Origin of the sequence: Rhizobium sp. AB2/73 (genome assembly GCF_020871915.1) — a bacterium.
In the GTDB taxonomy this organism is placed as follows: domain Bacteria; phylum Pseudomonadota; class Alphaproteobacteria; order Rhizobiales; family Rhizobiaceae; genus Rhizobium; species Rhizobium dioscoreae.
Map to the genome: position 1 here is coordinate 1,197,849 of NZ_CP067072.1, position 114,040 is coordinate 1,311,888.

Genomic DNA, 114,040 nt, shown 5'->3' on the forward strand with positions numbered 1-114,040 from the left:
CAGCCATTTCCGGGCTACCGGTGGTCACAAGCAAGCTCGATGTCCTGCGGGAAGTCCTGACGACAGATGAGGGCGAAGCCGCCGCACTCTTCGTCGAAGCCGATGCCAAGGGCATAGCCGATGGACTTGCTGAACTTATCGCCAGGCCCGAGCTTGCAGCTCGGCTTGCCGCTGCCGGACGGCAGCTGAAGGAACAATATTCGCCGGCGCGCATGTGCGGCGGCTACGAAGCCCTGCTTCTTTCCCGATCACTTCCGCACGGCTGCAATCCCGTCGACAACCTCCAGTCGGCCTGAACGATTGAGCGTATGGATTTTCGGATAGGGCCAATCACCATGCGCCGCGATCGGTCGGGGCGACGACAGTCGAACCGTCTTTTCATCCAGTTCCAGCAATTGTGAGATACCGAGCCCGCCGCCGTAGCCGATTGTTCCGTCCTGGACCGGCAGATAGATGCCACCCGGCTCGCGGACGAAGGCGCCGCCCGGGCGCGCCATGCGACGATCGATGAGAACCGGGTTCAACACATGCGGTGCCCAGGGGCCGGCAAGCCGGGGTGCATGGAAGACCACGAGCGTATCTGAGGTGCTGCCATAACCATCGCGCTCAGTCGCGAACAGCCAGAGCCGTCCACCATGCTCGAGCAGCGTTGCATCGGAAATCTCGCCTTCGATGAGCACGGCTTCGGGAGCCCAGCGATCCGGAAATTGGATGGAACGATAGAGGACAAGCTTTCCGCCCGAACTTGCTTCAGGAAGCATCCAGATTGCGCCGTCGCGCTCGAAGACCTGCGGATAAGAGAGATGGTAAGGCTCTTCCAGCACGCATCGGGGCTCTCCGGGCTTCCCGGCAGCATCGAGCGGCACGACCGAGATGACTGCCTTGCCGGTCGCATGCGGATAATCCTCCACGAACAGGAAGGAACGATCCTGCCATTGAAACGGAAAGGGATCGGCATAGAAACGGTCTCCCGCGTCCGGCAGCACCGACCAGCCTTCGCCGAGTTCACAGGTGCTTGCCACACCCGGCCCGTCGGTAAAGCGATAGCCGACGCGCCAATGCGCATGACGAAAACGTGCGCGCCGTATCACCTCCCGACCCAGGCGTGGCAGGGCGCTGGCCGTATATGAAGATGCAAACTCCAGCATTCCAGCAGCAGGATTTTCAGGCGCTGTGGACACGGGTTCGTTCATAGCGAGGCGGTTTTCGGCAAGGGCACGAACGGTGGAAACGGCAAGCGTGATAGCACGCGCCAAGACATCTTCGACGCCAAGCGAGGCGGATTCCCGCTTGTCGATCATCGGCGAGGCTCGGCCTATCACCATCTTTCCATCCAGGACGGCTTCGATGGCGGGCAAGGCGCCGGCAGCGACGGATATCGGGACCGAAAGGTCCGACCGCGATCCGTCGAACCGCAACGTTATGGTCGGAATATTCGATGGCGCAGCATTGCCGGCAAGATCCAGCCGAAATGCAACAGGGCGGATGCGAATGCTCGTGGGAATTTCCGATAGAGGAGCGGCAAGCGCCGGATCGCGCCGGCGGAAGATTGTTCGCTCAAGAGCCAAAGCGACATTGACCGCTGCCGGCCACACTTCCGATCCGGCTGCGTGCGAGACGGCAATGTCGTGTCCGTCTGCCTGCAGGCGCCGGATCACGATCTCCTGCCAGCGGCGAGGCGCGGACTTCGGCACGATGATATCGATCGATGGCATGACGCTCCCATCCGCCGCAGCATCGGCGAAGCTTCCGAGGCCTGGGACTACATTTATTCGGGAAAGCTTACTTTCCCGTTATTCTGAGGTTGTCTTGGAGAATTGCACGTCAGTACCGGTCAAGAAGAATTTCCGTAAGTAAATTCGGGCGACCGCAGCACCCATGGTGGAACGTCGCGATCGCCTGTCGCCTAAAGCGCGTCGCGATCTTTCAGAGTCGTTTCCCGCGCTTTAGGTCTTTGATTTTGTGCGTGTCGTTGTTGCAAAACCGCTGCACACTTTTGCGCGACATGCTTCAGTTTCGCTTCCGCTCCGGCGCCAGCACGAAATGTGCTCGACCTGCCAGAACGCGCCCCGGAAACCCAGGTCTTTGGCGCGGGTGGGATCTTCGGTGAGCTTGAACTCGGCACCGCAGCCTGCGGAACGGGATATGCCGGTCTCTGATACAAGTGTCATGGCGAATGGTGCTGGGACACCCAGTCGACGCAGGTCGCGCACGGTTTTGGCGTTCGGCGCGTTGGCAATGCTTTGCCTGATCGCCGTCGTCACTGGCCTCGCTTTGTTTTCCTCTCGCCTTGGCAAGGTCCTGGAAGCGGGGCCATCGGTCATCGAAGTTCTGCCTGTTATCGATACTGTCGGCGATGCGCAGAGCGCCGCTTTGGCGCAGGGCATCACTGCGGAGATGATCAACGGCCTCGCCGCCATCAAAGGCGTCACCTTGCCGATCGAGAATTATTTCGGCTGCCAAGCCGCACAAAAACACGCGTGGGAAGATGGCGGCGGTTGGGATCGACAGGACTTTTTCTATACGATCTCGTCGCAATGTTCCTCGGCCGACGGCGATGCCGTGCGCCTCACGAACTGATGCGACGGCAAGCTGACGACCGGCCGTATCGATGACCCTAAGCCGGCGCCATGGGCGCCGAGCTTGTCGCAAAACCGCATGGCTTAACGGCGCGCGCCGAAGGGACGAAGCGTCATGTGGCGATTGACGTCCTTGTAGAGCAGATAGCGGAACGGACCTGGACCGCCGGCATAGCACGCCTGCGGGCAAAAGGCGCGCAACCACATGAAGTCACCGGCCTCGACTTCGACCCAATCCTGGTTCAAGCGATAGACGGCCTTGCCTTCCAGCACATAAAGGCCGTGCTCCATGACATGGGTTTCCGCGAAGGGAATGACAGCACCGGGTTGGAGAGTGACGATCGTCACGTGCATGTCATGCCGCAGGTCGGACGGATCGACGAAGCGGGTCGTTGCCCAGCGCCCCTCCGTGCCCGGCATGGCGGACGGCGTAATATCCTTCTCATTCAAGATGAGCGGTTCAGGATGAGCCAGTCCCTCGACGGCCTCATATGCCTTGCGCACCCAGTGGAAGCGGGCATGAGCGCTGGAGCGGTTGTGCAGCGACCATTTCAGGCCCGGTGGCAGGAAGGCATAGCCGCCCGGCTGGAGAACATGCTTGCCGGAGGGCAAGGTAAGTTCGATCTCGCCGTCGACAACGAATAACACGCCTTCGGCCTCGGCATCCTGCTCCGGCCGGTCGCTGCCGCCGCCCGGCGCCACTTCCATGACATACTGCGAAAAGGTCTCGGCAAAACCCGAAAGCGGCCTTGCGATCACCCAGCAGCGCGTATCGTTCCAGAAGGGCAAATAGCTGGTGACGATATCCTGCATTACTCCCTTGGGGATGACCGCATAGGCCTCCGTGAAAACGGCCCGCCCCGTCAGCAGATCGCTCTGCGGCGGATGGCCGCCAAGAGAGGAATAGTATTTTCTTGCCATTGTCTAAGCCCTTCATTCTCATCGTTTCGGGAGACTGAGGCATGTGCCTCCCCATGGTACTGCATAGTGCCGGAAGTCGGAGCGTCTCGTTACGTCGCCCCCGCCCCCTCCAATAATTTCACGATCCCATCATAACCGCGACTGCGGGCATGACGCAGCGGCCTCACGCCATCATTGTCGGCCAGATTGACGTTTGCGCCTGCATCTATCAACAGCCTGACGATCTCAACATGACGCGAACCGCCATTGCCGAGAATGATAGCCTCGATCAGGGCCGTCCACCCCAGCCGGTTGACGTGATCGACATTGACACCCGCCTTGATCAACGCGTCGACGGTTTCGATGAGACCGCGTTCGGAGGCGGGAATAAGCGCCGTGCCGCCATAGCGGTTGATGCTCTCGAGATCCGCCCCATGGGCGAGCGTCAGCTTGAGAATATCCAGATAGCCGCGAGCGCCGGCATACAGATAGGGACTGTCTTGAATATCGTCCTTGGCATTGACGTCGGCACCCGCCTCGATCAGCGCTCGCGCGGCGCCCACCCTGTTGCCGTGTGTCGCGACCAACAGCGGCGTTGCGCCCTTTGAATCCCGAGCCTCGATGGCGGCACCGCTATCGAGCAATTGTCGGATGGCCGCGATGTCACCGGTTGCGGCAGCCTTATGCAGTCGAAGATCCATCGTGTCGCCGAAGGCAAGAAAAGAGGTACAGACAGCCGTCAGGAAGAACAAAGCCGACAATAAAAGTTTCAACATGCCTTATCCCGGTGGTGCCTCTCCCCGAAACCTAGCAGGGAACCTGGCGTCGGAAAATCAAATATCCGAGCCCTGACCACTGAGAAAATAAAAACAGTTTCAGGATTTTGCGATGCAATAGCCGGCATCCGCGATTTAAGACCGGCATTTAGCGCTGTTGTCGCCAGCCCATGTCCGCCACCACGACCGACGGCGGTATGGAGCCGATCTGCAGCCGCACGCAAAAACCAAGGCCGGTGTCCAGAAACGAAACCCGTCCACCATGCAGTTCGGCGGCCTTTTTGACCAGATTCAACCCCAGCCCCGCGCCGGATGAACTGGCATTGATGCGGCGAAACGGCTCGAAGACGCGACCGCGCTCCGCCAGCGGTATGCCGGGACCTTCGTCGCAGACATCGATGGTGCCGCCGGCGCCGACGCGAACGACGATCGAGCCCTTCCCTCCGGCATGGTCGATCGCATTCCGGATCAGATTGACCACAGCCATTTCGATCGTCGAGGTCTGGATCACGAAGACGGCTTCCTCGGGGCTCGGCTCGAAGTCGAAATCATAGCCGGCGTCCATCGCAATTGGCGCAAGATCGGCGGCGATGGTTTCGACCAGCACATTCAGATCCTTCTTCTCTGCACGCAATTCGACCACGCCGATCGCCTGCATCTCCAGGAGTTGATGGGCGACGCGGGACAGCCGGTCGATATCGTCCCGAAGCTGGTGACTGATTTCGGCATCGGGCAGAAGGTCCGCCCGTGTCCGTGCAATCGCGATCGGCGTCCGCAGCTCATGGGCGGCATCGGCAAGAAAGCGATTGTGCCTGTTATACCCTTCATCCAGCTTCGAGAGGGCATGGTTGAACGCGTCGACCAGAGGGATGATCTCGGTCGGCACCTTCGAGCGCTCGAGGCGGGCCGAACGGCTGTCGAAGTCGATCGCCTGCGCCTGCGTTGCCGTCTCCACCAGCCCGCTCAACGACCGGCCGACGGCACGTGGCGTGACGAGTAGCGTCGCGACGCCCGTTAACGCCAGTATGGGAACGACGCCGATCAAGGTGACGAATGCAAGCGCCGGCAATACTTTGAGCCATTCGATTTCGCCATGGGGTCCCCTGGCCATCTCGACGCGCATGTTGATCCATACATTCAAGCCGTCATTGTCAAAGCCGCGTTCGGCAGCCGCCATGATCTGCAGCTGGCCGATGGACGTCTCCCGGTTTTCGACCGTGGCATGCACCCCGTTGGCTGCCTCTATCCTCACCCGCTCGATCGTCCATGGAAAGCTCTCGTTGAGAGCCGCGGCCGGCATCTCTCCATATTGGAAGAGTACTCCCTTATGGTCGCGGATCATGAACCAGAGGTCCGGATAGCGCTGCTTCAGCTCTGTCACCTCCTGCGTCTCGGCCACCTGCAACTGCCCGTCATCATCCCTTGTAATCTGCTGGGCGACAACGCGAACGGCCTCTTCATTGGCATCTTCCAGCTCCGGATTGATGATCCAGAGCCAGGCGACGAGAAGGACGAAGAAAAGAACAAGAAGAAAGGCCTGCAGGGCGATCAGGCGTTTTATCAGTCCCCAGCGTAGCGATCGGCTGCGTTCCGGGTTCATGCCTTCGCCCGGATCAGATAGCCGATGTTCCGCACCGCTCTTATCTCGACCATGGCTTCGGCCAGAAGCAGCTTCTTTCGAATGCGTGAGATATGCGCATCCAGAGCGTTCGATCCGATTTCGTCCTCGAGGGCATAAACCGCTTCGATCAGGTTCGGTCTCGTCACGATGCGGTTCGGACGGCGCATCAGCGTCTCCAGCACCAGATATTCGCGTCGCGGGAACTCGACGAGCGCGCTGCCGACGAATATCTCATTGGTTCTCGGATCGACGCTCAGATTGCCAAAAGTCAGATATCTGGCGGAAACCGTTGGCCCTCGTCTCTGGAGAGCTCTCAAGCGCGCCAGCAACTCCTCGATCGCGAAAGGCTTTGCAAGATAGTCGTCGGCACCGCAGTCGAGTCCGTCGACGCGGTGATCGACGCTGCCGAGCGCCGTCAGCACGAGGATCGGGACGGGATGCTTGCGCTGACGCAGCGCCGCCACGAGATCCAGTCCTTCGCCGTCAGGCAGGCGACGATCCAGCACGAGGACGTCATATGTTCCAACGCGGGCCATGGCATCGGCATCCGCAATCGTGCGGACATGGTCGGCGAGCACATCGCGACGCCGCAACGCTTCAAGCAGCGCGCGGGCCATTTCGGGCTCATCCTCAAGCAGCAGAATTCGCAATGACTTTTCCCCAAAGGACGGCGATTGCCATCCTTCGCTCCCACTGACAGCCAAAGATTGCGGCTACATTACACGCAGATTGCCGAAGTGGCATCAGGATGGAGCCAATGGCTCGCAACCAATAAGAAATGACCCTGCTCGAAGCCGGAAACCCCATTCGAGCAGACAATTGAAGCATTATCGCTGCAGCATGCGCGCCAGCATCCGCCTGATATGATCCTGACCGCCAAAGAAAATCGCCGCAACGACGATCGTTTTGCGTTCCTCGATCGGCAGAAACCAGACGGCTGCCTTGTCGCGCCGCAGGAAACGGATGCCAGGATAGATATCCGGCCGCAATGTTCCGATATATGGGGTCTCGACCAACCGATCGATTCCCCGACGGAGTTCGCGAATACGGCTGGCCGCGCGCCGTAGAGCTTCGCCAGACGAGTCTCCAAGATCGAGATAGGCCGCAAACAGATGATCGAAGGTCAGTTCGAAATCGAGATCGGCATCCCTGGAATATTCAAGGCTCCACACGAAGAGCTCGCCGTTTGCGTTCGATCATGCTCTCGACCCGCTCTTCCATGTCCTGAGCCGGAATCTTCGGTCCGTCGACGCGGCGCTGAATGAGCCTGCGCAGCCCTTCCGTCTCGGCCGTTTCCGCTTCCGTTTTCTGTCGCAGCAGCTCCAGGCCCTGCTGGAGAACTGAACTCAGGCTGGAATAGCGGCCCGTCTCGACAAGCGAGCGAGCAAATGCATCCTGCTGATCGGTCAACGATATCGACGACTTGACGCTCACGGGGCAATCTCCTTCAGACGCCTAAGGTGCTACTCAGTCGCACACATGTCAAGACTTCGCGGAAAGACGATTGAAGGCGGCGAGGGATTATTGCCGTCGCTTTGCCACATCGTTGACCCCATCCAGATCCGGCGCCTGTCCATAGCTCATGTTCTTCATCTGCTGGATGACGCGCGCCATTTCCTCGTCGTCAAGAATGGGCGGCTCCCCAAGGGTCAGCGCCTGCACATAAAGGCGGGAGAGGGTTTCGACCTCGATGGCAAGCGCAAGGGCGGCGGCCGGCGTCTTCCCGAGCGAGATCTGCCCGTGCTGACCGAGCAGGCAGGCCAGCCTATCCTGCAGCGCTTCGATCGCAGCATCCGAAAGCGCCTGGGTGCCGAAAGTAGCGTAGCGGGCGCAACGGATCGTCGTGCCGCCCGCGACACCGGTCATATAGTGAAAGCTCGGAATGGTCTTGTGGTGTACGGCGAGCGTGGTCGCATAAACCGAGTGGCAATGGAGCACGCAATCAATATCCTCGCGGGATGCGAGGATATCGCGATGGAATCGCCACTCCGACGATGGCCGGCGCTCGCCCTCGTAGCTGCCATCGAAATACATCTGCACCAGGTCTTTTGGCTGCATCATGTCATAAGGCAGAGAGGTTGGCGTGACCAGAAATCCCTTGGGATTCCGCACCGACACGTTGCCGGCCGTTCCCTGGTTGATGCCGGATGCGTTCATCCGGCGGCAGATCGCCACCATGTCTTCGCGCAGGGCATTGTCGTCATAAGTCGTCACGATCTCACTCCATTGTCTTGATCAGGGTTTGCCAGCGTTGCCGGTAGGATGAAAGTTCGGGAAGGCCGGAGATATCGGGTGCTTCGGCCGCCAGCGCTGCAGGTGAGGCACGCTTTTCATGGGATGCCAGCATGGCGGCGCCCGTCGCCGTTCCGGTCGTACTGCGGCTGACGAGCACGCGTCGATTATGCAGGAAGGCCGCGACGATGGCGCCATAAAGGGGATCGACGACGAAATTGCCGTCCAGCACGACCGTCTCCGTGGACGGAAGGTCCTGAATGCAGGCGGCTGTCAGCAGCGCCGAATAGAGCACTGCGAGCGTGAACCGGACGCCTTCCTCCTCTGCAAGCGGGCCTTCGAGACGGCCACGGTGGGCCGTGCCGGGAAAGAGCCCGTCGTCCAAGCCGAATGTCGGAAGTGCAAAGGTACCTGACGCCACGATCCTCCGAAGGGTCTGCAACGAGGCGGGACCCGAAGCCTTTGCGGCGACGGTCGAAAATTCCCGACCGCCCATGGTCAGCATACCCGGCGTCGGGTTTCCGAAGACATCGGCATTGCAGGAATGGCCGGGTCGCTCGACGCTGAAATCGACATCGCCGCGATCGCTCAATGCAACGATCCAGGTGCCTGTGGAGACAACGGTAAAATCAGACAGATCGGCCGCCTGATAACGGTATAGATTGGCCGAGGAATCATGCACGCCGCACAGGATACGCGTCGTCGCTTTGAGGCCGCATCGCTCAGCAAGCTCAGGCTTCAACGGGCCGAGCGCTTCCCATGCCCGCCGCATCGGCGGCATGAGACGCTGCCATCCGCGGCTTGCAACGAGCGATGCCGGCCGGCCGTCGGCCGATGCCCACAGATGAGATTGCGCCGCCAGGCTCGTCACCTCGCTTGCCGGCACGCCGGACAGGCGAAACGCCCAATATTGCGGCGTGGCGAGATAGGCGCTGGCCGCGGCAAAGGTCTCCGGCCAATACATTTCCTGCCACAGCATCTGCCGCGCGAGATGCGCCGCGCCCAGCATGATGGCGCTTGCCCTCTCGCGATAGGAGCCTGCAATTGCCCGGTACCGCGCCTCGACATCCGCGGGGATCGGCTGCTCATAGTCGATCATCGGCATTGCAGCACCCTGTCTGTCGACCAGCACGCCGCCGGACCCATGCGCGCAGGTAATGATCGCGCCTATATCGTGCCTGCGTCCCAGCTCCGTCAGGCTATCAATGAGCCAGTCCTCCAAACCGTCGAGATCGTGATGGCGGTAGGGCGGACCATCCTTCACGGTATTCGGCGTCGATAGCGTTTCCAGTACGCGGCCGTCATCCGTTGCCGCCGACAGCTTCACATTCGTCTTGCCGATGTCGAAAACCGCAACGATGCTCATTTTGGACCGAAGAAACGTGTCGGCAGCAGCCACATCAGGTAGGGCCGAGCCGTCTGAACCGCAGCGACGAAGATCAGAATGCCGCCCCATATCGCAACAGTCAGGTAATTGCTGAGGCCGAACTGGTTGAAGCCAGAAGAGATGACCTGCAGGATCGCCAGCGCCAGCATCAACCCGCCGGCCGTGCCGAAGCCGCCGAAGGGATCGACGCCGCCAAGCACAGCTGCAAGGATCGTCACCAGCAGATAGGATTGTGCGTAATCCGCGCTTGCCGAATTGAAGGTCGCCAGCATGACCAGCGCGGCGAAGAAGCAGATCAGGCTCGACATGGCATAGACGCCAACCAGCACCCGGCGCGTATCGATCGCCGAATAGCGCGCCGCCTCGATATTGGAACCTATCATGGCGCAGGCGATGCCGAAGGCGGTACGTCGCAATATGAGGCTGACGATGACAGCAACCACGATCAGCAGCAAGAAGATCAGCGGCACTCCTGCTATCGTCGTCGTCCCGATGCGGCTGAAGCCGTCCGGTATGCCTGACAGTGCCATGCCGCGGGTCAGATAGATGCTGATGCCGTCGATCAGCGATTTCGTGCCAAGCGTGATGAGGATTGGGTGAACGCCGGTATAGGCAATGAGCGTGCCGGTGATAAGGCCGATGAGCAGGCAGAGCACAAGACCGGCCAGAAGCGCCAGTATGATCACGGCGAGTGCCGTTCCCGTGCCGCTATCGGGCGCGATCAGGCTCTGCATGATGAAGGCCATCAGCAGCGCACATTGGTTGGTCGTCGCGATGATCGCCAGATTGAGGCCGCCCGTGATCAACGGCGCCATCATCGCCAGGGACAGAAGGCCCAGCAGCGGCAGCTGGTACATGAAGGATTGCAGCGTGCCGAGTGAGGCAAAATTCGGAATGAACAGGGAGAAGCCGGCAACCAGAAAGACCAGAAGGACGACAAGCCCGGTGTGGGCACCGGGGATGCCTGTCCGCATACGCGTCATCAGGTCTGCCAGGCTGTTGTTGATGTTATAGAGAAGTGGAGGCTCAGCCATTGGACGACGCTCCCGCGATGATGCGATGGCGGCGGCCCGGCCGCGAGCTGATAACGGTGATCGAGGTCGAGACCAGAATGGTGATGCCGATGACGATCTGAAAGAAATAGGAGGAGACGCCGAGCAGATTGAGCCCATTCTGCAGTATGGCCAGAAGCACGATGCCGAGCAGCACGCCGGGTACGGTGCCGATGCCGCCAGTCAGACTGGCACCGCCAAGGACAGCGGCGGATAGTACCGCAAGTTCCGTATTGTACATGGCGTTGGGCACGCTTTCGCCGACCCGATGGGCCTGCAGCAGGCCCGCAACCGCCGCCATCAGCCCGAGATAGCCATAGGCGACGAATTGCAACCGGCCGATATTCATGCCGATCCGTCGCGCCGCCTCCGCATTGCCACCCATCGCATAGAGCTGCCGCCCGACGGACGAGCGCGTCATCCATGCCCAGGTGAACAGGGTCACTACCACCATGGCGACGATTGGCAACGTCACGCGAACGATGTCACCCGATGCCGTTTCCATGCGCCAGAAGACGATGCGGTTCGTCCACCAGTCCGGCAATGTATAGATCGACTTGCCACCGGAAAAATACATCAGCAGTGAGAAACTGACGCTCATCATGGCGATCGTGGCTATGATCGAGGTGATGCGCACATAATGAACCAGAAGTGCATTCAGGCAGCCCAGGCCGACGCCGATCGCCAGGCCAAAACCAATGACGACGGGCGCGGTGAAGCCAAACTGCGTTGCCATCAGCGCCGCACAATATTGCGCTACGGAGGCGGTTGCCGCGAAGGAGATGTCGATGCCGCCCGAAACCAGCACGACAAAGAGGCCCATCGCCATGATCGCCTGCACGGAATAGGTTTCGAGCAGATCGATAATATTGGCGAGCGTCAGGAAATCGCGTGCCGTCAGGGAAAAGACGATCACGACCACGACAATGACAGCCAGAAGCCACGCTTCGGGACGCCGCTTCAATTGCGCGACCAAGGATGGTCCGGCCGTTTGACTGTGCTCACGCATAGATGCGCTCCTTCATGTTGGCCTCGCTGACCTCACCCGGCACCGCTTCGCCGACGATGCGGCCGGCCCGCATGTGCAGGATGCGATCGCAGGTCGCAAAGAGCTCGGAGACTTCGTCGGAGATGAGGATGATGGCGACGCCCTGGCGCGCCAGTTCGGCCACCACATCGTAGATGCCCTGCTTGTTCTTGATATCGACGCCGACTGTCGGGGAATCGAGGATCAGCACCTTCGGCCGCGTCGCAAGCCACTTCGCCAGCACGACACGCTGCTGATTGCCGCCCGAAAGGGTCTGCACGGCACGATCGGCCGAGGGAACCTTGATAGCGAGCCGCTTGATCCAATCCTCGGCGAGTTGCCTGCGGGATTTATCGGGAATGAGCCCGAGCCGGTTTGCCATGCCCCGCATGATCGCGAGCATGATGTTGTCGCCGATCGATTGCTGCAGGATGACGCCGAGGCTCAGACGATCCTCGGAGACATAGGCGATACCCGCGCGTACGGCATCACGATTGGAGCGAAGCACAAGCTCCCTGCCCTCAAGACGGATGCTGCCGCTTTCGGCCCGATGCATGCCGAACAGCGTCAGCGCAAGCTCGGTGCGGCCCGATCCCAGCAATCCAGAGATGCCGAGTACCTCGCCGCGGCGCAGAGTGAAATCGATATCGGCAAACTCACCACGGCGCGACAGACCGTGGACTTCCAGAATAGGCGCCGCCTCACCCATGTTGCGGGCAACGATCGCGTGATCGATATCGAGCCCCGTCATCAGATGAGCGATCTTCTTTTCATTCATTTGATCGGCGGGCCAGGTGCCGACCTTGCGGCCGTCGCGCATGACAGTGACCCGCTCGGCGATCTCGACGACTTCGTCGAGCCGGTGGGAAACGAAGACGACGGCGATACCGTCCGCCTTGAGCCGTCCGACGATCCCCAAGAGGCGGTCGACCTCGGCCCGGGTCAGCGACGCTGTCGGTTCGTCCATGAAAATCAGTCGCGCCTCGGCTGCCAGGCCGCGTGCGATCGCGACGATCTGGCGCTCGGCCACCGAAAGATCGGAAACCACGAGATCGAGGTTAAGCGCAAAACCGAGCCTGGCAAGGACAGCGCTTGCCTTCTCTCGCATTCGCTTCCAGTTGACCGATTTTACCAGCCGGTCGAGATGGCTTTCGATGGCAATATTCTCGAGAACGGAAAGGTTGGGAAACAGAGACAGGTCCTGGAAAATCACCTGAATTCCCAGAGCTTTGGCGCGTGCGGGATCAAGCGAAAGAACCGACTCGCCCTCGATTTCGATCATACCAGCCGAAGGCGGATGCACGCCGGCCACGGTCTTGATCAGGGTCGACTTGCCGCAGCCGTTTTCGCCGACCAGGCAATGAATCTCGCCAGACCGCACATCCCAATCGATCTCTTCCAGTGCCCGCACGCCGCCGAACCGTTTGGACAGTCCGGTCAAACGCAGAAACGGAATTTCATCGCTCATCGATCCACTCCGATTATCATGAATCGGCCGGCGGCGGCTTGAAGCCTGCCGCCGGCCCTCGGGAGGAACAGTCAGAACTTTTCCGCTTTTCTTCTCATCGCGGAAAAGCTCTATCCTCTTGGTTCCTTACGCATTCCGGACGGAAAACCGCTGCGCACTTTTCCTGGAAATGCTTTAGAGACCAAGCGCTACGAGCCGGTCGATATTTTCCTTATCGAGCGACTCGAGCTTCTGGGCCTGGATGAGTTTCTTGTCTGGATAGACACGCACCTTGCCGACGCCGGTCAGCTCCATATTGTCGGTGGGTTCCTTGCCGGCCGCCAGCAGGGAGGCGAGCTGGACGAAGATTTCGCCCGCCGTCATCGGATTCCAGATGAAGCCGCCGCGGATGGTGCCGGACTTGACGTATTTGACGCCCTGCCCCGGAGAGAAGCCGCCGACGAGCGCGATCGACTTCGCCTTTTCGCGATCGTCGAGAACGCGCGCCGCACCGATCGGACCTTGCGAGCCGAATGTCAGGATGCCCTTGAGATCCGGATGAGCGCGAAGCTGGTCCTGCGTGGTCTTGATGCTGTCATCGAGGCTCTCGGCCACGCCGAAGCGGTCGCCGAGCATTTCCATCTTCGGGTACTTCTGCTTCTGATAGGCGATCGCGGCATCGGCCCAGGCATTATGCAGGGGAACCGTCAGCGATCCGACATAGACGATATATTTGCCTTCTTCACCCATCTGCTTGGCAAGCAGGTCCATATGGGCCTGGCCATAGCCTTCGATGGTCGTCAGCTCGAAGTCCCAATCGGCTTCCTTCTGGTTCGGCCCTTCATGGGCCAGCACCTTGATGCCTGCGGCCCGCGCACGGCCGAGAACGGGATCGAGGGCAGCGGAGTCATTCGGCACGATGCCGATGACAGCGACCTTGCGGGCGATCAGATCTTCGATGGCACGCACCTGCTGGGCGGCATCGGCCTGCGTCGGCCCGACCATCCAGGCGTTGGCCTTGTATTCCGGTGCCGCCTTTTTGATGCCGACTTCCATGGCATTGAACCATGGAATGCCGCCGATCTTGACCACGACGCCGACTTGCGGCTCGGCCGCCTGTGCGACGCCGATCGTGCCGCCCAGAGTGCCGGCGACGACAGCTCCACCTATTCCGGCGAGTAGAATTCGTCTTGTAACTTCCATTTTTCTCCTCCCAGTTTCGTGTTACCCGCCTCCTCAAGCGGGCTCCGCGGCGTCGAACCGCGGATCTCGACGGCGCAGCGCAGGCGCCGCGTAACCGGCTTTCCTCCGGAGCCGGTCATACGTCGCAACAGAAGCGCCCAGGCCTGCTCGGCCATTTCCTCAACGGGCTGGCGCACCGCCGTAATGCCGGGCGCGACCAGCCTCATCCATTCCATCTCGTCGAAGCTTGCAAAGGCGAGATCGCCGGGCACGGAAAGCCCGATCTCCGCCATGGTGCGGTACGTCAGAAGCGTCGTGCCGTGGTCGAGCGAAAACAGCGCGCCAGGCAAGGGGCGCTGACGCAGACGCTCCTCAAGGCGCTGCGCGCCATTGGCATCATCTATGCCGATTTCCAGCATTTCGACATGCATACGGCCGGCCGCAGCGCGCACGCCTTCCCAGCGTTCGCGAACATTGGTGATCGACAGGCTGCTGCCCAGCACAAGGCAATCACCATAACCCTGCCTGTCGAGATGGGCGGAGATCGCGCCGGCAGCAGGCCCATTGTCGACCGCGATCAAATCGAAGCCGGTCGCATCGGGTATACGGTCGGCCAATACGACCGGCGCAAAGAAGCCGTTCGGCAAGCGTTCCGCAAAGGCGCCATCACAGGGGATGACAATCAGGCCGGCCGGACGCCATGAGCGAATCTTGCGCAGCCGGTCGGCTTCTTCCTCGGCATTATTGCGCGCGGAGACGACCACCAGATCGTAATCGTCGAGACGCGCCAGATGCTCCAGCGTGGAAACGAAGGAAGCAAACATCGGATTGGTGAGGTCCGGCACCACGACACCGGCAAGCTGTGCCTTGCGCGAGCGCAACCGCGATGCGCCAAGATCGACGACATAGCCAAGCTCACGCACAGCGTCGTTCACGCGCCTGGCGAAATCCGGAGAGACCGTGGGCTTGCCATTGAGGACATTCGAAACGGTCGCTACCGAGACGCCTGCTTTGTCGGCCACCATCCTGATGGAAGGGGTTTGCGATTTCGACATTCTGCCCTCCCTTCAACAATCTCAGATTGATACTACGAAAATTCTGGTGAAACGTTTTATTGTAAGCTATACCGGCATAGATGCGGTGTCAACGTGAGCGTTTCAAAGTATAAAACGATTCATGTCTTTCGCATCGCAGCAAATGTTTTTTGCGTCCACGAAATCGGGAGGAAGAGCATGAACAAACTGGGAGTTCACGCGCTGGTATGGGAGGCCGGCTGGAGCCGCGACGAATGCGCCCGCGCAATCGCAAACAGCGCCGAGGTGGGTTACGATTTCATCGAGGCACCAGCGCTCGACCCAAGCCTGATCGATCCGGAATTCACCCGCCGGCAACTGGAGAAGAACGGCATCGGCATTAACTTCTCGCTTGGTCTTGATTTTGAAACCGACATCTCAAGCGGCGACAAGGAGAAGGGTCGGCGCGGCAAGGAAAGGCTGGAGCAGGCGATCGCCGTCTGCCGCGATTGCGGCGGCGAATATATCGGCGGCATTCTGCATTCCGCTTTCGGCAAATATAGCGAGCCGACGACAGCTGCCGGCGTCGCGCAATCGGTCGATATCCTGCGTCAGGTGGCCGAAACTGCGGCGAAAAGCAACATCACGCTGGTTCTGGAGGTGGTAAACCGCTACGAATCCAACGTGCTGAACACGGCCGCCCAGGCCGTGGAGATGTGCAAGCGCATCGGCATGCCGAACGTGAAGGTGCATCTCGATGTCTATCACATGAATATCGAGGAATCCGATATTCAGGCCGCCATTCTCGAAACCGGCGATTATCTCGGCTATTTCCATACCGGCGATTCCCATCGCGGCTATATGGGCTCGGGCACGATCGATCTTACCGGCGTTTTCAGGGCTCTCGTCCGTTCCGGCTACCAGGGACCCATCACCTTCGAATCCTTCTCCTCCCGCGTTGTCGGCCAGCCGCTCGAAGGCATTCTCGGCATCTGGCGCAACCTCTGGGATGATGGCCGCGACCTTGCCGAACATGCGCTGATGTATACGAAGGCGCAGCTCAAGGCCGCGCAGGAGGCCCAGCGTCAAAGCCAGCAGCGCAGCCGCCTTCCGTAATACGGCACTCCATCGTGCCGAAGCATCGGCTCCCTCCTCTCGAGGGAGCCGATTTCGCTCAGGCAGAAATCGCCTTGCTTTGAAGCGGCGTCTGATGAACGACGATGCGCGCGTGGTATGGAATGCGTTCATAGAGGTCGATGACGTCCTGATTGATCAGTCGAACGCAGCCGGACGACGCTGCCTTGCCGATCGAGCGCCATTCCGGTGAACCATGCAGGCGATAGAGCGTGTCCTTGCCATTCTGGAAGATGTAGAGCGCGCGGGCACCCAGCGGATTCTTGATTCCCGGGTCCATGCCACCATTGGCAACCGAATATTTCGCGAGTTCAGGCTTGCGGGCAATCATGTCGCCCGGCGGCTTCCAGCGCGGCCAATGCTGGCGCCAATGGATGATCCCTTCACCCTGCCATGCAAAGCCGTCACGGCCAATGCCGACACCGTAGCGCATGGCCGTGCCGCCCCGCTCCACGACATAGAGAAATCTCGAAGCCGTATCCACGACGACCGTACCGGGCGCCTCGCCGGTCGGATCCGGAACGCGCTGCCGATAAAACTTCGGGTCCAGCTTTCGGTAGGGAACCGCCGGAATGACATGGCCGCCATCGACCACGGAGGCATAGCGTGCTTCGAGTTCGGGATCGGGTGTGACGGCGCTCTGAGGTTCTGACGCCACGGGAACGACGGGTGGCGTACGAACCGGAGCTGCAATGGGAGTTGGAACCGGGGCGGTGGTGGCACAGCCCGCAAGCGCTGCCGTCACAGAGATAGACATGGGGTAATCGCGGCGCGATCGCCCCAGGCCATTTATAAATAACGGCTGGCGAGGGTGGTTGCCCCCGATAAGATGGAAAAACGGGCTCACGATTGGAACCGGGCCCAAACATCCAATGGAGGCAACCGTGGACCAATATATAGGGTTGGACATTTCATTAAAAGAGACCGCGATCTCGATCCGACAAGACGGGAAGCGGATATGGCGCGGGAACTGCCCTTCGGACCCAAAACTTCTGGCGGAGATGATCCGCAAACACGCTCCGCACGCCAAGCGCGTTGTGTTCGAGACGGGGCCATTATCGACGTGGTTCTACCATGTGCTGACGGCCGAAGGGGTTCCTGCGATCTGCATTGAAGCGCGACACGCGCAAAAGGTGTTGAACGAGACACTCAACAAGACCGACGCCAATGATGCGGATGGATTGGCCCAGTTGGCCGAGGCCGGGTTCTACAAGGCGGTCCGGGTAAAGGCATTCGACAGCATGCTGACGCGCACGCTGGTGGCGGCTCGCAATCAGCTTCTGAGCATCTCAACGCAGCTCAGCAACCAAATCCGCGGCCTGACGAAGACGTTCGGTCTCATCATTCCCAAAGGAACAGGTCGAGTGTTTGATGGAAATGTGAGGGAACTCCTGGATGGAAACAACGGCCTGGCCAGGATCATATTGCCTCTGCTTGAGGCGTTGTGCGACATACGCAAGCGCGCAGCCGATCTTGATCGCCAGTTACTCGCAGCGGCGCGGGCGAGCCAGGCGACGAAGCTCTTGATGACGATCCCGGGCATCGGTGCCGTTACGGCCGTCTCCTATGTCGCCGCGATTGAAGACCCAGAAAACTTCAAAACGTCGCGCTCTGTTGGCGCTTGGCTCGGGCTGACAACGCGGCGCTACCAATCAGGCGAGGTCGACTATGACGGCCATATCTCTCGAAGAGGCGACAACCATCTACGGGGCCTGCTTTATGAAGCGGCGACAGTGATCCTCACGAGAACCTGTGCCAAGAACGAGAGCAGTCTCAAAAGCTGGGGACTTAAGCTGCGTGAGCGGTTGGGCTTCAAGCGCGCTGCGGTGGCGGTCGCCCGAAAGCTTGCAGTCATCATGCACAGCATGCTCAAAACAGGAGAGGTGTTCAACCCATTGGCCGGCGCAACCGCATAAGCGAAGTGTCAGCCTCCTTCCCTCAGCGCGTCAAACCCGATTTGAGGCACTGAGCGTCCCTGCTGCGGACGTGGGTCGGATCATTCCGTGCAGCTGGGCTGCAGCTCGTTTGAGACTGCGCGATAGACATAGGAAGGTCCTACCTGCGAAGACCCATTATGCGGCGACCATGTGTCGACCGCGGAGACAACCCTGCTCCCGGCACCGGACAGCTCTGAGAAAAACATGGCCGCTGAGGCCCGATCCAAACAATCAATTTACACCGCATCGCTTCTTCTGCACGTGCGAGGCCGCCAAATGCTCAAGCCACCTTGACGAATGAAACGCAATTAGACAACCCCAGCATGAAAGCCCGCCGGGAAAAAGTCTTTTCATTCTTGGTTGAGCGCATTCCTGTCCTAACAAACCCCGCATATTGATATCGCCTCTTCGACGGATGGGGCCGAAAGAGGCGACATGCCTCATCATTAAGTGGTGATGACCTCATAGCCACTCGGGACATGTGATGACAAGTTCGCCAATACCATGACCCTGCAAACTCAATCGACGAGTGTGGGCCAGAAGCCACAGGGATCTTGTGTTTCCGCAAGTGTATTGCGCGCTTGCAACCCTACCGATGCGCAAACGTGCTGATTGCACGGAGACACTTGCTCGCCGCAACGTTGCGATATGTATCGGCCAGATATTGAAGGAGTGGCTGGACAGGACATTGTCTCCCTGTCCTGCCAATCCTCATGCCGGACTGCAAGTGCTTTCTAAAGGTTCCGCGAGGACTCGCCTCCGGATTGATTTTGCTGGCGGGATTTGCGCTCGTCATGCAAGGTCAGATCCCGCCTTGCCCGCGCGCTCGCAGCTTCGATCGGCCCTGCCCTCCCCTGCTCGGCAATGACAGCCCGCGCCCGCTCGATATCGACCATATAGTCACGGGCCAACGGCAGAGCGGAAACGTTCTTCGTCAGTTGCAGTTGCCAGTTCATGTGACCCATACGCCGGAAGGCAAGTTCGGACCCGACGAGATAGAATTCGAACATCCGACAGAACCGCTCGTCATAGAGTTTTGCCAGGGTGCTTCTGTTTTTCATGAAGCGGTCGCGCCACTGCTCGAGCGTCTTGGCATAATGGAGGCGCAGGATCTCGATATCGGTCGTCCAGAGACCGGATTTCTCAACCACGGACAGGACTTCGGAGACCGCCGGCGAATAACCGCCGGGGAAGATATATTTCGCAATCCACGGATTCGTGCTGCCGGGACCATCGGCCCGGCCGATTGCGTGGATCAGTGCGACGCCGTCCTCCTTGAGCACGGAGCGGATCTTGTCGAAGAAAGTCCTGTAATGGTTGATGCCCACGTGCTCGAACATGCCGACCGAGACGACGCGGTCGACCGGACGCGTCCAGGAGCGATAATCCAGCAGTTCGAACGTGACCATATGCGCCAGCCCGGCATCCTTCGCGCGGGTTCGTGCGGCCAGCAATTGCTCTTCCGAAAGCGTAAGACCCGTCACCCGAGCACCGAATTCCCTGGCGAGATACAGCGCCATGCCGCCCCATCCACAGCCGATGTCCAGAACCTCGAGGCCCGGGCGGTCGAGCATGAGTTTGGATGCGATATGCCGCTTCTTCTTGAGCTGTGCCTCCTCCAAGGTCTCGTCGCCGACCGGGAAATAGGCGCAGGAATATTGCCGGTCTTCATCCAGCATCAAGGAGTAAAGCCGCGCATCGAGATCGTAATGATGCGCGACATTGCGCTTTGAGCGACCGGCGAAATTCAATTGATCGAGATTTCGGCGCAGCCAGCGGACCTTTTCCATCAGCTTCTCGAAGGGATGGCTCCCGCCTTCCATCATGTTGAGGGCGAGCAGATCCACCATTTGGAATAGGTCGCCGGATGCCGGTTCGACTTCGCCGTCCATATAGGCCTCACCCAGTGCCAGAGCCGGATTGAGGAGCAGACGGCGTTTTGCACGGGCGGTGTTGATTTTCATCGCTGCACGCGGTTCCGATCCCGTACCGAAACTGCGCGTGGAACCGTCCGGAAAAGTGACCGTAAGCGTTCCGATTTTGATCAAGCGGGAAAGAGCTGCTTCTAGGAACATGACAACTACCTGTTTATCGTTTCCTCGACGGTGATCTCCTGGCCTGAGGGGTCGCGAAGAATCCCGTACCGGTATCGAAAGCGTACTACTTAATCTGGTAAAATATCCAGATCATTTGCGACATCAAGGTTGAGTAAGCTCAAACGCAGCTACGAGGATGCTCGCCCCCTCCGCTGGATCACTGCTCAGGCTCTCCGGCTATATAGTCAGCCGGCTGCCGGAATGTGAGACCTCCCCCGGCGGCAAAGGGTGCGCGACAGCCGAATGCAAGCCGTGTAGCATCGCCTCTGCCGAGCAGCGTTACGCGGAGGGAATGCACTCCAACGCAGGACACGCCTACCAGCAGGTGAAGCCGGCATCCACGTTGACGATCGCGCCCGTCATCAGGCTTGCGGCGCCCGATGCAAGGAAGAGAACCGCGCTGGCGACTTCCTCTGGCCTTCCCATCCGCCCCATCGGCGTATCGGCAAGCCAGACCGGAATGCGTTCACGATTGGCCTCGACCGCCATCACCATAGGCGTTTCGATATAGGTGGGAGCCACGGCATTCACCCGGACGCCATGCTCCGCCCATTCCGCCGCCATCGACCGTGTGAGATGATGGACTGCCGCTTTGGAAACGTTGTATGGCGTCTGCGGTTGCGGCCTATTGCAGATGATTCCGGACATCGAGCCGAGATTGACGATGGCGCCGCGTTTCTGAGCAATCATGTGGCGGCCGAAGGCGCGCGAGCACCAGAAAACGCCATTGACATTGACATCCATCATTCGCAGCCAATCGGCGTCGCTGACATCCTGCGAGGGTATGCCGCTCTGACCGATCCCGGCATTGTTCACCAGGATCGTCGCGGCACTGCCGCCATCGGCAAGCTCCGTGGCGATCGCTTCCATGCGCGCGGAGTCGGTGACATCGCCTATCCGCAGATCGATGTCGTAACCCTTCTCCCGTAAAGCGAGAGCTCCCCGTGCGTCGGCCTCGTCACGCTCGATGACGACGACTGCAGCGCCAGCTTCAGCCAACGCCTCTACGCAGCAAAGGCCGATGGCGCGGCCACCGCCGGTAACCACAGCTCGCTCGCCATCGAGCCGGAATTTCTCCTGATAACCCATGGCTTTACTCCTCAGATATCGAAGGCGCTCGGCAGAACCACGACGTCGCGGATCGTCACGTTGCGCGGACGTGTCAGCATGAACACGATGGCATCTGCGACTTCCCTGGGCTCGATCAAGGCGCCGGCCTCCTTGGCCTTGCGCAGGTTTTCCTCGGGCCAGTCGGCGAGCAAGGCACTGATGACCGGGCCCGGAGAGACAGAGCCGACTCGAACACCGCTCTTCAGAAGCTGGCGCCGCATGGCCTGGACGAAGCTGGTCATTGCCCATTTGGAGGGCGAATAGACGGGCTCCCAAGGAATGGCCGAATGGCCTGCGACCGAACTCGTGACGATGATATCGCCCGTACCGCGCCCGATCATATGCGGCGCGACGGTTCGAACATTCTTAATGACGACATTGACGTTGAGGTTAAGCATCCTGTCTATGGCGTCGAGATTGGCTTCCACCAGGTCACCGCCAATATAGGTGCCGGCATTCGCATGAAGGATATCGAGGTGATCGACCTTGGCGAGAATGCCGTCCAACAGCGAGGCACATTGTTCGGGATCGAGCAGATCGACAACAAGCGGAATGGCAAGTTCGCCCAGGCGCTCGCACACCGATGCCAATGCTCTCTCATCGCGATCGATCAAGACGACCTTCGCTCCCGCCGCAATCATGGCTTCGGTCGAGGCCAGTCCGATCCCCGATGCCGCGCCGGTCACCGCGGCGATCTTTCCTTTCAGTTCGTCCATGAACTCCTCCTCCTTGGATCAAAACAGCTATCATTTACCGGCACTGCAGACCGGGTATTCATTGGCAAAGCTCGAGACAGTCTGCGACATCCACAGTGCGATCAGGTCAATCGCGCCTATGGAGCGGCCGTCGTCGAACAGCCTGTACCTCCAAACCCCGCCCCTTCGACGGAACGGATCCGCATCAGGAACGTCTTTCCGTGGCTGCGATGAACGCGTCGAGTTGCTCTCGGGTGCCGGCCCCCTCCATCGGGCCGACGACTGTGACATTGCGGGCACCCGCCGCAGCAGCATAGGTCAGAGCGTCTGCCGCCGACATGCCGAGACGCCGGCAAGTGAGGTAGGCGCCACCGAAGCAATCGCCGGCGCCGGTCGGATCGATTTCCGCGACGATGAAGGCCGGCGCATCGATGCGCTCGCCTTCCCTGTTGTAATAAGTCGCACCATCGGCCCCGCGCTTCAGCACGATTTCCTTGACGCCGATTTCAAACAGGCGGCGGATCGCATTGGTTTCGCCCTCGACGCCGGCCGCGCGCTCAAGCTCCTCCCCGGAGGGCAGCAGCAGATCGGCCATAGCCACGAGCCGGGCAAACCGCCGTTCGGTCGCCTCGTCGAGCTTGAGTTCCTTGCGAATGTTCGGATCGACGGAAAGCGTGCCGCCGCGGGTCTTGACGATATCGACGGCCTTGTCGATCACCTCACACGCGCTCGGAACGGATAGCGCCGAACCCATCACATGCAGGTGTCCGGCACGGTCGATGAGATTGCTGACGCCTTCGCTCCAGCCAAAGCGAGCAGCCGCTGACGTCGCGATATTATAGACGAAGTCGCGGGATCCGTCCTCGCGGTAGCGAACGAAGGCGCTGCCTGTCGGATAATCCGGGTCGATGGATATTGCCGAGATATCGACGCCGTCACCCTTGAGCCTTTCGAGGTTCACGCGGCCGAAATCATCGGTGCCGACAGCGCCGATCATTGCCGCGCTGCCGCCAAGCCGCCCGCACTGGGAAATGAAGATCGCCGGAGCGCCGCTCGCAAACGGTCCAACGAGCGGTTGAGCCTCCATGAAACCATTGCCGACGGTCGTGGCGACGATTTCCACGAGGATTTCCCCGACGCAGACCGTTGGGCCAAGCTGGTCGGGTGCCAATACTGAACTCATTGCAATCCTGCTTTCGATCCCTGTTGTTCTCAATCCGCGGCGGCGTGTCGTTGCGCTCCATCCTCATCGCAAGACTGATTGTTTTCCAGCAAAGAAATACTGGCGAAACATATATGCCACGTTGAACGCCGACCAGAAGCATTCTTCTCTTTCATGACGATTTCAGCATTCGCAATGAATTCAAGCATGATTCCAGCGGCTTGCGAGCGCGACCCTTCGACGCGGCAATTATGGATCGCCGGAACAGACGCCGTAAAATTCAGCGACTTGCGCTGTTTGCGGATGCCTCTGCCCGGCGAGAAATTCGGTTCGCTTTGGATAGAACGCTGCATTTTCATGTTGACGCCCGCCGCATTCACATCTTCGATCGGCAAACAGGCAGGAGATCGAAAGAGGAAGTTCCGATGAGTTTCGAAGGCAAGAGAGTGATCGTCACCGGCGCAGGCAAGGGCATCGGCCGAGTGACGGCGGAAATGCTGATAAAACGCGGCGCACATGTCGTGGCGCTGACCAGAAGCGCAGCGGATGTCGCTTCCTTGCGCAATGAGCTGGGCTGCGAAGCCATTCAGGTCGATCTTGCCGACGCCGACAGAACACGTGAGGCAGCAATCGCTGCGCTTCCGGCAGATTATCTTGTCAACTGCGCAGGCACGACCGAGCTGCAGCCGTTCCTTGAGACCACGGTCGAAGCCTTCGACCATCTGCATGCGGTCAACACCCGCGCGCCGATGATCGTGGCCCAGGAATTCGCTCGCTCATTGATCGGCAGAGGCCTTCCCGGCGCGATCGTCAATGTCTCCTCCATTGCCGCCTTTATCGGCATACCGGATCATGCGTCCTATTGCGCATCGAAGGGCGGCCTGGACGGCCTGACGCGCGTGATGGCCAGGGAACTGGCGCCCAAGGGTATTCGCGTCAACGGCGTGCACCCGACGGTGACGCTGACACCGATGGCGGTCAAGGCATGGAGCGATCCCGAAAAGGCAGCACCCATGCGCGATCGCATTCCGGCCGGCCGCTTTGTCGAACCGGCAGAGGTTGCGGAGGTGATCCTTTTCTTGCTTTCCGACGCGGCGGCCATGGTGAACGGCATCTCCATGCCAATCGATGGCGGCTATATGATCGCCTGAGATCGTATCCACGGCATCCTGATAGAGATCAAACACCGGATGGAAGTCGCCAAAGAGGCTGAGATATTCGACCGGGAGCTGATGCTATGGAACGCCTGGAAGGCTCGGCATTAGGCTGCCGCCTCATAGATCAGATCTGGCGCGACGATCCATTCTCCCTGCCTGAGCTTCAGGACGTCAAGCCTGCCTTCGCGATCCCGAACGGCAATGCCGACGAACCGGTAGCGGCTGCCGTTTCTATCCACGACGGCAGCTGAAATAGGTTTGCCGTTGACATAGCCGACAACAGGGCCTTCCTCCCTTGTTGCGGAAAGCAGGAAATATTCGTGAGGAATGTTCCGACTGACCATCAGCTCCGATCCCCACGCTGAAGGGTCAGGCCCACGCTCGCCCCAGCACCTTTCTGCGCGCGCCTGCTCTCACGCGTCGCTTGCTCGAGAGAGGATTTCGAGCGGGGACGCCTGTCCTTCTTGATCTCGACCACGAATGGCCTTCGCTGCGGCCGCATTATCCGTCCTTTCAACTTTTGATTCATTTTAATTGAAGACACATTCGACCTGACCGAGCGGCCCGAAGTCGACGGCCAAATGTTGGCCGGCACAGACCTGAAGGACCGCAGTGCAGGAGCCGGTCGCCACGATATCGCTCGGCTCGAGCCGCCTGCCGTTTGCCGCAAGCGCCGCGGCAAGCCACGCAACCGCGTTCAGGGGATTGCCCATGACCGCCGACGAGCTGCCGGACACCATGGTCTGCCGAAACAGAAACGCCGTGACCTCGATTCTCGAAAGAGCGCCGATGTCCACATTTGCGGCATGGTCGCCGCAGAGCGTCGCGACATGCAGGCCGAAATCCGCAATCGCAGCGTTTGCGCCGGCAAACGCTCGCCGCGTCCGGCGGCCGACGACCCCGATTGCAGGGAGGCAGCTCATGACCGCCTCAGCCACGCTATCGAGCGAGATTTGCTCGCCTTCCTCCGGAAATGGCCTCAGCATCGTGAAAACGAACTCGCTTTGTATTCCTATGGTTCCCGGCGGCAGACGGAAGCTTTGCGCCCTCTTTTGCAGGGAGGAAGACGGAATTTCCGAGTAGATCGGCCCCTTGAGGCCAAGCGTCCGGCACGACAGATCGCTCGTTCCCACAATCGCATAGCCCTTGCGCTCAAAGCCGAGTGCATCCTGCGCCGCGGCTTGGATGTCATAAGCCTCATCTTCAGAGACGATCAGATCGAGCGGAAGATCGCAAAGTTCTTCATGACGGCGACACTTCGCCAGAAGATCGGCTGTGGTATCCTTCAATTGGAAATACATCTTCGCGCTCCAATCTCGACAACTGGCTGTCACGCAAAAATGGCTCGACACGCATAGCCGTTCCATTCGGCGCAATGCGCGAAGAAATTAAAATCTCATAGTGGTTTAGCGGGATCCAGCGAAATTGACCGCCCTCGTTCCGGGCGTCGCCCCTCCCCAGGATTTTGATGACCTCAATCATGTTTGAGGTCGCCGCGCAGGGTATCTTTCGGCATGATCGGTTGGAAAATCGCTGCCAATCCTTCACGAACCGATCAATGCTCTTCATTCCATTTCCATTTGTCGTCGCCATTTTGCTCGTCGTTCTCTTTGCAGCCGTAAAGGCTCGAGACGATGAAGCACCACCCAATTTGCCTTTCCAGGCACTGATCCTTCTCAGTGCGTTTCAATCCACGCTTTCCGGTCTGCGATGGGGCTATGCCGTTCAGCCCGTCATGTATATCATGCCGGTGGCGGCTGCGATGGTGGCACCGCTTGCCTATCTCGGCGTCTCCAGACTGGTGCGCAAAAGCTCGCTCTCCCCACTTCAGCAGATCAGCCTGCATGCGCTGCCGGCCGGGCTCATTATCGTGCTGATCGCGGTGTGGCGCGACGCAATCGATATCGCCATCGTACTGATCGACATCGGCTATGCCGCGGCGATCCTGCTTCTCATGCGCTCGGGCACGGACGCGCTTCGCCTCGCGCCATTCGAAAATGCCGGCCAGACCTATCGGGCCGTCCTCTTTGCCGCCGGCGCTCTTCTTTTGTCGGCAATGGTCGATACCTTCATCTGGCTGGACTTCGCCTGGGCCGGTGGTGAATATGCGTTGAAGGTCATCAGCCTCGGAAATCTCGTGGGACTGGCCATCCTGGCCACGGCCGCCGCCGCAGCCAGCCGCAGCCACGCGCCCATCGACAAGGGAGGGGCTGTCCTGCTGCCTGAAATCCTGCAGGACACCCAGACGCTTGATGCCATACAGACGCTGATGAAGGAAAGGTACGCCTATCGCGATGTCGATCTCAATCTCGACCGGCTGGCGCGCAAGCTTGCGATTCCCGCCCGGCAGATTTCCACCGCCATCAACCGCGCGACCGGCAAAAACGTCTCGCAATATGTCAACGAGTACCGGATCGCGGAGGCTTGCATGCTGTTGGCCGAAACCGGGAAGCCGGTGACGGAAATCATGTTCGATGTCGGCTTTCAGACCAAGTCGAACTTCAATCGCGAGTTCCGGCGCGTCACTGATACCACACCCCTTGAATGGCGCGACAGGTCGCGCAGATCCTCCCAGTCCACAGCCGCGCAAGCAGCTGGGCAACAAGCCCTCAAGGAGCTGTGAAATCGCCATCATCAAGACGACTGGCGGCTACGTGGCGTTTCTGATCGACGAATTCATCGGCAGCACGTCGGCGGCGAGCGCAGCCATCCGCCTTTCGGAACTCGACATTTTCGGCCGCGAGCGTGTAGCCGTATAGCGTCGCTTTCCGGGTGCCAAAGGAGGCGGCTGGTAACGCGCTTCCGCAAGCCATGAAGAAAGTCATCTCTTCGCAGGAGCCACCTGCCGCACTTCCTGTACACAATGACCAGCCGCGCCCGAATTCCGGAACAGATTTTCAACATGGCGCTCGACTGAAGCATGCACGGCCTCACGTCGCGGCAATAACGGCCAATCTCGGAAATATTTTCTCCATAGGTTACTTAAATTGGCAGATCCAGGAATCGCAAGGAGCTTCGTTACCAGATATTGTCGATCAAGGTACTAGACATTCGGAATTCGACGGACATAAACTTGATAGATGAACGCATGCCAGAAAAAGAGAGCGATCATGGCCTTGATCTCAGCCGGAACGGCCACGTCGATGCTCACGGCTCTCCCTTGGATATGGAGCTGATGAATGCTGTATGATCCAAACATATCCCGATCGCGCTGGCCGCTACCGTTTCGCCGGCAGTCATGGGAGACACTGGTTGGTTTGGTATCCATAATCCTGCTGGTCGGGATCATATGCGCAAACCTGCCGAGCACCTGGACGACGGAGCGAAACGTATCGGTGGCTTCTTCGAGCCGCGCCGCACATTGATGGGTTGAGAGCGCTCGGCCGTGAGTGCGCGGCGATCGCAAGCCTTTGACGGATTGGCTTCCTGTATCTGTCCACATCCAGTAGCCGGCTCCGACAGGAGCGAACACGAGGGCTGCAGTCAGTCAATACCTGTATTCCATCCCCGGAATCAGCTTTGAGCGTGATGAATTTCCGCATATTCCCGATGAAGACCGTGTGCGTGAGGCTTTGGTCCAGTACATCGTGCGACCCCCGCCCCAATGTCACTCGACTGAAGCCCATGGAAAGGAACCGACTGCGCCGAAGCTCTGTTTTACCGACAGCTCCGTCATTGACGGACGAAGAGAAGGTAAAAGGAGATTCTGATGAAAACGAAAGTACTTAGTGTTGCGGCACTCGCGCTTGGCCTGACCGCCGGATGTGCCTTTGCCCAATCGTCGACCGTCACCGGCGCTGCAGGTGGCGCGGTTACCGGAGCCGTTGTCGGTGGTCCGGTCGGAGCCGCCGTCGGCGGCGTGGCTGGCGCCATTGTCGGCACCGCCATCGATCCGCCGCCTCAGAAGGTGGTCACCTATGTCCGCGAACAGCCCTTGCCTGAAGAGGGCACGATCGTCCACGAGAGAGTGGTCGTCGGTAGGTCTCTGCCGGATACGGTCGTTGTTCGCACAGTTCCGCAGAATCCGCGATATGCCTATGCAATCGTCAACCACGAACGCGTGATCGTCGAACCTTCCTCACGCAAGGTTATCCAGATTCTGAACTAATCGTCGTGGGGAGCGGGAAGCCGCTCTCCACCCTTCCCCCTGTTCCCCATGGGCGTATCCATGCCGACCGAAACGAGAAAGCGGCCGGTCTGCAGCGCTTCACAAAGCTCCGAGTTTTTCACGGTGGCTTCCACAGGCAGCACCCCCTTGCGCACCATATTCTAAACTTGGCCGCCTGCATCACGCATCAAATTGCCTATCGCCGGATCGAGCAGCGTCTGGGGCGGAAGGCCCGACCCGGCGATAGAGCCGGTGGGCGGACCGGCTAGGGAAAGGCGTGCATCGACGCCAAACTCTTGAACCCATACTTGTAAGCGATGAACGCAGAAACCTCGCGTCGCAAAGTGCCCGGCGACCGGCATGCTTACCTCAAGACTCTGCTAGTACAGCGCCTTCAATTGGCAGTCGCCGTACCGCTCTCGGATGGGGCCGCGGCTTCGGATTTTCTTTCCAGGGCGTCACGAACTTCGGCGATTTTTCCGCTGTTTGTTCCGACGCCGAGAATGCTCTTTGCTTCGGCGAGTGTCTGGTCCGTCACCGGCTTGTTCGACAGCTGCGCGAGCGCCGAACGCAGGGCGCTGTCGCTGAGGGCCGGATCCGTCGGCACAGCCGTCGTTCCATATTGCATTTCGAATTCCGCATATGCCTTTACATAGGCAGAGAGCGCCGCCATCTTGGGGTCTTTCGAGTTCAAGTAGGCGTGATAGTCTCGCTTGAGCGAGCTCAGGCTACCTGCACCGGGCTTTGAGACATGGCTCTTCGAACTTGCACTATGGGCTTTAGAGTGTTTATCCGCACGATGCCCCAGCAGCGACGATGAAGCGCCCTGCGTTGTCGCCGCATTGGTCGAAGGGCTGCTTGCATCGTCGCTTCCGGACTTTTCATGACCGGAGTTTCCTTCACCGTGGCCGCCGCCATTGCCATTACCATTGCCGCCGCCGTTTCCGCCCTTGGCGAATGCCGCCTGCATGAAGCCGACAGAAGCTCCTCCGATGGGTGCAAGGGCGAGCACCAGGCCGAGGCTTGTTGCACCAATGATGGAACGGATTTTCATGCGCACTTCCTTTATAACATGTCCGCCGCCTGTGGCAGGGGCCATATCCAGCAAATCATGCGCACTAGAATATTGCCGAAATCTCAGCTTTCTATCCCGGTCCGACCTATGCCTTGAGGGTTAGGACCATAGTCTGATTGATCCAACTCTATGGTCGCATAAATTGCACACGCCGGACGGCAATACCCCGCTCGGGACAACGCGGCGGGTGTCGACGCCCAACAGTTGACACTCCATCCCGCTGGGATAGCTATAGAGGGTTGGGAGATCAGTGCCGATTATGCCAGTGCCGCGAGCGAATCATAAATATAAACTTTCTCCAGCAAGTCTTATCGAACGCTGGAATTCCCAATCGTTGGCCAGGCAGTTTCTGCTCGCCGGTGGCTTCGTCGCTCTTTGTGCGATGCTCGTTGTCGGCTCCTTCGTTGCCAATCTCATCGAGAATGCGGTGACACGTAATTCCGCGGCAACGACGGCCCTCTATGTCGATAGCGTCATCGCCCCGCTCCTGCCTGATATGCAAACCACCCAGGCTCTTGACGACACGGTAACGCGCGCCCTTGATGAGACCTTGGGCCAAGGCGCGCTTGGCACACGGCTGTATTCCTTCCGGCTTTGGCGCGACGATGGGACAATCCTCTACTCCAATAACAAGGATCTTTCCGGCCAGCGATTTCCGCTCTCGGATAGTCTCAGGACGGCCTTTTCCGGCCGAATGGTTGCCAAATTCAACCGTATCGATGATGTGGAAAGCGTCGCCGAACGCAATAGCGGCAAACCGCTGATGGAAATCTACAATCCCGTACTGCAGCCCTGGTCGGGCAAAGTCGTCGCCGTTTCCGAATTTTACGAGATTGCCAACGATTTCGAATGGAGCCTCACTCAGGCCCGCCTGCTGAGCTGGCTTGTCGTTGCCTTGTTCACTCTGACATTCTTCGCTCTTCTGTCGATCATCGTCCTGCGTGGCAGCCGCACCATCGACAATCAGCGCAAGGCGCTCAACGGCCGCATCGGCGAACTGTCGACGCTTCTTCAACAGAACGAGGCGTTGCGTGCCCGCGTTCAACGTGCGACCCAGCGTGCGGCCGCACTTAACGAGAGCTATTTGCGCCGTATCGGCGCCGACCTGCATGACGGCCCCGCCCAATTGGTCGCCTATGCCTCCTTGCGGCTGGACAGCCAGACCCTCATCAGCTCCACCGCCTCGCCAGAGGAGCGTGAGGCGTCGCTGCAGACCATCAAATCCAGCCTTGACGACGCCATGACCGAAATCAGGGGCGTCTGCAGCGGCCTGATGCTACCGCACATCGAGACGGACAATCTGACCGATCTTTTGAAACGGGCAATCCGTGCCCACGAACAGCGCACAGGCGTCGCCGTCGCGCTGATGGTCGGGACAACGCCGACAGAACTTTCGACCTCCGCAAAAATATGCGTCTATCGCTTTGTGCAGGAAGCCTTGAACAACGGTTATCGCCACGCCGGCGGAATCGGGCAAAAGGTCGTGCAGACCTTCAAAGACGGCCAGATCGTGATCGAGGTTGCCGATGAAGGGCCGGGATTTGACCCGAAGGAGGTCGGCCCGCAAAAGCTTGGCCTTGCCGGTCTCAGGGACCGGGTCGAAAGTCTCGGCGGTATTTTTCAACTTTTGTCGTCGAACCGGGGAACCATCGTTCGCATGTCCCTGAACATCGAGGAAATGGAGCAGGCATGACAGCTACAATCAGTTTGGCGGTCGTAGACGACCACCCTCTCTTCAGGGAGGGCGTTATCCGGAGCCTGACCGAAATGGATGGGTTCAGTATTGTCGGTGAGGGCAGCAGCAGGGAGGATGCGCTGCGCATAGCAGCGGAACGCCGTCCCGATATCCTGCTGCTCGACATCTCCATGCCGGGTGGAGGGCTGGATGCCATCTCTCTCATCCTCGGGCAGATACCCGATCAGAAGATCGTGATGCTGACAGTCTCCGAGGCAAGCGACGATGTCATGGCAGCGCTCAAGAGCGGCGCGAAAGGCTATGTTCTCAAAGGCGTTGGATCACGGACCCTCGCCGATATCCTTCGCAGCATTGCCGCGGGCGACAGCTATGTCGCACCGACACTATCGGCGCGTCTGATCTCGGACAACGGATCTGGTGCCCAGATCAATCCCTTCAGCGCATTGACGGATCGCGAGCGGGAGGTCCTTGAACTGGCTTCTGCCGGATTGAGCAATAAACATATCGGGCTGAAGCTCGATCTGCATGAAAAGACCATCAAGCATCACATGACCCAGATCTTCGCCAAACTGGAAGTGAGCAACAGAACGGAAGCCGCGATGGCGTTCAGGGATGAACTCGAAAGGCGCCGTCAGTGAAGGAACGCTTTAAGCCGCTGCTCGTCGGCGATCGTCGCATTGCGGTTGACGATGGTGCGGCCCTTTGAATCCTTCATCACATACCGCCCGCTCTTTATATTTTCGCTCATGCCATCCTTGTGTTGAACGGTAATCGATCCGTCGCCATCATCGGAGGATTGGTCGGAATCGACCTGGCTTTGGGTAGCGCTCTTGGTTGTGGATGAACGGCCATTGGCATTACCGTTTCCGTTGCCATTGTTGCCGTTCCCACCCCCATTGCCGCTGTTGCCACCGCCGTTCCCGTTGCCTCCCCCATTGCCGTTTCCGCCGCCGTTGCCATTGCCACCGCCATTGCCGTTACCCCCTTTCGCCTCCACTATTTGCTGTGCAAATATCGCGGAAGCGCCGTGAATTTTAATGGTGTAGGGGAGTGCTGTGCTGACCATGGTCAACAACAGGCATGGCAAAGCAGCAATGAGCTTTCGACGCAATGACACCTACGGCCTCCTGAGGCTCCGGTTGGCTTCGGCGACGAGTGGTCGTCGCTCCCTGCTCTGAAAGCGCCGCCATTTATCGCCGACTGGCAAATACCTCTAATACCATATCAAATCGCTACAACACCGCGAGGGGTCAAGTCTTATCGAACGGAGAGACCTCTGCTTGGACTTCAGCAATCGAAGCCAAGACCTTTCGCCGCGACATCGTCAGACTAACGTCCAAGAAGGAGCTGGACCGAAGCCCAATCGCCTGATTGCGTTATTGAAAACGACTTCATCTGGTCGATATGACTGCGGACACGCCGACGCCTTGCCCATGTAAAATGTCATGGTTGGGAACCCAATAGCGCTCTGCAAAAGTTGGCACTCAATATATCGATGCCTGTGCAATCGATCCGACAAGAGGGGTACTGCGATGACCCAGCACTGGAGGATATTTCTAGCTCGCTTAGCGCCGCCGGGCGCGATATTGGATTTCTCGGCAGCTGAGTTCGCTCTCGAAGTTGCGATCAATTTGCGATATTGCCTGAACCTTGTCCGACCAACGCCGGAATGCATCGCTTTGGCTGACCTCGTTTTAATGCGAGCGAGAAACTACGGCGAAGCGAGAATGGGGCATAAGCCACAGCTATTCGCAGAGGCCGAGAATGCACTTGCCAAGGCAACAAGGCTGCTCGAGATCGAACTCGAATATTGCGCAAAACAGAACATGAAAGGCAGCTGCGAACAAGCCGCCTGAAATCTTCGCCATGGTATCCGCGACGATAATAGCGAAAAAACCTTGGCAATCAGCTGCATTCCGGATCGTCTGTCAACTTGGCGGCTGGCATGAATTGCCAATGCCGCGTCAAGAGAAAGGGCCGGTAGGGAAGCCGGGCGATCGCCTTCGATACCACCAGGAATCACCGCACGAGCTGCGGCTTCTACTGGCTATTGCTTATCAAAGAGAGGCGATGATTGTGCTCGCCGGAGGCTTCTTGCGGCGGCGCATACCTCGGGATATGCGCTCGAAAAGATGGTTTAGTTGCCGCGGGCGCCGCTGACGGCGTAGGGGATATGTGAGCGGGCAATGCCGAGATCACGAAGGACATGATCGTCGAGGGCGGAAAGCTCGCGTATGGCTCTGCGCTGTTCGCTAAAGCGCTTAATCTTCTCAAATACTCTCATTTTTACGGTCTCCTTTGCTGATGCGCAGGAGATAGGCATTTATCCGCCTAAATAAAATGCACATGCCTGCACGATAGCCATGCCGGTTTTGCACGGCTCATGACCTTAAGATTGGCGGGATGAACACGTGCTGGTTCTTACCACCATATTCGAGAGCGCGATTGGCTCTGGATTTCACCGACGGATCGCTACCTTCCGCGACTGTTGCGGCCCCGATGAAGCGAACTTAGCTTTTGAACCGTCCGTCTCTATCCTAGGGCCTATGCATCCTGCCATTTGGAAAACGTTGCAGCCTGCCCGCGCAAATTGCCATCTCGGTCCACGAGCTGCCAGACGATACCGGCATCGATCCAGAAACGTCGTCCGGATTTCGCAATCCTCAGACCTCGATAGTCAGAGATGAAGCCGTTACGGGTCACCGCGTCCAGCAACTGCTGACGCTCCGCCCGATTGGGAAGCTCGGCCGAAAGCCGCGAGGGCAGCGTTATGAACTCGTCCCATGAGTATTCGAAGCAATTCTGCGCAGCCTTGTTGGCGTAGACGAAACGCGGATCGGCATCCGTATTATGGGCGAGGACCACAAACGGCGCATCGCGATAGAGCCAATCCGGCCCCGCGCCCTCGCCAATCAAGGAAGAGCCGACAATGCGTTGAAAACTGCCGGTCAGAAGTTCAAAAAAGGCTTCGTCAACCGATAAATCGACAGCGTTGCTTTCAGGCCTATCAGTCATCTCTTCCCTTCCTACCATTCTGGGCATCGACGGGAGCGATACCTATCAAATTGCATGGGAGATCAAAAGCAGGGCAAGCGGGAAGACGCGAATATCCATCATCAACCACACCGCGAAACCAGGGTCTCCAGAGTAAGCACGAACAAGTTACCGACGGCGTGCTCAAGCACGAGATTGCCGCAACGGAGCCCTGCCAGCTCTGAACACCAATCAAATTACGGTCGTTCGCCGGCGGCCAGCCGACGTTCGATATCGTCGATGACAGGCAGCAGATCGGCAACCGTATCGATGACATAATGCGCGCGCCGTGCCTTCAGAACTCCCGCTGCGCGCTCACGAACCTTGGCGAGCGCATCCGGCGCCATAGCGGCGATCTCTTGCGGAGTGAGACCCGCCTCATTGCCGCTCAGCGCGACGCCGACCGTCCAGCAGCCGGCCGCAACGCCTTCATCGATGCCGACTCCGGTATCGTCGACCTTGACCACCGCATGCGCCGGCCAGACATCGAGATCGAGGAAGCACTTGTACATGTTCATCGGCGTCGGCCGGCCATGCGGCAGGTCGCCGGCGCAGACGAGATTGTCGACCTCATAGCCCTGCTCTTTCGCAAGCGGCAGGACGCGCTCCATGATCGAGCGCGTGTAACCCGTCGTGGAACCGATCTTCATTCCACGCTGGCGCAGCGTCCCGACAACTTCGGTCGTGCCCGGCACGAGATCGGCGAACTTATGCACCACCTCCTCGTTCATCGGCACGAAGACCTCGTAGACCGCGTCGACATCGGCTGCCGTCGGTGTCTTGCCATGACGCGTGGCCCACAGCTCGCGGATGCGAGGCTGCTTCAGCATGGCGTCGATATGATCCCATTTCGGCCGCCCCATCGGCTCACGCGCTTCCGCGATGGTGACCTCGATGCCGAAGCGGCTGAAGGCTTCGACGAAGACGCCCATGGGGGCGAAGGATCCGAAGTCGATGACCGTTCCAGCCCAGTCGAATACAACGGCTTTCAATTGGCTCACTGATTTCGCTCCCAAGACCGAGATGTCGAAGCGTAGAGGTCGTCGATGACCTGCTCACCGAGGGCGAAGCCGGTCGAGGCGCCGGTTCCGCCCGTCACCATCACGAGGCGGATATGATCGGCGGGGCGCTCGACCAGCACCGTCCGCTCCTTCGACGAGGCATAAGTGCCGATCCAGCGGTTGACGACGGTACGACCCGGAAGGTCGAACACGCGATCGAACTCATCGAGGATCAGCCGGTCGAAGCGCTCGCTGGCGAATGGCTGCTGCGCATTGCCGTAGACATGGCTGTCCCCGACGACGAGAGAACCATCGGCCGACTGGACCGCGATCAGGTGGATGCCGGCGGCGCGGCTTTCGGCCTCTTCGCGATCGAGTCGCTCTCCAAGCGCTTCCGCTTCCGGCAGCTGGGCAAAACCTTCGTAACGGGCAAGGCTCATATCCGACATGACGGCCGCGCCGAACCGGCTCGGCTGAGCGGGTGCCACCCGCAGCATCTGCAATGTGCAGATCATGAGATTATGCTTGGCGATGACATCCGGGAAAAGCGTCGAGAAATCGTCGCCGGGGCAGACGACGACGGCTTCCGCTTCGATCGCGCCGTGGCTGGTCTCGATCCGCGTTCCCTCGATGGCGCGGACGGCCGTGTTCCAGCGAAAATCGACCTTGTGCCGAGCCTCGAGCCAGGCTGCGAGCTTCGGCAGCGCCGCGGAGGATTCGACACGCAGCTCGTGCGGGCTATAAAGAATAGTCTCGACGCCATCCAGACGCAGGCTGGGCACGAGATCGCCAGCCTCGGCCTTCGTCATCAGGCGGCACTTCTCGCCCATCGCTGTCTTCAAAAAGGCGTCGACAACCACGGCGGCTTCCGAGCGACGCGCCGGCATGACCAAGCCCCGATGGATGACCGCAATGCCAGCCTCGTCGACAATCTCGGACCAGATGTCACGCGCCCGCATGGCGCGCTCCCAATGGGCGCCCCCCTTCTGCCCGCTGATGGTCACGAAGCCGAAATTGCGAATGGAGGCACCGACCGCCTTGGCATTGCGCTCGATGACGACGACCTTCTTGCCCTGGCGCACAGCCGCCAATGCCACGCCGATGCCGACAATACCCGCACCGACAACCGCAAGGTCATATCCATTCGCCATATCGTTACCCTTCCTCGGTCGACATCGAGTCTCGACCGTCAGCCTATAGGGCAAATACTAGCAAAATTATACGACAGAATTATAAATTTGGAAAAATTATATGACTTACCTATAATTTGAAATCAACTCGAAGGCATCCCGCCGTCAACTTCGCTGGCATGCTCCCTGGCGACATCAAAAAACGCCTGGATAGCGGCGTGATCGCGGCATTCCGGCAGGGTGACGAGGTAATGGCCGATGGCCAGCTCCGGTTCGACCAGCGGCACGACCTCGATATGGTCATCGGGCGGAACCTCGCCTTCGATAGAGATCGCCAATCCAATTCCGGCAGCCGCCGCGGCATAGGCAACGTCAAGTGTCGCGACTTCAAGCACCGGCTTCAGGCGTATGCCCCGCTTGTTCGCCGCATCCTCCAATAACGTACGGGTGCCGGACGCCTTGTTCCAGAGCACCATGTCGCGGCCATCGAGATCGCCGAGCGTCAGCCGGCCCTTGGCCAGCATCGGATCGCCCTTGCGGCCATAGATCGCCACGCGCGATTCATGCAGGCGCAGCGAGGAAAAGCGGCTGTCGGGTGCCACCTGCGAGATGGCGGCGACATCGAGCTGGCCGCACAGCACGGCGTCGGCAAGATCGAGCGAAGGCCCGCCCCGCGTCGTCAGGCGTAGCGAAGGGTATTCGCGGACGAACGCCGTCAGGACCGGCATGATGAGGCGATGCGCACTGAAGCCGATCGAGATCGTGCCCGAGTTCAAAGACGTGGTATCGGTGATCGCGCGGTCGACCTCGCTCAGGCATTTCAGCGTGATCCGGATCTTGGCGATCAGATCGACCGCCGATGGCGCGACGCTGACATTATGCCCATCCCGAATGAAGACGCGCGTGCGGCACAGCTCTTCGAATGACTGGATCTGCGTGGAAACCGAGGGCTGGCTGATGCCCAAATCCTCGGCTGCACGGGAAAACTTTCCCGTGCGCGCCAAAGCTTCGACGGCCCTCATTTGCGCGAGCGTGACAGACGGCATTCTACAAAGCCTCACCTTGAGAAATCGCACAGCTGTCCGTTTCAATAAGTCGCGTATCCCGAGGAGGCAACCGCCTCTTCCACAATCGCGTCGGTGTTGTCGTTACGCTCCCGTGTCTCCTTTCTGCGGCGGCGGGGCCCGCCAATCGCCACAGGACAATACCGGCAGCACCAAGGCTGCCGATAATGGCCACTATGACCTCGAAATTCCAAATCATTGCCCTCCCCATTTATTCAGGCGCATCCGCGCATCGTGCTTGGCTGTGCAGCACAGGCTATCAAGCGATTCCGGCTCGGTTCGCCTTCGTCATCAGCCCACACTTCTCTCTGTAAAAGTGCGGTAGCGGTCATTCCAAAACGCCACCATGTGGGCGGCGGCGGGAAGACCACCGTACCGACCATCTGCGCAATTGGCCCTGCGGCGCCGATCTCTCGACACAGGAACTGAAAAGCTGAAAGCAACGGATAGTGTACCGGAGCTTGCACCCTGCCCAGGCTTAAAGCCGGCGTGATCGCCTGCATGTGAGTTCGTCAGACATGGTGAAGGTTTCGATTGCCCGGCCTCCTGATCAGCCATCTGAATGCGGACTTCGCGTGCGACAGCCGGCACCGGCATGGTCGCGAGGGAAGCAGCGGGCGCTTGGCGGAACCTTACATGGCGCGTATGGACATATGGCGAGGGGCTGGATCTGTATCTTCAGCGTGTATCCAAAGATGCATCAGCACAACCCTCATATGATTGGCAGCGACTATGTTTTCGACAATTTTAAGAGCCCAATCATGCCCGCGAAAAGTTGGCTTCTGAATAGCTGAGAGTGCGGCCGGAGCGCCAGGATGACCTTCAAACTTCGAAAGGCATCCCAGACGCGCTGCGCATGGCCCAAGCACCGCTTTCACTTCGGCTTCTATGGTGAGACTATGTTGACAGGATCACGCCAATCTCATTGCTTGTCCGAGATAGCTCAGGCAAATGACATTGATGAATTGCGACAGTTCTTATTCAAGTTCTGTTCTTTATACGGCCTGGCAAACGCAGCCTTTCATGTGACGCAAATCGCCGCCTTGTCGCAGCAAAACCCGCTTCTCCTGCTGACCTACCCGCCGGAATGGGTAGAGACATATATAGCGCACGATTACTTCTCGATCGATCCCGTTGTTCAAGCTGGACGCAACGGATTTCTGCCCTTCGACTGGTCGACCCTCGATCTGAAGTCGCCGCAAAGCATCTCCTTTTTCCGCGAAGCCGAAGCCTTTGATGTCGGGCGCTACGGCTTGACGCTGGTCGTTCGAGGGCCTCACGGTGAGCGATCGCTTTTTACAGTTACCTCAAATCTGAAAAGCGGCGACTGGGAGCAATTGCGAGACAGCATAATAGGCGATCTGCAGGTGATCGCCTATTATCTGCACGAGCAGTCATTGATCGTGTCCGGTCTGCGAGAGCAAAGCATCGGACGCAAGCTTTCGAAGCGGGAAACCGAGTGCCTGGAACTGCTGGCGCACGGCCTGCTTCCGAAGCAGATCACATCCATTCTTGGAATTTCCGAAAGCGCCGTGCGCCTGTATCTCAGCTCCGGCCGCCGGAAACTTCACGTCAGCACCACAAATCAGGCGATTGCGAAAGCAATTTCGCTTGAGCTCATCAAAAGCTGAACTGAATATTGCCCGGCGACGAAGATGCGAATTGCAAGGTGGGGGTCCTGTCATCCTTGCCGCGCATCATTCTCAGCCGCTGCTCAAGCCGCTGATCGGACTCCTCGTTCACCTCCCAAAGGCCGACATAGAGGTTGCCGATCTCCGGTCGCGAACGCGCAAGCGGCGTCGGCGACCATCCGATCTTTCGGTAAACCCCGATCATCGATGCATCATAGACGCCCATGATGTGCTCGATGCCCGATTTCAAGCTCAGGCGGCAAAGACCGGAGAGCAGTTCGACGGCGGCTGTCTGCGACGGCGGATGTCCGGCCTGGAGCGGAGGATGCACGCAAAACCGGGTGCACTCCCAGATCGAAGGGCTGCAGATATCGAGATCCTCGTTGAAAAAATGCTGGAACTCGCTCGAAAGCATCGTCTCGCTCGTTGTCGGCAACAGCCGCAGCGAACCCGTAAGCTCGTCGTCCCCTTCCTTCACGGCCAGGTAGATGGGGTCGTGCTCGTCGTCGAAGCGGTCAATCTCCAAACCACCTTCAACGTTGACATCCCACCCCATTCGATCACGGAAGACGAGCGCGCGGGCGCGGAACATCTGAGTGAAATACGAGGACGCCGCATTGCGGTCTCGTCGGGTCAGTATCTGTAGCATCAGCATCTCCAAATTTTGCCTTAACAAAGCACCTTGGAGCCGGGCTTCAATATATCGATTCCGCCAGGTTGCGCGGCCGCAAGTACCCTTTAGAATCGAGGGGTAGGGAGCAAGGCGGAGATTCAACCGCTCCCCCGGCCTCTCCCGTCGGCATGCAAAGGTCGGCATGCAGGGGCTTGCGGACATTCGCCGCGCTAACGCCTTCAAGCGCAACGATTTCGGCAAGGCCGCGGGTTTGCCCATAATACATCGGGCCGCCGCGCCAGTGTTAAGCCGATCGCCAGGACTTCCGTGACCGTTTTCCCGGCCGGCACAATCTTCAGAAGCTTCGTGACATAGGCAGACCCGAAGAAACGCAGCCTCAGGAAATGCTCCGACTGCACAAGTCCTTCGCTAATTTCAGCCGGATCAAGATAGGACGATGAGAGCCATCGCGCCTTCATGCGTGATGGTGACGGTCATGGTCTTCCTCCCAATCATTGCATTTATAATTGACTGACCGGTCGGTTTATGCAAGGGTTTTGCCGTCGCCATCGAAAGGGCGGCAGGGAGGAAACATGTCCGAATCCGACACCATTCTGTCGGCGCTTGCCGATGGCGTCTTGAGCCTCACGCTCAATCGACCCGACAAACTCAACTCCTTCAACAAAGAAATGCATCTTGCGCTGCGCGGCGGCTTCGAGCGTGCACATCGTGATGCGGATGTTCGCGCGGTTCTCCTGACGGGAGCCGGTCGTGGTTTTTCGGCCGGCCAGGATCTCGGCGATCGTGATCCGCGCAAAGGCACGCCGGATCTCGGCCATACGATCGAGACTTTCTACAATCCCCTGCTGCGCCTCATTCGCAGTCTGGAAAAGCCGGTAATCTGCGCGGTCAATGGCGTGGCCGCCGGTGCCGGTGCCAATATCGCCTTCGCTTGCGATATCACGCTCGCCGCCCGTTCCGCCCGCTTCATCCAGGCCTTCGCAAAAATCGGTCTCGTGCCGGATTCCGGCGGCACCTGGAACTTGCCGCGGCTTATCGGCGAGGGCCGCGCCAAGGCGCTGGCGCTGACGGCTGAGCCTCTGGATGCGGAAACGGCGGCCAGTTGGGGCCTGATCTGGCGCGTGGTAGACGATGAAATGCTGATGGATGAGGCAAAGGCGCTTGCCATCAGGCTCGCCGCCGGCCCAACAAAAGGCCTCGGCCTGACTAAGCGCGCCATTCAGGCGGCAGCGACAAATTCGCTCGACGAACAGCTCGATCTTGAACGCGACCTTCAGCGCGAAGCAGGCCGCAGCGCCGACTATGCCGAGGGCGTCACGGCTTTCCTCGAGAAGCGCAAGCCGGAGTTCAAGGGCAAATGAGCATCGCCGACACGCTTTCCCCAGAGGCGCTCGCCGAAGCCTGCGCAAGAGCCATGTGGGACGAAGACAATGCCAGCCGGCATCTCGGAATGGAGCTGCTTGCAGTAGCACCGGGTGAGGCTACGCTCTCGATGGCGATCACCGAAGCGATGACGAATGGTCACGGCACCTGTCATGGCGGTTACATCTTCACGCTTGCCGACTCGGCATTCGCCTTCGCTTGCAACAGCTACAACCAGCGCACCGTCGCCCAGCACTGTTCGGTGACCTATATCGCGCCGGTCTTCGGGGGCGACCTGCTGACGGCGACGGCGCGGGAGGTGTCGCGCCGCGGCCGCGGCGGAATTTACGACATTGCGATCACCAATCAGAAGGGCGAGCAGATCGCGGAATTCCGCGGCCACTCGCGAACGGTCAAGGGCACGCTTCTGCCGGAATAGGGTTCATGCCGGCAGCGCCCAGCATTACCCGGAAAAATGCGCAGCGGTGTTCCGGCCGGAATGCGGGAAGAGACAAGAGGACAAGCATTTCTGGAGGAGACATTCATGGAAAACCTTTTCCCGCGAGCCGGCGAGCTGGAAGCGATCGAGATAGCCTCGCGCGACGAGATTTCCGCGCTGCAGCTCGAGCGCATGACGTGGTCGCTCACCCATGCCTATGAGAATTCGCCCTTCTATAACAAACGCTTCGATGAAGCCGGCGTGCATCCCTCCGATCTGAAGACCCTGTCCGATCTCGCCAAATTCCCCTTCACCACCAAGAAGGATCTTCGCGACACCTATCCTTTCGGCATGTTCGCGGTGCCGCGCGAAAAGCTTGCCCGGCTCCACGCTTCCTCCGGCACGACAGGTAAACCGACCGTCGTCGGCTATACCGCCAAGGACGTCGATATCTGGGCGAACGTCGTTGCGCGTTCGATCCGGGCCGCTGGCGGCCGCGCCGGCGATCTGGTGCATGTCGCATACGGCTACGGCCTGTTCACCGGTGGTCTTGGTGCACATTACGGCGCGGAAAAGCTCGGCTGCACGGTAGTCCCTGTCTCCGGCGGGATGACGGAACGGCAGGTGACGCTGATCGAGGATTTCAAGCCGCGCATCATCATGGTTACCCCCTCCTACATGCTGTCCATCCTCGATGAATTCCGCCGCCAGGGCATCGACCCCCGAGAAAGTTCGCTCGCCGTCGGCATTTTCGGCGCAGAGCCATGGACCAACGCCATGCGCGAGGAAATCGAACACGCCTTCGACATGCATGCCGTCGACATCTATGGCCTGTCTGAGGTCATAGGTCCGGGCGTTGCCAGCGAATGCGTCGAGAGCAAGGACGGGCTGCACATCTGGGAAGACCATTTCTATCCGGAGATCATCGATCCCGTCACCGGCGCGATCTTGCCAGATGGCGAACTCGGCGAGCTGGTGTTTACGACGCTGACCAAAGAAGGGTTGCCAATCATCCGCTACCGCACGCGCGACCTGACGCGGCTGCTGCCCGGCACGGCACGCTCGATGCGCCGCATGGAAAAGGTGACGGGGCGCTCCGACGACATGATGATCCTGCGTGGGGTCAATGTCTTCCCGACACAGATCGAGGAGCAGATCCTCAAATGCCGCGGGCTTGCGCCGCACTTCCAGATCGAGCTGACGCGCTCCGGCCGCATGGACAACATGACCGTTCATGTCGAATGCACGCTGGAGGCGGCGGACGAAATCGCGCGCGACGTTTCGGCAAAGGAGCTCACCCATCACATCAAGAGCGTGGTCGGTGTCTCGACGAAGATCGCCGTGCATCCGCCGGGCGGTGTTGTCCGCTCGGAGGGCAAGGCAAAGCGTGTGGTCGACAACCGCCCGAAAGAATGATTGGTGTCGTACCGGATAGCCCGACAAGGATCTGATCGTGTATAGGAAGCATCGACCATCAGGCATGGATAAGGTCAATCGGCAATGAGCAGAGCAGGATCACATGGCACGCACGCGCGCAGTTGATTTCGAGGAAAAGCAGCGCGGCATCCTGGCAAGTGCCGCGGCGGTGTTTGCCGAGGTCGGCATGGAGAAGGCCTCCATGTCGATGATCGCCTCGCACGGCAATGTCTCGAAAGCCCTGCTCTATCACTACTATCCCGGTAAGGACGCGCTGATCTTTGATATCGTGCAAACGCATCTGACAGAGCTGGAAAGCGCAATCGAAGCAGCCGATCGCACCGATGTAACGCCGCAGGAGCGGCTGCGCCTGCTGGTGAAAGCTGTATTGAAGAACTATGAGGGCGCCGACAACGAGCACAAGGTGCAGCTCAACGGCACGCATGCTCTATCGCAGGAACAGCTGTCGGAACTGCGGACGATCGAAAGACGCATCGTCAAGCGCTTTTCCAGTGTGATCCATGACCTCAACCCTGATCTCAACAAGAAGAAGCCATTGCTGATGCCGGTTACAATGTCGCTCTTCGGCATGATGAACTGGGTCTATATGTGGTTCCGTCCCAACGGCCCGATCACCCGCGACGAATATGCCAATATTGCCACCACTCTCATCCTTGAAGGGGTCAAGGCCGTCCGTTGATATCGCGTCTCAATCGCCGAGCTTCATCCGTTCGAGAATAAGAGGATCATATTCCGGCGCGCGGATGCGGCGGCGATCAGGCTCGGCCGCGGTGAGCGGCTCGACGGCCGCCAGCTTCTCCTTTGCCTCCAGTGCGAGGCGCTGATAGATGGCGGTACCCTGGCGCTTCCACGCAATCTCATCTGCCGTAAGCTCACGCACCACCCGGGCCGGCGATCCCAGCGCAAGGCTGTTAGCCGGAATTTCGGCGCCCGCCTTGACGAAGGCCATGGCGGCGACGATCGCATTCTCGCCGATAACGGCCTCGTCCATGATGACGGCATTCATGCCGACCATGGCATTGGCGCCGATGCGGCAGCCATGCAGCACAGCGCCATGGCCAATATGCCCCGCCTCCCCGATCACAACTTCCAGGTTCGGGAAGCTATGGACGACGCAGGTCTCCTGCACGTTCGAGCCGCGCTCGAGCACGATGCGTCCGAAATCGCCGCGCAGCACGGCGCCCGGCCCGACATAGCAGGCCGGGCCAATGATAACGTCGCCGATGACGGTTGCGGCCGGATGCACGAAGGCTAGGGGATCAATGACCGGGATCAAACCGTCATAGGAATAGATCTGCGCCATTCAGTCGGCTCCCAAACCTTCCACGTCTCGACCGGTTTCGGCCACCGCTTCCAGCCGCTGCGCGAATTCGCGGCGCAAGGTGCGGCGAAGTTGGGCTGCCTTGTGACGGCGGATATCGACTGATGTTACCGGCACCAGCTCGGGTACTCGAACCGGGCGACCGGCCTCGTCGACGGCAACCATGGTGAAATAGCAGGAGTTGGTGTGGCGGCGCTGGCCGGAACGGATATTCTCCGCTTCCACCCTTATGCCGACTTCCATGGAGGTACGGCCGGTATCGTTGATCGAGGCACGGAAGGTGACGAGTTCGCCAACATTGATCGGCTCCTTGAACAGCACCTGATCGACCGACAGCGTCACGGCATATTGCTTGGAATAGCGCGACGCACAGGAGAAGGCAACGCGATCGAGCAGGTTCAGAAGGGCGCCGCCATGCACCTTGCCGCTGAAATTCGCCATATCGGGCGTCATCAGCACGGTCATTTCCAGGCGATGCGGGTCTTGCTCAATCGTCGTCATGCATTCACTCTCTCGTTTTCGCCACCATCGTCAGAACGTCATATTGCGCGACGACGGCATCCAGCTGGTTCGTTACCTTGCAATCCCAGCGCACCTCGCCATGCTCGGCATTGATGCGGGGATTGATTTCCTTGCAGGTCAACTGCACCTGGAGCGTATCACCCGGATTGACCGGTGTCAGGAAGCGGAGATTGTCGACCCCATAATTTGCGAGAACCGGGCCTGGAGCGGGATCGACGAAAAGGCCGGCCGCGAACGAGACGATGAGATAACCATGCGCGACACGGCCTTCGAAGAACGGATTGGCCTTGGCTGCCTCCTCGTCCATATGAGCATAGAACGTGTCGCCGGTGAAACTCGCAAAATGCTCGATATCGTCGAGCGTGACGGTGCGCGTGGTGGTGACGAGCTGATCGCCGACCTTCAGCTCGGCGAGCGATTTGCGGAACGGATGCTCGCTGCCGGTGCGCGCATCCGCCCCATCCATCCAACGTCCCGTCACGGCCGAGAGCAGGCGCGGAGTGCCCTGAACTGCAGTGCGCTGCATGTAATGCTTGACGCCACGGATACCGCCGAGCTCCTCACCGCCGCCTGCGCGGCCGGGACCGCCGTGAACGAGGCCCGGCAAGGGTGAGCCGTGCCCCGTGGAACTCTTGGCACTCAAGCGGTTGCCGATCATGACGCGGCCGTGGAACGGTGCCAGACCGAGAACCACTTCCTCGGCAAAATGCGGATCATTGGTGAAGACGGAGGCCACGAGACTGCCCTTGCCGCGCCGTGCCAAATCGACCGCCTCTTCCGCCGTATCATAGGGCATGACGGTACTGACCGGGCCGAAGGCCTCGACATCGTGAATGGCACGCGCCGAGCCCGGCTTGTCACAATAAAGCAGAACCGGATTGAGGAAGGCGCCGGCGCTGGCATCGCCGGACGTGACGCGCGGATTGTCGGGATCGCCGCCGACGATCTCGGCCTCGGTAGCGAGATCCCGAATGCGAGCGCGGACTTCCTCACGCTGGTCGAGGCTTGCAAGCGGCCCCATGCGAACAGTCTCATCGGCCGGATTGCCGATTGCCATCTTGCCGAGGCGGTCGTTCAACGCGGCGATCAGCGCTTCAATATAGGAACGGGGCACAATGACGCGGCGGATGGCCGTGCACTTCTGCCCGGCCTTGACCGTCATCTCACGAGCGACCTCCTTGACGAAGAGATCGAACTCCTCCGTGCCGGGAGCAGCATCGAGGCCGAGAACGGCCGCATTGAGGCTATCGGCCTCCATGGTGAAACGCACGGAATTTTCGATAATCGACCTGTGCATCTTCAGACGCCGGCCGGTTGCGGCAGAGCCGGTAAAGGTCACCACATCCTGGCCTTCGACATGATCGACGAGATCGCCAACCGAGCCGCAAACGAGCTGCAGCGCACCTTCCGGCAGCAGGCCTGTTTCGATGATACGGCGAACCATCAGCTCGGTGAGATAGGCTGTCTGGCTCGCCGGTTTCACGATGGCGGGAACGCCGGCAAGCAAGGTCGGCGCAACCTTTTCCAGCATGCCCCAGCAGGGGAAATTGAAGGCATTGATGTGAACGGCAACACCCTGCAGCGGGCTTAGGATATGCTGCGCGGAAAAGCTTTGATCCTTGGAGAGCTGCTCCGCATCGCCATCGAGCAGCACGCGTGCATTCGGCAGCTCGCGCCGACCTTTGGAGGCATAGGACAGCAGGGTTCCGATGCCACCTTCGATATCGACCCAGCTGTCGGCGCGCGTGGCGCCCGTCGCCGTAGAGAGCGCGTAGAACTCTTCCTTCCTCTCGAGCAGCGCCTGCCCAAGCGCCTTCAGCATTGCGGCGCGCTCATGGAAGGAAAGGCGCCGCAGTGCCGGTCCGCCTTTGTCGCGGCCATAGGCTAATGTCTGCTTGAAATCGATACCGGAGGAATCAATGGACGCGACAGGCACGCCGGTCGACGCATCAAGCAGGGGCACGCCTTCCTTGGCGCCGACGACCCAGGCGCCTCCGACATAGCTTTCGAGCCGGCGCGGCTGTTTTGCCATGATGTTCATCTCACTATCCTCTCAGTTCAATCCAAGCGCAGAGAGCTGCGCATCGACATCGTCACGCCATTCGGCAAGCAGGGTCTCGTTGGGCTGATGACGCAGGCCGAAATGCGACAATGTCTCGAAGCGGGCCGAGCCGGCATGGCCAAAACTCACCGCGACGCGGGGATACCAATAGGCGACCGAAGCGCGGGCCTGAGTCCGTCCCTCGTCATCGGCGACGACGCGGGCAAGACCGGCGGCGCCGAGTTCGGCGTGCCGCTTTTCACGCGGCAGGATAGCGCGAAAGGTTTCTGCCAGCGGCTGGTAGGAAACACGCACCAGCTCCTTCAACTGTGCGACGCTGGCAGCACCCATCAGAACGTTCATGACGACTGCATCCACCCAGCCTTCAAGGGGGTAGTGGAAAACGGAAAGCCGCATGTCGCCGCCGTGCCTCACAGCACCTATATCGGCATCGCGGGCGAGCCGTGCCGCCCATGGATGCTGGGCGGCATAGCGCCCGCCATCGACGCCGAAAGACTCCATGATCTTCAGGACCTGACCGGCATGGTCGGTCTTTTCCAGCACGATGCGCGCTGCGGAAATGCGCTCCTGAATACCCGGGGCGTCGTTGATGATATCGGCAAAGCCGGCGGAACCGGCCAGTTCGCTATCGACGAAGCTCGCCATCAAACGCAAGAGTTCGCCGCGATAGCGGGGAGGCACATTGTCGGGTGAGGACAGCATACCGCCCTCCTCTAGATATTGCTCGATCGGCATCGTCTCGGACATCTTGTTCCTCCCTTCGACGCGAACGCAGCCTACTGGTCGTAGCTGACGACGATACGGTCGGTGAGCGGGTAGCACTGGCAGGTCAGCACATAGCCCTGGCGCACCTCGTAATCCTCAAGGGCGTGGTTGACCTCCATCTCCACCTCGCCTTCGAGAATCTTGGCGCGGCAGGTGGAGCAAACGCCGGCCTTGCAGGCGTAGGGCGCGTCCATGGCGTTTTCGAGCGCCGCGTCGAGCAGGCTCTGGCCCTGCTTGGGGAATTTGAAAACTCTCGTCGCGCCATCGAGCGTGACCGTCGCCTCGCACGCCGCGTCCTGGTCCGCGCCGGCGGCCTGTTCCACTTTGCGCCGCGCGCGGCCGGGCTGCGCGGAGGCGAAAAGTTCAAATTTAATCTGGTCGTCGCGCATGCCGTGCTCGCGCAGCGCCGCGGCAATTGCCAGCATCATCGGCTCGGGACCGCAGATGAAGGCTGTCGCAACCGACTTGATGTCGATCCAGCTCTTGAAGAGCGCCTTGCATTTTTCCGCATCGACCCTCCCCGTAAAAAGATCGATTTCCTGCGCTTCGCTTTCAAGAATGTGCAGCACCGATAGGCGGCCGAGATATAGGTTCTTCAGATCATCGAGCTCCTCGCGGAACATGATCGAGCTGATCTGCCTGTTGGCATAGACCAGCGTGAAGACCGAGCGTGGCTCGCGCGCCAGCACGGTCTTGATGATGGAGAGCACCGGCGTGATGCCGCTGCCGCCGGCAAAGCCGAGATAATGTTTTGCCGCGTCCGGCTCTATCGCCGTGAAGAAGGCCCCCATCGGCGGCATGGCTTCCAGCGTGTCGCCCGCTTTCAGCTTTTCGTTGATCCAGGTCGAGAAGCAGCCGCCATCGACACGCTTGATGCCGACTTTCAATACGCCTTCATCCTTGCCGGCGCAGATCGAATAGGAGCGGCGCAGCTCCTCATCATCGAACTTGCGGCGGAAGGTCAGATACTGGCCCTGCGTGAAATCGAAGATGGCCCGGTCCTCCTCGGATGGCGCAAGCGTGACGACGACCGCATCGCGCGTCTCGCGGCGCACGTCGGTGACGGTCTGCGGATGGAAACGTGCCATGGATGCGGGCCTCGTCGTTTAGGGGTCAAATGCACTTGAAATAATCGAACGGCTCCAGACACTCGGTGCAACGATAGCTTGCCTTGCAGGGCGTCGAGCCGAACTGACTGATCTTTTCCGTGTTCGTCGATCCGCAGTGCGGACAGGCGACAACAAGGTTGGAACGGCCTGCAAGCCGGTCAATGCGTTTCATCAGCACGCCATCGGCAGCGGTGCCATCGATCGGCGGGGCGATGCCGTAGGCGCGCAGCTTCTCGCGGCCTTCCGCGCTGATCCAATCCGTCGTCCAGGCAGGCGACAACCGGCGCTCGAGGCGCACATGGTCGAGACCTTTTTCGGCAAGCGCCCGCTCGATATCGAGATTGATCATCGCTGTGGCGGGACAGCCCGAATAGGTTGGCGTCACCGTCACCACAAGCGTATCCTCGTGCCAGCCGACGTCGCGGATGATGCCGAGATCGGTCAGCGAGATCACCGGGATCTCCGGATCCGGCACCTCCGACAGCCAGTGCCAGACTTCGTCGACCGAGGGATGCAGCGCGGTCACCATGTCAGCCTCCTACCAGGTCGCGCCCGGATAGGCGCGCTGCAGGAACTGCATCTCGGCCAGGAGATAGCCGAGATGCTCGGTGTGAACGCCGCGCCGGCCGCCCTTGTGCATGTAGCCATCTGCCGGGCGTTTCAGCGTCGCTTCGGTAAGTATATCGGAGACGATCTCGTCCCAGCCCGCCTTGAGGCTTTGCGGTTCCGGGATCACGCCGACCTGTGCCAGTGCCGCATCGGCGGCATCGCCAACGAACATTTCACCGGTGAAGGCCCAGAGATCGTCGAGAGCCTCCTGCATGCGACGATGGCTTTCGGCCGTGCCGTCGCCAAGGCGGATGATCAGGTCGCGGCTGCGATCGAGGTGATATGAGACTTCTTTGAAAGCCTTCTCGGCGATCTCAGCGATGCGTCGGTCGGTCGAGCCTTTCAACGCTTTCAGCAGCAGATAGTGCCAGGCGTCGAAGAGAAATTGCCGCATCAGCGTCTTGCCGAAATCGCCATTGGGGCGTTCGATCAGCAGGATATTGCGAAACTCGCAGCCGTCGCGCAGATAGGTGAGTTCGTCGGCCGAACGGCCCTTGCCTTCCACCTCACCCGCCAGAGTGAGCCAGAGCTGCGTCTGGCCGATGAGGTCGAGCGCCGTGTTGGCGAGCGCGATATCCTCTTCCAGCGCCGGCCCTCGGCCGCACCATTCGGAAACGCGGTGGCCTAAGATCAGCGTGTTGTCGCCGATGCGCAGGAGGAATTCGACGAGAGCGGCCTGAGCGACCGCCGGCTCAAGGATAGCGGTCGCCATCACATGTGCCCCACTTCATCCGGAATGTCGAAGAAGGTCGGGTGGCGATAAACCTTAGAATTAGAGGGATCAAAGAGCGGACCCTTTTCCGAGGGCGCGCTGGCGGTGATGTCGGAAGACCGCACCACCCAGATGCTGACCCCTTCGTTGCGACGCGTATAGACATCGCGGGCATTGTTGATGGCCATCTCCGCATCGGGCGCATGCAGGCTGCCGACGTGGCGATGGTTGAGGCCATGCTGACCACGGATGAAAACTTCCCAAAGCGGCCATTCACTGGACATGGTTCTCTCTCCCAAACTTATTCGGCGGCGATCTTCGCAACGGCGCGGCGCTCGGCCACCTTCTCGGCATGCGCCGTCAGACCGTCACGGAACCAGGCGCCATCCTCCCAGGCCTGCTTGCGGGCATTCAGCCGCTCTGCGTTGCAGGGACCGTTGCCGGCGATCACGTTGAAGAATTCTTCCCAGTCCGGCTCGCCGAAATCGTAGCCTCCCTTCTCCTCGTTCCACTTCAGATCGGGATCGGGGACGATCAGGCCGAGGTACTCCGCCTGCGGTACCGTCTGGTCGACGAATTTTTGCCGCAGCTCGTCATTGGAATTCTGCTTGATCTTCCAGGCCATCGATTGGGCGGAATGTACGGAAGCCTCGTCCGAAGGGCCGAACATCATCAGCGACGGCCACCACCAGCGGTTCAAAGCATCCTGCACCATGGCCCTCTGGGCGGGCGTTCCCTTCACCATTTTCATCAGGATGTCGAAGCCCTGGCGCTGATGAAAGCTTTCCTCCTTGCAGATGCGGATCATGGCCCGCGCATAGGGGCCGTAAGAACAGCGTTGCAGCGGAACCTGGTTCATGATGGCCGCACCATCGACGAGCCAGCCGATCGCGCCGATATCGGCCCAGGTCAGCGTCGGATAGTTGAAGATCGAGGAATATTTGGCCTTGCCGGAGTGCAGCTGCTCATACATCTCGTCGCGGCTGATGCCGAGCGTCTCGGCGGCGCAGTAGAGATAGAGGCCGTGGCCGGCTTCGTCCTGCACCTTGGCAAGCAGGATCGCCTTGCGCTCCAGCGTCGGAGCGCGGGTAATCCAGTTGCCCTCCGGCAGCTGGCCGACGATTTCCGAATGAGCGTGCTGGCTGATCTGGCGGATCAACGTCTTGCGGTAGCCTTCCGGCATCCATTCCTTCGGCTCGATCTTCTGGCCGGCATCGACGCGCTCCTGAAAGGCGCGCTCCTGGGGCTCCATTTCATCGAGGGAACGGATGCGGGCGCCGTCGGTTTTCACCATCTGTGCATACATTGATCTTTCCTCCGTCTTCGTGCGTCCGACGCGATCGAGAATGATCGCAGGCCCGGGGGCGTCTCGAAGCGCATCAGCAAGGCCGCCGCGTTACGGCACCGCCAGTATAAGCCTGTTCCTTGTTCTCCTCCACGAAACAGCGACCCCGCGGCAAATGCATTAACCGACCGATCGGTCACTGTATTAGCATGAGATATGTCACAATACAAATGATTTTTTGAAGATTTCTGTGACATTTAGTGCCGTGAAAACACGCTGCGAAGAGAACTCACACGCTATGTGACTGTGAGGGTTGATGTTTCAGAGGGACTTGAGACGTTCGTGCCGATTCTGGCTCGCTGGCGTAGTCTCTTGAAGCTTGCCCGCCTCATTGATGAAATGGCGGCCAACATATGTATCGGCTTTTTTCGACAAAAGCAGATAGAGTTCGGCGAACAGCCGCCGTGCCTCTTCGCCGGGCCAATTATCCGGCAGCGCAGACCTGGGAAGATGCGGCTCGCGCAGCATGATCAGGCGATATTGATGCACGAGCAGCAGCCGCGCAATCAGGCAGTCGAACGGCGATAGCGCGGCACAATTTCCGACGCGTTTGAAAAATGAACCGAACCGGGCAATGAACTCGCGATAGGCCTCTGCGAAACGCGGCAGGTTCCAGGCCTCTTCGGCAAATTCCCTCAATGCACCGTTCTCGGTCGCCAACTGCGCATCGAAGATAACGACGCGGCCCGGCAAGGGCGGTGCAGGATGCGTTCCTACTGCGAGACGCGGGTTCAACCTCGCAAATCCCTCCCGTTCAAGGCCCTGCATAATCTCTTCCGGCGCAGGTCCGTTGATGAGGACGAACTGCCATCGAACCGCGGGCTGTGGCCCATAGAACAGGCTGGCAGCCTCGACGAATTCGGCTTGAGCGGCGTCGGTCAGCCGATAGAAGCTGCGGCGCCCTTCGCGCTCGCCCGCAAGCTGACCCGCCGCAACCAATCGCGACACTGCGGTCCGCACCAGTGTCTCGGTAATCCCGACGCTCTTGCACGTCTCGATGAGGTTGCCGATCCAGACGACGCCCCCGCGCGGCTCGATGACATCGCCGTAGATCGTCACGATGAAGCCCGCCGCTTTTATCGGCAAGTTGATAAGGAGCGCCGCGACCGCTTCGCTCAGATCATGGCCGAGTTTGACGTTATCAGCCGACACTCCAACCCCTGCTCCGCATCTGAAATTATTAGGGTTTATTAGCGTGAGACGCTCGCACTATTCAAGGCGAGTACGGACAGAGGCTTTATCGTGACACATTCGTCGGCAACGCCGTGGTGTATTTGACGCATTTCAGCGAGAAGTGCGACGACGAGCTCAGCACGGCTTCATGGGTCAGGATACCCCGCATCAAAAGCCCTTCATATTCCCTGACATCGGCAACGACCGCGCGGATCAGGTAATCCCACTCCCCCGACATGGAGTAGCATTCCAGTACCTCGCGATAGCTGGCGATGAACTGTTCGAAATCGCGCCGCGTCGGCGGATCATGGGTTTTCATCTTGACCTGGCAGAAGACATTCAACCCCTTGCCGATCTTATCGGGATCGACAAGGCGAACCGTCCTCCCAAGCACGCCCGCGCTTTCCAATGCCTTGATCCTTCGCCAGCAGGACGCGGGCGATGCGCCTACCTTTTCTGACAGTGCCGCCTGACTGATATCGCCTTCCTCCTGCAGGACGCGCAGAATCGCTCTGTCGACGTGATCGAGATCGAAATCTTCCATTCAGAAATCCGCCACTCATGAAACATGTCTTTCAAAAGATACGGCAGAACCTGTCAAATTGAAAGGAATAGAGCTGACGCTTGAATTAAAATAGTTGAGCCATCTGGAGGAGGATCACATGGCCCAGCTAGCCTTCAAAAGCCACGAGCGCAACTCGCCCGACGATCACATCGACTGGCGCAAGGTTGCCTATCTCGTTCATCTCTCCCGGGCTCTCGACGAGATGGAGGAGAAGCGCCTCGTTCCGGAAAAGAAGGTTCTCTACCAGTTTTCCGCACGCGGACACGACATGGCACAGATCCTCCTTGGAATGCAGCTGACCGGCCTGCACGACGCGACCTGCGGCTATTATCGCTCGCGGCCACTTCTGCTTTCTCTCGGCGTCGACCCGGCCGATGCGCTGGGTTCAGCCATGGGCCGCGCCGGCGGCTATTCCGACGGCCGCGACATCGGTGTCGTCTTCAACTATCCAAACCGTTCCGGCGCCTCGGCCTTGCCCATGTGCGGCGGCGTCGGTGCGCAATACACGCCGACGGCCGGCTGGGCGCAGGCGATGAAATACTATGCCACCACGCTCGGGCGCACGGAATACGTACGCGATATCGGCGTCGTGCTTGGCGGCGACGGCTCGGTTGCCTCGAACGGCTTTTGGGCGGCGCTGACCGCTGCAACCACACAAGCACTGCCGATGCTGTTCTATATCGAGGATAATGGATTTGGCATCTCGGTGCCTTCGACGGTGCAGACGCCGGGAGGGAATATCGCCGCCAATCTCGCGAGCTGGAAAAACCTCGCAATCTTCGATGGCGACGGCTGCAACCCCGCCGAAGCTGCGCATCTGGTGCAGGATGCCGTCTCCTTCGTTCGTGACGAACGCAAGCCGGCGCTTCTCAGGCTCACGGTTCCGCGCCTTGAGGGCCACAGTTTTCAGGACACGCAGACCTATAAGAGCGAGGAAACCGTGAGGCGCGAGTGGGAGCGCGATCCCCTGCCGCGCCTGAAAGATTTCCTCGTTCCCGCCGTGATGCCAGCACAGGAATGGGATGTCTGCGAAAGCGACGCGCGAGAAGCGGCCGAAAACGCCCGTGCGCAAGCCGAAAACAGGCCGATTGCCGACCCCTCCTCCGTGACACGCCATGTGTTCTTCGACGGCGACATGCAGACGATGGGCGGCCAGCATCCCATGGGTTATTCCGCACCGGCGACGACAAGCGAACCGGAGACATCCGGGCCGCGCATCAACATGGTCACAGCGATCCGCAGAACGCTCGAACACGAGATGTCGATCAACGAGCGCGTCGTAATCTTCGGCGAGGACGTCGGCCCAAAAGGCGGCGTCCACGCCGTCACCCTGGGCATGCAGGAAAAATTCGGCAGCGAGCGGGTTTTCGATACGTCGCTGTCCGAAGAGGGCATCATCGGCCGGGCCGTGGGGATGGCGCTCGCCGGGCTCGTCCCCGTTCCCGAAATCCAGTTCCGGAAATATGCCGAACCGGCGACCGAACAGCTGAACGATTGCGGCACTATTCGCTGGCGCACCAACAACCGTTTTGCCGCCCCCGTCGTGGTGCGCATGCCCGGCGGCTTTTTCAAATGCGGCGATCCGTGGCACAGCCAGACCAACGAAGTGGCCTTCGTACATCAACCAGGCTGGAAGGTCGCCGTTCCCTCGAACGCCGAAGATGCGGTCGGCCTGCTGCGTACCTCGATCCGCGGCAACGACCCGGTCATCTTCTTCGAGCATCGGGCGATGCTCGATCACGCTTGGGCGCGGCGCCCCTATCCCGGCGACCATTTCGCGCTGCCCTTCGGCAAGGCGAAACTGACGCGAACAGGCAACGACATCACCATCGTCACCTGGGGCGCCATGGTGCATCGCTGCGAGGAGGCGGCGGAAGGCCTGTCTGCGGATATTATCGATCTTCGTACTCTGATGCCCTGGGATAACGAAGCCGTGCTTGCATCGGTCGCCAAGACCCATCGCTGCCTCATCGTCCACGAAGATCTCGAAGCCGCAGGCTTCGGCGCGGAAATTGCCGCCGTGATCGCGGACAAGGCCTTCACGGATCTCGATGCACCCGTCTCACGCCTGACCATGCCGGATATTCCCAGCCCGCATAATCCTGCTCTTCTCGATTGGGCCGTCCCGTCCAGCGAGCGGATCGCCAAACGCATTGCCGAAATCCTGGAGTTTTAGGGATGACTGGTATCATCGAGATCACGGCTCCGATCGAGCAGGAGGGCACGAAAGCGGTTGTCCGAAACTGGCTGAAGCGGATCGGCGACCGTGTCAAGGAAGGCGATGCGCTTGTCGAACTGGAAACCGACAAGGTCACCCAGGAGATACCGGCCCCATGCGACGGCATCCTGAGCGAAATCGCGATGGGGGATGGCGATGATGCCGCGCCCGGCGCGATCCTCGGACGGATGAGCATCGAAAATGCAAACGGTGGTGTAGCGCTATTGGCCGAGGTTCCGTTGCAGATACAGCCGGCCTCACCTGCCACGGCCTCCGCCGCGGCTTATTATTCACCTGCCGTTCGCAAGGCCGCCGAGGAATACGGGATCGACCCGGCCAGTCTGAAAGGCAGCGGCAAAGGCGGGCGCGTCACACGCGCCGATATGGATCATGCGCTGGAAACCGCCGGGCCGCATCCATCTGCGTCAGTGTCACAGCAGGTTGAGGCTGGACAGACCCCGGTGGCAGTCGCGGCTGACGGCAAATCTCGCATCGTTCCCCATTCCGCCATGCGGCTTTCGATCGCCAGGCATATGGCCCAATCCCTGGCGACGGCGCCGCAGGTCACCGCAATCTTCGAGGCCGATTTCACGGCGATCATGCGCCATCGCGAAAGCCAAAAGGATCGCCTGAGGGCCGAGGGCGTAAACCTTTCCTATACCTCCTATTTCGTAGCGGCATCCGTTGCGGCCATGAAACTCGTACCCGAAGTCAACAGCCAGTGGCATGATGACGGCCTGGAGATGTTCGCCGATGTCAATATCGGCGTCGGCATCGCATTGGGCGACAAGGGCGTGGTCGCGCCGATCATCCGGCAGGCGCAGAATCTCCAGCTGGAGGCGATTGCCGCAAGGCTCCAGGATTTGACGAACCGGGCACGCTCCAACGCCCTCAAGGGCGAGGAGCTTAAAGGCGGAACCTTCACCATCTCCAATCACGGCGTTTCCGGCTCGCTGGTCGCATCCCCCATCATCATCAACCAGCCACAATCCGCCATCCTCGGCATCGGCAAGCTGGAAAAACGCGTCGTGGTACGGGAGATCGACAAGGTCGATACGATACAGATCCGCCCGATGGCCTACGTGTCCCTGACGATCGACCATCGCTCTCTGGACGGGCATCAAACGAATGCCTGGCTGACGGAATTCGTGCGGGTTCTGCAGGATTGGCCGCAAGAGGAAGGGATGGGCCAATGAATAAGACAGCATTTTTCGAGAACCTAACGGAGCAGAAGCCCGATCCACTGCTTGAGCTGATTGCCAAGTTCGCGGCCGATGAGAGGCCTGGAAAGATCGACCTCGGCGTTGGCGTCTATCGCGATGAAACCGGCCAGACCCCGGTCATGAAAGCCGTCAAGGCGGCCGAACATCATCTCTGGAAAACGCAGCAATCCAAATCCTATATCGGTCCGGAAGGCGATCCTGTTTTCCTTCGAGCATTGGCGGCCGAAGTTTTCGGCGAGCGCCATGGCGGCAAGCATCTTGCGGGAATTCAGACGCCGGGCGGTACTGGCGCCCTTCGCCTTGCTGCGGAGCTGCTCGCCCTCGACAAGCGACGCAAGATCTGGATAGGGACGCCGACGTGGGTCAATCATCAGGCAATCTTCGGCAGCGTCGGCCTTCAGATCGCAACCTATTGCTTCTTCGACATTGAAAAGCAGACCATTCTCGTTGACGAGATGCTGACAACCCTGCGGAATGCAGCACGCGGCGATGCCGTGCTGCTGCAGGCGAGCTGCCATAATCCGACAGGTGCAGGATTATCATCGCAGAACTGGCGAGACATCGCCGAGATCGTCGCCGACAAAGGATTGCTGCCGCTCTTCGACAATGCCTATCAAGGCCTCGGTCAAGGCCGGGTCGAAGATGCAGCCGGCATGATCGATGTCATCGAAGCGGTCGGCGAGGCGATGGTTGCCGTCTCCTGCTCCAAGTCCTTCTCGCTCTATCGGGAGCGCACCGGCGCGGTCTATCTCTTCGGCGATCAGCAGGCGCCGTTGAACAAAGGCGTCGGCAATCTCGCAAGCTATGCCCGCACCAGCTATTCCATGCCGCCAGCGCATGGGGCTGCTATCGTCGCCACGATCCTGCAGGACCCTTTACTGCACCAGACCTGGGTCGTTGAACTCAGCGAAATGCGCAACCGCATAGCCGAAATCCGCCGCGCCGCCGCCGAAGCCTTCGGACAATTTCGTCCTGATCTCGCCAATATCGCTTCGCAGGAAGGCATGTTCTCCCTTCTGCCGATCCCTCCGGAAAACGTCCGGCAGCTCCGGGCCGAACACGGCATCTACATGCCGGATTCCGGCAGGATCAACGTGGCAGGGATGCGTGTTACGGATGTCGCATCCGTCGCGAAGCGCATCGGTCCCTATCTTGCCTGAACATACGCCAAAATAGCCCGGCGTTTCGCGTAGGGACATGATCGGGACGCGCCAATCGGCTCGCCGGTCGTAGCTTTTGCCGCGCATCCAACTCGGCAAAAGCACCCGGATCCCACTGCTGCCCGAACGCTATGCTCTGCCCTTAAGCGGACCGAGCGCGTGTGGGCTCGCGCCTATTGACCTTTTCATACATAAATATAATCTGCGTATATGCAAGATGGAGACAGGCTTGGCTGTCGCGTCAATAGCCAGATCGAGATCCGGTTTAAGCATGAAGGCATGCCTTGTCCGTGAGCGTCTCGCTACGAGGCATTCTGCCTTTGGGAGGAGTAACTTATGACAAACGACAATCCGGCGCTGCAAAGCGCCGTACGCAAGGCGACGATTCGTCTCCTGCCCTTTCTGGGCTTGATGCTGATCCTGAATTTTCTTGACCGATCCAATGTCGGCTTCGCCAAGGTGGCTTATCAGGCCGATACCGGTATTTCGGATGCAGCCTATGCCTTCGGCGCCGGCATTCTCTATCTCGGCTACGCCACCTTCGAAGTGCCGAGCAACCTGATCATGCAGCGCGTCGGCGCCCGCCTCTGGCTGAGCCGGATCATGATTACCTGGGGTATCGTCTCCGCCTGCATGGTCTTTGCCCACACGCCAACGAGCTACTACATCGTGCGCTTTCTGCTCGGCGTTTGCGAAGCCGGTTTCTATCCGGGCGTTCTCCTCTATCTGACCTACTGGTTCCCCGCCAAGCAGCGAGCGCGCGCCACCGGCCTGTTCTATCTCGGCATTCCCCTGTCGCTGGTGATCGGTGCACCACTTTCCGGCTGGCTGCTCACCCATCACGACGTCCTTGGCCTCACCAACTGGCAATGGATGTTTGCGGTCGAGGGCCTGGCGGCAACCGTCGTCGGCATCGTAGCTCTGTTCTTCCTGACGAGCCGCCCAAACGAAGCGAAATGGCTGACGGCGGAGGAGAAATACGCGCTGAATGCCGTTATCGAGGCAGAAGAGCGCAGCAAGCTTTCCGAAGTGAAGCACTCGGTCTTCAGCGTGCTGAAAGACTGGCGCGTCCTCGCCTTCATCGGCATCTACCTGTTCATCCAGATCGGTGTCGGCCCGATCACCTTTTACCTGCCGGCGCGGCTGGCGCAGGCGCTCGGCGGCGGCGTCAATACCTGGGTCGGCGTGCTGCTCGGCCTACCCTGGCTTTGCGCGCTTTTCGCAACCCGCTTCTTCACCGTCTATGCCGACAAGCATGACAACCACCGCATCGTCTGCATCGCCATGCTGACGGCAGGCACCATCGCGCTAGGAACGATCGGCCTGACGATGAATCCGTGGGTGATGGTGATTGCGGCCTGCATCGCGGTTCCAGGCCTTGCCTCTTCGCAGCCGGTCTTCTGGAGTCTGCCGACCCGCTATCTCGGGGGCGTCGGTGCCGCTAGCGGCATAGCCTTCATTGTCTCGCTCGGCAATCTCGGCAGCTTCGCCTCGCCGCAGATCAAGGCCTATGTTGACGCAGCCACAGACAATGGCGATATCGGCTTCTACATCCTCGCCGGCTGCTGCTTCCTGTCTGTCGTGCTGCTGATCGCGCTCGGCCCGCACCGCCGCTGGATCGTCGACGCCGAGCCGACTGCCGGTGGCAACCGTTCGCATTGAAGGAAGAGAGCTTTCGATCCTCGCCCCGCGATAGTGGACGAGGACCGATAGGATGCGGCAAATCCGCCGCGCAACGTTAGTCCGCGACGATCTCTTCCAACGCCAGCGCCGCGCCCAACAGTCGCTCGTCATGGTTTCTCGGCGCCGACAGCAGGAAGCCGACCGGCATGCCTGCTTCACCCGTGCCGCAAGGCAGGGAGACGCCGCACCAGTCGAGAAAGTTACCGATCGCCGTATTGCGCAGCGTCCTGCCATTGATCTTTACGAACAGCTCGTCATCGGCTTCCAGTGGCGCCAGCGCCGGTGCAACATGGGCAACCGTCGGATAGGCGATGAACTCGTTTGGCCCAAGCGTGCCAGTCACTTCCTTGACCAGTTGCTCGCGCACTTTGAGTGTTTCCAGATAGCCGACCAGTGTCGTCTTCTCTCCAAGGCGTGTCCGCGCGACAACACGCCGATCCATGGAAGCGGCTTCCGGTCCTGCCAGACGGCGGTGATGCAGCACGAAGGCCTCGGCGGTAACCAGCGGCCCATACTCGGCCATAAGCTCAAGGAGCCTTTCGAAAGCCGGAAAGGCAGCTCGCCGGATCTTAACGCCAGCGGCGCTCAATCTCGCCAGCGTCGCCTCGAAAGCTGCAAGAACACCATCCTGCGCATCATCCATGACGATATTTGTGGGTACCACGATAGAAAGCCCGGGGGCTTCGGCACGCTCCACCTCGGGGACAAAGCGCCCACGCATTGCGGCATCGATCCAGATCGCATCCTGGACGCTGCGGCACAAAGGCCCAAGCGAGTCGAGGCTGGTCGACAGCGGAAAGACGCCGTCCATGCTGTAGCGGCCATGGCTTGCCTTATAGCCGACAAGGCCGTTGAAGGAAGACGGTATGCGCACTGAGCCGCCCGTATCCGTACCGATCGCGACAGGCACGAGACCGGCCGCAACCGCGACGGCAGATCCCGAGGACGAACCGCCCGGAATGCGCGCCACATCCGTCGCCAGGGGATTGAGTGGCGTACCGTAATGCGGATTGAGGCCGAGGCCGGAAAAGGCGAACTCGCTCATATTGACCCGACCGACAGCCACCATGCCCGCAGCCTTCAATGCCTTGACGACCTCGGCATCGGCCTGCGCGGGCTCTGCATCCGCAAGTACGATCGACCCGGCTGTGGTCGGCAGGCCGGCGATTGCAAACAAATCCTTCCATGCGACCGGAATACCATCCAGCAGCCCGCGCGAACGCCCCTGACGCAGCCGTCGGGACGAAGCCGCCGCCTCTTCCTTCGCGCGCGTTTCCAACAGCCGCGTGAAGATCGCCTGATCCTTGTAGGTCCGGATCGCATCGAGGGTCTCCTCGGCCAGCGCGATCGGATCGAGACTGCCGGACTGGATCAGGACGGAGAGTTGGGCGATCGATTTGCCGAGATGTGTCTGTGTCATAGTCCCTGCTCTCCTTCTCAGCCGACCAGCTGCATCCAGCGGCGCACGAGATAATTGTGCTCATCCATTGTCGTATTCCAGACGGCGATACAATTGGCGCGCTGCCAATAGGATCCGCCGCTGCGCACAGAACCCTCTCTGATCCGGATCTGCCCATCCGGGCCAGGCAAGTCTTCGGTGGCCGCCGCACCTTCATACCAGTAATCCCATTCCGCCTGCGTCATGAACTGGCGCGAGCGCTGCGGCGTCGAAATGTAATAGCCCTGCCGCGCGACCACGGCACCGGGCCATCCCGAGATCCACCAATTCAGATAGTCATAGGCGACATCGAGCAGGCGGCCGCTCAAGTGTTTCGAAAGGCAGAGGCCGCCATGCCAAGCGCGATAGCCTTCCGCGGGCACGGCCTGCTCGACCGGCACACCCTTCGAATTCAGGATGCCGATGCCGGGCGACCACATGCTCTGCACGCTGGTCTCACCAGCGATCATCAGCCGCGCCGCATCCTCGGCGGTCTTCCAGAAATCCCGGAAGAAGCCGGCTTTCTTGCGCTCCTCCAAGAGATCAATCAGCTGATCGATCTCCTGAATGGACATATTGCCGATATCTTCGAAGGACATGAGGCCGGCGGCCTGTGCTGCGAGCGCAGCATCAAATATTCCAATGGCGGGCTCGTCCACCAGCGCCACCCTGCCTGCCCAGCGCTCGTCGAAGAGCGCGCCCCAGGAATGCATGCCAACACCATTCGGCGTCAGATCCGTCCGATAGGCGAAGCTGTCGAAATTATGCGTCGTCGGCAGCATCGAGATGAAGCGCGACGGCGTATCGCCCAAGGCGAGATTCGGTTGCACGAAGAGTTTTTTCGCCGGCACATCGCCAAGCCCCATTCGCGGGTTGGGGCCGATATGGCCGGTCTTCGTCAGATCGTTGACCTCATCCCAGAGCACGATGCGCTGCGTGTCCACAGGCTGGATCGCGCGCCAGTGCCAGACGATATCGAGATTGTGGAAGCACTGGTCGTAGATATCGTAGGTTTCCGGCTCGCGGGCCGCCTTGTACTGGGTCGTCAGGAAGTTGTTATTGTCGAACGTCACGTCGATGCCGAGATCCTCCTGCGCGCGCAGGCGCAGTTCCTCCAGCAGTGAAATGGCAGTTCCGAGTACGCGCAGGCGCGGCCGGCCCTTCAGATGCAGGGCGGGAGCAGACATGCTTTTGGCGACGGATTCATGCTTGTTCATGGAGATACCGGTTGTCTTATCGCGCCGCAGCGATCGGGTAAGGCGCGGCAGGTACATGCGCCAGTGTGAAGGCTTCGAAGGAGCGTTTCAAGAGAGTGCCGTCGAGCCCATCCAGGATGAAGACCAGTCGCGAAGTGCGGTCTTCCGAGGGCCAACCATCCATATGCACCGGGGTGTGAACCAGATGCTGGACACCATGAACCGCAACCGGACGCTCCTCACCGCTGAGATTGAGAATACCCTTCACGCGCAGCACTCGTTCGCCATGCCGATTGAGCAGCATGGTCAGCCAGAGCCCGAAAGCGGTCCAATCGACAGGCCTGTCGATGATGAGCGAAATCGAGGAAATGGCGGCCTGATGCGGCGCGCCGCCCGATGAGACGAGCTGCACCGGTTCCTCGCAGTAAAAGCCGCTTTGCGACAGGCTGCTTGTTGAGACGTTGCTCTGGACCGCGACAAGCGAGGAGAGATCGAGATCCGGATCGGCCGCGATCAGGATTGGGGCATCGGGATTGAGCGTTCGAAGGCGAGCTTGGAGGCCGCCTTCACCACGATCGGCCTGAAGATCGGTCTTGGTCATGACCAACCGGTCCGCAACCGCCGCCTGCCTGTTGGATTCGATATAGGTGTCGAGCTGACGCAGCCCGTTCACCGCATCGACCGTCGTAATCACGTTGCCGGCGCAGAAATGGTGCCTGAGTACCGGATCGGCCTTGATGGTCGAGAGCACAGGGAAAGGATCGGCAAGCCCGGTGCTTTCGATGATCACGCGCCGGAACGGCGGCAGCAGCCCGCGCTCGCGACGGGAGTAAAGTTCCCTGAGTGCCGTGGCAAGCTCACCACGCACCGTGCAGCAGACACAGCCGGAGCGCAGCAGCACCATCTCGTCCTCGACGCTTTCGACAAGATCGTGATCGAGCCCGATCTCGCCGAACTCGTTGATGAGCACGGCCGTATCGGCAAAGGCCGGATCAGCCAGGATGCGCTTGAGCAGTGTCGTCTTGCCGGAACCGAGGAAGCCCGTCAGCAGATTGATCGGCAGGAAGCCGCTTGTTTCAGTCGCCATGCCGAGCCTCCATCCTTGCGACGAAAGCAAGGTCGAGCGGGTCACAGGGCCGGCCGACGAGCCTTTCGGCCGCCGGCCAGAGATGACCGAGATCCTCGATGATCTCACTCCTGCCTGTTCGTGTTGACAGAACGAAGGACGCACCCTGCCAATCGGAGAGGACAAGGCCGAAGCCCGAGAGCATCTCGTTGGCGGCACGCACGCGCTCGGCACGCTCACGCCGCCGGTCGGCGCTGGCGTGATTGCGGGTGAAGACGCCTGGCCGTGCCGCGGCATCCGTCCAGTGCTCATTGCCGCCGAGCACGCCGCACAGTGAACACATGGCAATCGCCTCCTTGAGATGCACTCGGTTATTCAGCCTAGCCGGCTATTTCTTACGCGGAAAGCGGGCTGCGAAATCGTCGGCGATCTCGTTCATCGTGACAAACTTGACGCCGGGATGCTTGACCATATGCGCATAGAGCCGCTCCAGCATCATCAGCACCTGCGGCCGGCCGGCGACATCGGGATGGATGGTGATCGGGAAGACGGCATAATCCATCTCGCGATAAACCCAGTCGAACTGATCGCGCCACATCTGTTCGATATGATGTGGATTGACGAAACCGTGGCTGTTCGGCGATTTCTTGATGAACATCATCGGCGGCAGGTCGTCGAGATACCAGGATGCCGGGATTTCGATCAGATCGGTCTCCTCACCGCGTTTCAGCGGCACCATCCAATCTGATGGCTTGCGGGAATAGTCGATCTTCGTCCAGCTATCGCCGACACGCACATAATAGGGCGTGAAGTCATTGTGCATCAGCGAATGATCATACTTGATGCCGCGCTCCAGAAGCAGCTCGTTCGTCACATTGGAGAATTCCCACCACGGTGCGACATAACCGGTCGGGCGCTTGCCGGACAGCTTGGTGACCAGTTCGATGCACTTGTCGAGGATTTCCGTCTCCTGCTCGCGCGTCATGGCGATGGGATTTTCATGGCTGTAGCCATGGATGCCGATTTCATGGCCGGCATCGGCCACAGCCTGCATCTGCTCGGGAAAGGTCTCGATGGAGTGGCCGGGAATGAACCATGTGGTCTTGATGCCGAAGCGTTCGAAGAGCTTCACCAGCCGCGGGCTGCCGACTTCGCCGGCAAAAAGGCCGCGCGAGATGTCGTCAGGCGAATCCTCGCCGCCATAAGAGCCGAGCCAGCCGGCGACGGCATCGACGTCGACGCCAAAACTGCACAAGATTTCCTTTGCCATGGGATGACCTCCTTCAATTTGAGTTTTCTGTAATCAGTGCGCCGGGATGACGGTCGCATCGGCCGGATCCCAGGTAAGCATGACCTCGGTGCCTGGGAGAAAGGCGCCGGGCCGGTATTTGTCGACATGCGCCTCCAGCGCCAGGCCTCGGCCATCAGGCAGGCTGATGCCGATCTGCGAGATATGGCCGACCACGTCGAAGCGCTCGACGCGTGCGCCAACCACATTACCGCCGAAAGCCCGGGCGAGATTTTCGTGTACCGAGCCGCCCGCCGCATGAACCTCGATCGCCTCCGAGGGAATGACGATGTTGACCTTGCTGGAGAGGCTCCCATTGGCACAGCCCGACAGCGTGCCGAAGGACGTCGAGACAAAGGTGTTGTCGGCCTGCGTGCCGGCAACGTCGCCTTCGAAGATGGTGTTGCGACCGATAAACTGTGCCACGAAAGGCGTGTTCGGGCGTGTGTAGAGCTGAGCGGGCGGACTGATCTGCTCCACCCTGCCCTGGTTCATGACGACGATCCGGTCGGACAGTGCCAATGCTTCCGACTGAGCATGCGTGACGAAGACGAAGGTCACGCCGAGCTTCTTCTGCAGCAGCTTCAGCTCATTCTGGATCGCCTTGCGCAGATTGGCATCCAAAGCACCCAGCGGCTCGTCGAGAAGCAGCACATCCGGCTCCACCACGAGGCCACGGGCAAGCGCGATGCGCTGGCGCTGACCGCCGGAGAGCTTGTCCGGCTTGCGCTCGGCGATATCCTCCAGCCCGAGGGTCGCGAGAATACGGTCGACCCTCGCATCCCGTTCGGCCTTCGCCATGCCCTTGACCTCGAGACCATATCCGACGTTCCGCCGCACGGTCATATGTGGAAACAAAGCATAGTTCTGGAAGATCATGGATGTCGGCCGTTTCTGCGGCCGGACATCGTTCATGCGCTCGCCCTTGATCATCATGTCGCCGGAGGAGATGCTCTCAAAGCCGGCGATCATACGGAGCGTCGTCGTCTTGCCGCAGCCCGACGGGCCGAGGAAGGCGATGAATTCGCCCTTCCTGATCGATAGATTGAAGTCGATGACGGCGGGCGTGCCATTGTCATAGACCTTACCGACATCGATGAGTTCCAAGTCATATATCATGGGAGATCTCCGGGCGTGGACGAGGAGGCGGACATCGCCTCCCCGCGCGGCATGGGATAGCTGGCGGCAGCCATCGGATCAGGCATTGAGGAATTCATCCCACTTCTGGACGAGATGGTCGTATTCATCCGGCCACTGGTGCCAGTAGGCAACGTTCTTGGCGCGTTCCGCCAGCGAGCCGCCGTCGCGCAGGTCGCCTTCCTTGATGCCGCGCTCGGCAGCACCGACCCAAGGCTTGCCCTCGTACCAGAAGGCATATTTCTCCGGCGCCATGACCTTCTGGATATTGGTCGACGGCGAATAATAGCCCTGTTCCGAAACGGTGATGCCGGGCTCGCCCGAGAGCCAGTAATCGGCATAGGCGATCACGGCTTCCTTGTTCGGCGTGCCTGCGATCATCGACGGGCCGATCGCCCAGCCGCGATAGCCTTCCTTCGGCACGGCATATTTGCATGCCTTGCCCTGGGCTTTGACCGCCATGACAGCCGGCTGCCAGGCGTCGCAAACGACCATCTCGCCCGATGCCATCAGGTTGACCAGCTCGCCGAAGTCACCCCACAGAGCGCGGAACTGCCCGTCCTTCTTCTTCGAAACGAGGAACTTCGCCGCCTCGTCGATCTCGGCCGTGCTCGGATTGCCGGGATTCTTGACGTTCAGAAGGCCAAGCGTGTTCATGGCCATGATCGCCTGACCGAAGGCGATCAGCGGATCGGTATTGAGGCCGGACTTGCCCTTCCACTTCGGATCGAAGATCGCCGACCATGTATTGGCTTCCTCGGCGGAGAGAACGTCCGGATTGTAGCCGATGGAATCGTAATTGTAGACCGCAGGCACCATGTTCAGCGTGGTCTTGGCATCATCGGCCCAGATCTGGCCGACGATCTGTTGCTTCGGCTCCCACTTGTCGGAAGGCGTGGTGAAGGTATCGCGGATATTGGCCCAGTTCTTCAAGGAGGCGGCCGGAACCGGCTCGACATTGTTGGTCATGACGATCGAGGGCAGGCGCTCACCGATGATCTCCCAGCAATCGTAATCCTTGGAGCCGGACAGGATCTTGGTCTGTGCGTCCGGAAAGGTCGCCGCAGTACCCGAGGTCTGGCCGACGCCGCTCACCTTGCGGAATTCATCAAGGATACGCTCCTGGACCGTGACCGAGAGACCGATGGTGCGCAACTGTTCCTTGGCAAGGTTCGCAGCCTGGGCGTAGGCCGATCGCGACGACAGAAAAGGCGTTCCGCCCCCGATCGCGAGCGCCATCGCGCCGGCGGAGTGCTTCAACAGAGAGCGTCTGTTCATTTCCACTTTGGACATTTTTGTTCTCCAGTGCTGATTGCTGTTCCCTTGTGCCCTTTGCAGGCCTGCTTCATTGCCGTATCGCCCTTGACCCGGTCGTTGCCGGGACGATGGCGATCAGTACCGCCCCACAAGGAGGCCGCCATCCACGACCAGAACCTGGCCGGTTATGTATCTCGCGCCCTTCGAGGCGAGGAATGCGATCACGTCGGCGATGTCTTCCGGTTCACCCAGCCGGCCCATCGGAATGAACTCGGCTGCCTTCTCCGCGCCTGCGGGGCCGAGCGAATTTTCTTCCGAAAGAAGCTGGGCTGTACGAATGTAGCCCGGCGCAATGCCGTTGACCCTGATGCCGTCCTTCGCCAGCTCGACGGCGAGCCCGCGCACCAATCCCACGACACCGGATTTCGCCGCCGAATAATGGACATGCTCGTCCCAGCCATAGGCGACGCCCATGATCGAGGAGAGCGCGATGATGCTGCCCGATCCGCGGGCACGCATGCCGGGTACCGCGGCACGCACCAGCTTGAAGATGCCCTTCAGGTCGACATCCATGGTCAGGTCCCACTTGTCGTCGGTGAGATTGTCGAGCGGTGTCCGATGGGCGATGCCGGCGTTGGCAACGATGACGTCAATCTTGCCGAAGCGCGCTTCGACATCGGCGACAAGCTGGTTCGCGGCATCCGTCGATCGGACGTCGTAGAGATGGAATTCGGCAGAGCCGCCAGCGGCGAGAATATCGCGAACGGTCTGCTCGCCTTCCTCCTCGAGGATATCGGTGACGACGACATGGTCACCGAGCGCTGCAAACGCCTTTGCTGTCGCTTGGCCGATACCGATGCCCGCGCCCGTGACGATGACGACTCGTTTCTCTAAATTGTCCATCTGCTTGTCTCCTTCAGAGCATCACATCGCCGGAATTCGGCCCGAGCGTCTGGCCGACGAAAAGGCTCGCTGCCGGCGAGGCCAGAAACGCCACGGTCGCCGCTACCTCCTCGGACTCGCCGAAGCGGCCGAGCGGCAGTTCGCGCTTCTTGCGTTCGCGCCATTCCTCGGAAAGACCCCGCACCAGCGGCGTGTTGATTGGCCCCGGCGCTACGGCGTTGACCCGCACCCCGCGGCTGGAAACCTCGCGGGCGAGCGCCTTGGTCATGCCGATGATCGCCGCCTTGGCGCCGGAATAGTGAACCAGCTCGACACCGCCGATCTGCCCGAGCTGGGAGGCGACGTTGACGATGACGCCCTCGCCGCGTGCCAGCATCGACGGGATGACGGCCTTGGTCATCAGGAAGGTGCCGCGCACATGCACCGCAAACATCCGGTCGAAATCCTCAAGCTCGAGGTTTTCGAATGCCGCCTGATGCGCAATACCGGCATTGTTGACGAGAAGGGCGACGTCGCCGTGCGAGGCCTTGGCAGCAGCATGGATCGCCGCCACATCCTCGGGCCGTGCTACGTCGCCGGCGATCGCGGTCGCCGCACCGCCCGCCTTGGTGATTTCCGAGGCAACAGTCTCGGCCCGCTCGCCCGAGAGGTCGTTGACCAGAACCGCATAGCCGTCCGCGGCAAGGCGCAGCGCAATGGCGCGGCCGATCCCAGAGCCGGCACCGGTGACGATGGCAGAGAGGGGAGCAGAGATCGGAACGGAAACCTTCTCAGCCATCACGCGTCCTCCTGGATGCGGACGCGCTTGGCGCGCCTGACCGACAGACCCATCAGGATCGCGTAGGTGCCGAGAAGCGCGAAGGAAAACAGCGTGGTCAGCACCCCGAAAGCGAAAACGTTCGGATGCACCTCGACGGAGAAGGTGCCGTAGATGGCAAGCGGCAGCGTCAGCTCGCGGCCGGAAGCAAACAGGGTGCGCGAGAACTCGTCATAGGAGAGCGTGAAGGCAAAGAGCATGGCCGAAAGCACGCCCGGGAAGATCAGCGGAAAAGTGACCTTGCGGAAGGTACGAGCCGGCGTGACGCCGAGCGACCAGGAGGCCTCCTCCATGCTCGGATCGAACCTGTTGAAGATGGCGAGCATGACGAGGAAAGCAAAGGGGAAGGTGTAGACGACATGCAGGACGAAGGCGGTGCTCCACCAGTGCCGGTCGATCCCGAAGGCGTTGGCGACAAGCGCCATGCCGAGACCGACAAGCACGCCCGGCACCATCATGCCGAGAACGATCAGATAGAAGGCGACGCCCGAGCCGCGGAACTTGCGGCGAAAGGCCTGGGCGGACATGACGCCGAGCACCGTCGAAACGATCATGGTCATCAGCGCCAGAAAAAGCGAGCGGATCAGCGCCTGATCGATCGGCAACGGTGCGATGCGCGAGGGCGGCGTCAGACCGAAGAGATGCCGATACCAATAGGTCGACCATTCGATGATCGGAAATTGCGGACCGCCCTCTGGACCGGTCTGAAACGACAGGATCGCCAGGACGACGAGCGGTCCGTAGAGGAAGATCAAAAAGAGGGTCGTATAGACACCCAGGCCAAGCTTGATGCCGCCGGCATTCATGATCAGAGCTCCTTTCTGAGGTCGACGACCTTGAGCAGGGCTGCGACGACAGCCCCCATGATGATCGTCAGGACAACACCGGCGACCGCGGCAAAGGCCCATTTCAGCGAGCCGACCTGGGTGACGATGATATTGCCGAGCAGATTGACCTTGCGGCCGGACAGGGCGGCGGACGTTGCGAATTCGCCGAGAACCATGACGGAGACGAAGATCGCACCGACCACTACACCCGGCATGGACAGCGGCAGGATGATCGTGCGGAAGATGCGCCAGAAGCCGGCACCGAGATCCTGCGCCGCCTCGATGACCGAAGCGTCGATACGGCCCATCATGAAGGCGATCGGCCCGACCATGAAGACGCAGTAGATCTGTGTCATGCCGATGATGACGGACAGCTCCGAAAACAGCAGCACTTCTATCGGCTGCTGCACGATACCGAGCTTCATCAGGATCATGTTGATGGCGCCTTCGGTGCCGAGCATCGGCCGCCAGGCAAGCACGCGGATGAGGAAGGAGGTCCAGAACGGGATGACGCAGAGCACCAGAAGCACCGTCTGCAGCGTCTTGTTCTTGATGAGAAGCCCGACGAAGAGTGCCGCTGGATAGCCGACGATCAATGTCGACACCAGCACAAGCAGCCAGATGCGGATCGTCGTCCAGAGCGCACCGAGATAGGTGGGGCTCGTCAGGAAGGTGATCCAGCTCTGCAACGTCAGTGCCGGCTCGATCTTGAAGGTCGTCTGCGTCCAGAAGGAAACATAGACCATCATCAGCATCGGCAGGACGAGGAAGGCAATCATCCAGATCATGCCCGGCGCCAGAAGCCAGAATGTCTTGCTCGATCTCCGGCGCACGGTTGCGCCTTCCTGCACGGCTTCCTCTGATGTCGCGACCATGGTCATCTCTCGCTCTCCTTGGAGGGTCCGGCGGAAGGGTTGGAAAAAGTCACGTCAGCCGAAGACAAGGGCATCCTCCTTCTTCCAGACGAGCGCATAGCGATCCTTTTCGACAAAGGCCGGCGGGCGGGCATGGCTCAGATGAGATTCGACCTCGAAGACATCACCGCCATCGAGCGCAAAGAAGGAATTGACCGCCGCACCGGAATATTCGCTGGCGATGAAATCCGCCTCGATGCGCACTTCGTCAACCGAGAGCACCGCATCGCGGGGGCGGATCGAAACGCGGTCGTAGCGGATCGCATAAGCCGGCTGCGGCGCTTTTCGCCGCGATCCGTTCAGAGGGAAGCGGCCGGCCGGTCCGACGAAAGCATCCTCGACGACATTGCCGGCAAAGAGATTGTAGCAATTGAGAAAGCGGGCGACCGAGGCCGTTGCCGGACTGTTGTAGACCACATCCGAGGCGGCGGCCTGCGCGATGCGACCGCGATCGAGCACGAGCACTAGATCTCCCATCGCCAAAGCTTCGCTCTCGCTGCCGGTGACATGCAGGAAGGTCACGCCGCAGCGCTCGCGGATGATCTTGAGCTCGCTGCGCATGCGACTACGCAGATTGGCGTCGAGCGCACCGAGCGGTTCGTCCAGCAGCACCATCTTCGGCTCCGTCACCAATGTGCGTGCCAGGGCGACGCGCTGGCGCTGGCCGCCGGAAATCTGCGTGACGGCGCGGTCGTCAAATCCCTTGAGACCGACCAGCGACAGCATGTCCTGAACCCGCTTTGCCAGGATGCGCGCGTCCGTCACCGGACCGACCTTGCGGTTGCGCAGGCCGAAGGCAACGTTCTCGGCAACGGAAAGATGCGGAAAAAGAGCGAAGTTCTGAAAAACGAAGCCGATGCCGCGATCATGCGGCTCGACGCCATCGAGCCGTTTGCCATGGAAGAGGATCGAGCCGGCATCCGGCTCCTCGAAGCCGGCAATGACGCGCAGCAGCGTCGTCTTGCCGGAGCCGCTCGGGCCAAGCAGCGAGATATAGGCATTGTCGGGCAAAGAGAAATCTATCCTGTCCAGCGCGGATGCCGCGCCATAGGACTTGGTGATTTGGCTGAGCTGAAGAACGGTCGACACCGAATTCCCACCAGTTTCAAGGCAAGGACCATCCTTCGGGCAGAGCTCCGCCTTCGCCCGGATCACAAGTATCCGAACCTTCAGACGTCTGCCTGCGTTCGCGCATGATCACATGCGCGTCAAAGAGATGTTCCTTGGCGTTTCAAAGAGTTCCACCTGCGGCGCTTCTGACGAGCACCTTGATGCTGGGAGCATTGCATAAATGATTTTTGTATTCAATAGACTTTTTCATGAAAATGTCGAACCCAGAAATACCAGTTAAACGACGGTGATCGGCGGAAGGTGGCGATGTTGGCAGGCACCCCCGCCTTCGCGTAGAATTGGCGACGAAGCAGGCATTACGGGCGCCAGAGCGTGACGCGCCGTACCAGGATACCATTCAGAAAATGGCGCCAATCGCGACGCCATGGGTCAACAGCCAGCAGAAAGAGATTCACTGCACTCGTTCGCAAAAACATATTTTGTATTCAATAGTCATTTATTTTTGCGCTATGTTAGAATTACAAAACGCGTAAGAGTGAGGCATCAGAACGACGTGAGTCCATTGCATCAGATGACCGAAAACCGTGCGCGCCCCAATGCGCAAAAGCGCTACGAGATCGCCGAGGATGTTCTGCGTGGCAATATCGAGGACAATACGCTGCCGCAGGGCGTGGTGCTGCTCGAAGGACCAATCGCCGATATCCTGCAGATTTCGCGCGCGCCCGTGCAAAGGGCGCTGCAGACGCTGGAGAGCGAAGGGCTGGTGCATCGCTTCAACGGACGCGGCTATCTGGTCGGTCCCGCCGGTCACGGCATCGAGCCGAAGCGCACCGATATCAAGACCCTCGGCCTGACCATTCCGCGGCACGCAGACGAAGCCTTGCAGAGCCGCGCCTCCTGGGAACGCATCTACAATACCGTCGAGGCCGATGTCGCCGGCTGCGTCGTCTTCGGCCAGTACCGCATCATCGAGATCGAGCTCGCCGACCATTTCAACGTCAGCCGCACCGTCGTCCGCGATGTGCTGACGCGCCTGCGCGAGCGTGGCCTCGTGCGCAAGAACCAGTCGTCGCACTGGATCGCCGGCCCGCTGACGGCGCAGATGATCAAGGATCATTACGGCCTGCGCGGCATGCTGGAACCGCAGGCGCTGGTCGCTGGCGCGAGCCGGGTTGATCGGGAACGGCTGAATGATCTGTTTCTGCGCCTTTCCGATCTCGAACGGCACGAACCGGCGGATCATCTTGCGGCGCTGGAAGCCATCCATGCCGACTTCATCGACATCTGCATCCTTGCGACGCCGAACGAGCGGCTGAAGGAATCCATCCGCAACAACCTGCTGCCCGTCACGGCGACGGAGCGATTGCTGCGGCGCCTCGGGCTGCCCGGAGATCCCGCCATCATCACGGAGCTCCGCCTGATCGCGGAACTGTTGCTGCGCGGCGCCGTCAAGGCGGCGGCAGCGATGATGGAGAACCATCTCGAGGCCTCCGTCGACCGCACGATCGCACAGATGAAGATCGTCGCGATCATCCCGGGCCCCGGCGTGACGGCTGCTTATCTCACCCGCGTTCTCGAGTAAGATGCAGGCGATCCCTGACCTATGCCAGCTATGCCGGAAATGCGGGATCGAAGGGGCAGCCATCCGCTTGATCCCTTACGCCAGAGCAGCACGAAGGCGCGCAAGCAATGCTTGCCGGCCCACCCGCGCCGCCAGCGCCTGATCCATGGAGACCTCCACGAATTGCGTCGGAGTATGCGGCTGCAATTGCGCGATCAGATCCATGTCGGCCGAGATCACCGTTCCCAGCATGAAATAACCGCCGCCGGAGACGGCATCGCGATGCAGGATGATCGGCTCCGTTCCGCCCGGCACCTGGATCGAGCCATAGGGATAGCAGCTGTCGACGATATTCGACGGATCCGAGCCTGCACCGAAGGGCTGCTTGCGCTCGACGAATTCGAGCTTGCGGCCGCCGCGGAAGCGATACCCCATGCGATCAGCCTCCGGCGCTACCTTCCATTGGTCGGCAAAGAAGTTGCTCTTCGTTTCCTCTGTCAACCGATCCCAATAGAGCCCCGGCAGAACCCGGAGCTCCGCCGGTGTACCAGGCTTGCGGCGCAGCTCCTCGGCAATGGATAGCCCCTCGTTCTTCATGGAACCGGAGCCAACGGGAAGCTCATCTCCGGCAGCGATAGCCTTACCATTCAGGCCGCCGAGGGCGCCGATCACATAGGTCGACCGGCTGCCCAACGCTTCGGGAACATCGATGCCGCCCGACACCGCAATGCAGATCCGCGCCCCGGACTTCAGAAAGTCGAAGCTTACGGTCTGCCCTGCCCTGACCTTGAGTGCCGTCCATCCCGGTTGCAGCTCGCCGTCGATCCTGACGGGCATGTCGGCGCCGGTAACCGCAATCAGCGCATCGTCGAGAAATTCGAGCTTGGGCCCCATGAAGACGGCTTCGAGCCCGGCCGCACCCTCATCATTGCCGACGAGAAGATTTGCCGCCCGCATGGCGTAACGGTCCATGGCGCCGCCAACGGGAATGCCGAGATGGAAATAGCCGGGCCGTCCGAGATCCTGAATCGTGGTGGAAAGGCCATGATGAAGAACCTTAATGGCCATGCAGCGCGCCCTCCAGCCTGGCGTTGTAGCCGTCTATATCGGCCTGGTATTGCCTTAGATCGAAACTGACGTCGCGGATCGGCGGCGCGAAGCGGCCCCTGTCGACATCCTCGACCGCCTGGTCATACCCGTCGCGATCGATCGGCCGGAACTTCACGATGTCGCCCGGACGGAAGAACACCATGAAATCGCGGAGATAGCTCGTCGTTTGCGTGGGGTCGAAGATCGGCATCGGCGTGATGCCGAACATCTGGTAGCCGCCCGCCCCCCGGACCGAATAGATGCAGCCGAAGCAGCCGCCGTGTCCCACAGTCAACCGTGGCGTGTCGGTTCGCGGGCGCAGATATTTCGGCACCTCGATCTGCCGCTGCCGCTCCACCATCTGATACATGAACGGCAGGCCGGCAACGAAGCCGACCATCGAGACGAACCAGGGCGAGCCGGCATGAGCCGAAATGAAGCCCTCGACCGCATCATAGCCATTGATCCTGGCAGCGTAGTCGAGATCGGTCCCCGTCGGCTCCTGATGCCGCTCGCGGAAGCGCATCAGCGTCTCATGCGTCCAGGGATCATTGTAGAAAACAGGGATTTCGACGATGCGGGTGGTAATGACGGGCTCGGCCTTTTCGGCGGCGCCCTCGATCGCCTTGACCTCGTGCAAGAGATCGTTCGGCTTGATTATGTCGGGATCGAACTTGATCTGGAAGGAGGCGTTGGCAGGGCAGATTTCGGTGATACCTTTGATAGCGCTCTCGCGCACCCCCTTGGCCATCGACAGGCTCTTGAAGAAGGCTTCGAGGGACATCTCGTCGCTGCATTCGACGAAGAGATGTTCGTCACCTCCGAACGTAAAGCGAGCAGGCATCAGGCAACCTCCGCCGATACGCCGTCAACCGCGGGAAAATCGGTCTCCAGCCAGGATTCGAGAAAACGCGTGTGGAATGCGCCCTTACGCACGGAGGGATCGCGGGCGAGAGCGAGGTGCAGGGGAATCGTCGTCGGCAAGCCCTTGATCGTCAGACTGGAAAGGGCGGCGACCAGCCTGTCGAGGCAGGCATCGCGATCCTCGGCCCAGACGATGAGCTTGCCGAGCAGGGAATCGTAGAAGGGCGGCACGGTATAGCCGGCGTAGAGCATCGTATCGAAGCGGATGCCTTCGCCTTCCGGAATCGAGAGCCGCGTCACAGTGCCGGGCGCCGGCAGAAAGTCCCTGGCCGGGTCTTCGGCATTGATCCGGCACTCGATGGCGTGCCCGCGTGCCCGAATATCGGATTGCGAGAGCGACAAGGGAGCGCCACCGGCCACCCTGAACATCTCCTGCACCAGATCGATGCCGGTAATCATTTCAGTTACCGGATGCTCGACCTGGATGCGGGTATTCACTTCGATGAAATAGAACTGCCTGCTATCCTCATCGTACAGATATTCGACGGTGCCTGCGCCGCGATAACCAACTTCCGCCGCGAGGGCAACGGCGCTGGCGCAAAGGCGCTGTCTAATGTCATCAGGCAGCATGGAGGCCTGCGCTTCCTCCCAAACCTTCTGGCGGCGACGTTGCAGCGAGCATTCGCGCTCGGAACAATGCACGAAGTTCCGCCCATCGCCGAAAATCTGCACCTCGATGTGGCGGGCGCGGGTGATGACCTTCTCCATGTAGAGGCCGCCATCGCCGAAAGCGGCCGCCGCCTCCGCCGAGGCAAGCGGAAACTGCTCTCTGAGTTCGGCGAGCGACTGCACGATACGTATGCCACGTCCACCGCCGCCGGCTGCCGCCTTGATCATGACGGGAAAGCCGATGCGTTCGGCAATCGCCTCTGCAGCCGCAAAATCCGCCACGCGACCATCACTTCCCGGTACTGTCGGGACACCGGCCTGTTTCGCAATCTCGCGGGCTGCCACCTTGTCGCCGAGCAGCCGGATCGCCTCACCGCTCGGCCCGATGAAGATCATGCCCGCCGCCTCGACAGCATCGGCGAAATCTCCGTTTTCGGAGAGAAACCCATAGCCCGGATGAACGGCATCCACGCCCGCCGACCGCGCTGCCGAGACGATGGCATCGATGTTTAAATAGGATTTCTTTGGAGCCGGCGAGCCGATATTGATTGCCTCGTCCGCAAGCTTGACCGCCAGCATGTCGGCATCAGCGGCACTATGAACCTGCACGGTGCGGATGCCGAGCGCTTTGGCAGCCCTGATAATCCTGACGGCGATTTCGCCGCGATTGGCAATGAGGACCGAGCGGATCGTCATGGGTCCACCTCCGCTATGATCTGGCCGGCCATGACGGGCTCTTCATTATCGACAAGAAAGGTGATGTTCTTGCCATCGAGCCCAGCAGGGATCTGCTGGAAGGTTTTCATGACCTCGATAAGACCGATCGTATCGCTGGCCACAACGGCATCGCCATCGGCCTTGAAGGGAGGCGTGTCCGGAGAAGAAGCCCGATAGAAGGTTCCCGGAAGGGGTGATCTGATCTCAAGCTTGCTCATGGGACCTCCGCGCTGCGTCGCTGTTCAAAATCTGTGAAACGGGTGCAATTTCTATGCCTTCGGCAATGAGGGCCTCGCGCATGTGCCGCACGATATCGAGCGCACCCAAAGTATCGGAATGAAAGCAGATGGAATCGAAGGCGATCGGAATATCCGCACCGTTGACGGTACGCACGACGCCTTCGGTGCAAGCTCTCACGACCTTGCGCGCAATTGCCTTTGGATCAGGGCGGCCGGCGTCCCTGGTAAAGACGATCCAGCCCGTATCACCGTAGTCGCGATCGGCATAGAACTCGCGCACGATAGGTTGGCCCGCCTCCTGCGCAGCAAGGCAGGTTGCCGAGCCATCCATGCAGAACACGAACATGTTCGGCGCGACCGTGCGCATATATTGTATGAATATCTGCGAGAGATCGGCGTTCGCCGCCAATTCCATATAGAGAGCGCCATGCGGCTTCACATGCTGCACGGGCACGCCATAGCGTCTGGCAAACTCGCGCAGCGCACCGACCTGGTAGATCAGGTCGTTGACGATCTCGCGGCTGGTACCGTTGATCTTGCGCCGCCCGAAGCCCTGGAGATCATTGTAGCCGGGATGAGCACCGACGCCGACACCGTGGGCCGCTGCCAGCCGCACGGTCTCGTCCATGAGGTTGGGATCGCCGGCGTGAAACCCGGTGGCGATATTGGCCGAACTGATGAGTGAGATAAGCTCCTCGTCACGCGCATCGCCGATCCGCCATCGGCCGAAGGCCTCCCCCATGTCGCAATTGATATCGACAACTTCCTTCAAATGCCTTCCCTCGCACCTGCGCCCCAACGGGACCGACATGTGAACGCTAGAGACAAAGGCGGCCTTTGAAAAATACAATTTTCAAATCCCTGATATCTGATAAACTGATATCTATGCTTAAAATTGCGCCATGAAATATCTTGTAATATCAATTATATATTAAAATTGCGCACGCTTTTGTCGAAAACAAGCTCGCTTTAGATCCATGAAATCTGAATCGCAGTAGATGTTTTCAGATAAATAGATAGGAAGAACATCATGAGCTTGAGCCTGCGGCAGCTTCGCTACTTCGTCGCGACGGCGGAATATGGACAGATCTCGCACGCGGCCGTCAGCCTGTCGATCTCCCAATCTGCCGTCACCGCGGCGATCAAGGATCTCGAACTTACCGTCGGCGTCTCTCTGTTCAACCGTACGCCACAGGGCATGGACCTGACCACGGCAGGCCGGCAATTCCTGTCCCATGCCTATGAAATTCTGGCCAAAGTCGACGAGGCGACCCATCTCAACCTCGTCAGCAGCGACATCGAAGGCGAGCTCGTCGTTGCCGCGACCTATACCGTTATTGGCTATTTCCTGCCGATGCATATCGAGCGTATCCGCCGCCTCTATCCGAAGCTGAAAATCCAGCTCTACGAGGTCAATCGCGAGTCAATCGAGGAAGGCTTGCTGACCAACCGCTACGACATTTCGGTCTTGCTGACCTCGAACATCCTCAATCCGATGCTGACGACCGAGACGCTTCTGAGTTCGGTCAGGCGTCTCTGGCTGCCGGCCGGTCACGAGCTGCAGCGTCGCGACGGCATCGGTCTGCGTGAAATCGCCGAGGAACCCTACATCATGCTGACGGTCGATGAGGCGGCACATTCTTCGCTGCGCTACTGGAGCCGAAGCCCCTATCAACCAAAGGTGCTCCTGCGGACCAGTTCGATCGAAGCCGTCAGATCGATGGTGGCGAACGGCCTCGGCGTCGCTATTTTGTCGGATATGGTGCACCGCCCCTGGTCGCTTGAGGGAAGGCGCATCGAGACCGTAAACATCCAGGATCCGGTTCCCCCCATGGATGTGGGGCTCGCGTGGCGAGCGAATGTCGAGTTCAGCCAGCCAATGCTCGCCTTCAGGCGTTATTTCCAGCAGGCATACAGCCTGCCGGGTACGAATTCCTGATCCGATCGGTTGGCAATCCAGCTCCTCGTTCGAGGCACAACTGGATTTAGAGCGCGCGGCTCGACCATAGGCGCCGCGAAACCATTACTGTACCAGCACAGGCTGTGTGCATCTTGCGTCGGTAACGCTCACGTCGGCTTGACCGATACCAAGCCCGAGAAGGCCGAGTAGACCGTACAGAACCTGATCGAGCGGCGCCGTCACGACCGATAGCGTATCGGCAACGGCTGAAAGCACCCCCGACGGCGTTCCAATGGTCAAAATGAGCAATTGGATGGTGATGGTCGCGTTTTTCAGAAGCGACGAGACCGTGGACGTCAGGACGGTACTGGTGGAAACCGTCTTGATCGTACCTGCCGAGATCTCCGAAGGCTGAAAGTTCAATCGTGTCGGGCTCATATTGGCGATATCGACCTGCGCACCCGCTATCACTTTGAGAAGAAGGGAATCGATGATCGCAGCCGGCGTTACCCGCGGCTCGGAGCCAAAGTTTACGAAAGCAGACGTATTGACGTCACCAAGATCTACCTCGGCAACACCGGGCACCGCGTCTATCCCGACGACCGCGTTCGGCATGGCGCCGCCGACACAGGTGATCGAGGCAAGCTTGGCTTCCGCGGGAGCAAGCTCGATATAGAGCGGAACCCTAAGCTTCAACCCGGCGATCAGGGACAGGCCGGTGACGGCCACTTCGAGCGCGGCACGGACTTGCGGCGTGCGAACGATCGTGCCCGGAGCGCCCACGGCAAGGGCCGGCGTCTGCCGGGACATTTCCCCGATCGCCAGCGTCAGCTTTGCGGTCGCGACGCCTGGCAGAGCGGCCCCGAGATCGATCGCGATCTGTCTTTGCTGGTTGGCAGCCATTCCGGTCGCCGAGATCAGATCCAGCACGTTCATGGTGGCCGTCAGATTGGGGGAGGTGCCGACGACATTGCTCCCCAACGGACCGAGATTGACGATATCCTGCAACTTGACGGTCAGCTTCGTTGTGCCAAGCGTCTTGCCGAGATTGTTGATGAGGGTGACGACTCCGGTCGAAAGATTGGTCGACTTGCCAAGAGCGCCGAGAATCTTGTCATAGGTGACGTCAGTTGCCAGAAGCTCGTTATAGCTCACGCCGGTAAGCTTGAGATCCGTAGCCAGCAGATTGAGAAAGCTCAGAAGATTGACATTCGCGCTGACAAGCGACTGATAATCGGCGACTTTGAGAGAGATTTGCGTTCCCAGCAACGTGCCAAGGAGCTGGTTCAGAATACCGCCATTGAGGCTCGCAAGCCGCGATCCCACCGAAAAGGCAGCCAGGCGCTCGCTGGACGCGGTGCCCGTCGCGCTCAAGGTCGGCGGCGTGGCAAAGGCGGAAGCGAAAGGCATCACCGCCTTTTGGGTCAATGTCACCTTGACGGAATCGTACGGCGAGGTTCCCGTAGAGGAGAAGCGGTTTGCAAGCGGGATCGATGCATCCGCCGTGTAGGTGCCGAGGACCAGATTGGCCATGGTTTCATATTGACCGGAGTTGGCCGCAGCTGCGGTGACGAGCCCGTTGCTCGTCATATAGTTGCTGCCGGAGGCAACTGCCGCGGTCGTGCCATTGCTCTGGAGATTGTTCAGAAGCGCAGTGCGCGCATTTGCGATATCGGAAGCAGCCGATATTGCGCCGATGTCGCTCAATTGCTGCAGGCGCCGTTGCTGCAGCGTCATCATGCCGTAATCGATGCCGAGGCCAAGGCAATAGACAATGAGGGGCGAGACGAGCGCAGTCGTGATGGCGACGTTTCCTCGCCTGTCCCGCAGAGAAGCGAGCTTAACGAGAAGCCGCTGCATCAGAGACCTCCGAGCCGGATGGTCGAATAGCGGCGGATGGTCTGATCCGGCATCGCAAAGGTATAGAGGTTCCAGATCGGAAGATCCGACGCGTCATAGCTGGCGCTGACCGTGAATTGATTGACATTGGTCGGGTCGGTGGCGACGGTTATCGTCAACTTGCTCTTGTCGATGAAAGCGTCGTTGATCGTCGAATTGGTGACGAAGCTTTGAACCAACTGGCTTCGCTCGTCCGCCGACAACCCGGCGATTGCCGTGCGGGCAGCGTCGGCCGTCAATTGCTGCAGCGAATGAGCGGCGGTAAGATAGATGGCAAAGGCAATCAGCGTGAGAAGCAGAAGGAAAAAAAGCGGCGCGATGAGAGCGAATTCGACTGCTGCGGCGCCCTCTTTCTCCCTGTTGAAATGAGAAACACGATACATGGTCCTGTCTCCTTCAATCGACCTTCATCTGCGCGATGACAGTCGAGGAGACCTTAGACTTCGGACGTTAATTTTATATTTCTAAATAAGATATTTTCTAATATTATTTATATCTTAAAGATATCGAATACTTAACCAAATCATTATTTCACTGGGGAATACCTGTCTTGGCAAAATTCCGAGCATGAAAAGCTTGCCAAACAGAATATTGGCACCATGACCTTCCATTTGCAGTCGATGGAAATCTGTCCTTTCCAACCGCCGCGCCTTCGACAGCGCCGGCCTGTTGGATGCCCAGATCAACAGCAGACATCTACTTCTTCTTCGGCACCAGATCCCAGCCGCCCTGAATGTTTCTCACGAAACGGCAGTTTCCTTTGTAATAGGTGACGGCGCCTGTCCGATCCACCTTGATAGACGTCGGCAGCAATTGCGTCGCCGCCTTCAGCCGCTCGACCATGTCAAGCGCCTCCTGCCTCTTTCCCGCGCGGATCAGCGCCATCAGTTTCGACTCTTGTTTCATCCTCTATACTCCCGTTGATGGAGGTCTAAGGGCGGGCGGAACTTGCGACCTGTCAGTCCTATTTGCATATCGATCACCCCACTCGGCGTTGCATGAGCAGCGAACGCAGTGCCGCGGCCACCACACAGACGCTGGAAACAAGGAAGATTGCGCCGGACATCGCATAGATTGTCGGCGACGCACCGGCATTCATCTTGCCGAACAGCACGACCGGCAAGGTGTTCTGGCGGCCTGCCAGATAGAAGGCGCGTGTGAATTCGTTAAGGGACAGCAGGAACGAAAAGATGAAAGCACTGACGAGACCCGGTCGGATCAATGGCAGGGTAATATCCCAAAACTGCCGGAAGCGTCCGGCACCGAGATCGTCCGCCGCCATCAGGTAGGTCCGCTTGACCGCGGCAAAGCTCGTCAGGATGACGATAAAGGCGAAGGGCATTGCCCATAGAAGATGGCCGGCAATGACAGTCAAAGCCGATGCCTTCACACCGGCGCGGCTGATCACCGTCGATAACGCCAGCCCCTGGATGACGCCCGGTACGAACATCGGCAGCAGCACAGTCAAAAACCACAGGCTGCGTCCGCGATGAAGCTCGCGATGCGCCAGCGCCGCGCCGAGCGACAGCAGCGTCGCAATGACAGCCGTCGTAAGCGCAATGGCGATCGACTGGCCGAGCGCGGCGACGAGCGCGCTTTCGGAACCGAGTGCAAGGTACCATTTCAGGGTGATGTCGGAGAAATGCGGCAGCCCCGGCTGCAGTGCAGGATTGAACGAGACACCGAGCAGGTAAAGCGGCGGCGCATAGATCACCATGAGGCCGAAGATGGTCAGCGCCCAGATGACGATGCGCGGGGTCGTTCCTTCCCTGACGATCATTGGCCTCGCTCCTCGAATAGCGAGGAGAGGCCGAACAGGGCATCCCCGATCAGCACCAGCCCAAAGACGATGACGAGCATCAGCGTCGAAATCGCAAAGGCGAGCGGAAAATTGGCAACGCGCATGACGTCGTTGATCATCACCGAGACGATTGAAGCGCCGGCGCCGCCGAGCATCTGCACCTCCGTCGAGGAGCCGGCAACCATGACGAAGACGAACAGGAAGCCGGCGAAGAGGCCGGAATAGGTCAGCGGCAGCAATACCGTGCGGACCATCGTCCAGAATCCGGCACCGAGATCGCGCGACGCCGCCAGCGCGATCGGATCGACGCGGCGCATGGAAAGCAGGATGGGGAAGGTTGCGAACGGCAGGTAGGAGGCGATCAGTCCGACAATGACAGCAAAATCGCTGAACAGCAGCCAGTCGAGCGGCGCATCGGTGATGCCGGCCTGCTGCAGAAGCGTGTTGATGACACCAGTGCGGCCGAGCAGCAGCCGCCAGGAGAAGGAGCGAATTAGATAGGACGTGAAAAACGGAATGGTAAGCAGGGCCGCAAGCACGACAGACAGGGTGCGGCCGGCCAGGAAATACATCGCATAGGCGGTTGGATAGGCGATGACGAGGCAGATAACTGACGTCAGGAACGCCTTGCCAAGGGTGGACAGGAACACGCTCCAGCGCCCGGCCTCCAGAATGGCGCCGTAAGCGGCGAGGCTGAATTCCGGCTTGATCCAGTAGGTGGCGGAATCCCAGGCGCAGAAGCTCCAGACCACGACAAGAACGAGCGGCGCAAGGCCGAGCACGAGGATCGCCGCAAGCGGAGCAGCAAGCAATAGAACTCGTGTCTTCATCGTCTAACCCTCCTTTTCTCGGCGTTGATCCCATCGGCTCGGGGCCGGCCTGTCCTTCGACAGATGCGCCAGCCCCGGTCCATCACTTCAAATCAGGCGTTGCGCAACTTCTGCCACCACTCTTCGTAGAGTTGGAAATTGTCCGGGCGGCAATTCTGCCAGTAGACCTTTCCGGAGAACTTGGCCTTCACATGGTCGGCGAGCTTGGCGACGTCGTCGGCCTTGTATTCATCGGGATGAGCCTTGGCGTAAGCGAGGTTGTTGTCGGTCGGCACGAGATAGCCGCGCGCCTTGCCGAGCTCGCAACCGTAGAGGCCGGCAAGCAGGCCATCGACGAACTTATGGGCAACGTCGGCCTTGCCGCGCTCCGCGGCACCCTTCAGCAGTACCGTATTGTTGCCCCAGCCTTCGTAGCCTTCGACGGGAGCTGCATATTCCACTTGCAGCCCGCGCTTGCGGCCTTCATAGACGATCGGCTCCCAGCCGGTCATGGCATCGACTTCCTCGTTCGCCACCAGCTGCACGCCCTGTTCCCAGCCGTTCCAGAAAGTGCGGAACTGCCCATCCTTCTTGTGCTTGATCAGAAACTCCATGACGAGGCCGAGCTCGGATTCCGTCAGGTTGCCCGGCTCCTTGATCGGCTTGTTCTCAGCTTCCTTCAGATAGATGGCGGTGAAGATGGCACTGTTGATCCACGCATCTTCCATCGCGACGCGGCCCTTGAGCTTGGGGTCGAAGATGACACCGTAGCTGTCGACCTTGCCGAGCTTGTCGGGGCGATAAATGATGGAGTCGGCATTGACGACGGTGGGAATACCGTACTGCTTACCCTCATAGGTCAAGGTCGGGATATCCTTGGCCCATTGCCAGATGCCGGCGAAATTCGGGATCTTGGAGACGTCCCAGGGGGCAATCAGGCCCTGCTTGGCGAGTTCGCGCTCGGCGCCGCCCTGAAAGCCGCCGACATCGAAGAGATCGTTGGCATTGCCGGCGGCAAGGCGCGCGACCACCGGCCCGACATCGTTGCCGTTATCGGTAAACTCAGGCGAAACGCCACTTTGGCGAGTAAACTCCTGCCATTTGTCGCCGATATCGAGCGTGGCGGTGCCCCAGAATGCAACCGTAGCATCATCGGCCATGGCACTCGTTGCAGAAAGCCCGCCGACGGTGAGTGCGGCCGCACCCGCACCCATCAGCTTGAGCATGTCACGGCGCTGCATGTTACTCCTCAAGGCGGAGGAGACGAGATCATTGCTTTTGTTCATCGTGTCATTCCCTTCCCTCATTTTTAGCTTGTGTCGGCTATTCGGGTTCTACTCATCGCCTCCAGCCAGAGCCGGTATTCCGGAACGATCGATCAGGAGCGCAGCGCCCGGCTTCAGACACACGCGCACGCTTTCACCCGGCAAGGGCGGAGTTGCGTCCGCGCTAGTCGTTAACACCATGCGCTGGCTGTCGGCGAAAGCGAGCGTAACGTCATGGCTGAGTCCGCGATAGATGCTTTCAACAACCTTAAGTTCAATTATTTCGGCAGCCTCTTTGGCAGCCGGGGTCAGCTCAATTCGGTCTGGGCGGATTGCGACAAGCGCATCGGACGGAGGCGCCGCTCCGGAAAAGCTAGCACCGATGCGCTGTCCCGCAATCGTAACGAGAGCCCTGCCGTCCGAAACCGAAATGCTTTCGGGCCTGAGTAGCGTATCGATGCCGACAAAACGGGCAACGAAGGCATTGGCCGGTGCCTCGAAGAAGCGCGACGGCACGTCGGTCTGCTCAATCCGCCCCTTATGCATGACAGCCATCCGATCGGAAAGGCTGAGCGCCTCGTCCTGATTGTGGGTGACGAGGATAAAGGTAGCACCGGTACGCTTGTGAAGGCGGCCGAATTCGTCGCGCATCTGCTGGCGCAACCGCTCGTCAAGCCCGGTCAGAGGTTCGTCGAGCAGAAGAATGCCCGGTTCCATGACGAGCGCGCGAGCCAGCGCAACGCGCTGGCGCTGGCCGCCTGAGAGAAGATTGACGTCGCGATCCGCAAAACCCGAAAGTTCGACGAGGTCCAGTGCGCCATCGACCTTGCCTTTCAGGGCGGCACCGGACAACCCGCGCAGCTTCAGCCCATAGCCGATATTCTGGGCGACATTCATATGCGGAAAGAGCCCGAGCGACTGGAAAACGGTATTCACCGGCCGGCGGTTGGCCGGAACATCGGCCATGTCCCTTCCATCGAAAAGCACACGGCCCGAGGTGGGCTTGTCGAAGCCGCCGATCAGCTTCAGCAGAGAGCTCTTGCCGCAACCGGACGAGCCGAGCAGCGTAAAGAACTCCCCTGCCCTGATGTCGAGCGTCACGTCGTCGACGGCGCGCGTCGGCCCGTAATTTCTGACGATATGGTCGAGACCGATCGCTATCGCCATACTAGACGCGTCCCCCATCACATTCGCGGATGAGCAGCAAGCCTTCCTCGCTCACTTCCATTTCCTGTCCGGCAACAACCAGCGACGTCGCGGTTGCCTCCTCGATGATGAGCGGGCCGGCAATCCTCTCGGAAGACGGGAGCCGAGTGCGCTCGTAGACGGGGCAGGACACCCAACCGGTCGTTCCGCCGAAATAGACCTCGCGACGCCCCTTGAAGGCTGCATCCAGCGACCGGCCGGCGCCATCGAGTTTCGGAATGGCGATGACCGGGCCGTGGAGCACTGCCTCCAGATGGATCATGGTAATCTCGACCGGCGAACCGGGCAGACAGAAGGTATAGGCGCGCTCATGCGCGGCGTGGAAGCGTTCCGCAAAGCTTTCGGCATCGTCCTCCATTTCGAAGGGGGCGAAGACGCCGTGCTCCTGTCCGCGATACCGGGCTTCGACGCGGCAGGCGTAGCGTATCTCCGCCGCATCGCCTTTGGAGAAATATCTGACTGCCTCACGCTTCAGCTCGTCGAAGCGACGCTTCAGATTGCCGACGGCTTCAGGACCAAGGGGCGAGAACCACGTGCTGCGGAAATCGGCCCGTGGCTCCGCCGCCAGCATTCCCCAGGCCGAAAAGATGCCGGGATGCGGCGGCACCACAGTCATCTTAACGCCGAGATCGCGCCCGAGGCGGGCGGCAAGCGCCGGCCCCGCGCCCCCGGAAATGACGAAAGCGGCGTCGCGCGGATCGTGTCCGCGCTGGACGGTTACCAGCTTCAACGCGTTGATCATCGACGCATGCGCGATCTCGACGATCGCGAGCGCCGCATCCTCGACCGATAGCTCCATCGGCTTGGCAACCGTCGCGATTGCCGTCGCAGCTTTGGACTTGTCGAGCTGCATCTGGCCGCCGGCGAAGCTTGCCGGATCGAAGATGCCAAGCGTCAGCAAGGCATCGGATAGCGTCGGCTTGTCGCCGCCACGGCCATAGCAGGCAGGCCCGGGTGTCGAGCCAGCACTTTCCGGGCCGACGCAGAGCGCTCCGCGCTCGTCGATGCGCGCAATCGAGCCGCCGCCGGCGCCGATTTCGACGATATCGACCACCGGCACCTGCACCGGATAGCCGGGTGCGATGCGGGTGTGCTCGAGCTTGTATTCGCTGTCGAGCGTCGGGCGGCTATCGTGGATCAGCGAGCATTTCGCCGTCGTGCCACCGACGTCGAGCGACAGCACTTCGGATTCGCCAAGCACGGTGCCGATACGCGCGGCACCCGCCACACCGCCGGCCGGCCCGGATTCGACCAATGTCAGCGGGCTCATCTGCGCCTGATCGAAGGTGGAGATGCCGCCGTTCGACTGCATGGCATAATAGGGGCAGGTGAGATCGCGCTCGGTCAGCGCGCTTTCGAGCCGCGCAAAATAGCGCTTGATGATCGGCTGTACATATGCGTTAAGCACGGCCGTATTGGAGCGTTCATATTCCCGCCATTGACGGGAAACCTCATGGCTGGCGCAAACCGTGACATCCGGCAGCGCTTCGGCGATCGCCTTGGCACAGGCGATCTCATGCTCGGGATTGGCATAGCTGTGGAGGAAGACGACGGCGACCGCCTCGACCTTGCGAGCGCGGCATTCACGGACGATCGGCTCGATATCGCCAAGCTCGACGGGCGTCAGCACCCGGCCTTTGGCATCCATGCGTTCGCGCACCTCGAAGCGCAGGCTGCGCGGCACAAATGCTTCCGGGCTCTTGAACTGGAGATTGTAGAGATCGGGGCGATTGCCGCGGCCGATTTCCAAGACGTCGCGAAAGCCGGCGGTCGTCACGAGCGCAGTGCGGACGCCCTTTCGCTCCGTAATCGCGTTGATGACGGTTGTCCCGCCATGCGCGAAGAAAATCACGTCGCGCGCCGAAAGCCCGTCCTTCTTCTCGGCAAGCTCGATTGCCGCAAGCACACCTTCGGATTGGTCGTTAACGGTCGTCAGGCTCTTGGCGGTAAAGATCTCGCCCGTGCGCTCATCATAACCGACGAGGTCGGTAAAGGTACCGCCTACATCCGTCGCCAGTCTGATCATGACATCATACCTTCTTCATATCCATAGAGGCTGCGCGCCACCTCGCTGGTGATATAGCCATCTTCGACATCGCGGCGGACCTGTTCCCGTTCGCGAGCACGCGGGTCCCCCCAGCCGCCACCGCCGCCCGTGATGATCCGCACGAGATCGCCTCGGTTCAGCCCTATATGCGGCTCGCGGCCGAAATTACGGACCTTTCCGCCGCTCTCTTTCAGCTGCAGAAGATTGATGCTGCCGGATTTTCCACCTTCTATTCCCCAGGGAGGCGTGTCGGTCCGCCCAAAACTGCAATAGGCGGAAGCACCGTCTCCGAGGATTTCATAATCGCGAATGACACCGAAACCGCCGCGACGGCGGCCGGCACCAGATCCCCCTTCCACGTTCAACCCATAACGGCGCACGAGCAAGGGAAAGCGCGCTTCGATGACCTCGACGGAATAATTGTAGGTATCGCCATCGGTAAGCGCGATCAGCGCGTTGGCGCCATCGCCGTCCCTGCTCGCGCCCCAGCCGCCGTGTTGCGGCTCGATATGGATGAATGGCTGCCCCGCCTCGTCCTTGCCGGAAACATAGAGGACGCAGAGGCTTGTATAGGAACCGGCGGAAAAGCGCTCAGGCATAAGCTTTGCAAGGGCCTTCCAGACGAGTTCGGAAGCATGCACCGAACCCTCATAATACCAGCCCGTCGGAAAAGGCTTCTCGGCGGTGAAAACCGAACCCTTGGGCGCGATGACGGAGAGCGGCCGGAACCAGCCCTCATTGGAGGGTGCCTGTGGTCCGACCAGCGCCTTGAAGATGGTGCGCACCGCCGACTGCAGCGCGCCCGCCGCACAATTGATCGGGCCTGCGACGGCCGGCGGGCAACCGGTGAAATCCGCCGTCAGGCGATCTCCGGTAATCGTGACAGCAACCTTGACCGAAATAGGATCGGTAGTGACGCCATCGCCGTCAATGATATCTTCCGCCTCATAGATCCCGTCCGGCAATGCGGCTATGGCGGCGCGCGCCTGCTTCTCGCTGACCGACAGGAGGTGATTAAACGCGGCTTCGACGACATCGGTGCCATATTTCTGCGCAAGCTCGCCCATCCGGCGCGCAGCAACACGGACGGTCGCCACCTGAGCCGTGAGGTCGCCGATCGCGACTTCGGGCAGACGGACATTCTCGCGGATGATGCGCAGGACCTCGCCCGAGAAGCGATCGCTGCGCACCACTTTGACGCCCGGCAGCCTCAGTCCCTCTTGGAAGACGGAGGTGGCGTTCGGCGCAAGAGAACCTGGAACCGAGCCACCGACATCGAGATAATGGGCGACATTGATGGCATAGGCCAATATCCGGCCACCGAAGAAGATCGGCTTGACGATGGCGAAATCGCAGGCATGCGTGCCGCCGGAATAGGGATCGTTCGTAAGCAGGATGTCGCCATCTTCCAAATCATCGCCGTAGAGCGCGATCAGCGATTTGACCTGCGTGCCGAAGGTGCCGGTGAACAGGGTGATGCCGTTCATCTGCGCCACGAGTTCACCGTCACGGGTGAGGAGACCGCAGGCGAAATCAAGCACTTCGTAGATCACCGGGCTCATCGATGTCCTGGCCATGACCACGCCCATTTCGTCGACGGTGGCTGCCAGCTTGCCCTCGATAATCTCCTGCGTCACCGGATCGACGACGATCACGAATCTTCCCCTCATTACTATATTCGCACGCGTGCAGATTAGGTGTTTTTTCGTCCGTCGATAGCCTTCCCGATGGGTGGGCGGGCGCCTCAAAACCTACCCGAACGGGTAGGTTAGCGATCGAGCATGCCCTTTTGACGCGCTGCCGTCACGGCCGCAGTCCGTGTCGAGACATTGAGCTTCGCAAAGATATTGCGCAGGTGAAACTTGATCGTATTGTCGGACAAGGCCAGAATCCGGCCGATTTCCTTGTTGGAAAGCCCTGAACTCAACAGCTCCAACACCATGCGTTCCCGGCTGGTAAAGGCATAGCCGCCATCATCGGCGGCCGGTTCGTGCACCGTCTCACCACTCACGAGCAGAGACTGGAGACGCTTTCGAGGAACGTTTGCGACGGTTGGATGATTGGCGAGTGTGCGAAGCTCGCCCAGTCCCGCGGAGTGATCGAGATGAAGCAGCGCCCGGTAGTCGTCGAGGGGGGTCGTCAACACGAGATCGGAAAGGCTGGCGGCGGCGAGATCCGCGCGGCCTTCCGCCAGAAGGATCCCTATTTCGATGAGAGCAAGCTCGATCGCGCGCGGGACATGCGGACGTTGCGACTGACCCATCCTGAACTGATCAAAGACCTCGCGCGCCTTAACCTTTTCACCAAGAGCCAGGTAGGCGCGTGTCCAGAAGATCACCGGCGTGGCTCCGCGCAGATGGATGGCCAGCGCATTGGCGCGATCTGAAACGATTGCCTGCATGCCGAAGCCGTTGGCCTCGGCATGCCGGATTGCCTGATCGAGATCGCCAGATGCCATGAGCAGCATGGCGCGCTCGCCGTCAATCAATCGCGTGAGCCGATCGAAGCCGCGCCGCCGCGCCACGGCGCGAATGCGATCCATCGCCGCATGGGCGGCAAGCAGATCCTCGCGCATTCGCAGGACCCGTTGCTCGGCCATGAAGCCCGCAGCCAGAAGATCAAACCAGGTATCGTGAAGCTCAAGGTGAGGCAGCGCCCATCCGAGCATCTCCGCCGCTGGCTCCGCCTCGCCGCGCATCGACAGAACCTCGGCCTTCAACACCTGGCCGACGGCATCGAGATCACTGCCCGGACCGATATTGGTCTGCGCTTCGCTGATCAGCTCTTCATAGGCCGACAGAGCGCTCGCACAATCACCGGAGAGAAAGAAGGCCTGGCCGATATGGGTATAAAGGTGCATGGCGCCGAAATCGGCGCCACCGTCGCGAAAGGCGCGAATGGCCAGATGCCCGTAGTGCAACGCCCGGTCAAGCTCGCTACGGATCAGGAAATTATAGGAAAGCATGTTAAGAGCCAGCGCGCGATGAATGAGCTCCATTCCATCCGGCTGCCGCAAATCATCTTCAAGGGCGGAAAGATCGGCCGCCGTCGCCCAGTGATCCGTATAAAGCGCCAGAAGGATGCGCACGACGCGCAGGTCCTTTGCCAACGTCGGGTCTGCAGCCGCAGCCCGCTCGGCGATGACAAGATAATGATTGGCCGCAGCAAGCTGCGCCGCCTTGGCGTTGAAGATCGAGAGCCCAAGTGTCGCGAGCGGAAAGCGGACGAGATCGATTTCCGAGGCGCGTCCGCTCAAGGCCTGAAAGAGCGTCGCGCCGCCGCGGGTGGTGGCATAGACACGCCGCCAGCCCCCGGCTGTTTCGACGATGCGCGCGGCAAGATTGGCGTCGCCCGCCGCAAGCGCATGATGCACGGCCCGATCTATGTCGCCCTGCGCCTCAAACCAGTGGGCGGCACGATTGAGTGCAAGATTGGCATCGATACCCCTGCGGCTGGCGGTCTTCTTCAGGAACTCGTTGAAAACTGGATGAAACCGCATCCAGTTACCGGGGCCTGCCAGCAATGTGACCGGGAGCGCATAGTCGGCCAACCTCTCGCTGAGATCCGCCTGCTCTCTGCTTTCCAGCACGGCGTCGAGCAACGAATGATTGAAGGCCGGAAGGGCGGCCGTGCCGATGAGAAACTCACGTATGTCTTCAGGCAGATGTTCGAACACCTGCTCCGACAGGTAGGAGCCCATGTCAGCACCGCCGCCGTCGAACGAAGCCAAAATGCTGTCGCTCTCCTCCGATTCCGATAAGAGCAGGCTCACCATCTGCAGCGCGACCGCCCAGCCTTCGGTCCGGCGATTGAAGGAACCGACCTGCTCCTCTGTCAAATGAGTGCCCTTACCGGCGAACAGCTCTCCCGCTTCGGCATCGGTAAAGCCAAGCTCGGCGACACCGAACTGTTTGAACTCACCACGCAAGCGCAATGCGGAGAGCGGAAAGCGCGGCGGGCTGCGGCTGACCAGTACCAGCTTGACGTGTTCGAGCGAGAGGTCGGCGAGGATCTTCGCCATCAGCGCCTCGGTCGCATCCGTCTGGGCGAAATGATAATCGTCGAGAAAGGCGACGAGTGGCCCCTCGATCTTGCGCAGGCGCGTCGCCAGCACGGAAAGCAATGCCGCCGCAGGCAGGTTACCGGCGTCCGCGCCGTCCTCATGAAGCAGCGTCTGCAAGGCATCGATCAACGCGAGCAGAAAGGCTTCCTGATTGGTGTGTTCGGCATCGAGCGACACCCAGCAGAGCTTGACACCATCCTCCTTCAACAGCTCGTACCATTGGACGGCAAGGGAGGTCTTGCCATACCCGGCAGGTGCGACAATGGTCGTCAAACGGCGCAGTCCGGCCCGCCGGAGCTGCCGCAACAGGTCGCTACGTCTGATTGTTCGCTGCCCGCTTGATGGGGGAGCAAATCGATTCTGTCCACTCATGGGGCGGGATGATGCTGTCTTGGCCGGCAGTTTGCAACCCACGCGAAAACGTTTGCAAAGCCGGGTTTTCCCAGCTTTCGAAAGACGGCGCCTTACAGGCAGTGGTTGATGCCCCACTAGATTGCAACGGCATAGCTGAAGCTTTCCGGAATAAGTGTCGCCAGGGCTGGAGGTGACTTCCGCCGCCCTGTGAATGCGCTCGAACGGACAAAATTTTGCCGTTTCCGTCTATAAACGGTCCGTTAGGGATTTGTTGACCATAATTGGAGGGTATAGCGATGCCGCAGACGCGGCGCCTCTGATTTCTGTTTCTCTTAGCAAGGGCGAAAGTCGTATCCGTGCATCACGTGATCTTTTCCATTCCGGCGATGGTTTTCGCCACGACTTTCTCATTCGTCGCTTGCCGGGTGGCGCTGATTGCAATGCTGGTGCTCGGTGCTTTTGCCGGCACCGCGGCCGCCGAGGATCGGGTACTCAAGCTCTTCTTCACCCATACGGGGGAAAGAGCGACCATCGTCTTCAAACGCGGCGGCAAATATGACCCGCGGGGCCTTGCTCAAATCAATCGTTTCTTACGCGACTGGCGAAAGAACGAGCCGACCAGGATCGATCCGGAATTGCTCGATCTCGTCTGGGAGGTCTATCGCCGCAGCGGCGCCAACGAGGCCATTCACGTCGTCTCGGCCTACCGCTCTCCCTCGACCAACAGCATGCTGCGCAACCGCTCGCGCAGCTCCGGCGTTGCCAAACACAGCCAGCATACGCTCGGCAAGGCGATGGATTTTTACATTCCCGGTGTGAAGCTTGCGAGCCTGCGCGCGATTGCCATGCAGATGCAGATCGGCGGCGTGGGCTTTTATCCTAATTCCGGCTCGCCCTTCGTGCATCTCGATGTCGGCAGGGTGCGAGCCTGGCCGAGAATGTCGCGCCAGGAACTCGCGCGGCTTTTCCCGAATGGGCAGACGCTGCATGTGCCCGCAGATGGCAGACCGCTGCCGGGCTATGATGTGGCTGTCGCCCAATCCAAAAAGCGGCCATCTCAAATGAGCAGCAGGATCGCAGCCGTCATGGATGACGACGACGACGCCGGGTCATCGACAGCGTCGCGCAATAACACGCCCGACCGCAGCCTTCTCACCAGCATGCTGCCGACGCCCAGGAGCAGGGCCCTGACCGGGCTGGAGCTTCAGCTCGGCAAGCGAGTGACCGAAGAAAACAAGAGCCAGCCCTTTGCCGATCTTGCGGCCTATGCCGTTCCGCTGCCGGCTTGGCGGCCGACCAGCAGCATCGTCGTTGTCCCGACGGCCGCACCGGAGAGACCCGCCCCTCCCGCTGTATTCGCCAGCCTGATCGTGGGACGGAACGACGCCGGAAAGCTCGTAGTTTCGGACAATACGAAGAATACGGCCGATAGCGCCATGGCAAATATGCAGCCAATGGAGCGGCTGCCGAGCTCCGCCGTGCGGGACGTATCCGGCGGCGTCGGAGCCATGTCGACCGATGCCATCGTCGCCTGGGCCTTGCAACCGCCGGGCATGGCAGTTGACATGACGCTCCCCAGCCTCGTCAGCGCGCCCATTCCGATGCATGACGACATGGCGGAGGCCCAGGCCGGAGCTTACGATGGCGACGACTTCGATGTCGAACGTTTCGGTTTCGAAGGCTGAAGCATTCTCCCGAGGCGCGATTTGCCAGGGGTCAGCTCGGCTGTTCCGGTGATCCCGCCGCCTGTACTGGCAGGGAGAGCTGGGTAAGGCCGCCAAGCGTGAACCGAAAGAGCCGGTCTGCCAGCTCCTCATCCGTGGTCGCTTCCCGACCAAGCGCCGGAATGATCTCGGACACGCGCTTTTCAGCCACCAGCAGCATGAAGCATGGCGCCATCGTCGAAAGCGCCGCCTGAGCAACGAGCGGATGGTCCGGCGCCACGCCGATGATCTGGGCAATGACGCCGAACAGCAAGGCTTTCTTGGGCTCGATTTCCTCGCGCCGCAGTTTGTCGATGTACGGCGTGGGCGCAATCAGCTCGCGGACAATCACCTTGGCTGGCCATGAGTGCTCATTGCCGGTTCGCACGACGTTGACCAGCAACCCGATAAATCGGCGCAGCTTCTCCTTCGGCTCGATGTCCGCGCTCATCGTGCGGGCAAGCACATCGTAACTCATCAGGCGATGATGCGCCTCGGCAAGAACGTCTTCGTACAAGGCCTCGATCCCGCCGAAATGATAGTTGACCGCCGCCGCATTCGTTCCCGCACGCAAGGCGATTTCCTTTGCAGTCGCGCGATCGAAGCCGAATTCGGCGAAAACGGCTCCGCCCGCCTCAAGCAGGCTTATCCGCGTGGCAGCCCCGTCCTGCCGATCTCGAGATCGCGCCGTTCGTCTTATGCCTCTGGCCATTGCTTTCGCCTTCTATTAATTCAAATTTTAATTTGAAATTTGAATTTGACAAGTGTTATAATCGTGTCTCGCGGATCGATCTCTATCACCGTTCGTTTCATCAAAGCTGGCATCTCTTTGGAGTTCAAATACAGCATGCAGCGCGTCATCGTCATCTTGCTCCTGTTGATCGCCGTTGCGGGCGGAGCCTGGTGGTATTTCCATCGGGACAACGGCTCGAACGAGCTTATTCTCTATGGAAACATCGACTTCCGGCAACTTACCCTCGCCTTCAACGGCAGCGAACGCGTCGCCGAAGTCCTTGTCGAAGAGGGCGCGCAAGTCAAGAAAGGCCAAGTCGTCGCCAGGCTGGATACGAGCCGTCTTCAGCCCCAGGTCGCCCAGGCCGAGGCGCAGGCAGCAAGTCAACGTGCCAATCTTGAGCGCCTCAAGAACGGCAATCGTCCGGAGGAAATTGCGCAATCCCGCGCCAATCTCGAATCCGCCAAGGCGGAAGCGGTCAATGCCCGCGCCCAGTTCGAGCGCCAGAACGCGCTTGCTCCCAAGGCCGCCGTCAGCCAGCAGGCTTTGGATGAGGCGCGCTCTGCCGCCGCCGTTGCCGACGCCAAGGTCGTCGCCAATCAGAAGGCGCTCGATCTGCTTGTCGCCGGTTCCCGCGTCGAGGACATTCAGGAGGCGGAAGCGCAGCTGCATGCATCGGAAGCCAACGTCGCGCTTCTGCACCAGCAGCTTGCCGATGCCGAGCTGAAAGCGCCGGTCGACGCCATCGTGCAGTCCAGATTGATCGAGCCCGGCGAGATGGCCTCCCCCACGCGAGCGGCATTCTCGCTTGCGACGATCAGCCCGAAATGGGTACGCGCCTATGTCTCGGAAACACAGCTTGGAATGCTTCGTCCCGGTATGAAGGCTAACGTCAGCGTGGATTCGCTGCCCGGACGGGCGATCCCTGGGTGGATCGGCTTCATCTCCTCGGTTGCGGAGTTCACGCCGAAATCGGTGCAGACGGAAGAGCTGCGCACAAGTCTCGTCTATGAAGTCAGGGTCTTCGTGGACGATCCCGATAACGCGCTGCGGCTGGGCATGCCGGCAACCGTCCGGCCGCTTCCCGGCGAGCAGGCGAATGTAGCAACCGCGCAGCAGCAATAAAGCGAGAGTACCATGAGCGCCGGCGATCTCTCGGTCACAGCAAAGAATGTCCGCAAGACGTTTCGCCGCGATACCGGCGAGATCGTGGAGGCACTTGCCGATGTTTCGCTCGACGTCCGAAAAGGCGCGCTGACGGCACTTGTCGGCCCCGATGGCGCCGGCAAAACGACATTGCTGCGCCTGGCATGCGGCCTCATCGCGCCGGATGAAGGCAGCCTGCAGGTGATCGGCGTCGATATTGCTAGGGAACCGCAACGCGTTCAGGACCGGATCGGCTATATGCCGCAGAAGTTCGGTCTCTATGAGGATCTGAGCGTTCAGGAGAACCTCGATCTTTACGCCGATCTGCATGGCGTGACGCAATCCCAGCGTGACGAGACCTATCCGCGCCTCTTCGAAATGACGCAGCTCGGTCGCTTCAAGGAGCGACCGGCGGGAAAATTATCCGGCGGCATGAAACAGAAGCTCGGCCTTGCCTGCACGCTGGTGCGGGCGCCGGAACTGCTGCTTCTCGACGAACCCACGGTCGGCGTCGATCCGCTGTCGCGGCGCGAGCTGTGGGAGATCGTCTTCAAGCTCGTCAGGGAGGACGGGCTTTCGGTGATCGTGGCAACCTCCTATCTCGATGAGGCCGAACGCTGCGAACATGCCGTGCTGATGCATGCGGGCAAAATCCTCGATCAGGGGCCGCCGGCGGAGATTACGGCAAAGGCCGATGGCTGCTGTTTCATGGTACAAGGTCCGGAGGACATGCCGGCTAGATCGCTGCAAGCGCGCTTGTTCGCGCTGCCCGGCATTGTGGATGCTGTGCCGGAAGCCGGTCGCGTCCGGATCGTGCGCAAGCCAGAGCAGACGCACGAGCCGCTGCGGTTGGATGAGACTGAGCTCGATACCGAAAGCGTCGCGGCCCGGTTCGAAGACGCCTTCATGATGCTGTTTTCCGCCGTCGTCGGCGACGCCGAGCGCCAGACGCACACCGGCCAGCCATCCGACCGTCGCAACGGCGATGAAACGGTTGTGCAGGTGCGCGACCTCCTCCGCAAATTCGGGGACTTCACGGCCGTCGACCATGTGAGCTTCAGCGTCCGCAAAGGTGAGGTCTACGGCCTCCTCGGTCCGAATGGCGCGGGGAAAAGCACGACGTTCCGGATGCTCTGCGGCCTGCTTCCGGCCAGCGGCGGCACCTTGATGGTCGCCGGCTCCAATCTGCTGACGGCAGGCGCGAAGGCACGAGAAAAGCTGGGTTATGTCGCGCAGAAATTCTCGCTCTACGGCCAGCTCAGCGTCGACGAAAATCTGGAATTCTTTGCAAGCGCCTATGGCTTACGCGGCCGGCGCAGAAAGGACAGGATCGGCGCTCTGAAGAGCCAGTTCGAACTCGACCAGTTCTCAAAGCTGCCGAGCGGACAGTTGCCAGGCGGATTCAAGCAACGATTGGCGTTGGCCGCCGCGCTGCTGCACGAGCCGGATATTCTCTTCCTGGACGAAGCGACCAGCGGCGCCGATCCGCTGGCACGGCGGCAATTCTGGGGACGGATCACTGCCCTCTCCGAACAGGGCGTCACCATCATCGTGACGACCCATTTTATGGAAGAGGCCGAATATTGCGACCGGATCATCATCCTTGATGCCGGAAGGAACCTGGCCGAGGGCACGCCGGTCGAAATCCGAGCCCACGCGGGAACGCACGGCGAGACGGCAGCGACGATGGAGGAGGCCTTCATTGCGATCGTCGAGAAGGAGCGCCATAGGAAAATGGAGCAGGCGGCATGAACCAGCCCATAGACAGCTCCGGCCAAGGATTGCGCGCAGCCTTGCGCCGCATTCGCGCCCTCATCCGCAAGGAAGCCTGGCAGCTCCTGCGCGATCCGAGCAGCATCGCGATCGGCATCGTCATGCCGGTGGCGCTGCTGATCCTGTTCGGATACGGCATCAATCTCGACGTCAAGAACGTTCCCGTCGCGGTCGTCATGGAAGAAAATTCAGCCGAGGCGCGCGGCCTCGCTTCCGCTTTCGAGCTCTCAAGCTACTTCTCCCCGAAGCCCGTCAAGACGATGGCGGAGGCGGAAAGGATGCTCTTATCCTCCGAAGTGCGGGCGATCCTGCGCATTCCCTCGGATTTCTCGCGGAAGGTTGCTCAAGGCCGTGGCGAGGTTCAGGCCGTCGTCAACGGCAGCGATGCCAATACGGCGCGCATTTCGCTGAGCTATGCCGAAGCGGCCGTCGGCGTCTGGGCCGCCAAGGAAGCCTCGCGCAAAGGGACGGTCGGCGGCAGCGGCGTCACGATCGAATCCCGCCTGTGGTTCAACGAGGCCAACGACAGCAGCTATTTCCTCGTCCCCGGTCTCGTCGTTCTGGTCATGACGTTGATCGGCGCGCTTCTGACCGCCCTCGTCATGGCGCGGGAATGGGAGCGCGGCACATTCGAAGCGCTGTTCGTCACACCTGTTCGCTCGACCGAGATCCTGCTCGGCAAGACCGTTCCCTATTTTCTTCTGGGGCTTGCCGGCCTTGCGCTCTGCGTCGTCGGCAGCCGGCTTCTCTTTGGTGTGCCGCTTCGTGGATCGTTGCTGGTCCTGACCGGCGTATCCATGCTCTATCTTCTCGTCGCGCTGCGACTCGGCCTTGCCATATCCTCGATCACGAAGAGCCAGTTCATTGCCAGCCAGGTCACCGTTCTCGTGACCTTCCTGCCAGCCATGATGCTTTCCGGCTTCATGTTCGATCCGAGGAGCATGCCTTGGGCCGTGCAGATCATCACCTACATCTTCCCCGGCCGATATTTCGTTACCCTGCTGCAAACCTTGTTTCTCGCCGGCAATATCTGGAGCGTCATCCTGCCCAATGCCGCAGTGCTTGCCGGCATGGCGACAGCGCTTTTGGCCCTTGCCGCGCGCATGACCCGCAAGAGGATCGCATAGCCATGTTGATCGCATCGCTTCTGCGCATTCTGACCCTGATCCGCAAGGAACTTCTCGTTATCCTGAAGGACCCGAGAAGCCGGGCAAGCCTTGTCGTGCCGCCGATCCTGCAATGCCTGATCTTCGGCTACGCCGCGACCTACGATCTCAATCATGTTCCCTATGCGCTCGTCGACCAGGACGGGACGACGACATCGAGAAACCTCGTAGCAAAGCTCGAGGGATCAGGCATTTTCGAAAGGGTGGCGACACTGACTCAGACGGGTCAGGCCATCCGCTTGCTCGATACCAAGCAAGCCGTGCTCATCATCGTCATCGAGCGCGATTTCGAACGGCAATTGGAAGCCGGCACCACGGGCACGGTGCAGGTCGTCGCGGATGGCAGGAATTCCAATACCAGCGGCATTGCGCAAGGCTATGCCAACACGATCGTCAGCGACTTCACCTCCGACTGGCTGGGGCAAAAGGGGAGCTCCAACAGCAGCGTGAGGGTCACGACGCGGGCATGGTATAACCCGCAACTGGAGACGCGATGGAGCATGGTCCCTTCGCTCATCGGGACCATCACCATGCTGATGACGATGATGCTGACGGCCATGTCCGTTGCGCGCGAACGCGAGGAAGGCACCTTCGATCAATTGCTTGTCGCACCGTTCACGCCGACCGAAATCATGATCGGCAAGGCCGTTCCCTCGATGATCGTCGGCATTACCCAGGCATCGACGATCCTGCTGGTGGCCTTGTTCTGGTTCCGTATCCCGTTTGCCGGTTCGTTCCTGACGCTCTATCTCGGGCTCAGCCTCTTCCTCGCCGCGGCCATCGGCTTCGGATTGTTTCTGTCCTCCATCGCCGCCAACATGCAGCAGGCGATGATCCTCTGCTTCGTCTTCCTGATGCCGTTCATGCTGCTCTCCGGTCTGATGTCGCCGACCGACAACATGCCGGAAGTCCTGCAATATGCGACGATGATCAATCCGCTGAAATACGCGATCAGCATCACGCGCGGCGTCTATCTCGAAGGTGCCGGCATCGACGCGCTGTTTCCGGATATGCTGGCGCTGGTCGCCATCGCCGCCGCGACGATGCCGGTTGCCGCCTGGATGTTCCGTCACCGCCTGAACTGAACCACATCGCGTTTTTCCGGCGGTCGCTCCGAGGGGATCGGGGGCGGCGAACTCATGCATTGTCTGCCGGGATGCTTCCTGCCGCAGATCCTCGCGCATGCGAGTTGCCTGGAAATGCGGGAAAGCACGCCGTGCTCATCGCCGAAGAATGACAGCCGGCCTATGCGGCCTCTGCCAGTTCAACCCGATTTCTTCCGCTCGCCTTCGCTCGATAGAGTGCCTTATCGGCAGCCTCGAGCACATGCTTGAAATCCGTCGTCGGCTCAAGGGAGCAAGCAATACCGATGCTAACGGTGACATGGACGGCTTCCTGCTCGAACATCAGGCTTGTGCCCTCGATATCCTTGCGAATTTTCTCCGCGACGGCAGCCGCAGCCCTCATATCCGTGTTCGGCAGCAACACGACGATCTCCTCGCCGCCATAGCGGGCCGCAATATCGGTCTTGCGCACGGTTTGCCTGATAACATCGGCCAGCCGCGCGAGAACGGTATCGCCGAAGGAATGGCCCCAACTGTCGTTGATCTTCTTGAAGTGATCGATATCGAGCATGATAATCGAGAAAGGGATGCGCCGCGTACCCGCTTCCTTGCTGCATCGATCGCCTTCGCGCTGCAGCACGCGGCGGTTGGGCAGCCTTGTGAGCGGGTCGAGGCTCGCTTCGTTCTCCAGCGCACGCTGTATGCCGATGCGGTATTGCTCCCGCTGCAGCAGGTCCGACAGCAGCATGACGCCGAGGATATTGACGATCGTCACCGGAAGTGTCGCCGAGATCAGCAGGGCGCGCGCAACCGCCCACGGCAAAAGGAAGACAACCACAATGGATGAGCAGGTCGCCAGGCCGAACAGGGCCGATCGCCTCCATCCCGTGCCGGTCCATTGCCGCGGCAACAGACTGAGCGCATAGCCCGCGGCCGCAACAATCACGATGCCGGCAACGCCGACCACGGCGCCCATGCCGCCCACCATGAACCGAAACAGGGCCATCATCACCGCGGCGACAATGGTTCCCAGAAGGCCACCATAGATCGGCGTAAGAACAAGGAGGATCGACCGGCCATCCTGAATGACACCCGGCATCCATTGGATGGGATCGCCCATGGACAGGATGCCGACCAGCCCGAACAGCAACCCGACGGCCACGGATTTCAAAGCGCCGCGTTCGACGATACGTATGACCCAGGAGTAGGCATAGACGATGATCGCCACCTGGCCGAGGACGCGTATCAGCGAAACCAAATGTGTTTCAGTTTCCATTGCTATTCCCAGTCCTGGCAACGGCCCGCGACGAATGACCTCGCATCGGCATAATCAAAGTCTGTTTGGGATACCATGTGATCTCTGCAAAATGGTTTACCAAGCCTCTCGCTGATAGGCTGTGCGGCAAAAATGTTCGGGCGGGAACGGGCCGTGAAGGTCATCGTCGCAATCAAACTTCTGAAGCAATACGTCTCAATATCGCTGCGTCCGGAATCTGTCATCCAAGCCGCATGCAATCATGCGTCCCTTGAGATCACGGACCCAACGAGGGAAGCGAACCGTGAAAGCTGACGGATCGAGACGTCTACAGCACCGGTCAGAAGGTGAGTCATCAAAGCTGCTCATGACTGCCTTCCCACAGAGCGCCACCAACGGATCCGAATGATCAGCCCTATCTGGCGCCCCGTACGGAACGATCAAGAGCTCTCCGCCAATTTGGCGCTCCCCAAGACGCGCCGCCGGCGAGCTCCCTGACCGACATGGCTGATACCGGCCGCAGCAAACTTCGCCGCGGCACGAATTGACGCATTGCGCTTGCAACAGGCCTGTCCTATGACTGCGGCCTTATCCGCGAATGCGGTGGTGGGGACAAGAATGCGGAAGACAACTTCGCGTATAGGACAGTGGAGCGCGCGCATTCTTTGCGCCGTTGCATTGTTGCTTGTTGGTTTCGCCCATCAGCCGATCGTGGCAACAGCGGACGAAGTATCCCCGATCGAGCTTGCCCAGTACAGGCTTCCGGACGGATCGCTGCCCATCCTCTGCGTCACCTACAAGGATGCCGACGGCAAGGTGCATGGGAAAACCTACGCGCCCGGATGCGAGGCATGCCGGATCGCGTCCGCCGCGATGCTGCCCACGCCTCCGACCGACATTTGCGAGCGCCTTGCCTCCCTGCGCGGAGAAACCGTCGTCGCAAGATCGGAGGCTTTCCACCGCCAGCTTTATCCGCCGAACACCGGACCGAGAGCGCCTCCCCTCCTCGACATCGTTGGCTGAACCGGCGTCGCGGCCTCGCCGTGACGCCCGCCGTCAACGCTGCCGCATCGCGACCCTTTGGTCGCAAGATCTGGGATTGGTGTTCCTGACTGTACTTGCCGAACAAGGCGGGGCCGATTGGTCCGGTTGCCCAAGTGAAGCAAGCTCACCTCAAATGGCGAACCATCGCCACCCCTCCCCAGATCGATCGCGGCAGCCTGCCGATCTTCGGAGGATTTCATGTCTGCCTTTACCGCTGCAGAGCCTGCAGTCGCAGCAACCCATAATGTCTCGCTCTATCGCGCGATCTGGCGCTGGCATTTTTTTGCTGGCCTTCTCGTCATTCCCTTCATGCTCAATCTGGCGATCACCGGTTCGCTCTACCTGTTCAAGGATCAGATTGCCGACACTTTCTATTCGCATCGCTACCTTGTTGCCGAGACCGGCACGATGCTACAGCCACAGCAAATCGCCGATGCGGCACTCGCGGCCTTTCCCGGCACCCGCGCAACCTCCTATCACGAAGCGTCGGCACCGAACCGCTCGGCCTGGGTAACGGTATCCAAGGACGGCCAATCAACCATCGTCTACGTCAACCCTTATGACGGCAGCATTCTGGGAGCGGTCGGCTCGAAGCAGGAATTCGGCTGGGTCGTCAAGCGTATCCACAGCCTCGAATATTTCGGGACATGGACCAATCGCCTCATCGAGATCGTCGCGGGCTTTGCCCTCGTCCTCGTGGTGACCGGCATCTATCTGTGGTGGCCGCGACAGCAGAGCGGCGGCGTGCTCACGGTTCGCGGCAATCCGTCCCGGCGCGTCTTCTGGCGCGACCTGCATGCCGTGACGGGGGCCGTTGCCGGCATCCTCATCTTCTTCCTGGCCTTCAGCGGCATGCCATGGTCCGGCTACTGGGGCGCCAATGTCAATGCCTGGCTGACGGCGAATAATCTCGGAACGCCGGCAGCCGTGTGGGACGATGTGCCGAAATCGGCGAAGGTCACACAGGATATTGTCAGCCGCGCCGGCTGGGTCGTCGAGAATGCGCCCGTTCCGCTCTCTGATATCGCCGCAGCGCAATCCGCAAGGCCGATCGGCCTGAACAAAGCCGTCCACATCATGCACGGCCTGGGCATGGTTGCGGGCTCCGATCTTGCGATCCCATCAGATCCGACGGGCGTCTATACCGCAAGTCACTATTTCGGCGACCTCGGCGAGGAGCGAACGGTCCACATCGATCAATATTCCGGCAAGCCACTCGTCGACATTTCCTATGACCAGTATCCGGCGCTCGGCAAGGCGATCGAATGGGGCATCAACGTCCATCAGGGACAGGAATGGGGGCTTTTGAACCAGCTCCTGATGCTGGCCACGTGTCTGGCCATCATTCTTTGCTGCGTGACGGCTGCGACCATGTGGTGGAAGCGAAGGCCATCGGGCCGTCTCGGCGTGCCGCCGATGCCGCCACAGAAATCGGTCTATATCGGCCTGTGGCTCATCGCCATCATCTTCGGGGTGGCCTTCCCGCTGACGGGAGCCGCCATCGTCGCGATGCTGCTCATCGACCGGTTCCTGGTTCGTTTCGTGCCGCCGCTCCGGCGTTTCTTTTCCTGACGAGATCGGGCGAAGCCCAAAGGCTTCGCCTGCCCACTTCTTTTCCGGATCAAGGATATCGATCATGTGGAAACCGATTTTTGCCCTTGCCGCTTTCGCGCTGGCATTCCTGTCTTCCTCCCTCGCTTCTGCCGACGATGTCAAAATCGGCAATCTCACCATTTCCGCGCCCTATGTTCGCGCCATGGTGCCGGGAGCTCCCGTCGGTGGCGGTTATATGACCATCATGAATACGGGCGGCGCCGACGACCGGCTGGTGGCTGCAAGTTCACCGCGCGCCGCGACAGTCCAGATTCACGAGATGAAGATGGACAAGGAGATCATGATCATGCGCGAGCTTGCCGGCGGCCTGCCGATACCGGCCGGCCAGACCGTCGAACTCAAACCCGGCGGCTATCACCTGATGTTCATGAAGGTTGCCGAGCCCTTCCTTCAGGGCCAGACGGTGAGAGCAACGCTCAAATTCGAAAAAGCCGGCTCTGTCGACGTCGATTTCCCGGTCGGATCGATAGCGGCGAACAAGGAGACGTCCCATGTCAAATAGACGACGTTTCGTTGCAGCCATCGTCGCCCTTACGCTTGTCGCAGGTGCGGGCGCGATCGGCTACGCAACGTTCCTCGTGCTGCCTGAGGTGCAAACCACGGACGGTCCCGGCACAGCCTTCACGCTCACGGACGATCGCGGTGAGCCCATCACCGAAAAGGCCCTGTCGGGCCATCCCTCGCTCGTCTATTTCGGCTACACGCATTGCCCCGACGTTTGCCCGACAACGCTTTACGACATGGCGGGCTGGTTCAAGACGCTCGGACCGCAGGCCGATGGGTTGAAAGCTTATTTCTTTACCGTCGACCCGGAGCGCGACACGCCAGAGATCATGCATAGCTACACGGGCAATTTCACCGACCGCATCACCGGGATCACGGGTGATCCCACCGAAATGCAGAAGGCGATCAAGGGCTGGCGCATCTATGCCAAGAAGGTGCCGAGCCCAGACGGTGGATATACCATGGATCATACCGCCTCCGTGCTGCTCGTCGATGCCGGCGGCAATCTCAGAGGCACCATCGCCTATCAGGAAAACAACGATGTCGCGCTGCAGAAGATCCGAAATCTGCTGCGGCAGGATTAATTCCGTGGCGCATAAGCACCACTGGGAAATGGAAATTCCGTCCGGCTCTGCCCGTAACGGATATCGGCGATCGAGCGATCGCCATCACACGACCCGCAGACCGTCCGCGGATCATCAACAGGATGAGGAAACCAAATGCCCCCGATCAAGAAATTGCTCCTCGCTGCCGGCGTCATCAGCATCGCCTTTGCCGGCCAGGCCATGGCACACGCCCATCTGAAGTCGGCCATTCCGGCAGCCGACGGCACAGTCAAGACCGCACCATCCGAACTCGACCTAACCTTGTCGGAAGGCCTCAATTTGAAATTCAGCGGCGTCAAGGTCACCGGCCCCAACAAGGCGAGCGTAAAGACCGGAGAAGGCATGCTGATGAACAGCGGCACCACGCTGATGGTGCCCTTGACCGACAAATTGCCGGCCGGCAAGTACACGGTCGAATGGCATGCGCTCTCTGCGGACGGCCACAAAACCAACGGGAGCTACAGTTTCACCATTGCGCCTTGACCGGTCCGAAGGCTGCCCGCAATTGCGCGGACACCATTCGGCCCTTCCATTTCCGGCTCAAGCCGAGCCGGAAATGCAGCCCTGCAGGAAGATCGCCGCACATTCGGTCGCGCGGGTTCTTATTTCCTCGTCGTCAGGAGCCTCGCTGGCAGCGCGATAAGGGAGCGATTAGAATTGCCAATATCCCCCTCGCGGCCGGCTTCCTCAGGGGCATGATGACCATGGAGCCGCAGCGGGCTGTCATGCTACTTCGCGGCCTGCAGGGATTTGCCGGCGGCGTGCTGATCCCGATGGCTTTCACCATGGTGCTGATGAAGCTTCCGAAGCCGCAGCAGCCCTTGAGGCTGGCGATCTTCGCGCTGTCGGTCACCTTCGCTCCGGCTATCGGCCCGACGATCGGCGGTTATCCGACCGAGAATTACGGCTGGCAGACGATTTTCTTCATCAATGCCGGCTTGAGCGCCATCATGGTCGTGGCACTTGCCCTGACGCTGGACAAACAGCCCATGCAGCTGAAATTGCTGCGCGAAGGCGACTGGGCCGGTATCGTGACGATGGCGATCGGCCTCTCCGCCCTGCAAACCGTGCTTGAAGAAGGCAACAAGGACGACTGGTTCTCCTCGCCCTTCATCGTCAGGCTCAGCATCGTCGCGGCCGTGTTCCTGACGCTCTTCATTATCATCGAATTGAAGGTTTCGAAGCCGCTGGTGAAATTGCGGCTGCTGAAGCAAAGGAATTTCGGGCTGGGCGTGCTTGCCAATATTCTCGTCGGTGTCGCGCTGTTCGGGACAGTCTACATCCTGCCGCGATATCTCGGCCAGGTGCAGAAGTACAATGCCGAGCAGATCGACAACGTCCTTGCATCGACGGGCTTGCCGCAGCTGCTGTTGATCCCCCTTGTTCCACTCATGATGAAGCGGGTGGATGTGCGCTGGCTTGCCTTCTTCGGCATTGCGGTCTTTGCGCTCAGCTGCTTCATGAACGTCACGCTTTCCGCCGATAATGCCGGAGACCAGTTCTTCATTCCGAACATCGTTCGCGCCATCGGCCAGGCCTTTGTCATCACGCCCGTGACCGCGATCACGACAGCAGGATTGCTTCGGCGGACGCTGCCGCGGCCTCGGGCCTGACGAACATGCTGCACAACCTCGGCGGCGCCGTGGGCGCTGCCTCGCTTGGGACCATCCTGACCAAACGCGAACAGTTCCACTCCAACATCATCGGCCAATCCGTAACCCTTGCCCGTGACGAGGTTCGTGAGCGGATCGACCAGATGACCGGCTACCTCCTGTCGCATGGAGTTTCGGACCATCAGGCAGCCCAGCAGAAGGCGATCATCGCCCTCGGCCAGATTATCAAGAGACAGGCGCTGATCATGGGCTTCAGCGACAATATTTTATACATCGAACACCTATGCAGACATAGAGAAAATTACACTAAATAAACACCACAGCATCAAGTTAAGGAAGTAACTATACTCGCCCTCTCACTCTCGACTTGCGACTGATCTCACTTACGGTAGGTCGATGGATTGATGCCGTGACGTTGCAGACGGGCATAGAGACTTCGGCGCGGCAGTTTGAGCGCCTGCGCAACCTGGGAAATATCCCCCTCATATCTCTCCAGCGCGGCCCGCAGAATGTTTGCCTCGAAGTGATCCATCTGATCGGAGAGGCCGAGCTCCACGGAAGGTTGGCTGCGAGCGGAGGCAAGGCCAAGCGCCACTTGGGTCGCATAATTGCGCAGCTCCCGGACATTGCCCAGCCAATCGTCGGTTAAAAATCGCGCCTCCATCGCGGCATCGATGGGCGGACGCGGCACGCCGTGCAGGCGGGCGGCCTCGTCGAGGAAGGCGCTGAACAACAGGCCGATATCAGCGCGTCGCTCCCGCAGGGGCGGAATACGGATCCGCACGGTTTCCAATCGATATAGCAGATCGGCGCGAACGCGGTTTTCAGCCACCGAGCCATGCGGATCGTTCTTCGTCGCAGCGACAATGCGAAGATCGACAGGGGTCGACTCGCCGCTCACCGAAGGCAGCTCGCGTTCCTCGGCAACGCGCAGAAGCCGTCCCTGCAGCATGGGTGACATGCTGTCGATCTCGTCGAGAAACAGCGTGCCGCGATCTGCCTCGGCAATGCGTCCGCGCCGGACGCGGTTTCCGAACAGGACCTCGTCGGCGATCGCGTCCGGCAAGGAGGCACAATCGACCGAGACGAAGCTGCGCGCACGCCGCCTGCTCCAGCGATGGATGAGCCGAGCCACGAGTTCCTTGCCGGTCCCCGTTTCGCCTTCGATCAAAACATCCACGTCGGCATTTGCGACCTGGCGGATCGTCTCGCGCAACCGTGCCATGACCGCCGTCTGGCCGAGAAGCGGCGCTGCGTCCTCCGCCTCTGCGGCTGCTTGTCGCAAACGCCGGTTTTCCAGCACCAGGCGGCGCGTCTCCAGCGCCCGGCGCACGGATGCGATCAGGTGATCGGTGGCAAAGGGCTTGGCAATGAAATCGTAGGCGCCCTGTTTCAGCGCGCCGACCGCCATGGCGATATCGCCGTGGCCGGTCATCAGGATAACGGGCAAATCCGGATCACGCGCCAGCACGGCCTCCAGCAGATCGTGCCCATCAATGCGCGGCAGGCGGATATCGCTGACGATCACACCGGGCAATGCGGTTGCAAGACTTGCCAACGCAGATTGCCCGTCACCATGTGTCTCCACGTCGAAGCCTGCTATGGCGAAAGAATCGGCGAGTGCGGCATTGAAGGGGCCGTCATCCTCGACCAGAAGAATTTTCTGCGACGCTTCCAGAGTCATGCTCGCCTCATCGTCATTATGAAAGCCGCGCCACCGAGCGGCGAAGGGCCGATGGTCAACGATCCGCCGAGATCGTTCATGATGTCCTGCGCAATCCCGAGCCCGAGACCAAGCCCATCGGGCTTGCCGGTAACGAACGGACGGAATATCTCCTTGGCCAATGCCGGATCGATGCCGGGGCCATTATCGGCGACGGTCAGTTTCACCATATCCTTTCCGGCGGCGTCCACGAGCAGCGCAACATGCGGATCCTTGATACCGGCAACCGCATCGATAGCGTTCTGCAGCAGATTGACGATGACCTGCTCCAGCCGCACCCGCTCGGCAAGCACATGCGGCAGCCCTTTCGCCGGCAGATCCAGCCGCACGCCGGCTTTGCGAAATCGATTCCCCACCAGCAGCAAGGCGCCCGCGATGATGGCATCGAGCGGTTCCGCTGCTGCTGCGCGCCGCCCCCTGCGCGAAAACCGTCGCATCTCCTGCGTAATCGTCCCGATACGCGCCGTCACCTCGACCGCGGCATCGAGATTGGCGCCAACGCGATCGAGACGATTGGCCGCGAGATGGTGACGCGCATTCTCGGCAAGGGTGCGGATGGTCGCGACAGGCTGATTGATCTCATGCATCAACCCCGCCGTGATCGAACCGACGGAAGCAAGCCGGTTCGCCTGGGCAAGTTCCTCCCGTGCATCGCGATATCGATCCTCGGCGCGCGCACGTTCAGCCATCTCCTCGTGCAGTTCGGCCGTGCGTGCGGCGACGGCCTCCTCAAGCGCTCGCCGATCAGCCGCTGCCCTGACCGCCCGGGTCATCCGCCACCAGATCGCAGCAGCAACGACGGCCAAACCGACGATGACGGGTAAAGCCAGCAGCCAGACGCGCGCCTGTGCCTCCTGCAGCGCCGCGCGGGTGTCGAGAAGATGCAGGAGACGCAAATGTGTCCCGCCCACCGGCTGCTCGGCAGCGATCATGATCCGACCTCGTGGACCGCGTATGCGACCGGCATCCTCGGCGAGATAATTTCCCTGCCCAAGGGCGGCGTCGCGATATCGACCGCTTGCGGCGATGCCGTCGCGAACCTCGGGCGACAGAGGTACAAGCGTCGTCAGCACCTGTGACGGCTCGGACGCGGCGAGAATGATCTGATGCTCGTCGACCACAAACGTTTTTCCTGGGTCGTTGGCCCAAATCCGCGATACCGCATCGAACTCGAATTTGACGACCACGACTCCCGTGGGAGCCGCGGCATCGCCGACCCTGCGGGCCAGAAACAGGCCCGGCCGGCCGCTTATGGCTCCAGCGCCGTAATATTCCGCCGTGCCGTCTTTCAGCGCCTCGGAAAAATAGGGGCGGAAGCTGAAGTTCTTGCCAACGAAACTATCTTCGGTCCCCGCATTCGACGCGGAAATGACAAGCCCCTTCTGATCGACGAGATAAATAATATAGGCGCCGGTTTCCCGCGCCAGGAAACCGAGCTTTTCATCAAGCCGCCGGGCAGCATCCGTCGTGGGGCTAGCAAGCGCCTCGCCGAGATCGCGATATTCGCCGAGCACAATTGGAAGAAGCCGGAACCGCGCCAGCTCACTGTCAAGCAGGCGAATGTGCTGGACCGCGAGCCCGTTCGCCTCCGCATCCAGCCGCCTAAGCGCATCCTGACGCGCCAGCAAAAGGGCCGAACACCAAATGGCCGCGGCAGCGGCCAAACTGGCCACCACCAACAGCACAATTCGCTTCAGACTCGATCCCCTCATATGTGCAGAATATTGCACAAACTCCGAAATAGTCATGCAAAATCTTGCGCACCACATCCCCACAATCGGCAGTACGTCCGAGGAAAAGTGAGTTATATCAATAGAATATCCTGAACTCTCTTAAATCTCGCAGCTCGCGACTTTCTCACTTATCAATAGGATTACTGGGAGAGTGGACCTTCAATACGCAGAACAGTCGGCTGCTGGGTCGGGCAATGGCATTGCCGATACCGCCTGAATGCCGACCGCCAGCCGCCGAAATTCATAGGGCTCTCCTGACAAACTGTCGTTTGCTGCGTCATCGCCGCGTAACGGCGATCCGAAGTGAGAACGGGAGGAGAGGAACAATGCTGAATACATTAGAAGATACCATCACGACGACGGCGGCGACGGAAGCAGCCGCGCGGCGTCAACGCCTGAAATCGATCATCGGCGGTTCCACCGGCAATCTGGTCGAATGGTTCGACTGGTATGTCTATGCGGCATTCGCGCTCTACTTCGCGCCGCATTTCTTCCCCGCCGGCGACCAGACGGCGCAACTGTTGAATTCGGCGGCTGTCTTTGCCGTCGGCTTCGTCATGCGGCCGATCGGCGCCTGGATCATGGGGCTCTACGCCGACCGCAAGGGCCGCAAAGCCGGCCTCGCCCTTTCGGTGACGCTGATGTGTGCGGGGTCGCTAATCATCGCGCTGACGCCGGGATATGAGACCATCGGCGTGCTGGCACCGGCACTCCTCGTTCTCGCCCGTCTGATGCAGGGTCTATCCGTCGGTGGCGAGTATGGCGCCTCGGCCACCTACCTCTCCGAGATGGCCGGCCGCCAGCGTCGCGGCTTCTTCTCGTCCTTTCAGTATGTCACGCTGATCTCGGGCCAGCTTCTTGCCATCGCCCTGTTGATCCTGTTGCAGGCCGCGATGACGACGGAAGCGCTGAATGCCTGGGGATGGCGCATTCCCTTCTTCATGGGAGCAGCGCTTGCAGTCGTGGTCTTCTGGCTGCGCCGCGGCCTGGCAGAAACCGAAAGCTTCAAAAATGTACGCGCAAGCGAGACACAAAAATCCGGCTTCTGGATGCTTATCACCCGGCACCCCAAGGAAACCGCGCTCGTCATGCTGCTAACGGCTGGGGGAACGCTCGCCTTCTACGCCTATTCGATCTACATGCAGAAATTCCTGGTCAACACCTCGGGGTTCAGCCGGGAAACGTCAAGCGAGATAAACGCAATCACGCTGTTCATTTTCATGCTGCTGCAGCCGATTGCAGGTGGTCTCTCCGACAAGATCGGCCGCAAGCCGCTGATGATCGGTTTCGGTCTCTGCGGTGTGCTGTTTACCTATCCGATCTTCTCGGCGCTCGAAACCACGAAGGATCCATTCCTCGCCGGGCTGCTCGTCATGGGAGCACTGGTCATCGTCACCGGCTACACATCGATCAATGCCGTCGTGAAGGCGGAACTGTTTCCTGCTCATATCAGAGCTCTCGGCGTCGCGTTACCCTATGCTCTTGCCAATACGCTATTCGGCGGCACAGCCGAATTCGTGGCGCTGAAATTCAAGAGCAGCGGCTGGGAACAGGGTTTCTATTGGTACGTGACCGCGATGATCGGCATTTCGCTCATCGTCTATCTCTTCATGCGGGATACGGCCAGAGACAGCGCCATTCAGGAAGATTGAAATAGCCGGCGCGGCGGAACGGTTCCTGCCGACACAAGCTCAACCGAACTGGAAGGGCGGGACCATGATGTTCCGCCTGGAGCTTTTAACACTCCACGGCATTTTCTGACTGCTTCGCCACCTAGGGCAATTCCAGGAAAAGTGCGTAGCGGTTTTCCGTCCGGAATTACGAGACAACAAAGAGATAGAGCGGTTCGGAGGTTCCGTGAAGAGCTGAACCGTTCTAGGCCGTTTTCAACCTGACAAGCGGGTGGGGTTCGACCTTCGTCGGCCGCAACCGTCAATGTACCAGCGTACGGCCTTTCTTGCGCCCGTTCAGCAGGTGAATGAAGGTAATCCCCTGCTCCAGCAGCAGTTCGGCCGCTTTCAGATCGTCTGGGCCAAGATCGGACGAACAGCCGCGCAGATTACATGCCAGGAACAGCGAATTGGTGACGGCGAGCGCATCGCCATCCTCCTCGGCCTCTTCGGCGGTGGCTTGCAGTACGTCCGCGACGGCCGCCATAAGATCGGCGCGCTCCTGCAAGTTCATTTCGCCAAGACTTTTCGTGATCTCACTCATGACTTCTCCTTGGCGCGCCCGACCATTCACGACATCCGTCAGGATCGGCGCGGCTCGCAACTTGGAATGATTGAAATGCGGTTGGTAAGTGAAATATGGCAATGAAAGCCGGGGCCGGCAAGGCATGGCTTCCATGTTGGAAACGCATGGCATTGCGGTTGGTTCAAAATGGGTGGGATGGCGATCGCAAGATCTAGCCCGGAGCTCCGTTTATGGCTCGTCGAACTTCAAAGTCGCGCTATCCGGCCGTGATCCGGATGCAATCTTTCAAGCCGGAGACGTAAGTCAACTCTTTCCAAACCGAGCGCCTGGGATCGATCGACCGATTCCAGGCGCAGGACGTCTTCGTTGCCGCCACTCAGTGCGGACGGCGGATAGCTCGCACTTTGCCGCTGCCGCCGCCACCGGCATAGAAACGGTCCTTGCCATCGGATTCCAGCCCCGAGACGCCGGTACCCTCCGGCATTTCGAGCCGCTCCAAAACTTCGCCGGTCACCGGATCGACGCGGCGGACATCGCTTTCGTCGCCCTCCCAGGTGCCGTGCCATAGCTCGCCATCCACCCATGTCACGCCGGTGACGATACGGTTGGATTCGATGGTTCGGCGGACGGCGCCGGTCTCCGGGTCTATCTCGTAGATCTTGCGGCCGCGATGCTGCCCAACCCAGAGACTGCCGTCGCTCCAGGCAAGACCTGAATCACCGCCATTGCCCGGTGCGGGAATGGTGGAGAGAATATTGCCCGTTCCAGGATCGACCTTATGAATCTTGTCCTCGGCGATCTGATAGAGATGGTGCCCATCGAAAGCGGTGCCAGCGTGCGAGGCGACGTCGATCGTGCGCACCTGCTCTCCGCTTTCCGGGTTCAGGGCATGCAGCTTGTCGCCGGAGGCGAACCAGACGTGCTGCCCGTCGAAAGTGACGCCGTTTACACGCGGCGCATTGTCGAAGGGGCCGTATTCGCGAATGATTTCCGCTTGGGATTTCTTCATGGATGCATCCTCCAGTCAGGATTGATTGAGTGTCGATGATGCAAAAGCTTAGTCGCTCGGCAGCGGTCCCGGGAGTAACAATGTTGACGGGAAGTCAAGAACCGGCGGCATCATCCAGCGGCGAGCCCGGCCGTTGCCGACGCCCTGCACCATCCCATCCGCCGCAAGTGCGTCGAGCGCGCGCTGCACCGTGCGCGGACTTATCGCGAGCGCAATCGATAGCGCCGAACTTGACCAGGATTCTCCATCCGACAGCAGGGCAAGCAGCGAGGCATTCTCGACTTCGACAGGCGGCACCAGCACCACGACATCTCGCTTTCCTCGCGGAGTCAGCGCGAAACCGTGCTGTGTCGCATTGATATCGGCAAGCGGCTCCAGGGCGGCGCGAAGCCTGCCAATCTCAACCCTTAGTCTGGCCCGATGGGATTCGTCGGCGTGACGGGCGCGAAATGCCCGGGAAAGCAGCAGCTCCCGGGGCGCATCGTCGGGTGCCGCCTCGGCCAGCGTGCGTGCCAGGGCAAAGAGCACCGGCCGGCTCGCAAGCGAGATGATGTCTCCACCACTGCGCACGACATTGCGGCAGGCATCGACAACCAAGGTATCGGACGCCAGAAGCGTCTCGACTTCGTCGAGCGACAACAGCTTTTCCCGCCCCTGCGCAAGCAGGCGTGCCGCCGGCTCATCGAGCGCGCGCGCCGCATCGCGGACCTCGACCATAAGCGCGGGGATTCCCGCTTTGCCGGCCGCATCCTCGGCGCGCGCCAGAGCGGCGCGTGCCGGCTGAATGCGCAGGCGGCGGATGGCGATGCCGGCAACCGCCAGTTCATGGCTTGCCTTTGCGGCGGGTGGCAGGGGCGACGGATCGAGTTTCGCGAGCAGCCGTTCTGCCTCGTCCAGATGACCGACCAGCAGCAGACGCCGTAGCTGCAGATTACGGGCATGGGCGGCGTTGATTTGATCGCCATGTTTTTCGAGAGCGGCCCGTGCCGTCTCCAGCGCTTTCTCGGGCCAGCCGAGGTCGCGCGAGACAAGGGCGATCTCCGCTTCGGCCACGATGCAGCGAGCACGGGCAACCGCCTCGCGCGGGCCGAAGGCGCGCGCGGCACTCTTCAGCAACATCTTCGCGCGGGCAAGGTCGCCCAGCTGCGCCATTGCGATGCCGCGCAGGGCCAGCGCCG

110 protein-coding genes and 1 pseudogene (2 of these 111 only partly in view) are annotated in these 114,040 nt (G+C 60.2%); 33 read left to right on the top strand and 78 right to left on the bottom strand.

The features are described from left to right. Positions 1-296, top strand: the final stretch of a protein-coding gene (locus I8E17_RS25230) for a glycosyltransferase family 4 protein (protein WP_069610076.1). 847 nt of this gene lie to the left of the window's left edge; only the last 296 of its 1,143 coding nucleotides appear in the window; its start codon lies beyond the left edge, outside the window; the stop codon is at positions 294-296. On the opposite strand, the gene I8E17_RS25235 is transcribed toward I8E17_RS25230, so the two are convergent. Further along, positions 249-1,715, bottom strand: coding sequence for a hypothetical protein (locus tag I8E17_RS25235; protein WP_069610077.1), 1,467 nt, complete (start codon positions 1,713-1,715; stop codon positions 249-251). The two genes, I8E17_RS25230 and I8E17_RS25235, sit on opposite strands and share 48 nt — an antisense overlap. 523 nt (positions 1,716-2,238) lie before the next feature. Here I8E17_RS25235 and I8E17_RS25240 point away from each other — a divergent pair. Continuing rightward, positions 2,239-2,580: a hypothetical protein gene (locus tag I8E17_RS25240; protein ID WP_113366199.1), complete on the top strand. Its 342-nt coding sequence runs from the start codon at positions 2,239-2,241 to the stop codon at positions 2,578-2,580. Positions 2,581-2,663: 83 nt separating this feature from the next. Here the strand turns inward: I8E17_RS25240 and I8E17_RS25245 are convergent, their stop codons facing one another. The 13 genes from I8E17_RS25245 to I8E17_RS25305 all read right to left on the bottom strand — a co-directional run bounded on the left by I8E17_RS25245 (position 2,664) and on the right by I8E17_RS25305 (position 15,258). Next, on the bottom strand, positions 2,664-3,500 hold the full coding sequence (locus tag I8E17_RS25245) for a bifunctional allantoicase/(S)-ureidoglycine aminohydrolase (RefSeq protein ID WP_069610079.1): 837 nt from the start codon (positions 3,498-3,500) through the stop codon (positions 2,664-2,666). An 89-nt stretch (positions 3,501-3,589) separates the two neighbouring features. Next, on the bottom strand, positions 3,590-4,255 hold the full coding sequence (locus I8E17_RS25250; RefSeq protein ID WP_229002160.1) for an ankyrin repeat domain-containing protein: 666 nt from the start codon (positions 4,253-4,255) through the stop codon (positions 3,590-3,592). A gap of 148 nt (positions 4,256-4,403) precedes the next feature. Continuing rightward, positions 4,404-5,855 carry a HAMP domain-containing sensor histidine kinase gene (locus tag I8E17_RS25255; RefSeq protein ID WP_069610080.1) on the bottom strand — a complete coding sequence of 484 codons (1,452 nt, stop codon included), beginning with the start codon at positions 5,853-5,855 and terminating at the stop codon, positions 4,404-4,406. Beyond that, the gene (locus tag I8E17_RS25260) at positions 5,852-6,526 is read right to left on the bottom strand and encodes a response regulator transcription factor (protein ID WP_069610081.1); all 675 of its coding nucleotides are present in this window, start codon (positions 6,524-6,526) and stop codon (positions 5,852-5,854) included. The genes I8E17_RS25255 and I8E17_RS25260 overlap by 4 nt, the downstream gene beginning before the upstream one ends. A gap of 177 nt (positions 6,527-6,703) precedes the next feature. Continuing rightward, positions 6,704-7,048 (bottom strand): type II toxin-antitoxin system RelE/ParE family toxin, encoded by a 345-nt coding sequence (locus I8E17_RS25265; RefSeq protein WP_069610082.1) that lies wholly within the window; start codon positions 7,046-7,048, stop codon positions 6,704-6,706. Next, positions 7,035-7,310 carry a type II toxin-antitoxin system ParD family antitoxin gene (locus tag I8E17_RS25270; protein ID WP_069610083.1) on the bottom strand — a complete coding sequence of 92 codons (276 nt, stop codon included), beginning with the start codon at positions 7,308-7,310 and terminating at the stop codon, positions 7,035-7,037. The genes I8E17_RS25265 and I8E17_RS25270 overlap by 14 nt, the downstream gene beginning before the upstream one ends. Positions 7,311-7,397: 87 nt before the next feature. Continuing rightward, positions 7,398-8,054: a class II aldolase/adducin family protein gene (locus I8E17_RS25275; RefSeq protein ID WP_069610444.1), complete on the bottom strand. Its 657-nt coding sequence runs from the start codon at positions 8,052-8,054 to the stop codon at positions 7,398-7,400. A gap of 40 nt (positions 8,055-8,094) precedes the next feature. Further along, a complete protein-coding gene (locus I8E17_RS25280) occupies positions 8,095-9,474 on the bottom strand; it encodes an FGGY family carbohydrate kinase (RefSeq protein ID WP_069610084.1) in 1,380 nt (459 codons plus the stop codon). Further along, positions 9,471-10,529, bottom strand: a complete 1,059-nt coding sequence (locus I8E17_RS25285) for an ABC transporter permease (protein WP_069610085.1) — start codon at positions 10,527-10,529, stop codon at positions 9,471-9,473. The genes I8E17_RS25280 and I8E17_RS25285 overlap by 4 nt, the downstream gene beginning before the upstream one ends. Further along, entirely contained in the window at positions 10,522-11,556 is a 1,035-nt protein-coding gene (locus I8E17_RS25290; protein WP_069610086.1) for an ABC transporter permease, read from the bottom strand. The genes I8E17_RS25285 and I8E17_RS25290 overlap by 8 nt, the downstream gene beginning before the upstream one ends. Continuing rightward, on the bottom strand, positions 11,549-13,042 hold the full coding sequence (locus I8E17_RS25295; protein ID WP_069610087.1) for a sugar ABC transporter ATP-binding protein: 1,494 nt from the start codon (positions 13,040-13,042) through the stop codon (positions 11,549-11,551). Before I8E17_RS25295 ends, I8E17_RS25290 begins: the two co-directional genes overlap by 8 nt. Before the next feature lie 174 nt (positions 13,043-13,216). Continuing rightward, positions 13,217-14,224, bottom strand: coding sequence for a substrate-binding domain-containing protein (locus I8E17_RS25300; RefSeq protein ID WP_069610088.1), 1,008 nt, complete (start codon positions 14,222-14,224; stop codon positions 13,217-13,219). Next, positions 14,188-15,258 carry a LacI family DNA-binding transcriptional regulator gene (locus I8E17_RS25305; protein ID WP_069610089.1) on the bottom strand — a complete coding sequence of 357 codons (1,071 nt, stop codon included), beginning with the start codon at positions 15,256-15,258 and terminating at the stop codon, positions 14,188-14,190. Before I8E17_RS25305 ends, I8E17_RS25300 begins: the two co-directional genes overlap by 37 nt. A 177-nt stretch (positions 15,259-15,435) precedes the next feature. Between I8E17_RS25305 and I8E17_RS25310 the strand changes: the two genes are divergently transcribed. Then, a complete protein-coding gene (locus I8E17_RS25310) occupies positions 15,436-16,332 on the top strand; it encodes a sugar phosphate isomerase/epimerase family protein (RefSeq protein WP_069610090.1) in 897 nt (298 codons plus the stop codon). A 58-nt stretch (positions 16,333-16,390) separates the two neighbouring features. Here I8E17_RS25310 and I8E17_RS25315 read toward each other — a convergent pair whose 3' ends face one another. Then, positions 16,391-17,107, bottom strand: a complete 717-nt coding sequence (locus I8E17_RS25315) for a L,D-transpeptidase (protein ID WP_113366200.1) — start codon at positions 17,105-17,107, stop codon at positions 16,391-16,393. Between the two features lie 127 nt (positions 17,108-17,234). Between I8E17_RS25315 and I8E17_RS25320 the strand changes: the two genes are divergently transcribed. Further along, positions 17,235-18,266: an IS110 family transposase gene (locus I8E17_RS25320; protein WP_113366222.1), complete on the top strand. Its 1,032-nt coding sequence runs from the start codon at positions 17,235-17,237 to the stop codon at positions 18,264-18,266. A 755-nt stretch (positions 18,267-19,021) separates the two neighbouring features. Here the strand turns inward: I8E17_RS25320 and I8E17_RS25325 are convergent. The 5 genes from I8E17_RS25325 to I8E17_RS25345 all read right to left on the bottom strand — a co-directional run bounded on the left by I8E17_RS25325 (position 19,022) and on the right by I8E17_RS25345 (position 23,745). After that, the gene (locus tag I8E17_RS25325; RefSeq protein ID WP_069610092.1) at positions 19,022-20,362 is read right to left on the bottom strand and encodes a cyclopropane-fatty-acyl-phospholipid synthase family protein; all 1,341 of its coding nucleotides are present in this window, start codon (positions 20,360-20,362) and stop codon (positions 19,022-19,024) included. A 336-nt stretch (positions 20,363-20,698) separates the two neighbouring features. Continuing rightward, positions 20,699-21,472, bottom strand: a complete 774-nt coding sequence (locus I8E17_RS25330) for an SDR family oxidoreductase (protein WP_069610093.1) — start codon at positions 21,470-21,472, stop codon at positions 20,699-20,701. A gap of 11 nt (positions 21,473-21,483) precedes the next feature. Beyond that, entirely contained in the window at positions 21,484-22,209 is a 726-nt protein-coding gene (locus I8E17_RS25335; RefSeq protein ID WP_069610094.1) for an SDR family oxidoreductase, read from the bottom strand. A gap of 184 nt (positions 22,210-22,393) precedes the next feature. Then, positions 22,394-23,371: a sugar kinase gene (locus tag I8E17_RS25340; protein WP_069610095.1), complete on the bottom strand. Its 978-nt coding sequence runs from the start codon at positions 23,369-23,371 to the stop codon at positions 22,394-22,396. Positions 23,372-23,400: 29 nt separating this feature from the next. Continuing rightward, positions 23,401-23,745 carry a hypothetical protein gene (locus tag I8E17_RS25345; RefSeq protein ID WP_069610096.1) on the bottom strand — a complete coding sequence of 115 codons (345 nt, stop codon included), beginning with the start codon at positions 23,743-23,745 and terminating at the stop codon, positions 23,401-23,403. A gap of 30 nt (positions 23,746-23,775) precedes the next feature. On the opposite strand from I8E17_RS25345, the gene I8E17_RS25350 reads away from it, so the two are divergent. Next, the gene (locus I8E17_RS25350) at positions 23,776-24,501 is read left to right on the top strand and encodes an SDR family oxidoreductase (protein ID WP_069610097.1); all 726 of its coding nucleotides are present in this window, start codon (positions 23,776-23,778) and stop codon (positions 24,499-24,501) included. Between the two features lie 110 nt (positions 24,502-24,611). Here I8E17_RS25350 and I8E17_RS25355 read toward each other — a convergent pair whose 3' ends face one another. The 3 genes from I8E17_RS25355 to I8E17_RS25365 form a co-directional block, all read right to left on the bottom strand. Next, a complete protein-coding gene (locus tag I8E17_RS25355) occupies positions 24,612-24,851 on the bottom strand; it encodes a hypothetical protein (RefSeq protein WP_069610098.1) in 240 nt (79 codons plus the stop codon). A gap of 186 nt (positions 24,852-25,037) precedes the next feature. Continuing rightward, positions 25,038-25,808: a hydratase gene (locus I8E17_RS25360; RefSeq protein WP_219511659.1), complete on the bottom strand. Its 771-nt coding sequence runs from the start codon at positions 25,806-25,808 to the stop codon at positions 25,038-25,040. Then, on the bottom strand, positions 25,750-26,076 hold the full coding sequence (locus I8E17_RS25365; protein WP_210184505.1) for a hypothetical protein: 327 nt from the start codon (positions 26,074-26,076) through the stop codon (positions 25,750-25,752). Before I8E17_RS25365 ends, I8E17_RS25360 begins: the two co-directional genes overlap by 59 nt. Between I8E17_RS25365 and I8E17_RS25370 the strand changes: the two genes are divergently transcribed. Further along, complete coding sequence (locus tag I8E17_RS25370) at positions 26,066-27,130, top strand: AraC family transcriptional regulator (RefSeq protein ID WP_083258015.1); 1,065 nt, start codon at positions 26,066-26,068, stop codon at positions 27,128-27,130. The two genes, I8E17_RS25365 and I8E17_RS25370, sit on opposite strands and share 11 nt — an antisense overlap. Before the next feature lie 420 nt (positions 27,131-27,550). On the opposite strand, the gene I8E17_RS25375 is transcribed toward I8E17_RS25370, so the two are convergent. Then, entirely contained in the window at positions 27,551-27,949 is a 399-nt protein-coding gene (locus I8E17_RS25375) for a hypothetical protein (RefSeq protein ID WP_069610102.1), read from the bottom strand. A gap of 267 nt (positions 27,950-28,216) precedes the next feature. On the opposite strand from I8E17_RS25375, the gene I8E17_RS25380 reads away from it, so the two are divergent. Further along, positions 28,217-28,615, top strand: a complete 399-nt coding sequence (locus I8E17_RS25380) for a DUF1236 domain-containing protein (protein ID WP_069610103.1) — start codon at positions 28,217-28,219, stop codon at positions 28,613-28,615. Positions 28,616-29,009: 394 nt separating this feature from the next. On the opposite strand, the gene I8E17_RS25385 is transcribed toward I8E17_RS25380, so the two are convergent. After that, entirely contained in the window at positions 29,010-29,669 is a 660-nt protein-coding gene (locus I8E17_RS25385; protein ID WP_069610104.1) for a hypothetical protein, read from the bottom strand. 280 nt (positions 29,670-29,949) lie between these two features. On the opposite strand from I8E17_RS25385, the gene I8E17_RS25390 reads away from it, so the two are divergent. Together I8E17_RS25390 and I8E17_RS25395 are read left to right on the top strand one after the other, a co-directional pair. Next, entirely contained in the window at positions 29,950-31,383 is a 1,434-nt protein-coding gene (locus tag I8E17_RS25390) for a sensor histidine kinase (protein WP_069610105.1), read from the top strand. Beyond that, the gene (locus I8E17_RS25395) at positions 31,380-32,024 is read left to right on the top strand and encodes a response regulator transcription factor (RefSeq protein WP_069610106.1); all 645 of its coding nucleotides are present in this window, start codon (positions 31,380-31,382) and stop codon (positions 32,022-32,024) included. Before I8E17_RS25390 ends, I8E17_RS25395 begins: the two co-directional genes overlap by 4 nt. Here the strand turns inward: I8E17_RS25395 and I8E17_RS25400 are convergent. Then, positions 32,018-32,503: a hypothetical protein gene (locus I8E17_RS25400; protein WP_069610107.1), complete on the bottom strand. Its 486-nt coding sequence runs from the start codon at positions 32,501-32,503 to the stop codon at positions 32,018-32,020. The two genes, I8E17_RS25395 and I8E17_RS25400, sit on opposite strands and share 7 nt — an antisense overlap. 415 nt (positions 32,504-32,918) lie before the next feature. On the opposite strand from I8E17_RS25400, the gene I8E17_RS25405 reads away from it, so the two are divergent. After that, on the top strand, positions 32,919-33,242 hold the full coding sequence (locus I8E17_RS25405) for a hypothetical protein (RefSeq protein ID WP_069610108.1): 324 nt from the start codon (positions 32,919-32,921) through the stop codon (positions 33,240-33,242). Positions 33,243-33,523: 281 nt separating this feature from the next. On the opposite strand, the gene I8E17_RS25410 is transcribed toward I8E17_RS25405, so the two are convergent. The 5 genes from I8E17_RS25410 to I8E17_RS25430 form a co-directional block, all read right to left on the bottom strand. Then, entirely contained in the window at positions 33,524-33,670 is a 147-nt protein-coding gene (locus tag I8E17_RS25410; protein ID WP_083258017.1) for a DUF1127 domain-containing protein, read from the bottom strand. Positions 33,671-33,930: 260 nt separating this feature from the next. Then, positions 33,931-34,401 (bottom strand): MEKHLA domain-containing protein, encoded by a 471-nt coding sequence (locus I8E17_RS25415; RefSeq protein WP_069610109.1) that lies wholly within the window; start codon positions 34,399-34,401, stop codon positions 33,931-33,933. Between the two features lie 215 nt (positions 34,402-34,616). Further along, positions 34,617-35,420, bottom strand: a complete 804-nt coding sequence (gene phnX, locus I8E17_RS25420) for a phosphonoacetaldehyde hydrolase (RefSeq protein WP_069610110.1) — start codon at positions 35,418-35,420, stop codon at positions 34,617-34,619. After that, complete coding sequence (locus tag I8E17_RS25425; RefSeq protein WP_113366202.1) at positions 35,417-36,571, bottom strand: TIGR03364 family FAD-dependent oxidoreductase; 1,155 nt, start codon at positions 36,569-36,571, stop codon at positions 35,417-35,419. Before I8E17_RS25425 ends, phnX begins: the two co-directional genes overlap by 4 nt. A 122-nt stretch (positions 36,572-36,693) precedes the next feature. Continuing rightward, positions 36,694-37,596, bottom strand: a complete 903-nt coding sequence (locus tag I8E17_RS25430; protein WP_069610112.1) for a LysR family transcriptional regulator — start codon at positions 37,594-37,596, stop codon at positions 36,694-36,696. Between the two features lie 833 nt (positions 37,597-38,429). On the opposite strand from I8E17_RS25430, the gene I8E17_RS25435 reads away from it, so the two are divergent. Continuing rightward, complete coding sequence (locus I8E17_RS25435) at positions 38,430-39,245, top strand: LuxR family transcriptional regulator (protein ID WP_229002161.1); 816 nt, start codon at positions 38,430-38,432, stop codon at positions 39,243-39,245. Here the strand turns inward: I8E17_RS25435 and I8E17_RS25440 are convergent. Beyond that, on the bottom strand, positions 39,235-39,894 hold the full coding sequence (locus tag I8E17_RS25440) for an acyl-homoserine-lactone synthase (protein WP_083258036.1): 660 nt from the start codon (positions 39,892-39,894) through the stop codon (positions 39,235-39,237). The genes I8E17_RS25435 and I8E17_RS25440 overlap by 11 nt on opposite strands. 557 nt (positions 39,895-40,451) lie before the next feature. On the opposite strand from I8E17_RS25440, the gene paaG reads away from it, so the two are divergent. The 4 genes from paaG (at position 40,452) to I8E17_RS25460 (ending at position 43,796) form a co-directional block, all read left to right on the top strand. Next, positions 40,452-41,240: a 2-(1,2-epoxy-1,2-dihydrophenyl)acetyl-CoA isomerase PaaG gene (gene paaG, locus I8E17_RS25445; protein WP_069610115.1), complete on the top strand. Its 789-nt coding sequence runs from the start codon at positions 40,452-40,454 to the stop codon at positions 41,238-41,240. Next, positions 41,237-41,680, top strand: coding sequence for a hydroxyphenylacetyl-CoA thioesterase PaaI (paaI, locus tag I8E17_RS25450; RefSeq protein WP_069610116.1), 444 nt, complete (start codon positions 41,237-41,239; stop codon positions 41,678-41,680). Before paaG ends, paaI begins: the two co-directional genes overlap by 4 nt. Positions 41,681-41,785: 105 nt before the next feature. Continuing rightward, positions 41,786-43,096 (top strand): phenylacetate--CoA ligase PaaK, encoded by a 1,311-nt coding sequence (gene paaK / locus I8E17_RS25455; RefSeq protein ID WP_069610446.1) that lies wholly within the window; start codon positions 41,786-41,788, stop codon positions 43,094-43,096. A gap of 103 nt (positions 43,097-43,199) precedes the next feature. Next, entirely contained in the window at positions 43,200-43,796 is a 597-nt protein-coding gene (locus I8E17_RS25460; RefSeq protein ID WP_069610117.1) for a TetR/AcrR family transcriptional regulator, read from the top strand. A 9-nt stretch (positions 43,797-43,805) separates the two neighbouring features. Here I8E17_RS25460 and I8E17_RS25465 read toward each other — a convergent pair whose 3' ends face one another. The 11 genes from I8E17_RS25465 to I8E17_RS25515 all read right to left on the bottom strand — a co-directional run bounded on the left by I8E17_RS25465 (position 43,806) and on the right by I8E17_RS25515 (position 53,279). Then, complete coding sequence (locus tag I8E17_RS25465; protein WP_069610118.1) at positions 43,806-44,420, bottom strand: transferase hexapeptide repeat family protein; 615 nt, start codon at positions 44,418-44,420, stop codon at positions 43,806-43,808. Then, entirely contained in the window at positions 44,421-44,939 is a 519-nt protein-coding gene (locus I8E17_RS25470; RefSeq protein WP_069610119.1) for an acyl-CoA thioesterase, read from the bottom strand. 4 nt (positions 44,940-44,943) lie between these two features. Further along, the gene (paaZ, locus tag I8E17_RS25475) at positions 44,944-47,001 is read right to left on the bottom strand and encodes a phenylacetic acid degradation bifunctional protein PaaZ (protein WP_069610120.1); all 2,058 of its coding nucleotides are present in this window, start codon (positions 46,999-47,001) and stop codon (positions 44,944-44,946) included. Between the two features lie 12 nt (positions 47,002-47,013). Then, positions 47,014-47,769, bottom strand: a complete 756-nt coding sequence (locus I8E17_RS25480) for a Phenylacetic acid catabolic protein (RefSeq protein ID WP_069610121.1) — start codon at positions 47,767-47,769, stop codon at positions 47,014-47,016. Positions 47,770-47,798: 29 nt separating this feature from the next. Beyond that, complete coding sequence (paaE, locus tag I8E17_RS25485) at positions 47,799-48,875, bottom strand: 1,2-phenylacetyl-CoA epoxidase subunit PaaE (RefSeq protein ID WP_219511656.1); 1,077 nt, start codon at positions 48,873-48,875, stop codon at positions 47,799-47,801. 25 nt (positions 48,876-48,900) lie between these two features. Next, positions 48,901-49,425 carry a 1,2-phenylacetyl-CoA epoxidase subunit PaaD gene (gene paaD / locus I8E17_RS25490; protein ID WP_069610123.1) on the bottom strand — a complete coding sequence of 175 codons (525 nt, stop codon included), beginning with the start codon at positions 49,423-49,425 and terminating at the stop codon, positions 48,901-48,903. A gap of 9 nt (positions 49,426-49,434) precedes the next feature. Next, positions 49,435-50,217, bottom strand: a complete 783-nt coding sequence (gene paaC, locus I8E17_RS25495) for a 1,2-phenylacetyl-CoA epoxidase subunit PaaC (protein WP_069610124.1) — start codon at positions 50,215-50,217, stop codon at positions 49,435-49,437. Further along, the gene (gene paaB / locus I8E17_RS25500; protein ID WP_028745698.1) at positions 50,217-50,501 is read right to left on the bottom strand and encodes a 1,2-phenylacetyl-CoA epoxidase subunit PaaB; all 285 of its coding nucleotides are present in this window, start codon (positions 50,499-50,501) and stop codon (positions 50,217-50,219) included. The genes paaC and paaB overlap by 1 nt, the downstream gene beginning before the upstream one ends. A 17-nt stretch (positions 50,502-50,518) precedes the next feature. After that, entirely contained in the window at positions 50,519-51,523 is a 1,005-nt protein-coding gene (paaA, locus tag I8E17_RS25505) for a 1,2-phenylacetyl-CoA epoxidase subunit PaaA (protein ID WP_069610125.1), read from the bottom strand. Positions 51,524-51,823: 300 nt separating this feature from the next. Next, positions 51,824-52,714, bottom strand: a complete 891-nt coding sequence (gene paaX, locus I8E17_RS25510; protein WP_069610126.1) for a phenylacetic acid degradation operon negative regulatory protein PaaX — start codon at positions 52,712-52,714, stop codon at positions 51,824-51,826. An 85-nt stretch (positions 52,715-52,799) separates the two neighbouring features. After that, entirely contained in the window at positions 52,800-53,279 is a 480-nt protein-coding gene (locus I8E17_RS25515) for an Lrp/AsnC family transcriptional regulator (protein ID WP_069610127.1), read from the bottom strand. A gap of 118 nt (positions 53,280-53,397) precedes the next feature. Here I8E17_RS25515 and I8E17_RS25520 point away from each other — a divergent pair, with 118 nt between their 5' ends. From I8E17_RS25520 to I8E17_RS25535, 4 genes are all read left to right on the top strand, one after another. After that, a complete protein-coding gene (locus I8E17_RS25520) occupies positions 53,398-55,476 on the top strand; it encodes a transketolase C-terminal domain-containing protein (protein WP_069610128.1) in 2,079 nt (692 codons plus the stop codon). A 2-nt stretch (positions 55,477-55,478) separates the two neighbouring features. Continuing rightward, positions 55,479-56,714, top strand: a complete 1,236-nt coding sequence (locus tag I8E17_RS25525) for a 2-oxo acid dehydrogenase subunit E2 (RefSeq protein WP_113366203.1) — start codon at positions 55,479-55,481, stop codon at positions 56,712-56,714. Next, entirely contained in the window at positions 56,711-57,901 is a 1,191-nt protein-coding gene (locus tag I8E17_RS25530; RefSeq protein ID WP_219511652.1) for an aromatic amino acid transaminase, read from the top strand. Before I8E17_RS25525 ends, I8E17_RS25530 begins: the two co-directional genes overlap by 4 nt. A gap of 336 nt (positions 57,902-58,237) precedes the next feature. Beyond that, on the top strand, positions 58,238-59,563 hold the full coding sequence (locus tag I8E17_RS25535) for an MFS transporter (protein WP_069610131.1): 1,326 nt from the start codon (positions 58,238-58,240) through the stop codon (positions 59,561-59,563). A 76-nt stretch (positions 59,564-59,639) separates the two neighbouring features. On the opposite strand, the gene I8E17_RS25540 is transcribed toward I8E17_RS25535, so the two are convergent. The 12 genes from I8E17_RS25540 to I8E17_RS25595 form a co-directional block, all read right to left on the bottom strand. After that, the gene (locus I8E17_RS25540; RefSeq protein WP_069610132.1) at positions 59,640-61,004 is read right to left on the bottom strand and encodes an amidase; all 1,365 of its coding nucleotides are present in this window, start codon (positions 61,002-61,004) and stop codon (positions 59,640-59,642) included. Positions 61,005-61,021: 17 nt separating this feature from the next. After that, positions 61,022-62,239: an extracellular solute-binding protein gene (locus tag I8E17_RS25545; RefSeq protein ID WP_069610447.1), complete on the bottom strand. Its 1,218-nt coding sequence runs from the start codon at positions 62,237-62,239 to the stop codon at positions 61,022-61,024. A 16-nt stretch (positions 62,240-62,255) separates the two neighbouring features. Further along, positions 62,256-63,305, bottom strand: a complete 1,050-nt coding sequence (locus I8E17_RS25550; RefSeq protein WP_069610133.1) for a GTP-binding protein — start codon at positions 63,303-63,305, stop codon at positions 62,256-62,258. Further along, on the bottom strand, positions 63,295-63,627 hold the full coding sequence (locus I8E17_RS25555; protein WP_069610448.1) for a hypothetical protein: 333 nt from the start codon (positions 63,625-63,627) through the stop codon (positions 63,295-63,297). The genes I8E17_RS25550 and I8E17_RS25555 overlap by 11 nt, the downstream gene beginning before the upstream one ends. Before the next feature lie 45 nt (positions 63,628-63,672). Next, on the bottom strand, positions 63,673-64,554 hold the full coding sequence (locus I8E17_RS25560) for a polysaccharide deacetylase (protein WP_069610134.1): 882 nt from the start codon (positions 64,552-64,554) through the stop codon (positions 63,673-63,675). A gap of 33 nt (positions 64,555-64,587) precedes the next feature. Next, on the bottom strand, positions 64,588-65,691 hold the full coding sequence (locus tag I8E17_RS25565) for an ABC transporter ATP-binding protein (protein WP_069610135.1): 1,104 nt from the start codon (positions 65,689-65,691) through the stop codon (positions 64,588-64,590). Positions 65,692-65,769: 78 nt separating this feature from the next. Further along, positions 65,770-67,002: an extracellular solute-binding protein gene (locus I8E17_RS25570; protein WP_069610136.1), complete on the bottom strand. Its 1,233-nt coding sequence runs from the start codon at positions 67,000-67,002 to the stop codon at positions 65,770-65,772. A gap of 99 nt (positions 67,003-67,101) precedes the next feature. Continuing rightward, positions 67,102-67,869 (bottom strand): SDR family NAD(P)-dependent oxidoreductase, encoded by a 768-nt coding sequence (locus I8E17_RS25575; protein ID WP_069610137.1) that lies wholly within the window; start codon positions 67,867-67,869, stop codon positions 67,102-67,104. A 13-nt stretch (positions 67,870-67,882) separates the two neighbouring features. Further along, positions 67,883-68,647, bottom strand: a complete 765-nt coding sequence (locus tag I8E17_RS25580; RefSeq protein WP_069610138.1) for a glucose 1-dehydrogenase — start codon at positions 68,645-68,647, stop codon at positions 67,883-67,885. Further along, positions 68,647-69,492, bottom strand: coding sequence for an ABC transporter permease (locus tag I8E17_RS25585; RefSeq protein ID WP_069610139.1), 846 nt, complete (start codon positions 69,490-69,492; stop codon positions 68,647-68,649). Before I8E17_RS25585 ends, I8E17_RS25580 begins: the two co-directional genes overlap by 1 nt. A 2-nt stretch (positions 69,493-69,494) precedes the next feature. Beyond that, a complete protein-coding gene (locus tag I8E17_RS25590; protein WP_069610140.1) occupies positions 69,495-70,394 on the bottom strand; it encodes an ABC transporter permease in 900 nt (299 codons plus the stop codon). A gap of 48 nt (positions 70,395-70,442) precedes the next feature. Further along, positions 70,443-71,516: an ABC transporter ATP-binding protein gene (locus I8E17_RS25595; protein WP_069610141.1), complete on the bottom strand. Its 1,074-nt coding sequence runs from the start codon at positions 71,514-71,516 to the stop codon at positions 70,443-70,445. A gap of 553 nt (positions 71,517-72,069) precedes the next feature. On the opposite strand from I8E17_RS25595, the gene I8E17_RS25600 reads away from it, so the two are divergent. After that, the gene (locus I8E17_RS25600; protein WP_069610142.1) at positions 72,070-73,080 is read left to right on the top strand and encodes a GntR family transcriptional regulator; all 1,011 of its coding nucleotides are present in this window, start codon (positions 72,070-72,072) and stop codon (positions 73,078-73,080) included. 75 nt (positions 73,081-73,155) lie between these two features. Here I8E17_RS25600 and I8E17_RS25605 read toward each other — a convergent pair whose 3' ends face one another. Genes I8E17_RS25605 through I8E17_RS25625 form a run of 5 tightly spaced genes read right to left on the bottom strand, consistent with a single transcriptional unit; the run spans position 73,156 to position 77,409 of the window. Next, positions 73,156-74,127: a biotin-dependent carboxyltransferase family protein gene (locus I8E17_RS25605; protein ID WP_069610143.1), complete on the bottom strand. Its 972-nt coding sequence runs from the start codon at positions 74,125-74,127 to the stop codon at positions 73,156-73,158. After that, complete coding sequence (locus tag I8E17_RS25610) at positions 74,117-74,992, bottom strand: carboxyltransferase domain-containing protein (RefSeq protein WP_069610144.1); 876 nt, start codon at positions 74,990-74,992, stop codon at positions 74,117-74,119. The genes I8E17_RS25605 and I8E17_RS25610 overlap by 11 nt, the downstream gene beginning before the upstream one ends. Next, the gene (locus I8E17_RS25615; RefSeq protein ID WP_069610145.1) at positions 74,992-76,377 is read right to left on the bottom strand and encodes an acetyl-CoA carboxylase biotin carboxylase subunit; all 1,386 of its coding nucleotides are present in this window, start codon (positions 76,375-76,377) and stop codon (positions 74,992-74,994) included. The genes I8E17_RS25610 and I8E17_RS25615 overlap by 1 nt, the downstream gene beginning before the upstream one ends. Beyond that, positions 76,374-76,616: an acetyl-CoA carboxylase gene (locus I8E17_RS25620; RefSeq protein ID WP_069610146.1), complete on the bottom strand. Its 243-nt coding sequence runs from the start codon at positions 76,614-76,616 to the stop codon at positions 76,374-76,376. Before I8E17_RS25620 ends, I8E17_RS25615 begins: the two co-directional genes overlap by 4 nt. After that, positions 76,603-77,409 carry a 5-oxoprolinase subunit PxpA gene (locus I8E17_RS25625; protein WP_069610147.1) on the bottom strand — a complete coding sequence of 269 codons (807 nt, stop codon included), beginning with the start codon at positions 77,407-77,409 and terminating at the stop codon, positions 76,603-76,605. The genes I8E17_RS25620 and I8E17_RS25625 overlap by 14 nt, the downstream gene beginning before the upstream one ends. Positions 77,410-77,667: 258 nt before the next feature. Here I8E17_RS25625 and I8E17_RS25630 point away from each other — a divergent pair, with 258 nt between their 5' ends. Continuing rightward, positions 77,668-78,576 (top strand): LysR family transcriptional regulator, encoded by a 909-nt coding sequence (locus I8E17_RS25630; RefSeq protein ID WP_069610148.1) that lies wholly within the window; start codon positions 77,668-77,670, stop codon positions 78,574-78,576. Positions 78,577-78,660: 84 nt separating this feature from the next. Here the strand turns inward: I8E17_RS25630 and I8E17_RS25635 are convergent, their stop codons facing one another. From I8E17_RS25635 to I8E17_RS25685, 11 genes are all read right to left on the bottom strand, one after another. Continuing rightward, a complete protein-coding gene (locus tag I8E17_RS25635; RefSeq protein ID WP_069610149.1) occupies positions 78,661-80,397 on the bottom strand; it encodes a pilus assembly protein TadG-related protein in 1,737 nt (578 codons plus the stop codon). Continuing rightward, the gene (locus I8E17_RS25640) at positions 80,397-80,819 is read right to left on the bottom strand and encodes a TadE/TadG family type IV pilus assembly protein (protein WP_069610150.1); all 423 of its coding nucleotides are present in this window, start codon (positions 80,817-80,819) and stop codon (positions 80,397-80,399) included. The genes I8E17_RS25635 and I8E17_RS25640 overlap by 1 nt, the downstream gene beginning before the upstream one ends. A gap of 148 nt (positions 80,820-80,967) precedes the next feature. Beyond that, positions 80,968-81,132: a hypothetical protein gene (locus tag I8E17_RS25645; RefSeq protein ID WP_229002162.1), complete on the bottom strand. Its 165-nt coding sequence runs from the start codon at positions 81,130-81,132 to the stop codon at positions 80,968-80,970. Continuing rightward, positions 81,133-81,342 (bottom strand): hypothetical protein, encoded by a 210-nt coding sequence (locus I8E17_RS25650; protein WP_069610151.1) that lies wholly within the window; start codon positions 81,340-81,342, stop codon positions 81,133-81,135. Positions 81,343-81,415: 73 nt separating this feature from the next. Continuing rightward, positions 81,416-82,216: an ABC transporter permease gene (locus I8E17_RS25655; RefSeq protein ID WP_069610152.1), complete on the bottom strand. Its 801-nt coding sequence runs from the start codon at positions 82,214-82,216 to the stop codon at positions 81,416-81,418. Then, positions 82,213-83,067: an ABC transporter permease gene (locus I8E17_RS25660; RefSeq protein ID WP_069610153.1), complete on the bottom strand. Its 855-nt coding sequence runs from the start codon at positions 83,065-83,067 to the stop codon at positions 82,213-82,215. The genes I8E17_RS25655 and I8E17_RS25660 overlap by 4 nt, the downstream gene beginning before the upstream one ends. Positions 83,068-83,159: 92 nt before the next feature. Then, positions 83,160-84,332 carry a substrate-binding domain-containing protein gene (locus I8E17_RS25665; RefSeq protein WP_069610154.1) on the bottom strand — a complete coding sequence of 391 codons (1,173 nt, stop codon included), beginning with the start codon at positions 84,330-84,332 and terminating at the stop codon, positions 83,160-83,162. A 48-nt stretch (positions 84,333-84,380) separates the two neighbouring features. Continuing rightward, positions 84,381-85,478, bottom strand: a complete 1,098-nt coding sequence (locus I8E17_RS25670; protein WP_069610155.1) for an ABC transporter ATP-binding protein — start codon at positions 85,476-85,478, stop codon at positions 84,381-84,383. A 1-nt stretch (position 85,479) separates the two neighbouring features. Then, the gene (locus I8E17_RS25675; protein WP_069610156.1) at positions 85,480-87,543 is read right to left on the bottom strand and encodes a hydantoinase/oxoprolinase family protein; all 2,064 of its coding nucleotides are present in this window, start codon (positions 87,541-87,543) and stop codon (positions 85,480-85,482) included. Then, complete coding sequence (locus I8E17_RS25680) at positions 87,540-89,234, bottom strand: hydantoinase B/oxoprolinase family protein (protein ID WP_069610157.1); 1,695 nt, start codon at positions 89,232-89,234, stop codon at positions 87,540-87,542. The genes I8E17_RS25675 and I8E17_RS25680 overlap by 4 nt, the downstream gene beginning before the upstream one ends. Before the next feature lie 98 nt (positions 89,235-89,332). Next, positions 89,333-91,900, bottom strand: coding sequence for a LuxR C-terminal-related transcriptional regulator (locus tag I8E17_RS25685; protein ID WP_229002163.1), 2,568 nt, complete (start codon positions 91,898-91,900; stop codon positions 89,333-89,335). 437 nt (positions 91,901-92,337) lie between these two features. On the opposite strand from I8E17_RS25685, the gene I8E17_RS25690 reads away from it, so the two are divergent. Further along, positions 92,338-93,666: a DUF882 domain-containing protein gene (locus I8E17_RS25690; RefSeq protein WP_229002164.1), complete on the top strand. Its 1,329-nt coding sequence runs from the start codon at positions 92,338-92,340 to the stop codon at positions 93,664-93,666. Positions 93,667-93,697: 31 nt separating this feature from the next. On the opposite strand, the gene I8E17_RS25695 is transcribed toward I8E17_RS25690, so the two are convergent. Continuing rightward, on the bottom strand, positions 93,698-94,396 hold the full coding sequence (locus I8E17_RS25695; RefSeq protein ID WP_069610159.1) for a CerR family C-terminal domain-containing protein: 699 nt from the start codon (positions 94,394-94,396) through the stop codon (positions 93,698-93,700). A 135-nt stretch (positions 94,397-94,531) separates the two neighbouring features. Between I8E17_RS25695 and I8E17_RS25700 the strand changes: the two genes are divergently transcribed. From I8E17_RS25700 to I8E17_RS25715, 4 genes are read left to right on the top strand one after another with little or no spacing between them, the layout of a single operon-like run. Then, the gene (locus I8E17_RS25700) at positions 94,532-95,542 is read left to right on the top strand and encodes an efflux RND transporter periplasmic adaptor subunit (protein ID WP_069610160.1); all 1,011 of its coding nucleotides are present in this window, start codon (positions 94,532-94,534) and stop codon (positions 95,540-95,542) included. A 12-nt stretch (positions 95,543-95,554) separates the two neighbouring features. Next, positions 95,555-97,315, top strand: coding sequence for an ATP-binding cassette domain-containing protein (locus tag I8E17_RS25705; protein WP_069610161.1), 1,761 nt, complete (start codon positions 95,555-95,557; stop codon positions 97,313-97,315). Next, on the top strand, positions 97,312-98,463 hold the full coding sequence (locus I8E17_RS25710) for an ABC transporter permease (protein ID WP_219511650.1): 1,152 nt from the start codon (positions 97,312-97,314) through the stop codon (positions 98,461-98,463). The genes I8E17_RS25705 and I8E17_RS25710 overlap by 4 nt, the downstream gene beginning before the upstream one ends. A 2-nt stretch (positions 98,464-98,465) precedes the next feature. After that, positions 98,466-99,587, top strand: coding sequence for an ABC transporter permease (locus I8E17_RS25715; protein ID WP_083258018.1), 1,122 nt, complete (start codon positions 98,466-98,468; stop codon positions 99,585-99,587). A 160-nt stretch (positions 99,588-99,747) separates the two neighbouring features. On the opposite strand, the gene I8E17_RS25720 is transcribed toward I8E17_RS25715, so the two are convergent. Beyond that, positions 99,748-100,842, bottom strand: a complete 1,095-nt coding sequence (locus tag I8E17_RS25720) for a diguanylate cyclase (RefSeq protein WP_069610163.1) — start codon at positions 100,840-100,842, stop codon at positions 99,748-99,750. A gap of 597 nt (positions 100,843-101,439) precedes the next feature. Between I8E17_RS25720 and I8E17_RS25725 the strand changes: the two genes are divergently transcribed. The 6 genes and pseudogenes from I8E17_RS25725 to I8E17_RS25750 all read left to right on the top strand — a co-directional run. Next, positions 101,440-101,844, top strand: coding sequence for a hypothetical protein (locus I8E17_RS25725; RefSeq protein WP_069610164.1), 405 nt, complete (start codon positions 101,440-101,442; stop codon positions 101,842-101,844). 219 nt (positions 101,845-102,063) lie between these two features. Then, entirely contained in the window at positions 102,064-103,437 is a 1,374-nt protein-coding gene (locus I8E17_RS25730; RefSeq protein ID WP_069610165.1) for a PepSY domain-containing protein, read from the top strand. A gap of 64 nt (positions 103,438-103,501) precedes the next feature. Then, positions 103,502-103,981, top strand: coding sequence for a copper chaperone PCu(A)C (locus I8E17_RS25735; RefSeq protein ID WP_069610166.1), 480 nt, complete (start codon positions 103,502-103,504; stop codon positions 103,979-103,981). Further along, a complete protein-coding gene (locus tag I8E17_RS25740; protein ID WP_069610167.1) occupies positions 103,971-104,567 on the top strand; it encodes an SCO family protein in 597 nt (198 codons plus the stop codon). The genes I8E17_RS25735 and I8E17_RS25740 overlap by 11 nt, the downstream gene beginning before the upstream one ends. A 135-nt stretch (positions 104,568-104,702) precedes the next feature. Continuing rightward, positions 104,703-105,071, top strand: a complete 369-nt coding sequence (copC, locus tag I8E17_RS25745) for a copper homeostasis periplasmic binding protein CopC (protein ID WP_113366204.1) — start codon at positions 104,703-104,705, stop codon at positions 105,069-105,071. A gap of 212 nt (positions 105,072-105,283) precedes the next feature. After that, positions 105,284-106,461, top strand: a pseudogene (locus I8E17_RS25750) (DHA2 family efflux MFS transporter permease subunit); the annotation flags it as partial. 119 nt (positions 106,462-106,580) lie between these two features. On the opposite strand, the gene I8E17_RS25755 reads toward I8E17_RS25750, so the two are convergent. Next, on the bottom strand, positions 106,581-107,885 hold the full coding sequence (locus I8E17_RS25755; protein WP_069610169.1) for a sigma-54 dependent transcriptional regulator: 1,305 nt from the start codon (positions 107,883-107,885) through the stop codon (positions 106,581-106,583). Continuing rightward, positions 107,882-109,597, bottom strand: a complete 1,716-nt coding sequence (locus I8E17_RS25760; RefSeq protein WP_229002193.1) for an ATP-binding protein — start codon at positions 109,595-109,597, stop codon at positions 107,882-107,884. Before I8E17_RS25760 ends, I8E17_RS25755 begins: the two co-directional genes overlap by 4 nt. Before the next feature lie 386 nt (positions 109,598-109,983). Between I8E17_RS25760 and I8E17_RS25765 the strand changes: the two genes are divergently transcribed. After that, on the top strand, positions 109,984-111,309 hold the full coding sequence (locus tag I8E17_RS25765) for an MFS transporter (protein ID WP_069610171.1): 1,326 nt from the start codon (positions 109,984-109,986) through the stop codon (positions 111,307-111,309). A 280-nt stretch (positions 111,310-111,589) separates the two neighbouring features. On the opposite strand, the gene I8E17_RS25770 is transcribed toward I8E17_RS25765, so the two are convergent. From I8E17_RS25770 to I8E17_RS25780, 3 genes are all read right to left on the bottom strand, one after another. After that, positions 111,590-111,871, bottom strand: a complete 282-nt coding sequence (locus I8E17_RS25770) for a hypothetical protein (RefSeq protein WP_069610172.1) — start codon at positions 111,869-111,871, stop codon at positions 111,590-111,592. Between the two features lie 358 nt (positions 111,872-112,229). Beyond that, entirely contained in the window at positions 112,230-112,862 is a 633-nt protein-coding gene (locus I8E17_RS25775; protein WP_069610173.1) for a PQQ-binding-like beta-propeller repeat protein, read from the bottom strand. Positions 112,863-112,910: 48 nt separating this feature from the next. Then, positions 112,911-114,040, bottom strand: the 3' portion of a protein-coding gene (locus I8E17_RS25780) for a DNA-binding protein (RefSeq protein ID WP_069610174.1). Its footprint extends 91 nt past the window's final position; 1,130 of the gene's 1,221 nt are visible here — the last part of the coding sequence; its start codon lies off the right edge, out of view; it ends in the stop codon at positions 112,911-112,913.

Bases quoted from the DNA above. Each gene is read 5' to 3' on its own strand.
- I8E17_RS25330 (WP_069610093.1), bottom strand. From the start codon at position 21,472: ATGGGTTATCAGGAGAAATTCCGGCTCGATGGCGAGCGAGCTGTGGTT.
- I8E17_RS25395 (WP_069610106.1), top strand. From the start codon at position 31,380: ATGACAGCTACAATCAGTTTGGCGGTCGTAGACGACCACCCTCTCTTC.
- I8E17_RS25615 (WP_069610145.1), bottom strand. From the start codon at position 76,377: ATGACGATCCGCTCGGTCCTCATTGCCAATCGCGGCGAAATCGCCGTC.
- I8E17_RS25670 (WP_069610155.1), bottom strand. From the start codon at position 85,478: ATGGCGATAGCGATCGGTCTCGACCATATCGTCAGAAATTACGGGCCG.
- I8E17_RS25370 (WP_083258015.1), top strand. From the start codon at position 26,066: ATGCTCTTCATTCCATTTCCATTTGTCGTCGCCATTTTGCTCGTCGTT.
- I8E17_RS25610 (WP_069610144.1), bottom strand. From the start codon at position 74,992: ATGCCTGCTCGCTTTACGTTCGGAGGTGACGAACATCTCTTCGTCGAA.
- I8E17_RS25725 (WP_069610164.1), top strand. From the start codon at position 101,440: ATGCGGAAGACAACTTCGCGTATAGGACAGTGGAGCGCGCGCATTCTT.
- I8E17_RS25705 (WP_069610161.1), top strand. From the start codon at position 95,555: ATGAGCGCCGGCGATCTCTCGGTCACAGCAAAGAATGTCCGCAAGACG.
- I8E17_RS25730 (WP_069610165.1), top strand. From the start codon at position 102,064: ATGTCTGCCTTTACCGCTGCAGAGCCTGCAGTCGCAGCAACCCATAAT.
- I8E17_RS25655 (WP_069610152.1), bottom strand. From the start codon at position 82,216: ATGATCGTCAGGGAAGGAACGACCCCGCGCATCGTCATCTGGGCGCTG.
- I8E17_RS25700 (WP_069610160.1), top strand. From the start codon at position 94,532: ATGCAGCGCGTCATCGTCATCTTGCTCCTGTTGATCGCCGTTGCGGGC.
- I8E17_RS25480 (WP_069610121.1), bottom strand. From the start codon at position 47,769: ATGTCCGAGACGATGCCGATCGAGCAATATCTAGAGGAGGGCGGTATG.
- I8E17_RS25565 (WP_069610135.1), bottom strand. From the start codon at position 65,691: ATGATATATGACTTGGAACTCATCGATGTCGGTAAGGTCTATGACAAT.
- I8E17_RS25435 (WP_229002161.1), top strand. From the start codon at position 38,430: ATGACCTTCAAACTTCGAAAGGCATCCCAGACGCGCTGCGCATGGCCC.
- I8E17_RS25470 (WP_069610119.1), bottom strand. From the start codon at position 44,939: ATGACGACGATTGAGCAAGACCCGCATCGCCTGGAAATGACCGTGCTG.
- I8E17_RS25315 (WP_113366200.1), bottom strand. From the start codon at position 17,107: ATGTCTATCTCTGTGACGGCAGCGCTTGCGGGCTGTGCCACCACCGCC.
- I8E17_RS25290 (WP_069610086.1), bottom strand. From the start codon at position 11,556: ATGCGTGAGCACAGTCAAACGGCCGGACCATCCTTGGTCGCGCAATTG.
- I8E17_RS25390 (WP_069610105.1), top strand. From the start codon at position 29,950: ATGCCAGTGCCGCGAGCGAATCATAAATATAAACTTTCTCCAGCAAGT.
- I8E17_RS25325 (WP_069610092.1), bottom strand. From the start codon at position 20,362: ATGTTCCTAGAAGCAGCTCTTTCCCGCTTGATCAAAATCGGAACGCTT.
- I8E17_RS25355 (WP_069610098.1), bottom strand. From the start codon at position 24,851: ATGGTCAGTCGGAACATTCCTCACGAATATTTCCTGCTTTCCGCAACA.
- paaG (WP_069610115.1), top strand. From the start codon at position 40,452: ATGTCCGAATCCGACACCATTCTGTCGGCGCTTGCCGATGGCGTCTTG.
- paaC (WP_069610124.1), bottom strand. From the start codon at position 50,217: ATGGCGACCGCTATCCTTGAGCCGGCGGTCGCTCAGGCCGCTCTCGTC.
- I8E17_RS25425 (WP_113366202.1), bottom strand. From the start codon at position 36,571: ATGGCGAATGGATATGACCTTGCGGTTGTCGGTGCGGGTATTGTCGGC.
- I8E17_RS25665 (WP_069610154.1), bottom strand. From the start codon at position 84,332: ATGAACAAAAGCAATGATCTCGTCTCCTCCGCCTTGAGGAGTAACATG.
- I8E17_RS25250 (WP_229002160.1), bottom strand. From the start codon at position 4,255: ATGTTGAAACTTTTATTGTCGGCTTTGTTCTTCCTGACGGCTGTCTGT.
- I8E17_RS25680 (WP_069610157.1), bottom strand. From the start codon at position 89,234: ATGAGGGGAAGATTCGTGATCGTCGTCGATCCGGTGACGCAGGAGATT.
- I8E17_RS25550 (WP_069610133.1), bottom strand. From the start codon at position 63,305: ATGGCGACTGAAACAAGCGGCTTCCTGCCGATCAATCTGCTGACGGGC.
- I8E17_RS25335 (WP_069610094.1), bottom strand. From the start codon at position 22,209: ATGGACGAACTGAAAGGAAAGATCGCCGCGGTGACCGGCGCGGCATCG.
- I8E17_RS25660 (WP_069610153.1), bottom strand. From the start codon at position 83,067: ATGAAGACACGAGTTCTATTGCTTGCTGCTCCGCTTGCGGCGATCCTC.
- paaD (WP_069610123.1), bottom strand. From the start codon at position 49,425: ATGGTGACCGCGCTGCATCCCTCGGTCGACGAAGTCTGGCACTGGCTG.
- I8E17_RS25575 (WP_069610137.1), bottom strand. From the start codon at position 67,869: ATGGACAATTTAGAGAAACGAGTCGTCATCGTCACGGGCGCGGGCATC.
- I8E17_RS25535 (WP_069610131.1), top strand. From the start codon at position 58,238: ATGACAAACGACAATCCGGCGCTGCAAAGCGCCGTACGCAAGGCGACG.
- I8E17_RS25275 (WP_069610444.1), bottom strand. From the start codon at position 8,054: ATGGTGGCGATCTGCCGCCGGATGAACGCATCCGGCATCAACCAGGGA.
- I8E17_RS25775 (WP_069610173.1), bottom strand. From the start codon at position 112,862: ATGAAGAAATCCCAAGCGGAAATCATTCGCGAATACGGCCCCTTCGAC.
- I8E17_RS25240 (WP_113366199.1), top strand. From the start codon at position 2,239: ATGCTTTGCCTGATCGCCGTCGTCACTGGCCTCGCTTTGTTTTCCTCT.
- I8E17_RS25765 (WP_069610171.1), top strand. From the start codon at position 109,984: ATGCTGAATACATTAGAAGATACCATCACGACGACGGCGGCGACGGAA.
- I8E17_RS25770 (WP_069610172.1), bottom strand. From the start codon at position 111,871: ATGAGTGAGATCACGAAAAGTCTTGGCGAAATGAACTTGCAGGAGCGC.
- I8E17_RS25735 (WP_069610166.1), top strand. From the start codon at position 103,502: ATGTGGAAACCGATTTTTGCCCTTGCCGCTTTCGCGCTGGCATTCCTG.
- I8E17_RS25530 (WP_219511652.1), top strand. From the start codon at position 56,711: ATGAATAAGACAGCATTTTTCGAGAACCTAACGGAGCAGAAGCCCGAT.
- I8E17_RS25295 (WP_069610087.1), bottom strand. From the start codon at position 13,042: ATGAGCGATGAAATTCCGTTTCTGCGTTTGACCGGACTGTCCAAACGG.
- I8E17_RS25375 (WP_069610102.1), bottom strand. From the start codon at position 27,949: ATGTGGACAGATACAGGAAGCCAATCCGTCAAAGGCTTGCGATCGCCG.
- I8E17_RS25645 (WP_229002162.1), bottom strand. From the start codon at position 81,132: ATGTCTGCTGTTGATCTGGGCATCCAACAGGCCGGCGCTGTCGAAGGC.
- I8E17_RS25520 (WP_069610128.1), top strand. From the start codon at position 53,398: ATGGCCCAGCTAGCCTTCAAAAGCCACGAGCGCAACTCGCCCGACGAT.
- paaI (WP_069610116.1), top strand. From the start codon at position 41,237: ATGAGCATCGCCGACACGCTTTCCCCAGAGGCGCTCGCCGAAGCCTGC.
- I8E17_RS25545 (WP_069610447.1), bottom strand. From the start codon at position 62,239: ATGAACAAGCATGAATCCGTCGCCAAAAGCATGTCTGCTCCCGCCCTG.
- I8E17_RS25340 (WP_069610095.1), bottom strand. From the start codon at position 23,371: ATGAGTTCAGTATTGGCACCCGACCAGCTTGGCCCAACGGTCTGCGTC.
- I8E17_RS25755 (WP_069610169.1), bottom strand. From the start codon at position 107,885: ATGACTCTGGAAGCGTCGCAGAAAATTCTTCTGGTCGAGGATGACGGC.
- I8E17_RS25310 (WP_069610090.1), top strand. From the start codon at position 15,436: ATGAACAAACTGGGAGTTCACGCGCTGGTATGGGAGGCCGGCTGGAGC.
- I8E17_RS25385 (WP_069610104.1), bottom strand. From the start codon at position 29,669: ATGAAAATCCGTTCCATCATTGGTGCAACAAGCCTCGGCCTGGTGCTC.
- I8E17_RS25710 (WP_219511650.1), top strand. From the start codon at position 97,312: ATGAACCAGCCCATAGACAGCTCCGGCCAAGGATTGCGCGCAGCCTTG.
- I8E17_RS25650 (WP_069610151.1), bottom strand. From the start codon at position 81,342: ATGAAACAAGAGTCGAAACTGATGGCGCTGATCCGCGCGGGAAAGAGG.
- paaA (WP_069610125.1), bottom strand. From the start codon at position 51,523: ATGTATGCACAGATGGTGAAAACCGACGGCGCCCGCATCCGTTCCCTC.
- I8E17_RS25540 (WP_069610132.1), bottom strand. From the start codon at position 61,004: ATGACACAGACACATCTCGGCAAATCGATCGCCCAACTCTCCGTCCTG.
- I8E17_RS25245 (WP_069610079.1), bottom strand. From the start codon at position 3,500: ATGGCAAGAAAATACTATTCCTCTCTTGGCGGCCATCCGCCGCAGAGC.
- I8E17_RS25360 (WP_219511659.1), bottom strand. From the start codon at position 25,808: ATGTATTTCCAATTGAAGGATACCACAGCCGATCTTCTGGCGAAGTGT.
- I8E17_RS25440 (WP_083258036.1), bottom strand. From the start codon at position 39,894: ATGCTACAGATACTGACCCGACGAGACCGCAATGCGGCGTCCTCGTAT.
- I8E17_RS25255 (WP_069610080.1), bottom strand. From the start codon at position 5,855: ATGAACCCGGAACGCAGCCGATCGCTACGCTGGGGACTGATAAAACGC.
- I8E17_RS25415 (WP_069610109.1), bottom strand. From the start codon at position 34,401: ATGACTGATAGGCCTGAAAGCAACGCTGTCGATTTATCGGTTGACGAA.
- I8E17_RS25555 (WP_069610448.1), bottom strand. From the start codon at position 63,627: ATGTGTTCACTGTGCGGCGTGCTCGGCGGCAATGAGCACTGGACGGAT.
- I8E17_RS25465 (WP_069610118.1), bottom strand. From the start codon at position 44,420: ATGGCGCAGATCTATTCCTATGACGGTTTGATCCCGGTCATTGATCCC.
- paaK (WP_069610446.1), top strand. From the start codon at position 41,786: ATGGAAAACCTTTTCCCGCGAGCCGGCGAGCTGGAAGCGATCGAGATA.
- I8E17_RS25675 (WP_069610156.1), bottom strand. From the start codon at position 87,543: ATGATCAGACTGGCGACGGATGTAGGCGGTACCTTTACCGACCTCGTC.
- I8E17_RS25285 (WP_069610085.1), bottom strand. From the start codon at position 10,529: ATGGCTGAGCCTCCACTTCTCTATAACATCAACAACAGCCTGGCAGAC.
- I8E17_RS25585 (WP_069610139.1), bottom strand. From the start codon at position 69,492: ATGAATGCCGGCGGCATCAAGCTTGGCCTGGGTGTCTATACGACCCTC.
- I8E17_RS25640 (WP_069610150.1), bottom strand. From the start codon at position 80,819: ATGTATCGTGTTTCTCATTTCAACAGGGAGAAAGAGGGCGCCGCAGCA.
- I8E17_RS25405 (WP_069610108.1), top strand. From the start codon at position 32,919: ATGACCCAGCACTGGAGGATATTTCTAGCTCGCTTAGCGCCGCCGGGC.
- I8E17_RS25715 (WP_083258018.1), top strand. From the start codon at position 98,466: ATGTTGATCGCATCGCTTCTGCGCATTCTGACCCTGATCCGCAAGGAA.
- I8E17_RS25380 (WP_069610103.1), top strand. From the start codon at position 28,217: ATGAAAACGAAAGTACTTAGTGTTGCGGCACTCGCGCTTGGCCTGACC.
- I8E17_RS25635 (WP_069610149.1), bottom strand. From the start codon at position 80,397: ATGCAGCGGCTTCTCGTTAAGCTCGCTTCTCTGCGGGACAGGCGAGGA.
- I8E17_RS25570 (WP_069610136.1), bottom strand. From the start codon at position 67,002: ATGTCCAAAGTGGAAATGAACAGACGCTCTCTGTTGAAGCACTCCGCC.
- I8E17_RS25720 (WP_069610163.1), bottom strand. From the start codon at position 100,842: ATGGAAACTGAAACACATTTGGTTTCGCTGATACGCGTCCTCGGCCAG.
- I8E17_RS25430 (WP_069610112.1), bottom strand. From the start codon at position 37,596: ATGCCGTCTGTCACGCTCGCGCAAATGAGGGCCGTCGAAGCTTTGGCG.
- I8E17_RS25740 (WP_069610167.1), top strand. From the start codon at position 103,971: ATGTCAAATAGACGACGTTTCGTTGCAGCCATCGTCGCCCTTACGCTT.
- paaB (WP_028745698.1), bottom strand. From the start codon at position 50,501: ATGTCCAGTGAATGGCCGCTTTGGGAAGTTTTCATCCGTGGTCAGCAT.
- I8E17_RS25525 (WP_113366203.1), top strand. From the start codon at position 55,479: ATGACTGGTATCATCGAGATCACGGCTCCGATCGAGCAGGAGGGCACG.
- paaE (WP_219511656.1), bottom strand. From the start codon at position 48,875: ATGGCACGTTTCCATCCGCAGACCGTCACCGACGTGCGCCGCGAGACG.
- I8E17_RS25280 (WP_069610084.1), bottom strand. From the start codon at position 9,474: ATGAGCATCGTTGCGGTTTTCGACATCGGCAAGACGAATGTGAAGCTG.
- I8E17_RS25560 (WP_069610134.1), bottom strand. From the start codon at position 64,554: ATGGCAAAGGAAATCTTGTGCAGTTTTGGCGTCGACGTCGATGCCGTC.
- I8E17_RS25300 (WP_069610088.1), bottom strand. From the start codon at position 14,224: ATGGAAGTTACAAGACGAATTCTACTCGCCGGAATAGGTGGAGCTGTC.
- I8E17_RS25515 (WP_069610127.1), bottom strand. From the start codon at position 53,279: ATGGAAGATTTCGATCTCGATCACGTCGACAGAGCGATTCTGCGCGTC.
- I8E17_RS25410 (WP_083258017.1), bottom strand. From the start codon at position 33,670: ATGAGAGTATTTGAGAAGATTAAGCGCTTTAGCGAACAGCGCAGAGCC.
- I8E17_RS25630 (WP_069610148.1), top strand. From the start codon at position 77,668: ATGAGCTTGAGCCTGCGGCAGCTTCGCTACTTCGTCGCGACGGCGGAA.
- I8E17_RS25305 (WP_069610089.1), bottom strand. From the start codon at position 15,258: ATGTCGAAATCGCAAACCCCTTCCATCAGGATGGTGGCCGACAAAGCA.
- I8E17_RS25605 (WP_069610143.1), bottom strand. From the start codon at position 74,127: ATGGCCATTAAGGTTCTTCATCATGGCCTTTCCACCACGATTCAGGAT.
- I8E17_RS25695 (WP_069610159.1), bottom strand. From the start codon at position 94,396: ATGGCCAGAGGCATAAGACGAACGGCGCGATCTCGAGATCGGCAGGAC.
- I8E17_RS25365 (WP_210184505.1), bottom strand. From the start codon at position 26,076: ATGAAGAGCATTGATCGGTTCGTGAAGGATTGGCAGCGATTTTCCAAC.
- I8E17_RS25590 (WP_069610140.1), bottom strand. From the start codon at position 70,394: ATGACCATGGTCGCGACATCAGAGGAAGCCGTGCAGGAAGGCGCAACC.
- I8E17_RS25350 (WP_069610097.1), top strand. From the start codon at position 23,776: ATGAGTTTCGAAGGCAAGAGAGTGATCGTCACCGGCGCAGGCAAGGGC.
- I8E17_RS25600 (WP_069610142.1), top strand. From the start codon at position 72,070: ATGACCGAAAACCGTGCGCGCCCCAATGCGCAAAAGCGCTACGAGATC.
- paaZ (WP_069610120.1), bottom strand. From the start codon at position 47,001: ATGAACATCATGGCAAAACAGCCGCGCCGGCTCGAAAGCTATGTCGGA.
- copC (WP_113366204.1), top strand. From the start codon at position 104,703: ATGCCCCCGATCAAGAAATTGCTCCTCGCTGCCGGCGTCATCAGCATC.
- I8E17_RS25235 (WP_069610077.1), bottom strand. From the start codon at position 1,715: ATGCCATCGATCGATATCATCGTGCCGAAGTCCGCGCCTCGCCGCTGG.
- I8E17_RS25460 (WP_069610117.1), top strand. From the start codon at position 43,200: ATGGCACGCACGCGCGCAGTTGATTTCGAGGAAAAGCAGCGCGGCATC.
- I8E17_RS25580 (WP_069610138.1), bottom strand. From the start codon at position 68,647: ATGGCTGAGAAGGTTTCCGTTCCGATCTCTGCTCCCCTCTCTGCCATC.
- I8E17_RS25620 (WP_069610146.1), bottom strand. From the start codon at position 76,616: ATGAGCAAGCTTGAGATCAGATCACCCCTTCCGGGAACCTTCTATCGG.